This window comes from Streptomyces sp. NPDC055239 (genome assembly GCF_053606205.1).
The window spans coordinates 1-111,408 of sequence record NZ_JBSGRD010000018.1 but is presented as its reverse complement, the minus strand read 5'-3'; the positions used below and the strand labels follow the sequence as shown (position 1 = coordinate 111,408).

The window sequence follows — 111,408 nt, the reverse complement described above, 5'->3', positions numbered from 1 at the left end:
CCCGACGTCTGGCAGATGGTGGTCGGCCGTGGCAGCTCCATCGGAGACGCGCTCATGGCCGGCGGGGACTACATGATGTTCACCGGCTCCACCGCCAGCGGGCGCCAGATCGCGCGCGACGCGGGTGAGCGGCTGATCGGCGCGTCCCTGGAGCTCGGCGGCAAGAACGCCATGGTCGTCCTCGCCGACGCCGACATCGAGAAGGCCGCCACCGGTGCGGTCGCCGCCTGCTTCCCCTCGGCCGGCCAGCTGTGCGTGTCCATCGAACGGCTCTACGTCGCCGATGAGATCCACGACGCGTTCGTCACCGCGTTCGCCGACCGTGCCCGGGCCATGCGCCTGGGTGCGGCCTACGACTTCTCGATGGACATGGGCTCGCTGACCACCCCCTCGCAGCTCGAGACCGTCAGCTCGCACGTCGACGACGCGGTATCGAAGGGCGCGACCGTACTGGCCGGAGGCAAAGCCCGGCCCGACCTCGGGCCCCTGTTCTACGAGCCGACGATCCTGACCGATGTGACCCCTGAGATGACGCTGTTCGACCACGAGACGTTCGGCCCCGTGGTGTCGGTCTACCGCTGCCGGTCGGCCGACGAGGCGGTGGCGATGGCCAACGCCACGCCGTATGGCCTCAACGCAAGCGTCTGGGGTTGCAACGGCACCGAGGCCCGCAAGATCGCGGCACGGCTGCACGCCGGCACCGTCAACGTCAACGAGGCGTTCGCCGCCGCCTGGGGAAGCATCGACGCACCCATGGGCGGCATGGGCGACTCGGGCCTCGGCCGCCGTCACGGCGCCGACGGGCTGATCAAGTACACCGAAGCCCAGACGGTCGCCCACCAGCGCCTCCAGGGCTTCACCCCGCCCAGCAGAGTCGAGCACGAGCAGTGGGCGCGGATCCTGACCCGGGCGTTCAAGACGCTGCGCGCCCTGGGCGTCCGCTGACCGACCACTGGCTCCCGCTACGACGGCCCGCCTCCACGCCATCCCGGTCCGCACGAGGGAAGATCAGCCATGACCAAGCGCGTACTCAACGTCGTCACCAACGTCGGCCACTACGACGACCCGTCCCACACCACCGGCCTGTGGCTCTCCGAGCTCACGCACGCCTGGCACATCTTCGAGGAGCACGGCTACGAGCAGACGCTCGTCAGCCCGGCCGGCGGCCCTGTGCCGCTCGAACCGCGTGCACTGAAATTCCCGAACTACGACAAGACCGCCAAGGCATGGCACGCCGACCCCGGAAAGATGGCCATGCTCGAGAACACGGCGAGCCCGGACCAGATCGACCCGTCCGCGTACGATGCGATCTTCTTCACCGGCGGTCACGCGGTGATGTACGACTTCCCCGACAGCGAGGGCCTGCAGCGCATCACCCGCGAGATCTACGAGCACGGCGGCATCGTCTCCTCGGTCTGCCACGGCTACTGCGGCCTGCTCAACACCCGGCTCTCCGACAGCTCCTACCTCATCGCCGGCCGCAAGATGACGGGATTCGCCTGGACCGAGGAGGTCCTCGCCCGCGTCGACAAACTGGTCCCCTACAACGCCGAGGAGAAGGCCAAGCAGCGCGGCGCACTCTACGAGAAGGCGGCACTGCCGTTCGTCTCCTACGTAGTGACCGACGGCAACCTGGTCACCGGCCAGAACCCGGGCTCGGCCAAGGCCACAGCAAAGAAGGTCGTCGAGGCCATCGAGGGCAACGCGTCGAAGAAGCGAGGGTAAGTCGAGACCCAGCCCTCCGGTGACGGAAGGTTCCCGGACGGATGTTGCCGAAGGACGCGCTCCATATCGGCGACGACAGAACGGCCGGGCGGTCAACCACCCGTCCGCGACCGTCGGCCTCGCCGGACCGCCAGCGCTCCCCCGGCAGACCGGTACCGCCACCAACCTGCCGGGGGCCTGAGACGGCGCCCCTGCGAAGTCCTCCGACGCAACCACGGTCAGCAACGGATTACCTGACTCACGCACAGACTCAGCGCGGGCCCGGTCGGCCTGCGCCCAGCGCAACGAAGCGGACGAGGAAATGACGCGGTCGTGAGACAGGCCGTCGGTGGCCTCAACTTGAGACTGAGGAGGAGCTGCTGGTCAACGAGACACCCAATGCCGCGAGCTGGGAGACCCTACACGCACAGTTGCTCCACCGTCGGCCTGTGGCCTGGACCGGCTTACTCGGCCAGCAGGAAGCTCCATGCATGGGCTCGGAGCACGAGGCGCGGCCAGGCTCGGCGGCCGCGGCACCCTCGCCGGGACCGGCCTCGCGGACGGCCTGGCCCAACTTGAAGTCGCCACATGGATCGCTGATCACGCCTGGGTGGCCCGCGCCGCGGGCCACCCAGACCATCGAGCTCTAGTCGTCGAGAAACACCTCGAAGATCTTCCGGACAGCCTCCCGGGCGGTACCCTCGGCGGCTCCCCGCGCGATGGAGTTCTTCAGCCCCGCACCCTCACTGCGGGCAGTGCCGGGCGGCGGGGCCGCCGGAAGCTCGCCGACCGGCCTCTCAGCGCTCTGGCCGCCGTCGGGACTGACGGGAGACTGGGCAGAGGAACCGCCACCAAGAAGGAACTTGATCCTGTTGAGCAGGGACATGTGTCTTCCCTCGATACGAACAGAGGGGTGCCAGAAGGCGCGCTACTCGAAGCCCTCCCAACGGGCGCGCGTCACCCTTCCCGCACCCAGGGCACGGGAAGTGGATCTCAACTGAAGCAAACAGCAAGCTGATCGGGGCCAGGTCGTCGAAGACGACCTCCCGGACCAGGCAGCCATCGATCCGACCGTTCGCCGGTCACCAGTATGGTCAGCGCGGCGATGAGCCGGACGGAGAATACGCCCACGAGCCGCACCAACAGGGTCTGAACCCGGTGGTGTTCACGCTTCGAGGGTGAGTGCATGACCCCATCATGCCGCATCCTTGACACTCACCGGCCCCCGGCTGCGGACACATCGTGGATGGCACAGCGAAGGCATTCGGTTTGTGACGCCTGCGTGGAGAGGTGGTTCGCCGATTCGGGGTATACCCATACTGCCGCGGTGCACAGCGGCAGCTGGCCCCGCCGATCCCGTATCCCCGTGACGGCGGGGCCAGCCCCGTCTCACCCTTGTGCGTGGGGCTCCGGCCGCGACGCATCCCGGTACGTGTTCTTCAACGCCCGGCCCGCTGGGCACATCTCGGGTGGTTCCTCGCAGGCCGTGCACGACATCACGTGATCGAGGAACGTACGGTAGGCGCCCAGTGAATCGCCCTGTGGCGCTTGTTTATGGTCAGACATGCTGTATCCCCGGTCTATCCCGCAGCATCTGCCGCATGCTGACAAGTATTCAGTACACGCCAGCAGAAGACCGGCCAGAATCGTGCATCTGGCTTGAACACGCCCCTTCGGCTTCACCGTCTGCGGCTGACAATGATCCACTCCGTACGCCTGCGAAACGAACTGCGCGAAGGCACGCGCAATCACCATGCCGCGGGACAGGGATCCGTCGGCAACGTCCCTGGACCAAACGGCCCCGCAACTGCTCGGCAAGGCACCCCCGACCAGTACTGACAGCCCTCCCCGCGTGATGACTTCGACGTGCAGGCTCTGGCCAACCGCCTGGTGGCCGGCAACTCCTACGACGGCGCCCCCGCGAGGGCGGTCCCCACTTCGCCCATCTCCCAGGGCAGCTCGGCGACCAGCAGCCCGGTGACGCCTACGCCCGGGCCACCACGGCAGCCCGGTACGGCAACAAGCCCGCCGAGGTCCGCGCCCAGACCGGCATGTTCGACTGCCGTCTCATCCACCGCCGTCCGTCCAGTGTGATCAAGATCCGCGTGCGCTGTCTGGGCAAACGGGCCGCTTAGACAGACGACAGCACACCCCTGGCCATGGCTCCTGGCAACTGATGGTCGGCCCGGGGACGGCCGTCTCCGGCTTACGGAGCCTCCTCGTTCACTGCCGTGCACTCACCTTCACCGTGGCCCACACCCGCTTGCCCCAGGGCCGCAGACCCGGCCCCAGAAGGTCATAGCCCCACCCGTCGGCGAGCCCGTCGACCAGGAGCAGCCCGCGTCCGCCGAAGTCGTCCGGTCGCGGCGTGCGCATCTGCGGCAGCCGGCGGGGGGCGCGGTCGACCACCGCCACGTACACCGCCCCGTCGGCGCGGCGGTCGATGAGGATGCGGACCAGAGGGCCATACACGTGGCGCACGGCGTTGGCGACGAGTTCGGACAACAGCAGTACTGTCGTCTCCTCGTCGTCCTCCAAGTGCCAGGCGGCCAGCGCATCGCGCACCAGGCGCCGGGCCTCCTCCGCCGTCGCCGGTCCCCGAGAGCGGGTCAGGTTGTATCCGGGGTGTCCCATCCCGCAGGGCCACGCTGCGGTCGTACCGGTCATCCTCAGACCTCAAAGTTGGTTCCTGTCTCAATCAAGACGGTACCGAGGGCCTGACGTTCAGGTGCCCGCTTTGGCCCACACCCCCCTAAAGGGGCGGGCCGTTGGCGAGTCCGACCTCAACGAGCCCATCTGTTCGGCCCACAAGTTGGCCTGGGAGAGCACGCCGGGCGGGGACACCTCAGCGCGGACAGGACCGGGGCGGCACTGGTGTGAACACCAGTCGGGGCCTGCGGCAGGACCGTGAAGCCTGCACACCGCCCCGCCTTCACCAAGACCCAGGTCGAAGCCAGCTCACCAGCGTGCCCGTGCCGCTTCCGATCAACCTGGCCTTCGCCCTACTCTCAGATCAGGCGAATCGGGCCCCGGCCCGAGCCGCAGGCTCCCAGCCCCCGAGCCGTGACGCCCTGACGGACTGCTAAGGCTGGCTGGAGTCGCATCGCCGACAACGCGACTCCAGCCTCAGCCCTCCAGGCGCAACGGCCAGCGGAGCAATTCCCGCGGCCTCACACCGCCCGGAGGGCACCTTGCGCGAGGTCCGATCGAGGGGGAGCCTCGGTCCCTCGCGCCCCCGGCCGTCGCCGCACCCGCGCGGGGGCGGCCAGCCAATCTCAGGCTCCCACTAGATACACGGCCTGTCCGCAAGCCCGACATATTCCCCGGCGGAATCTCACGGGCACGGCAACAGGCAACCCGGCGTGAAGGAATGGCCGCAGGCGTCCGGGAGCCGGGCGAACAGAGGAGAGCTCGACGGCCGGCCGTGAGCCGGTGGATCGCCACGAGACCGGCCACCGTTCAGTGCGCGGCGCCCCCCGTCAGGAGCGACAGCCCGGGCTTCCGGGCCACGATCCGCAGGAACCTGGGCCCGCAGGCCCTCGCGAGCCAGCTGCTGGGCCGAAGGCGGGAAGCCAAGCAATGGCACTGGCAGTCGAGTTGCTGGCTCCACACGTGCGGGCGCCTCGCCGGCCGTTAACACACCTGACCAGCACCCTTGTTACCATCCGATCCTTCTGATTTGCTCCATAACCCCCACATGGGGTACATTAGTGCATACGTTCGATTCAGGGCGTTCTTCGTGCACCCTTGGCGCATGCCGACCGTTGTGCAACTCATGGCCTTGTCCAGCCCACTTCTGGCGCTGCAGACGGTGCTCGCCGCCGTTGCGCTGGCCCACCGCGCCCCGGAGGTGAGGGCGCGCCGAGCGGCTCGTGGCAATACTCCGCCGGAGCTGGTGGCCCCTCGCCGGTGTGCTGGATGAACACCGAGCCAGCTGACCGCTCCCCCACGCACCCACACAAAGGGCCCCGGAATGAGGTGGATTCCGGGGCCCTTCAACTGTGTTGCGGGAGAGGGTCAGTTCTCGTCGGCGGAGTCGTCCGTACGGCGACGGCGGGCTGCGAAGAGGGTACTGCCGCCGGCGGCGATGAGGAGGCCGGCGCCGCCGATCAGCCACGGGGCGGCGTCGGCGCCGGTGCGCGCGAGCGAGCCGGCGGGAGCGGGCGCCGCGGTGCTCGGCGCGGTCTCGTCGTCGGTGGTCGGGGTACCCGAGGCGGACGGGGCTGAGACGTCCTCGTCCTTGCCGGGCTTGCTCGGAGAGGGCTTGCCGGTCGGCTTGTGGCTCGGCGTGTCGGTGGGCCTGGCGGTCGGCTTGTGCGTGGGCGGCGCGGTCGTGGCGGTCTTGGAGTTGGTGACGGTCACGGTCACCGGGGCGCCGGGGCCCGCGCTGAACGTCTTGGACGGCTTGTAGAGGTCGTAGCCGGCAGGGGCCTTGATCTCCTTGACCCAGAACTGCGCCTTCCGGCTCGATACCGGCAGTTCGCCAGAGGCCGTGCCCTTCGAGCCGGTGGTCAGGGTGAACAGCGTCGAGGTGCCGGTGCCGATGTTCACGGTCGCGCCGGGCAGGAGTTTGCCGGTCTTGCGCTCCTTGGCCCGCAGGAGGACCTTGGCGGCCTTGAAGGGGTCGGTGATCGTGAGCCGGGTGGTCGCGCCCGGGGTGACGATGACGTCCTGGTCGGCGACGACCTGGTGGAGCGGGCTGCCGGAAGCTGTCTGCTTGAGCCGGTAGACGCCCGGCTTAAGGTCGGGGAAGGCCAGCTTGCCCTGTGCGTCGGTCTTGCCGCGTCCGGCTTCCGTGCCCGCGGAGTCAAGCAGCAGGAAGGCGGCGCCGGGAAGTACGTCTCCGGCCGTGTCCTTTGCGGTGATCTCGACGCTGCCCGCGTCCGGGGCCGGCGTCTCGGCGGGGGCGGCAGGGGCCGAGGGGGTCGGTTCGGAGGGCTGGGCGCTCGCGGTCGGCGCCCAGGTGAGGGCGCCGGTCACCACACCGGCGATGGCGATGGAACGGACGAGACGTGCGTGCACGAGGAAGAGGACTCCTTGATCAGTAAGGGAAAGGTCAGCGGGTGCGGGCACCGTTGCGTGTGCTCGGCGGGACGGCCGCACTGAGTGGGGGGCGCGTGGCTGTGCGGCCGGGCGCGGACGCGGTCCAGGCGCCGGGGAACCAGACGGCGGTGTACTGCTCGATGGCGTCGCGCAGCCCGGTGGTGACGGCTCCGTCCCAGGGGGGCCGTCCAGGGCGGTGGTATTTGTCGAAGGTGCCGTACTGCTTGGTGTTCGGCCGGGTGTTGGCCGCTTCGTCGCGGCGGTGGAAGGTGGCGTGGTCCAGGAAGCTGAGCGCCACCGCGTCGATCTCGCCGCGTTCCGGGTGGACGATCGCCGCGCGCAGACCGCCGTAGGTGTCCGCGTGGATGGTGCGGGTGAAGTCGATGCGCAGTCGCAGCGGTGCGCCGGGGACGGGGGCGGCGAAGTAGGTGTTGCCGACGACGGTGTGGTCGGGGAAGGGGAGGCACAGTTCGGCGAAGAACTCGGGGGCCTGCAGGGACAAGAAGGGGTCTCCGGTCGGGGTCGAGCCAGTGTTATCGGCGTGGGCCGTGCTGGGCCGGGCGGCTGGTGGTGCTCCAGCGGGGGACACTGCTCGTGCTCAGTGCGGGCGGGCGCCGTCGAGCCGCAGTGGCCCGTCGGACGTCCAGCGGAGTGGGCGCGGACCGCTCCGGCGGCTGGACGGGGATGAGTTGGGCCAGCCGCGCGAGCTGGGGGTTCAGTCCGGCCCGGTAACGGGCCACCGGCGTGGGGTCACCGAAGGCGGCGGCGGTGGCGGCGATCAGGTACTTGGGGGTGCGCGCGGTGAAAGTCGCTTCCGCGCGGGTGCCCCAGCCCTCGGGCCCGGCCCACAGCCGTACGGCTTCAGCCTCCCGATCGGTGCCCACCACATCGATCGAGGCTCCGGCCAGCCCGTCGGGGGCAACGACCTCGATGATGCCCCTGTTCAGCGGGCGGCGCTCCCATCCGGCATCGAGGAGCGGCTGCACCGCGGTGGCCCAGGAGGAGGTGTCCGCCAGGAAGCTGTCGGACTCCTCGCTCCATTCGCGGGCCAGGGCACTGGTCAGCCCGCGGGCGATCTCCGGGGGCATGTTCTGGTTGAACGCAGCGGTCCAGCGGGTGCGGGAGGTGGCGTCCTGCGCCGCGCTGATCCTGCAGATGTCGTAGTCGTCGCCTGCCCAGCCAATGCGGATCCGGTGGTCGGGCGAGGTGACGACACTCTGGAAGGGCCCGTCGTCGAGATGGTGGTGGGGCCAGTGGCGAACCGGCTCGAAGATCGGATCGCCACTCCAGCCGAGGCCGGCGAGATAGCGGGGGAAGACATAGACGTCGCCGTCGATGGTGGCGGGGCCGGGCTCGGGGTTCATCGGTCCGCCTGCGTGGTCACGGTGATCTCGTCGGCGGCAGTGTCGAGGCGTTCGGTGACCTCGGCGCTGGTGCGGCCGGTGACGATACAGAAGCCGGCCCGGGCTGTGTACAGGTCGCCGTCGGGCGGCAGCACGAGCCGGTCGCCGATCTCGCGGATCCACTGCACCTGCCGCAACCAGGGGGTGTGGGCGGCGAATGGCTGGTTGATGTGCCGGGCGGTGAGGGTGCCGGAGGCGTCCGGGTAGAGCATGCGGATGCCCGCGGCCCCGCTGCGGGTGGGCGTGAGGTCCGGTGTTCGGCCGCAGGCGAGGTCGGCGGCGGCCTTGGGCAGGTCGATGCCGGTGGAAAGGCGGACGAGGTGGCCGATCATGTCGCCGGCGAGGCGTGCGTTGACCTCGATCAGCCGGGGACGGCCGTCCACGAGGCGCAGCTCGACGTGCTGCACGCCGTCGGTGATCCCCAGCGCCTTGACCGCGGCGGCGGCGGCCGGGGCGACCTGGGCCAGAAGCGGGTCGGCAGCATCAACGGTGTGGCCGATCTGGTCGAAATACGGTGCGGGGCCCAGCTGCTTGCGGTTCACGGCGACCGCGGTGGTCACCCCGCGATGGGTGACGCACTCGATGGAGACTTCCGGCCCGTCGAGGTACTCCTCGACCAGGACACCGGTGTCCTCGCGGCTGCGGCTCGCACCGGCCGAGGCGAACGTGAAGGCAGCAGGCAGCTCTTCGGGACCATCGACGCGGATCACGCCGATGGCACCGGCGAACGCGGCAGGCTTGAGGACGGCCGGATAGCCGACCGTCGTCGCCGCCAGGCGAACCTCCGACAGAGTCCGCGCTGAAATCGAGGCGGCCGAGGGCACCCCATGGCGGGCAAACAGGGTGCGGGCGACGGCCTTGTTGCGGCAGGCCCGCATCACCTCGACGGAAGGCCAGGGCAGATCGAGGGCGCGAGCGAGGCGCGCGGTGGGGACGAGGAGGTACTCGTCCCAGGTGACGACGCCGTCGAGGTCATGGCGTTCGGCCAGGGCCCGGCCGCCGGCGAGCAGCGCCGCGGGGTCGGTCAGGTCGACGACGGCGTGGTCGACGATGAACGGCCGCTCCCACGAGGGCTCGGCGGCGGTGAGCAGGACGACGTCGTAGGCGGCGGCCACCTGCTCCAGGCAGTAGCCGCGAAGAGTCTCATCGCCGGCGGAAACAACGAGTGCGAGGGGACGAGCGGACAAGAAGGGGTCTCCGTATCGGTGGACGGCAAGACGAGAGACTGGGGCGTGTCATGCGGCGCGGCGGCGGCGCAGCTCGAAGACACCGGCCCAGTGAGGGTGGTCGTCGATCAGGCGGCGGGCGTAGAGGGCGGTGTAGTTGTTGTTCAACCCGGTTACGCCGTTGGAGAGTTGGCGGCGCAGGTCCACGAAGAGGTCCTTCAAGCTGACGCGGGTAGCGCCGGCGGCCAGGCGGCGGACGGCCAGGCGTTCCAGAGCGCGGTAGACGTGCGGGTTGTGCGCGTCGAAGGCGCGGAACTGCTCGGTGATGCTGCGGCCGGTCGCGCGGTGCGATCCAAGGACGGCAGTGGGCATGAGAGGTTCTCCAGGCTGGGGCGCGGCAGGGTCAGGTGCGCAGGGCGGGATCGGTGCGCAGGCGGGCGAAGGCGCAGAGCAGGCCGAGGGTCTGCAGGACGGCGCAGGCGGTGATGACGTGGCCCAGTGCGTCGGGTGGTGTGAGCGCGGTGAGGAAGCCCGCGAGGGGGAAGGGCAGTAGGAGGATGAGGATGGTCGCCGACAGAGTGCTGCCGAACTTCTCCGGCGGGATCAGGCGGGAGCGCACGGTGCGAAGCACCACGGCCAGGCCGCCGTCCGCGGCCATGAGGACGGCGACCAGGACCAGATAGGACAGATAGTCGGGGGCCTGGGCGGCGGCGAGGCAGGCGAGCGAGGCGAGGGCGGCGCAGGCGGCGCCGACCGGCCACAGGCCCAGGCGGTCGAGCGCGAACCGGCAGATGGTGACGGCCAGGAGGGTGGCCGCCGCGGCGGCGGACCAGACCAGGCCGACGGCGGTGGTGGACTGCCCAAAGTGCTGGACGACGATCACCGGGCCTGCCGCCTGAAGGAAGCCGGTGGCCAGGTTGGACAGGGTCAGCCCGGTCACGAGCCAGCCCAGCGCGGGAAGCGAGCGGATGATGCGCCACCCGGTGAGGAATCCGGCGCTGGAAGACCCCTTCGGCGCGCGGGCCGGGGCGACAGGCGAGGGCGGCGTATGCAGGGCGAGTAGCGCGGCGAGCAGCGAGAACCCGGTGATCACCGCGAGCATCGGCGGCGGCCCGGCCAGCAGGAGCACCCCGGCGAGGGCAGGACCGGCCAGGGTTGCGGTCTGGTCGATGCCGAGCAGGACGGCCTGGACGCGGTGGGCCCGCCGTCCCGCCCGGCGGCCGGCGGCGCCGCCCGCCGTCTCGGCCGCGATGTAACTGAACTCGGTCAGCACACCGGTCGCCGCCGCGAGCACCATCACGCTCACCGTCGCCACGGTGCCCGACGGATAGAGGTAGAACAGGACCGCGCCGACGGCCAGTGCCAGTGCGCGTCCCAGCGAGGCGAGGTGGAAGACCACGGCCGCCCCGCGCCGGTCGACGGCCGAGCCGGCCCAGCCGAAGGCCGCCAGCCGCGGGATCCACTCCAGGGCGAACGCCGCGCCCGTCAGCGCGGCGGAGCCGGTGGTGGCCAGGACCAGCAGCGGGATGCCGTAGGTGGACATGGCGAACGCGAGGGCGTCCGCCGTGCGCGGCAGATAGATGCTGCGCAGCAGGCCGCCGGTGTGGCGTGCGTGCCGGGGTGTAACCGCTGCGCTCACGCGACCGGCTCGGACGCCCGGGCGACCTGGGGGTTGCCGGCCAGCCACGTGATCAGCAGAGCGCGGGCGCGGGACAGGTCCGCCTCGGCTCCGGCTCTAGTCAAGCTCACGGCGGACGGCTGCGAGGAGCCATCGGCACACTCGGTCGTGAGCGAGGGCGCCAGGAGGTCGAGGACGTGGCGGATGCGACGGCTGAACTCGCAGACCGGTGCCGGGGAGGCGTGGCGTCGGGCCCAGCGCGCCGCCGCGTCGTACAGGTCGGCCAGCTCCGAGCCCGACTCGGTGAGTTCCAGACCGGCGCCGGGTGCGGTCCGCACGAGAGCGTGGGTGCGGGCCGTTTCGGTGGCGCGGCGCAGTTGGTGCGAGGAGAGGTCGGGAAGGGTGGCGGCCAGCCGTCGCGGCGGGATCGCCCCGTTGTCGTCGATCTCGGTGACCAAGCGGATCAAAGAGCGCGAGGCCAGCAGCTCGATGGCGTTGTCGACTTCGGCAGGGGTGAACAGGGTGGTCATCGGCGCGGACCTCCCGCCGGGGCGGCCGTCTTCGGGCGGGCGGTGCTGGCGTGGGAGAAGAGATCGCGGTGGTGCCACGCCGGGGAGGTCTCCCCCGTCCGGGCCTGCGCGAGCGCCGCAGGGGCCGGCCGGCTCTGGCTGCTGACCCACGGCCTCGGTGCGGGCTTCGCCGGCGCATGCCCCCAGACCGGGTGCTGGGCCGCCTGGCTGAGGGGCTGTCCGGCGGACCACGCGGACAGGGCGCCGAGAACGGGGCCCAGGCCGGCACCCGCCACGGACAGCCGGTAGGGCTGGCCGGTGCCTTCGGTGTCGACCAGGCCGTCGGCCACGAGCTGCCGCAGCGGCGGGTAGATGTTGCTCCAGTCGCTGCTGGGCATGATGATCCGGGCCAGGGCCCGCCCGCTGACCTCGCCGCGGGACTTGAGCACCCACAGGATCGCGGCGGCGTGCCGCCGGGTGAGCAGGGTGAGGCTGTCCTCGATCTGCTCGATCGCAGGCAACGGGCCCTCCGCCGCCTCCAGATGCTTCTCGGCCCAGGTGACGATCACCGGCAGGACCGGCAGCAGGGCGGTGCCACGCGCGGTGTGGCGGTAGGTGACGTGCCGTGCGGATTGTTCGGTGCGCTCGACCAGGCCCGCGTCGCACAGCGCCTTGAGCTTGGGGTGGAGCTGGCCGTTCTGTAGCCAGGACACCTTGTCCGCCAGCTCGCTGTACCGCACGGGCGGGCCGGAGAGGGCCAGCAGGATCCGCACGCTCCAGCGAGGGGTGATCATGGCGAGGGCCTCGGTGACCCGGGCGATGTCGCCGTCGGTGTCGGGAGGCAGAGCGGTGATGGCCAAGGGAGGAACTCCTGGGTGAGTAAGGGAAATCGCCTGCGGGTCAGCGGCGGTGCGCCGCGCTCTGGGCCGCACGGGGCGGAGCCGGAACGGGCGGCGAGACAGTCGGGGACGGTGCGAGGGCGGGGGCCGGTGCGAGGCTCTGTAGAACTGCGGTGACCGACTTGGCCTGGACGTCGCGGACGGCGACTGCTGCGGCGATCCGGCGGGCGCCGTCGAGAAGGTGGGAGACCTCGTGCCGGCCGATCTGCCGCTCGGGATGCAGGAGCCGGGCGAGGTGGTCGCGGTGGACGTCGATGCTGCGCTCGGCCAGGGCGAGGTCGTCGTGCATGGCGAGCAGGGCGGCGAGCATGCCGGGCGGCTGGTCCTGGGCGTGGGCTGCGAGGTCGTCGAGCGGCGCGCCGTAAAGGTCCTCGATCCGTCCGGCTATCTCGGTGGACGAGGGGTGGGGCAAGCGGGGGCTTTCAGCGTCGGCGGGCCCGGGCCGCCCCGGCACGCTGAGGTGCCGAGGCGGCGGACGGGGGCAGGGGTGCGGTGGCCCGGAGTTGTGCCGTGCGGACGGGCCGGGCCCGCTGGTCGGGCGGAGGCATGGTGCGCAGCAGTTCACCCAGCGCCGCGCGGTAGCCGTCGCGGGCATCGAGCGCCGCCTCCAGCCACTGCGCGTCGAAGCGCAGCGCATCCGCCGACAGCTCGCCCATGTCGCGGTCCGGATCCATGGCCGCGTGCACGCGGTCGCGGACGCGGGCGACCTGTTCCTCGGTCACCGCGAGGAAGGAGCGCAGTTCCAGGGCGCGGGCGAGGGCGGGCGAGGCATCGGGCCCGGCGACCGCCTGGTACAGCTCGGGGACCGGGCTCCCGAAGACCTTCTGCAGGTCACCGTCCATGGTGCTGGCCGCGTCCCGGCTCATCGGGCGGGCCTTCCCGCACGCCACACTGGCGGCGGCGCGGGGGCAGCCGCGGGCCGGTGGGGCGCGCTGGTCTGCACCGCAGGTCCGGTGCGGGGGCGCAGGCGCGCCAGGCGTTCGGCGGCGAGGCCCTTCTTGCCCGGAGCGTCCGGGTCCAGGAGCCAGCGCACGACCATGGCCCGGCCGTCGCGGGTGGTAACGGCGGCGTCCACGCGGTGGGCCAGGCCGATCGTCGGGTCGTCGACCTCGCTGGGCTGGGTTTCCAGCGCGGCGAGGAGGTCGTCCTCCGCATGGTCGAGTACAGACTGCGACTGGACGAGCAGGCCGTGCCACTTGACGACCTCGGTGGCGTCAGGATTCGCGGTCGGCGCGGCGGTGACCGCGGCCTTCAACTGGTCCATACCCAAGGCGAAGCGCGCTTCGATCCGCTCGGTGAGCACGCCCACGACATCCTCAGCGTCATCGGATATGCCGTCGGACAAAGGGGAAACTCCTGTTCTGAAAGGGGCCGATGCCTGGGAAAATGAGGGGCCATACCCGGCGGTCCAGGCTGCTGCTGAGTTCTTGTCAGTCCAGGCACATCCGGACGTCGCGGTAGACGTACGTGGCGGACACCCAGCCCTTGACGCCGGTCGACTTGTCCTTGATGTAGAGCCACTTGCCGCTCTTCTTGGACACGCTGAACTTGTGGCTCTTGTAGAGCACGCCGACCGCGGTGGACTTGGAGCTGGCCTTGGACCGGATGGTGACGGCCTTGGCATGCACTGCGTACGGCAGATACGGCGACTGGTCGTAGCAGTCACTCGTGGGGAGAGCGGAAGCGGCGGTCGGTGCCGCACTGGCGGTGGTGGTAGCCAGCACCGGTAGCGCAAGTGCGCCGAGTATCGCCGCGGATATGGCAATTCGGGTGGAGCGCATGCGGAAGAAACCTCCGTAAAGGCAGAGGGATTGCGTGGAAGGTGCCGCGGGAGTTATCCCGGCGGCTGTATAAGAGTCCGGAGAATCGCCGGTTTGGCTAACCGGCGATCGTCGGCTATGTTTCGCCGCCCGCCCCGGCATTGAGGCTCACCGCATACGGCAGGGCGGGCGCGGCGCAGGAGCCTTCGGCAGGGCCGCCGGGCGGCTGGCTGCGGCGGTCGGGCGGACCGGCGGGAGCGGGCCCGCCGTACCGGCGATCCGCTCATCACACCACCGGAGGGCTTCTTCGACGGTGGCGAAGCCTCCCTCGCGCAGCGTGTGGGTCCATCCCTCGGTGTCGACTTCCTCGACCACGACACGAAACGGCGAGGGAGCCGCATCATTCATGGCACGCAGGGCGACGACGGTGACCCAGTCGCTCGGGTCGTCACTGGTGTAGGAGTGCCCGTACGCGTAGTGGTCTCCGTCCCCCATGAGCCGTCGCTCCAGCGCCCGTGTGGCCTCATCGGCCGGCGGGGGGCCCAGGTCCGGGTTGAGGTCGATGGCCTCGGGTGGACAGCCGCGATGGATGAGCCAGGACTGCGCCATCGATGCCAGGGGCAGCGGGGCGTGTTCGAAGCGGAACGTCCCCTCTGCCGGGTCTCGTTGCAGGTGGAGAGCGACAATCTGCGGCTCGCCGGGAATGCCGTAGGTGGCCGAGCCGTCGTGCAGGACGTAGAAGCTGGTCCCTCCGGACGGGCTGTGGTGCTCGGCCAGCGGGAGGAGCATGTCCTGGTTGAGTTCGATCGCGTGCAGGAAGGCGTGCTCGGTCTGATAGTCCGCGGGATCGAAGCCGTCGAGGCGCAGGTCGAGTTCGGGTGTGGGCAATGGTCTCCTCGTGGGCGCCAGGGTTCAGCGGCGGGGGCGCGCTGGGGTAGTGGGCCAGCTGCCGGGCTTGGTCAGCGCCGGTGCCGCGGCCGGCGGGTGTCTGCGGCTGCTGGCCAGGGCGGTGCGGCCCGCGTCGGTCAGGGTGACCGGCTGCCCGGCCATCTCGGAGTGGCCGGTATCCCGGGAAACCAGGCCGGCGGCTTCGAGCCGCTGCAGGTGGGTGTAGGCAACCCGGGTGCCGGAGGCGGTGGGTACGGACATCCGGCCGGTGAGCAGGTGCGCGTGTACTTTGGCGCCGCCCACGAGGGACAGCAGTGCCGCCTGATCGGCGGCGGACAGCTGCTGGTGTCCCTCCGCGGCATGGGCCGTGGCCTCGATCGGCTTCAGTGCGGTAAGGACCTGCCGTGTGGCGGTGTCGCGTATCTCGGCGGCTTCTTCGAGTTGGTCCACGGTGCGGTCGATGCGCGCCAGCAGGGCGCTGTCGACGGGGAATTCGCCGCTGGTCAGGCGGTGGAGGAGGGTGCGGTGGAAGAGCACCCCGGTCTCGGCCTTGGCCAGGTCGCGGTGGCGGTCGACGAGATGGGCATGCGGTTCGTCGAGGATGCCGCGGTCGTGGTAGGTCCACAGGGTGTCGACGTCCTGGCCGGTGGCGACTTCGATGCGGTGGTCGAGCTGGGATACCGGGCGCCGGGCGGCTGCCGGCGCGGAGTCAGGGGGCATAGGCGGTGGGCTCCGTGTGGTCAGCGGGTGTTGTGGTGCGCGGGGTTGGGTGCGAGGCGGGGAAGGCCCGGCAGCGCGGAGGGCGGCGGGCCCGGCCTCGGCGCGGGGCCGCGGGTCAGCAGCTGCGGAGGGCGGGAGCGTGCCGCGTGGGTGCGCGCGCTCACCGGCCGGCGCACCATCCCCAGGCGGCGTCCGACCTCGTCGTAGACGTCGTTGTTGGCGCGAGGCCGGACGGCGACGACGTGGATCTCCCGCTGGTGCGTGGACTGCTCGGGTGCCCGGCGGACGCCGTAGACGACACGCCAGTCCTTCCGGGAGTCGACGAACAGCTTGCGGTAGCCCTCCAGGTCACCGGTGAGCCGGAGCCCGAACCGCTCGGCGTTCACGACTTCCTGCAGGTGGGCGAGGGTGAGGTCGCGGATGTCGCCGGGTGCCTGGAGAAGGTCAGTCAGCGCCCGGGGATCAAAGCTCAGGCCGAAGGCCGGCTGCTGCCCACCGTTCACGCCGTGGGCTCAGCTGGCTCGGCGGGCTCCGCCGTGTCGGTCGTCGCCTTCTCCGGGCGCGCGGAGGGCGGCGGGCCGGGAAGGATGCGGTGTGCGGGACGCTCCGGGGAGGTCATGCAGGCCGACAGCGGACCGCCGGGCGCACGGATTGACGCGACGGCGTGGGTGAGAAAGTCCCGGTGCCACACGAACAGCCCGGACAGCCCGGCTTCGGGGTCCTTGTGCTGCTGGTAGGCCAGCCACAGGGCGTGCAGCCAGGCCACGACGTCGTCGTGCTCCTGCCACTGCAGGCACCAGGGCGCCGCGGTGGTGACCTCCGACCCGTACACCGGGAGGAAGAAGTCATCGACCCAGTCCGACAGGGCGTCGAGTTCGTCCTCGCGTTCCTCCCCGTCCAGTTCCAGGATCGGGCGGGGCTCCGGCGGGGCTGTGGCAGGCGGCCCGCCGAGCCCCGGCATGCCGAACGCGGCGAACGGCGGCGGGCCGACGGTGTCCGGTGCAGAGGCCAGACGGTCGAGCTGCTGCTCCTGCTGAGCCTGCCGGTCCATCAGCCGCCGGACAGTGGCCTCCACCCCCTCCAGTTGCGGATCGGGAATACGTACCGGTTCCAACTCCCCGTCGTCAGAGGGTTTTATGGATTCGGGCATGGAAACGTTGGGCCTCCTGCGAGACGCGGAATGAGAGAAAGACAGAAGCGGCGGCGCGCGGAGCGGCCAGCGAGTGACAAGCCCGCTCGGATTGCCGAATAGGGCGCCGGTCGCCTTGCCGGGAGGGGCGCTCGCGGCTCAGACGGTGAGAATCACGTCGTCTTGCGTGAGGGTCTCGCGGATTGTCTCGGTGAGCCGGTCGGCCGCGATGGAGGCGTAGTGCTCGGTCTTTTCGACGCCGATGAAGTCGCGGCCTTCCAGCAGGGCGGCGACGCCCGTGGAGCCGGAGCCGGCGCAGAAGTCGAGCACCGTGCCGTTCTCGGGGCTGATCTTGACCAGCTCCCGCATGACGGACACGGGCTTTTGCGTGATGTGCTGGCGCTGGGCGCCCGAGGGCTGGGAGGCCGAGTACAGGCCGGGCAGATAGACCGGGTTCCGGGAGCCGTCGATGGCCCCCTTCGAGGCCCAGACGATGAATTCGCAGTTCTGGGTGAACCGCCCCTTTTGGGGCCTGGCCTGCGGCTTGTGCCAGGCCAGCACACCGCGCCACAGCCATCCGGCCGCCTGGATCGCGTCCGTCGTGGTCGGGAGCTGGCGCCAGTCGGTGAAAAGCAGCGCGGTACCGCCGGTCTTCGTCAGGCGGTGGGATTCGGTCATGATCTGCGTCAGCCAGAACCCGTACGACCGCTGGTCCATGTTCTCGCCGGTGAAGTCAGCGAGTTCGTTCTTGGAGTCGGCGGAGGTGTACTTCTGCTTCGCGGAGCGGGTGGTGCGCTCCTTCGCAGTCCTGCCGCCCGAGTTGTACGGCGGATCGGTGATGACGGAGTCGACGCAGCCGTCCGGAAGGCCGGCGAGAACACTGAGAGCGTCGCCCTGGTGCAGGGAAAAAGGCAAAAGGAACCCCAATTCGGGTGCGGAAGCGCGGAGGAACGAACCGCCTCGCACAGGAATCCCCGCGAGCCGAAAGTGGGCATAGAAATGCCCGGGCCGCAGACCGGGGAGGGCGAGGGGGAGTCCAAAAACTGTAGAGGCGAATGTGCCGACGGCCAAGAAGTGTCCGGCCGGGGTGCCGATTCCGAACCCTCACGCCGACTTTTTGGTCAACCGCCGATCCGCACCTACTGTTTTTGAACGCCCGGCGCACACCGCCGCTGGCTCCACCCCGCCACACCTCACGGAGGTACCCCCTTGCCTCGGCATACCTAGCGCACGGCCCGGCCACGCGAAGCGAGCGGCAACTCGCCCGCACCGGCCCGCCCTCAAATCGCCCACCCCGGCCGCCGCGCCCTTCCACCACGCCTGGCGCACGCGGCACGCCGGACACCGCATTCCGAAGGACACGTCCATGACGTCTCGATACCCGCCCCTGCCCGACATCGCTGACGTACGAGCGGTCCGCGCCGGTTGAAGGCGCTCGCCGCCGGTATCGGCGTCGTCGTCCTTTCTCCCCTGCTGCTCGCCGGTACGGCCATGATGATGGCCTCCTCCAGCGAAGCCTCCCAGTCCACCAGCGCGTTCAGCGGGCACCTGTGCGCCGTCGACACCGCCGACGTCGTCAAACAGGTGACGAAGATCCTCGATGGAGCGTCCGGCAAGGACGTGACGGTCGAGGGTCTCTCCCTGCCCGACGAGCAGGTCCCCAACGCCCAGACCATCGTCGCCACGGGCATCGGCCTGGACGTGCCCAAGCGCGGGCAGATCGTCGCCCTGGCCACCGCGATGCAGGAATCAACGCTGCGCAACCTGGGCTCAGGTGACCGCGATTCGCTGGGCCTGTTCCAGCAACGCCCGTCCCAGGGCTGGGGAAGCGCTCAGCAGATCCGCGACCCGGTCTACGCAAGCGAGAAGTTCTACAAGGCGCTGCTGAAGGTCAACGGCTGGCAGCAGATGACCGTCACCCAAGCCGCCCAGGCCGTGCAGGCATCGGGCCACCCCAACGCATACGCGAAGTGGGAGGGCCTGGCCACCGCACTGCAGAAGGCCATCGCCGCCACCTTCCCCAACGCCGACAAGGACAAGCCCTCCAAGGACGCGGACGAGGAGGCCGAGAGCGCCATGGCGGACTGTGCTCCGTCCAAGGACGGCTCCGGCTTCGGCCGCATCCCCGAGGGGAGCGTCCCCAAGGGATACAAGGTCCCCAAGGACGCCGGTCCCAAGGCCCGCAAGGCGCTGAACTGGGCGATGCGTCAGCTCGGTACCCAGTACCAGTGGGGCGGCAGCTGCGCCGACGCGCACGGGCCCGACCCGATGGGCCGCTGCGACTGCAGCTCCCTGATGCAGCAGGCATACGCCCACACCGGCGTCACCCTCACCCGCACCACCTACACCCAGGTCAGCGAGGGCAAGGCCGTCTCACGCAACAAGCTCCAGCCCGGCGACCTGATCTTCAGCCGCGGCACCGCGAGCCGCCCCGAACACGTCGGCATGTACATGGGCGAGGGACTGGTGATCGAGGCGCCGCGCACCTCCAAACCGGTCCGGATCACCCCGCTCAAGGACTGGACGGTCCTCGCCGCCCGCCGCGTCATCTGATCCCGGTCCGCCCGCAGGCTCGCGAGCCGCCGTCGCCAGGACCTCGCCGGCAAGCGCGCGTGGATGACCAAGGAGACCAACTCCCCACCCCTCTGCGTTGCTTCGCCCGACGAACCGCCCAGCGGGGCGGGGCGACGGCCCCCTCCCTCTCCCCCAACACCCCGGAGCATCCACATGCCAATCCACTCCCGCGTCCGACGTGCCCTCGCGGCCAGCTCGATCGGCCTCGCAGTTGCAGCCGGCGGCCTGGCGAGCGCCTCCACAGCTCAGGCGTACGACACCGGCCACACGACGATCTCGTGCAAGGCGGTCAAGGTCCGCAAGGCTCCTTCGAAGAAGTCCGCCGTCGTGGGCATCGCCTACCGGCACGACAAGGTCGCCTATAACCAGTTCGCGTACAAGCGCGCAGAGAAGACCTGGTACACCCGCGGCTCGGTGACCCGGAAGTCCGACGGCAAGAAGATCCGCGGATACATGATCTACGACTGCGCCAACCCGTACGAGTCGAACCCGGCGCCGAAGCCGCCGATTCCGAAGTAGCACGCCCCGGCCGCTCTCCCTGGCCCCGAGCCGAGATGGCGGCTTCGAAGTTGCGCCCCGGCCCGAGGCGTGGACTCTCCCCGCCTCTGCTCGGCGCAGGCCCGGGCGAGCAGCCGCCGCGGCCACTTCCGCGCCCCGAGCGCACCCCCCTCCGCTTCCCCCTTTTCCCGCCGGCCCTCGCCTGGCGCCCGCGCATGCAAGGAGCCCCGCCACCTCTATGTCCGTCCCTCTCGCAGACCGCCTCATCCAGCTCGCCTACGACCCAGGCATCTCCCCCAAGGGCGGTGGGCTGCCCGGCCTGAGCGTGCTGAGGAACGTCGTCAACTCGATCAACCTGTTCGGGATCGTCGCCGTCGTCGGTGCCCTCGCCGTCAGCCTCGTCGTCTGGGCCTGGGGTCACCACACCGGTGGCCATCAGGCCGAAGCCAACGGCAAGAAGGGCGCGACCGTCGCCGCCGGCGCCGCCCTCGGCCTCGGCGCCGCCAATGGCGCCGTCGCGTTCTTCTCGGCCCTCGGCTCGCAGGTCCACTGATGCCGAAACGATTCCCCTCCCTCTCGTTGTCCTCCTACGGCGCGGGCTGGCCGGCCAACCGACGCATCGCGCTCGTCGCCTGCGTCATAGCCGTCCTGCTGGCCACCGCCGCCGGTGTCGCCTGGCTATCCGGCGGCGGGGACAGCCACCAGGCCCCGCACACCTCCACGCCCGCTCCGGCTGACAGCCCGTCCTCCTCCGAGGCCGCCCCCAAGCCCGCAGCCGGATCCGGTTCGGTTCCCAGGCCCCCGCAGATCGCCGAGCCGGTCGCCTACGCCAAGGCCGCAGCCCAGATGCTGTGGTCCTACGACACCCGCGACACCAGCCGTGACCAGCAACTCGCGGGCATGCGCGCGTGGATGACCAAGGAGACCAAGTACGTCGACTGGGCATCGGTCTCCAGCCAGGTGCCCGACCCGCTGCTGTGGTCGCGCATGGCCGATCAGCACCAGCACGCCACCGCGTCCGTCACCGAGGGCCACTACCCCGGCGCGTTCAAGCAGGCCCTGGTCGAGGACCCTTCCGCGATCACCAAGGCATACATCTACGTCGTCACCGTCAACGGACGCCAGCAGATCGCCTGGAAGAAGGGCGGCGGCGGAGCCGAAGAGCGCGCCGTGACCCTGGCCGTGCAGTGCCGGCCCAGCCACGACTGCCGCCTGGCCGCCATCGCCCCCAGCGTCACGCAGTGACCCACGACCGAGACAAGAAAGGAGGGGTAACTCTCCGTGGGTTTCTGTGATTTCCCTCTGGCTGACAAGCTGTGCGCCGTCGGCGAGGCCGTCGACTTCGCGAGCGATCCCGGCAAGGCCATCGGCGACTGGATGGCCAAGAGCTCCGGTGAACTCGCCGCCGCCGCAGCCGACCTGGCCGCCAAGGCCGTCAACGCCACCACCAAGGTCGATCTGCGGGCCGGATGGTTCGTCGACAACTACGAGATGCTGCTGCCGATCGGCCTGATCATCCTGGTCGCCACGTTCTGCGCCCAGCTCGTCCGGGCCGCCGTTAAACGCGACGGACAGGCCCTGACCCAGGCAGTCACCGGCACCATGTCGGGCGTCCTGTTCGCCTTCTGCGCCATCTCCCTGACCACGGTCGCCATCGAAGTCGTCGACGCCCTCTCGGATGGGCTGTTCAAAGCCGCGAACCTGAACATCGAGACCGCGGTGCGCCGCATCGTCAAGGTCAACCAGATCCCCGGCCTCGCCGGACTGGGCTGGCTCGTCGCGGTCTTCGCCGGCCTCGGCGCCGCGCTAGGGGCCTTCCTCTACTGGTGCGTGATGATGGTCCGCAAGGTCGGCATCCTCGTCATGGTCACCCTGGCCATCTTCGCCGGAGCCGGCGGTGGCTGGGAGGTCGCACGCCGCTGGCGCAAGGGCTGGATCGAAGCCACCGCCACCCTGGTCGTCTCCAAGCTCCTGATGACCGTGATCTTCGTCCTGGGCATCGCCGCCATGGGCAAGACCGAGGCCAAGGACGGCATCGCCGCGCTGGCCGACGTCATGTCCGGCATCGTGATCATGGTTCTGGTGCTGCTCTGCCCCTACGCGGTGTTCAAGTTCGTGCACTGGGCGGCCGAGGGCACCGACGGCGAGTCCATCCACCGTGCCGGCGGTTCCGGAGCCCAGATGGCCAGGCAGCATGCCGAGAAAGCCACCCGCAAGGCCGCCTCGGCTGCGGCCACCGCCGCAACCGGTGGTGCCGCCGCCGGAGCAGGCGCCGCCCCGCAAGGCCCCGACGCCGGCGGCGGATTCCCCGGCGACGTCGCCGCCAACCCGACCGGCGGAGGCGAAGAAGACACGGAAAGCTCGCAGGCCGGCGGAACCGGTAGCCCGCCCAGCGGCGCTGCCGTCAAGTCCGGTCTGGAAAAGGCCGTCCAGCCCGCACCGACCAGCGTGTCCGACGACACCAGCGGCCAGGTGGGCGGCAGCCAGGGGCCGACCGGATCCGGCGCAAGCGCCGCCTCCGGCCAAGGCGGCGGATGGCAGACCGGCTCGCCGACCACGACCCCGCCGCCGCAGGGCGCACCTCCGTCCTCCGGCTCACAGAACGCCACGTCCGGCGGGTCGGCCTCACCGCCGCCGCCGACCGGCCTCTGATCCCCTGACCGACTCCCGGGGGCGGGGTGTACACGCTTCCTCCCGCCCCCGGGTTCCATCCGCGCCTCCAGGACCCGCCCCTTGACTGATCTCTCCGTCGCCCCGGTCACGGTGAAGTTCCCCCACCGGTCCCGCCGCGGCATCCTTCTCGGCCTCTCCCTGCCCCAACTCGTCCTCGTTTCCTGCACGCTGGCGCTGCTGCTGATGACGGTGGTCTCCACCGGCCTGCTGGGCGTCGTCGCGCTGGCGCCGCTGTGGGCCACGTCCGGTGCGCTCGTCGCGATCCGCCGGCACGGCCGCTCCCTGATCGACTGGGCGCCGATCGTCGCCCGCTATGCGCACCGCCGCCGGACCGGGCAGACCCTCTGGCTCGCCCGGCCCGTCACCCGGCCCCGCCAGGACGGCATCCTGCACCTGCCCGGCACCGCCGCCTCGCTGAAGGTCGTCACCCCCGGCGACTCCGCCAACGGCGCCGCTGCCGTGCACGATCCGCACCAGCAGACCCTGACCGCCATCGCCCGGGTCAGCAGCCGCGCCTTCGTCCTGCTCGATCCCGCCACGCAGAACCACCACGTCAGCAGCTGGGGACGGGCGCTGGCGGGCATCGCCCGCACCGGGCACATCGCCACCGTGCAGGTGCTGGAGCGCACCGTCCCCGACAGCGGTGACACCCTCACCCGCCACTGGGCCCAGCAGGGGCAGCCCCAGACTCCGGTCGCCGGACAGATCTATGCCGAGCTGGTCGCCTCGGCCGGGCCCGCCGCCGCCCCGCACGAGACTTACCTCGCCATCTCCCTCGACCTCAAAGCCGCCAAGCGCCTGATCAGCCAGGCCGGCGGAGGCTTGCCCGGGGCGTTCACGGTCATGGAGCAGACCACCGCGTCCATCGCCCAGTCCGCCCGTAACGCCGGACTGATGGTGACCGGGTGGCTGACCTCGCGGGAGATCGCCGCTGTCGTCCGCACCGCCTACGACCCCAAGGCGCTCGCTGCCCTGCAGCAGTGGTCCGAGACCGGTCGCGCCGAGGCCGATCCCGCAGCTGCCGGGCCCGTCGTCCAGGTGGAGGAGTACGACCGCCTGGCCACCGACTCCGCACGGCATGCCACCTACTGGGTGGAGAACTGGCCGCGCACCGAAATGGGCGCCGGGTTCCTGCATGGGCTCATGTTCACCGCCGGGGTGCGGCGCAGCCTCTCCCTCATCTACGCGCCGCAGGGGCTCGAGTCCGCGATGCGCGACGTCCAGCGCAAGAAGGCGGCGATCATCGCCGACGCCAACGAGCGGGCCCGCCGCGGACAGGTCGACAACGAAGAAGACTCCGTCGAGTACGCCGACGTCAAAACCCGCGAGCGCCAGCTGATTGCCGGGCACGCCGACGTGGCCCTGACCGGCCTGGTCACCGTCACCGCCGCGACCGACGCCCTGCTGGACGCCGCCTGCGCCCAGATCGAGACCCACGCCGTCAGCTCGGGCGTCGACCTGCGCAGGCTCAACTTCCAACAGTCCGACGCCTTCGCTCTCTCCGCGCTGCCCCTCGCCCGGACCGCCCTGTGAGCCGCTTGGCACCCGCAGCCGAACCGCATCTGAGCGACGAGATCCGCGCCCTGCTCGACGGCCTGCACACCCTGCAGCGCACGCACCAGGATCGGCTCGACGCGCAGCGGCCCACAGACGACGAGATGGACGCAGGACGCCTCGCCGAGTGGGAAGACGTCCTGCGCGACATCGCCGTCGAGGCCACCGACACCCTGAACACCACGATCACGCGCCTGGAACTCCTCGCCGCCCGGCCCGTGCGGCGGGCGTTCACCGTCGCCCTCACCGGGCCCGGCTACGACGAGGGCGCACGCGCATGGCTGTTCGTCGTCCACGCCACCGACCTCACCGACGCCCACCGCACCCTCCTGCAACTCCCCTCCTTCCGCTCATGGCTGGCCGAGAGCGCCACCAGCGATGGGATCCGCTCGCGCGTGGACCTCCTGGCCGGGGAGAGCCACCCGGGCACACGCGCCCCTGGCACGTACAGCGATCTGCGCGACGAACAGGCCCGCACCCTGGCCTTCGCCGAGCCCCCTCTCCCACCGGCACCTGCACCTACACCTGCGTCGGCACGCCCCGCGCGCTGACCGGCCACCCGCATGCCGCCTCACGAAAGCCCCCTCTTGCCCTCTCCCCCACGCGCTGACGAGGCGCACCCCTACCTGCGGGCCGCCTCCGCAGGACTGCGCCATCACACCCGCACTCTCGCGCCGGAGGGACCGGCAGCTCCGGCCGCCGCGAGCCGCGTCCACCTCGACCTCGTGCACGCGCACCTGACCGCACTGCACCGGCTGCTCGACCAGCTCGCCGAGACCACCCGGCCCCCGTATCCCGCCGCCGGCCGCCACCTGACAACGGCGCACGTCCGGCTGTTCCAGTCCGCCGCCGCCGTGCACGACGCCTTCCACCTCCTGCCCGCGGCGGACGAGACCCCCGCGGACTCCGTATGTCACCCGGAGCGGCTGCCCGAGGGGCCCCCTGTCCTGACCATCTGCCAGCGCCACCTCGCCGCCGGCCACGTCGTGCGCCGCAAGACCACCCCGAGCGACCTCAACACCCCGCTGCACGGCCACACCACGACCTGCAGCCGCTAGCCCGCCCCCATGTCGAAAGGCACCCAATTGCGCGCACTGAAGCGCTCCACCTCCACTGCCCTGGCCCTGGCCTGCGCCGTCGGCGCCGTCTCGCTCGCCGCCGCCAGCCCGGCCTCGGCCGCCAGTTATCGCTGCACCACCAGCAGCGCCTCTGTCGATGACCCCGCCTACAGCGGCCCGCTCAGCGACAACTACAACTTCACGGTGACCCAGTGCGCCAAGCGCGTCAGCGGCGTCATCTACACCTATGCGAAGGCGAGTTGGGATGGGCCGGTCTGGTTCGTCAATCAGAGCGATGTTCTGGACGGCGCGCGCTTCCATTTGCAGGTCAAGAAGTCGGTGCGCGGTCCGGACCCGGTGGTGAAGTACCAGAACTCCTATGGCATCGAGTACAAGCTGGAGCACGGAAACACCGCCGGCAACAGCTCGTTCACCACGCCCGTCCTCAAGTACAGCGCCAAGAGCGGGCGATACCTCGCGGACGGCAGCATCCAGCTCGACTGGAACAACGACGGCAAGAGCTACCGGACCGCCCTGTTCTCCGCGTCCCCCACGGTGTGAGCCGCCTCGTAATCATGCCCCGCTCCCGGAAGGCCGTCGCCTCATGAGCCACCGGCCCGCCCGGCGTGCCCGCCGCGCCAGCGCCAGTCCCCTGTTCACCCCGCACGGCACCGACCGCGCCTCCCGCAAGGCCGCCCGCCGCCAGCTCGCCGAGGCCACCGCCAAGGCCCGCGCGGACGCCCACGCCCATCAGGCCCAGGGCGCGCCCGCCGAGCTGGAGATGCCCGCCGCGCTCTACCCACCCAGCGGGCGTCCCGGGTTTGCCTCCGCGCGGAAGAACCGGCTGAAACTGCCCGCCCACCGCATGACCACCGCCGTCGCCGCCGGGGCATACCCCTTCCTGGCCGAAGGCGGACTCGGCGCCGAGGGCATCTACATCGGCCGCGACGTCCACGCCGAAGCGTCGTTCGTCTTCGATCCGTTCGCGCTGTACGGCAAGGTCGAGGGCTTCACCAACCCCAACTTGCTGCTCGCCGGGGTGATCGGCCAGGGCAAGAGCGCGCTGGCCAAGTCCTTCGCGCTGCGCTCGGTGGCCTTCGGCTACCGCGTTTACGTGCCCTGCGACCCCAAGGGCGAGTGGACACCGGTAGCCGAAGCCCTCGGCGGCCGTTCCGTCGCTCTGGGCCCCGGGCTGCCCGGACGGCTCAACCCCCTGGACGCCGCCCCGCGCCCGCAGAGCGTGGCGGAGGCTGACTGGGCCGGTGAGATCCGCAAGCGTCGCCTGCTGCTGCTCGGTTCGCTGGCCCGGACCGTGCTGGGCCGCAACTTGATGCCCACGGAGCACACCGCCCTGGACGTCGCCCTGGACTCTGTCGTCTCCCGCGCCGCCGCCACCGGTGCAACGCCGCTCCTGGGCGACATCGCCGCCACCCTCAACAACCCCGGCGCACTCGACGAAGCCGCGGCGATGTTGTCGGGCCAGCTCGGCGAGGCCGCCCGCGATCTGGCGCACGCGATGCGCCGCCTGGTCCACGGTGACCTGGCCGGCATGTTCGACGCCCCCTCCACCGTCGCCTTCGACCCCACCGCGCCGATGCTCACCATCGACCTGTCCCGGCTCGGCGGAGCCGGCGACGACACCGCCCTGGTCCTGGCGATGACCTGCGCGAGTGCCTGGATGGAGTCCGCCCTCTCCGACCCCTCCGGAGGCCGGCGCTGGATCGTGTATGACGAGGCATGGCGTCTGATGCGGCACGTCGGCCTGCTCCAGCGCATGCAGGCCCAGTGGAAGCTCTCCCGTGGCCTGGGCATCGCCAACCTCATGGTGATCCACCGGCTCAGCGATCTACTGACCGCGGGCGACGCCGGATCACAGGGCCGCGCCCTGGCCGAGGGGCTCCTCGCCGACTGCTCCACCCGCATCATCTACCGCCAGGAGACCGACCAGCTCCACGCTGCGGCCTCGCTGCTCGGTCTGACCTCGGTTGAAATGGACGCCATCGCGCACCTCAACCGCGGCCGGGGGCTGTGGAAGGTGGCCGGACGATCATTCATCGTCCAGCATCTGCTCCACCCTCACGAATTGGCCCTCTTCGACACGGACGCCCGAATGCATTGAAAAGCCCAGTGGGTTCCGCCCAACTGACGGCTTTTCGATCTCGGTGCAAGCAGGGAGGTGCAGCGGTGCGTCTACGTGGGGTCGCGGGTTTCCCGAATGGGATCCAATCCGTGGGTCTTGCAGGTGCGGGCAAGTCGCTCCCTGAGCTGCCTGCTCTCACCACGGAGTCGATGGCTCTCTGCGATCACCTCACGACCTGACCGCTGCTGTTCGCGGACGTCCTCGGTCGTGACGTTGGCCGGCCCGGGCGGGGTATGCGGTCCTGCATCGGTCGCCATATAGAGGCGTCTACCCGACATCACAGTTCCGACGCCGGTGTCCGACGCTCTGGCTAGTCTCGGCCGCTTCGGCATCTTGAGCGTTGTTGGGCAGCCCTCCCTCGGGATTGGCCTGATCGACGGTATCGCAGTGCGGCATCGATACCGATCCCGAAAAGGCCGCAGAGGCTGCCTCCGCGCCACACGCATTGGCCACAGGTTGCGAGCCACTCCGGCCGCCAGAGCGACTTCGTATTGATGCTGCCGACCGAAATGCACTGCCCGAGAGGGAACTTGAAACCTCGCACCCCCTATCGGGGCCCATCAGATTCGCCAGCCCACGACCCTACGGACAAACGCAGAGGGCCTCATGAATCCCGACATCCAGCGCGAATTGATTCCTCGCGATGACACCCTCCGCCTGATCGGCGCACTCAGCGACATGAAGGCCACCTTCATCGACGCCGCTGCACAGTGGCAGCTTCTGGACGACGCCGGTCACGTGCCTGCCTCGCCCGTGTACGCCGAACTGATCCGCCACGCCACAGACGCGCAGATCCTCGCCCACGGCGTCGGCCAGATGGCCGCCGAAGTCGCCAAGGCCGCATACAGCACGAATCGAGTCGGCAGCAGTGTCCTCGCCCATCTCGCGACGGCCGCCACGATGGCGAGCCACGCGGCACCGCACTTCGCCGATGCCGCGGAAGCCGCTCTGACCCTGCCCCGGTCTGCCGAACGGCAGTTCCTGGAGAACCGCATGGTCATCGACCACGCCTCGGCGCGCGCCTTCCTGCGGCGTACCTCGGAATCTCTCCGCGACGCGGCCAAGGAACTCGACGACCACCTCGGCTTCCAGCGCTTCGTCGCGAAGCTCACCCCTCAGGAAGCGCGGCCGGCGCCTCCGCCCTCAGGGCCCAGCGGGCGCCACCGCTAATCCGCCCTCAATCCCGAGCGGCAGCGGCTCAGCCCTCTGCCTGCTTCACCCACCCAGCCACTCGAACAGGAAGTCCACCATCGAATTCCATCCGACCATCCAGCTCTTCCCCTCACTCGACGAGGAAGATCTCAAAGCCCTCGCCGCCAACATCGAGGAACACGGGCTGCTCCACCCCGTCGTCCTGGATCGAGAGGGCAAGGTCATCGACGGACGCAGTCGGCTCCAGGCGTGCAAGATCGCGGGAATCGAAGCCTCCTTCACCACCTACGAAGGCGACGACCCCGACGGATACGTACTGTCCGTCAACGTCCACCGCCGCAATCTCACCAAGGGCCAGATAGCCATGATCACGGCGAAAGCCTGTTCACTGAGTGAACAGGCCGGGCGTTCACCCGGTGAACGCTCATCGCGTTCACTGAGTGAACGGCTGGGCATCTCCCTGGGAACGGTGGGAAAGGCAAACGTCGTGCTCCTGCACGCACCCGACCTCGTCGACCCGGTGATCAGTGGCGCCACCAGCCTCAACGAGGCATACACCGTTGCCCAGGAGAACAAGGCCAAGGCCAAGTCCGCCGAGGCCCAGCTCGCCCGCCTGCGCGAGGAGGACCCCGAGCTGGCCGACCGCGTCACCGAAGGCACCCTGACCCTGGCCGGAGCCTGGGCCGAGCGCACCGAACGTGTCGAGGAGGACAAGCGCCAACGGCGGGTCGCCACCCGGCTGCTGGACGAGATAGTCCCGCCGCTCGCCCAGGCCCGCGGCACCCGGACATTCAGCCGCTACGACCCCGCGTTCGCCAGCGGCACGCCCGTCACCCGCGAAGTCATCAAGCAGGCTATGACAGCGCTGGGTGAGATGGACCAGGTCTGGCAGGAGCGCAACCTGCCGTGACAGCCACCGATATCCGCCTCCAGCACATCGTCGAGCAGAGCGCCGTTGATTTGACCGACTCCGCCGGCCGCTTCCGCAAACGTCAGCTCACCGACGCGGTACGCGAGAAGCTCACCGGCGAAGACCTCGATCCGCACATCAAGGCAGCCGCTCTGGACAAGCTCGCCCAGAGCCTGGTCACCGGCTTCGGCGAGCACCGCAACCCCCGCCGCAGGCAAACCGGCAGCCTCTTCCACCCCCAGGACGTCATCAAGCTCGGCAACGGCATCTGGGTCTGGATGGACCGCGCCACCGACTCCGATCTCCTCGAATGGCGTCGGCTCTCCCGGCGCAACCGCGCACGCGTCGACGTGGCGGACAACGAAATCCAGGACTACACCGACGAGCGCCTGGACGCCTTCCGCCACCACACCGACGTCGTGTACCTCGGCAATCTGGAACGCGTCATCTTCGGCTGGACCGAAGGCGAGACCGGCGCCCCCGTCACGTGACATCCGCCATCGCCAACAGCTGTTCGCCTTCGCACCGCACCCGAAGCAATCCGTGGCCAGGCCATGGCGCACGCCGCTCGAACAGCACCATCACCTCAAGGAGTCCCCTGAACCGCCCCGCCCACCTCAGCGACGCCGACTGGGCCGAATACCAGCACTGCCAGGCCGAGCATGACAGCCTCGTGGCGCAGGTCGCCGACCGCGAAGCCCACATGGAGCACGACCTGATCGTCTCCTACGACGAGTACGAACTCGACTTCAGTCCGGTTCCGGAGCAGGAGGCCGACCCCGCTCGCCGGACCCCTCCGCCGCACCGCACGCCGGCCTCCCGCAGGAGGACCCGTGGCCGCTGACGGCACAAGCCCCCCAGAGGCCCGCCGCGCGGCCGTGCTCGCGCCGCTCCCCGACCACCGCAACGTGGACACCCACCAGTGGCAGGAGCTGTGGCGCCGCCACGCCCACCTCACCACACCGCTGCGCGAGCGCGGGCTCGTGTGCGACATCGAGTTCGGCCTCAGCACCTACATCGTGCGCGTGTCGCTCCCCGACGACAGTCACCTGATCATCAGCCCGCCGCAGGAGTCCACCGCCGACCGCCCTCCCGGAGAGCCGGAGGGCTGGATCGCGACCCGCGAACACCCCGACGACCAGAGCCTGTTCGAGATCGTCTACGACTCGGCTCCCTCCACCGACCCCGGCGCCCTCCGGCGGCCCGAAGCCCGCCACGGCGGCAGCACTCAACCTCTGATCGAGGCGATCGACCATCGCCTCGCCCAGCTCGGGCTGCTGCCACATCCCCTCTCGCCCGCCACCACCGCGCACTCGCACCCGGCTTCGCCAACGCCGCCAGCGGGCATGGCGCTTGACGGCTGTGATCTCGCAGAGGCCACCCCCGTGTACGTGTACGGCGATGCGATGCGCGCCCTGACCGACCGGCTCAACGGAGCCGAGTCCCACGCGGAGGCCGCTGGCCTGCTGCACCAGATCCTGGAGCCCGTCGACGGCCTGCTGGCGCAGCTCGGCGAGTTCTTCGAAGCGGCCGGGGAGAAGGCCAAGGAAGCCGAGGAGGACGACGGCTTCGACCTGTCCTACGACCTGGCCGAGGCCGCCGCCGAGGTCCGCAACCTCGGAGAGGTCCTGCACGTGGCCGAGGACCGGATGCGGGCCCTTTCCCCGCTCATGCCGACACCCCAGATCCCGTCCACTCCGGCCCCTGCGCCCTCCCTTCCGCCACGATCCCTCCCGGCGGCACCGCCGCGGCACACGCGCTGACGCCGGACCGCCACGATCCCTCCAGGAACACATGGCCTCACCCCGAACCGACCTGTCCGCCTTCGCTGCTGGCCTGGCCGCCCGTCTGCCCGGCGCGTGGACCAGCACCTACCAGCGCCACGCCGCGTACAGGGACCAGTTCCCCACCACCAACCAGGTCTGGGACACCGGCCAGGTAGGTCACATCGTCAGCCAGTACGTCCTGGCCCACGACGCCGTCCTCCACGGCCCCGAAGCCCAGCGTCTGTACGTCACCGACCGGCCCCTGTATCCCCACCAGTTCGTCGTCGCCCCGCTCCAACCCGACGGTGAAGGCATCAAGCCCCATCACCTCGACGCGGTCGAGGAACCACACGGCATCGCCGTCCCCAACAACCCCGCACGCGCCGCCGCCCACGTCACCCGCCGAGTACTGCCCCGCTACCAACAGGCCCTGCACGCGGTCCTCGACAGCGCGGCAGACCAGCCCCAGCCCCCGCACCGGCCCGCACCGCCGCAGGTGTCCCAGGTCCTCACCCTGACCCTGTACGAAGACGGCGCCCTCGGCGCGCCATACGAGAGCGTGCCGGTCGAGGCCCGCAGGACGCTGTACGCCCACGGCTTCCAGTACCACCCCCACCAGGCTGCGTTCCTCCTGCCCGCCGCCTACGGCGAGAGCGGACGCGCCCTGCGGGTACAGGCCGTGGCCCAGCAGCTCACCTCCCAGGGCATCGGCGTGAACCTCCGCCACTGCGCCCCTGCCCCCAGCCCCGGCCTCCCGCCGACGGCGCGGCAGACCTTCCGCGCACACCACCGCTGATCCAAGCCGTCCGCGCCTATCGGAGTTCCCCTGCTTTCCGACTTCGACGCCACGAGCCAGCTGCACCACCTGGCCGAGCGTATCCACCACGCGGCCGATGAAATGCCGCTCACCCACGCGACGCAGTTCCCCACGGACAACCTCGACGAACTGGACGACAGAGCCCACGAGATCGCCGGCCTGTTCATCCAGATCGCGACTGCCGCCGCGTCCGCAGACCGCGCGGCGGGCACCGGCCCCGGGCACAAGGGCGAATCCGCCCAGCGCAGGGCCACCGCGCTCGCGCACGTCCTTGGCCCGCTCGGATGGGCCCTGGCCGACCTCGGCGAGGCCATCGCCCACGCCGGAAGGCTGCACCAGGTGGCCCGCCTTCCCCGCTCTGCGGATCGCGCCACGACACAACCGTCCCTGCACTCGGCCCTGGACGGCCGACTCGACAGCGCCCGCCATCACCTCAACGAGGCAGGCCGTCAACTCCATGCCGACGCAGACCGGCTGACCGCACCACGCACCCCCGGAAGCGTCCAAGCCCCCTCTGCCCGACCCATCCCCCCACGACCCGCCGCTTCCACAACTTCCCCCCGCACACGCTGAACTGATCCCCTGCCTGAAGAGCTCTGGAGCCCCAATCCGTATCCCCCGCCACGCCCTGCCGCTGATCGGTTCCACCGTCGCCCTCACCCTGGCCCTGACCAGCTGCACCACCGGCAGCGACAACCCCGACAACGACAGCAAGAGGACGCCCGACGCCAGCGCCCCGGCGAAGCCGGCGCCTGCCCTCAGCGCCGCCCAGGCCCGCGACGTCATCACCCACTATTCGAAGATCAACAACAAGGCGAACGCCGACCGCAACCGGCGCCTGCTCGACACGGTCGAGGACGGGCCGCTGTACGCGATGTCCGTCTCGGACTACACCGAGACCGAGGGCCTGCCCAAGGCCGACCGCAAGCCGTACAAGCCGTGGTCCTACGACACCAAGAGCGCCCAGCTCTACATCCCGCGCTTCGCCCCCGGCCAGGACCGCTGGTTCGCCGCCGCACTCTCCGGCCAGAGGGGCAAGGCCCCCTCCCGTCTCGCGGTCTTCACTGAGCAGCCCACGGGCAAGCGGTGGGAGATGGTGTCCGTCGTCGACCTTGCAGGCAAGACTCTGCCCAAGGTCGCCCTCGACCGGGCCGGGTACGCCACCGCGGTAGCGGCCGACGGCAACCGGGATCTCGCGGCCGGCGTCGGCGCCCTGCGCAGCGCGGTCCTGGACAACTTCGCCACCGGTGGCACGAACACGGGCACGAAGGTCTTCGCGCCGACCAAGGCGAGGAAGCAGCAGATCAAGGTCCACGACGAGACGACCAAGAAGTACGGCGACAAGGGCACCACCGTCTTCGACGAGGCCACCAACCGCCACAAGGACGCCTACGCGCTCAAGACCAGCGACGGCGGTGCCCTGATGCTCTTCGCCCACACCCACACCCAGACCGACGCCGTTGCCCACTCCGGTCTGCAGATCAACCCGGGCAAGGATGACAACGCCTGGCTGCACGGCACCCCGCGCACCTTGATCCGGTACACGTTCGTGTGCAGCGACGCCGCCACCGTCCCCGCGACGGCCGACCCCTCCCGGCTCATCGGCTATACCTGCGCCCGCACCGACGCCTCCGGCCCGCCGGCCGCCGCCACCTGGTCGGACCGCGCGTAGCCGCCCCGCCCAACGCCAACACCATCCGCTTCACGCGCCGTTAGTCATCCCTCCCGCTCCCTGGAGTCTTCCGCTGTCCCCGCACACCACGCCCCTGATCACTGTCATCATCGCCAGCCGCCTGCGCGAGGACCGGCTCGGCTACCTCAGCGAGATGCACGCCAGCCTCACCCGGCAGACCGTGCCTTGGGAGGCTGTTATCGCGCTGGACGGGGTCTCGCCCGACCGGCTGCCCGCCACGCTCGCGCAGGACCCGCGCGTGCGCACCCTCGCCCTGCCCCGGGTCGGTGCCGCCTGCGCCCGGAACCTGGCCCTCGCGCAGGTGCGGACCCCGTACTGCAACTGGGCAGACGATGACGACGAGTTCACCGACGATGCCATGTCTGTGCGGCTGAACGCCCTGGAAGCCGCCGGGGTGGGCTGGTGTGCCGGATGGAGCGAGGACCTCTATCCCGACCGGTCCACCCGGCTCTGGCGGTGTCCCGCTCCGCCCGGCCGGCACGAGGCCGGTGACGTGTGGACGTACTGGAAGTCCCCGGCCGACACCATCCCGATCGGACCGACCACGATCCTCGCCCGCACCGACCTCGTCCGCGCCGCCCCGATGGGCGGTCTCGTCCAGGGCGAGGACTATTGCACGGCTGTTGGCATCTCGAGTCTGGCTCCCGGAATCCTGCTGCCCACCCCGGTGTACCGGTACAGGAAGCACCCGGGCCAGCTCACCGCCCAGCCGGGATACGACCAGCTTGAGGCAGCGGCCCGCGAGCACGCCTGGCAGTACGGCCGCAGCCTGCGCTCCGCCCTCCGCAGCCGGCAGCCGACGCCCGCACTCCGCACCCGACCGCCGGAGCCTGCCGCAGACCCGTCGGCTCGCGCGCACCACTGACCCTCCTCAGGACCACCGACATGACCAACCCGCCCCCCGCGGAAATCATCCTTTCGACCAGCCGCACCCACGGCCTCGTCGCCATCGCGTCCGGCGAGAACTTCCTCCAAGCCCGCGACGCCCTGCAGGAAGCCGGGTTCAACCGCCTGCCCGACGGCGCCTTCGCCGCCCCGCTAAGGGCGGCGCCAACCGCCCGCGAGACCGCCAGCGCCCTGGTGCACCGCGCCCACCAGCACGGCGCGACCATCACCACCAGCCCCCGCACCTACCTCGGCGACACCGGCCAGGCCATCGCCGCCCGATTGCCCGGCACCTGGAGCGCGAAGCTGGAGATCTACCCCCGCCAGCACTGGCAGGAGGACCTCACCGGCTCCCTGTGGGACAGCGGCGACCTCCTCCAGGCCATGCTCCATGACCGCGTCCCGTACGCGGTCATGCTCAACAACCACGCCGGCACCGAGCTGCTGCTGATCGAACACCCCGGGCACGCCAGCGGCTATCTCGTGGGCGCCTTCGCCACCCAGGAGTACGACGACAACTGGGACGAGCCGAACGCGCCGCGCAGCATCGCGCTGCCCGCCGCAGCAGACCTCGCCGCCCGCGCCGTCGCCCACACCTTCCTGCCCAACTACCGCCGGGCCCTGCACCACCGGCGCCTCGACACCGTCATGACCGCCCTGAACCGGATCCGCCCGGAGCACGAAACACTGCAGGCGATCAAGGAATCCGGCCGGTCCAGCGACGGGATGCCGCTCGCCCACTCGCGTCTGCGGCCGGAGACGGAGCGTGCGTTCGCCGACCACGCCTGGCTCTCCTTCCGCGACGTCCTCCAGCACGCGCCGCTCCTGCTCAGCCGGTGCCGGCCCACCGCAAGCCCCTGGCCGCAGGACGCTGCCGCACTCGCCCGACTGCGCGAGGCACTCGCCAACAGCCAAGACGCCTGGGCGGAGTTCAATGACCTGCGCGCGCAGCTGTACTCCATCCCCGCAACCCTGCCGGCCCAAGAGTGGAGCCAGGTCCGCAGCGAGCTCGGCGCCGCCGTCCTGCCGGCCATCGAGACCTGGCTCGCCGACGGCGAGACGTTCGAGCGCCAGGCCCGCGCCGCCACCCCCGGCGGACACGTGGCGCTGTCCGCGCCCAGTCCGCGACTGCTCACCGCCCGGCCCCGCCCGCCCCGGCCGGCGCACGTGCACCTGTGATGCCGTAGAGATAAGGATTCTTCTCTGTCTGACCAATTCCGCTTCGGCACCCACCCCGACCTCGGCTTCGTCGCCGCCGCCTCACCCGAGTTGCCCGCACATCTGGCCGAGTGGTTGCTGACCAGCGAGCAGTTCGAACCCGTCCCCGCCACGCCGGGGCTGTACCGGCTCCGCCAGCCCGAGCGCGACGGACAGCGTCGCGCCCGCCAGGCCGTATCGGACCTGCGCCGTCTGGGACACGCTGTGCACGCCGACTTCTCCGTCGACCCCGCCCTCGCGCCCAGCCCGCCGCGTCCGGCTCGACCGAACAGCCCTATGGAGCGCCGCAGCCGCCTCGCCCAGGCCGCCGGCCGCACCACGCAGTCCGGTACGCCGCCCACCACCTCACCGCCCTCCGCCCGGCCGCTCCCGCCGCCCCAGCCCACCTTCGCACCGACCGTCCACCTGACGGCCTCGGGCGGGCGGACCCGATGACACCCTCCGGAACCCCGGCATCCGATGGCCCTTTGCCGGTGACACCCGAACTTGCCAACAGTGCACGCGACTTCCGGCTGCGGATGGCGGTCATCGACCGCCAGACCGAGGTCGCGCTCGACCTATCGCGCGACCGCTACGGCCGCACCCTCCATCCCGACGCCGCTGCCGCCGCACGGACCCACCGCGATCAGGCGGCGGTGCAGGCATACACCACGCACCTGGCCCCGCACGCCGACGCCCTGCTCGGCGCCGCGCACCATGCGCTCGATGAGCTGCCGCCTGCACGGCATCTGGACGGGTGGCACAAGGTACTGGACGGCCTGGCCGCCTCCGCCGCCGAGATCCGCCGGGCCCTCGATCGGCCAGCCACGCCCGGCTCCCCCGCCGAGCGCGCGCAGCACGCGGCCCTGTGGCCGCACCTGGCTGCCTGGGCGGATCACGGCTTCATCGCCAGCAACCTCACCGACCAGCACGACGGCCAACGCCACAAGGCGCCGCTGTCGGAGGAGGAACAGCGGAGGTGGACCGAGAAGGCCCAGGCCGCGCAGCGGCGCGGCGAGCTGGAGCCGGCCGAGTCGTGGTACGCCGCCGACGGCCAGCCCATCACCCTCGCCCACCTGGTCGAAGACGACGACGCAACGCTGGTCGCCCTGCGCGGCGACCCGGACGCCCCGGGATGGCAGGTGATCGGACACTACGCCCACGAATACGAGGCCGGACAGGCCCTACCCGCCCCGGTCCCGCCCGGTGTACTGCGTGCCGATGCCTCCCGGTTCCACCGGCCCGAACTGGCCCCCGAGATCTCGCTGCAAGAACTCACCCAGGACGTTATCGAAGCTCAGCAAGCCGGTGACGCGTCCAACGCGCTCCTCAGTGCCACCCAACGCGGCTACGGCGCAGGCCCGATGGTCCGCCTCCAGGAACTCCTGGAAACCAGCGGCCAGTTCGCAAGCGCCCTGGAGACCGTGCAGGGCCGCCAGATCGCCGCCCGCCTCTCAGCGCTGGGCCGGCAGATCGACTTCCTCACCCGCGAAGTCGAAGCGGCGGCCGAGGACCTCGGCGCGACCGTCGCCGTCCTGCCCCCGCACCGCACCCCCGTCCTGCACATCCGCCCGCGCCCCGCCGTGGACACCACACCACCCACGCCACCACCCCGCGCCACCGCCCCCGCCCGGCGCCGCTAGGCCCCTTCCCCGAGAGAAAACACCCGTTGTCCCTGACCGCACCCCCGGCTCCGGCACCGCGCATCACTTATCGCGCGGTGCTGGGCAGCCCGTACGTCGCCCGCCTCCTCGGCGGCACCCTTACCGGCAGGCTCCCCGAGGCCATGGCGCCCGTCGCCATATTGCTCTGGGCCACCGCGAGCGGCTGCAGCATCGCCTTCGGCGGGCTGCTCAGCGCCCTGTACGGGTTGTCGGCCGCGCTGGCCCAGCCGGTCAAGGGCCGCCTCATGGACCGCCACGGCCAGAGCAAGGTGCACCTTCCGGCTGCCCTGATCAACTCGGCCCTCCTGGTGGTCTTGCCCCTGGCAGGCCCCTACGGCGGAGCGGGGCTTGCCACGGTCCTCGTCGTCGCCGGCGGTCTGACCACGCCTGCTCTGGAGGCCGGGCTGCGGGCGCTGTGGCCCAGCGTGCTGCCCGAGCCGAGGCTGCGGCACGCCGCGCTCGCCCTGGACACCGGCACACAGGGACTGCTGTACATCGTCGGCCCTCTGCTCGTGACCGCGCTCGCCTCCGCGTACACCCCCGCCGTCGCGCTCGCCGTCACCGCTGCCCTCGGCCTGGCCGGCACTGCCACGGTCGCCCTCGCGCCGCCATCGCGACGCTGGCGCGCCGAACAGCTTCAACGCCAGGACGCCGCCCAGACACAGCAGTTGGCGTCCCCCGCCGTGCTACTGCTGTTCGCCGCGCTCACCGGGATCGGGTTCGCGATCGGCGCCCTCAACGTGTGGTCGATCGCCATGGCCGAGCACCACCACCGGGACATGCTCGCGGGCATCATCCCCGCCGCGTTCTCCACCGGCAGCTTCCTGGGCGGCCTCGTCTACGGACGCCGCACCTGGCCGGGCACCACCACCCGGCAGCTGATCGTCGCCACAGGCGCCTTCCTCGCCGGGTGGCTGCCGCTCCTGGCCCTTCCGGGCCCGCATGCGGCCATCGCCGCCGTTGCTGTGCCCGGTGCGTTTCTGACCGTCGTGGTCGCCTGCGCCTACGTCACCACCGACGCCCTGACTCCCACAGACCGCACCAGCGAGGCGTACGCGTGGCTGATCCTGGCAATCGGCGCCGGACAGTCCGCCGGTACCGCCCTGGCCGGGCGCCTGGCCGAACAGCCCCTGGCCAGCGCGGCGCTGCCCGCCGCAGGCGCGGCCTTCGCTCTCACCGTCCTGCTCGCCGCGCGCCGACGTGTCGGCCCCACCGCACAGCGGCAGCGCGGCCGACACCGCCGCCCCCTCCGCACTCTGCACTCGACGCCCTGATCCGGGCGCAACCCCGTTGCTGCCCCACCCGTTTGAGGAGATCCGTTCATGGCCGTTGTCGGTACACCCGGCTACCAGGACGTGCGGAAAGGCGAGTCAGGCAGCTGCGGGGCGGTGAGGCCCGTCCTGGAACATGTCGGCAGTCATGGCCCATCGTTCGTGGTCCAGCCACGCACCGTTGATGTGCTGCAAGCTCCGGGCCCGCCCCGCCTTCGCCCAACACTCCACCACTTTCCCGCCACCACCGATAGGAGGTCCGTCTTGCCCGAAGTACCAGCAGAGCCGTTCATGCCGATCCGGCACTCCATCACCGGCGAGATCACCACCACCGGCTACAACGCCGCCGCCCGACGGATCCTGCTCCAGGACGGCTTCGAAGAGACGCCCGTCTGCACCTGCCGAGCGACGGAGCCCGGTACGGAGCAGACACACGGGCCTGCTCGGCAGCCAGCGCGGTGCTCGTCGCCGGCCACCCCCTGCCCCTGGACCGAGCCCTCGTCCGCCCGGTGAGCGCCGACGACAGGCCCCGGTTGGCCCGGTCGCCGATGTCAGCACAGTCCGTGATCCGCTCCGAGAGCGGCCAGCCTCACCAGCGCATCGCCAACCCCGCCCGCACCCGCACCTGTTGAAGGACCCTCGTTTTGACCACACCCGGACCGCCTACCAGTCCAACTCGCACCAAGGGCGGCGAACTACGGGCCAAGGTCGCCCGGCTGCTGGCCGACCGGCCGGCGGACACGCTCACCATCGGCGACATGGCCCGGCAGCTGGGCCACTCTCACGGCGCCGTCCGCAACGCAGCCCACACCCTGGTGCGACGCGGCGAGGCCGACCAAAGCGGAAGCGGGCAACCGGAGTTCCGCGCGAACGCGAAAACCGCCGCAGCCGCGCAGACCGCTGTGATCAGCCCACCAGGCACCCACGCCCCCCGCGCCCAGCCGACCACGGCCCGCACGACCATCACCGCTGCCACCGCGCCGAAGCAGACCGGGCCGATCCGCCGCGCGGGGGGCCAGCTCTACCACCCCCGAGAGCTGGCCGATCTGCCCGACGTCGAGGCGCTGAATCGCTTGCGCGACGCCGACGTGCCGGTGCTGCTCTACGGCCCTCCCGGCACCGGCAAGACGTCGCTGGTGGAGGCGGCGTTCCCGGACCTGCTCACCGTCGCCGGCGATGGCGACACCACGGTCGGCGACTTGATCGGCGAGTACACGCAGGCTGACAGCGGTGGTTACGTCTTCCAGTACGGTCCGCTGGTCACCGCGATGACCGAGGGCCGCGCCCTGCTCATCGACGATGCCACCCTGATCTCACCGAAGGTCCTGGCGGCGCTGTATCCCGCGATGGACGGGCGCCGGCAGATCCAGGTCAAGGCCCACAAGGGCGAGACCATCAAGGCCGAGCCGGGCTTCTACGTGGTGGCGGGCCACAATCCCGGCGTCCACGGGGCGGTGTTGACGGAGGCGCTGTCGTCCCGGTTCAGCGTGCAGATCCAGATCGGCACGGACTACGACCTCGCCCTGGCCTTGAGGATCGACGCCCGGGTGGTCCGGGTCGCCCGACACCTCGCCCACCAGGTCGAACTCGGCGAGCTCGGCTGGGCCCCACAACTGCGAGAGCTGCTCAGCTACCAGAAGACCGAGGCCGTCCTTGGCACCAAAGCCGCGCTCGCGAACCTCGTCGGCATCGCTCCTGCGGAGGATCGCGACATCGTCGCCGACGCCGTCACCAAGGCTGTCGGCGTAAAGAAGATCGCCCCCCTCACCCTCGGCAAACAGCTCCCCGCCTCGACCGCCCGGCAGCCCCCGAGCACCGGCTCCGCACACCGGAGCCGCCCGCGATGAGCGCCCATCACCACGTCCAGCCGCCCGCCCTCCAGGAGGACGCCGACCTCGCGCGCTGGGACGACGACGGCGCCCCGCCCGCGCAACCCCGCACCTCCCCGGCCGCGTGGCTACGCGTAGGAGCCGAACTCGGCGACCGGCTCGTCGCCCTCTCCGGCCGCCAAGACCTTCTCGTCACCTGCCGCCCCGGCACGCGCAGCGGCGCACCGGCCGCGTACTTCCCCACCCTGGGCGAGGTCGAGTTCGACGCCCGCCTGTTCGCCCCACTTCAGCCCCACGAGATCCATCCGCGGATCGTCGGTGACGAGGAGCGCTATCCCGCCGCCTGGGGCGTTTTCGTCCACGAGGCCGCCCACGCAGCCCACTCCGTCTGGACCCAGCCTGCCGGAGCCAACTCCCGCGTCGTCGAGGCCGCGCTCCTGCTGGAGGAGAGCCGTGTCGAAGGCGCCCACCTGACCACCCGGCCCACCGACCGCACGTACCTGCGCACCAGCGCCCGCACCCTGGTCATGCCCGACATCGCCCACCCCACCCTCCAGGGAATCGAGCACGCCGCCGGTGTGGCGGCCCTGATCCTCGGCCGCCGTGACGTCGGCATCCTGGACGCCGGCGAGACCCGGGCCGTCTCCGATCTGTGCGAAAAGGTGCTGGGCGCGCCCCTGTTGGCCACCCTCACCCGCATCTGGACCGCAGCCCACCAGTGCGCCGACCACGATGCCGCGACCATGCTCGCGCGCGGTCAAGAGTGGTGCGAAGCTCTGGACGCCGCGGCCCCCGCCCTGCCTGTGCCGGAGGGCCTCGCTGATCTGCTGTCCGGCGCCGTGGGGGTCGTCATGGACAGCACGGCCGCCACCGACGCCGCCGACCTCGCGGCACAAGCTGCAGCAGCCAACGCCATGGCCGCGAAGTCCACGGCGCAGACTCAGGACCGTGCCCAGCGGGCCGGCCAACGGCGCAAGGCCGCCGCCACCGCCAAGTCGGTCTTCAACACCCGTGGCACCACCGTCAACCCCGACGGCACACCGGCGCCCCAAAGCAACCCGGTCACCGGCAGCCGCAGGCCCACCGCCGCGGAGCAGAAGGCCACCGCCCGCCTGAGCCGCGCCCTACGGGCCGCCGCCTACCGCGAGCGGACCGAGGAGCGCACCACTAGCCCCACTCCGCCCGGCCGCCTCAACATGCGCGCGGCCCTCGCCCGCGACGCTCAGCGCGCTGCCGGGTCGGTCCCCACCGCGGAACCGTTCACCCACACCCGCCGCCGCAACTCCCCCACCCCACCGCTGCGCGTGGGGATCGCCGTCGACGTCTCCGGCTCCATGCGTGCCGCCTGCGCCCCCGTCGCGTCCGCCGCCTGGATCGTGGCCCGCGCAGCAGCCCTGACCGACCCCGACTCCCTCACCGCCACCATCGCCTACGACAGCCACCTGACCGCACTGACCCGACCCACCCACCGAGCACCCGAGCGCGTGACCACGTTCGCTGCCAACGGCGGCCACCACAACCTCGGCAACGCCATCGACGCACTCGACCATGGCCTCGAACTCAGCCGCCCCGGCGCCGGCCGCCTCCTCGTGATCGTCACCGACGCCCACTACGGCAACGACGAAACCGCTCTCGCCGTCACCCGCGTCAAGCAGCTCACGACCGCTGGCTGCGCCGTACTCCAGCTCACCCTCACCGCGCAGTCCCAGCACCTGCCGGGGACCACCTTGCTGCACCTGCCCCGGCCCTCCAGCGCTCCCGCCGCCATCGCCACGGCGGCCACAGACGCCATCCGCAGGACCCGCTGAGACGACGCAGAAGGCGGAAGCGTCCCCGAGAACACCGCCCAGCACCCCGGACCACCGCCGTCCGCCGCATGAATCGTGCATCTGCTGCACGACCCTCCGCAACGACGCAGGCCACCACTCCAACCGCCAACGAAAGGCACTCGGTTTGAAGCCCCAGACCAGCAGCCCGACCTCGAACGCAACGCCCATCAAACGGACCTCTCCAGGGGCCCCTACACAGTGGACCGTGGACCACAGCTGCTCCCACCAGGTGGTTCATGACCTGTCCAACCGTCCTGCCGACAAGCGGGCCGGATTCGCCCGCTGGCTCGCGGCCAAGGACTGCACCGACTGCTGGAAGGCGGCGCGCGATGCCGACACCGGCTCCAAGGAGGAGTGGCTTGCCGCGAAGCGCGCCGCCGAGCAGGAGGCGGCCGTCGCCTGGGCGAAGCAGTTCGACATGCCGCAACTGGAAGGCCCGGAGCGGGCCCTGGACTGGGGCGAGCGCTCCCGCCACCAGCTGATGACCGCCGCGCACACCGCGCTGATCGTGGAGGGCAGTTGGGACGAGGCCGACTGGGCGGAGCTGGAGGAAAAGGCCCGCTCCATCACCCGCACCGGCTGGTGGATCGACCAGCGCGACGCCGACGGCACCGACCTGGTCGAACTCCTCGACGCAGCAACCGAAACGGACCGCGGGACGGAGAACCCCTTCCGCTGAGCGCGAGGGAACATAGCCGGGAAACGCCGGTTAGCCTAACCGGCGTTCCTCCGGACTATTGATGCTCCCACCCCGCCAGCCATCGCGCGGAAGGAACACATGTCCCAGACCCCACCCACCTCGGCGTTCGCACCCACGCCCGACCCGCTCACCCCCGACCGGGACATCACCCACGCCCACTTCCAGGCCGGTGACACCGTCGTCGTCCTCAAGGGGGTGGCCGGCGGTGAACTGTGGGGCGATGCAATGCGTCTCGTGGCCCCGTCCTGGCACACCCCCACCGATGAGGATGGCTGGCGGCTGCGGGATGCCACCGGCGGCGCCCAGTCCTATGTCACCGCCCACCCCCGCTACCTCGTGCACCTCTCGCGCCGCTGCCCGGACTGCCTGATCTACCTGCGGGCCATGGAGGACACCCTCCTTGCGCGGTTCGCCGACCGCGACGAACTGATCGACTGCGGCTGGTACACCACCACCGCGCTGGGCCAACTCGTGCACATCGCCGACATCCGGAGCGGCCGATGACTCTCCCCACGCACCACACCGGCCGCACCGCCGCGCTGCACCGGGCCGGGGCCCGAGCCGCCGCGAACCCGGCCGATTCTTCCTGGCCACTGCGCCTGGCCGAAGACCTCCGCGACATGCGAGCCGACTGGAAGGACTCCTCCGAAGTCTGCGCGGATGCTGCCTGGGCGGCACGGTCGGCCGGCCACAGCGTCCTGGCCCTGCTCTCCCCGGAAGATGTCACCGCACCAGACCATGATCCGATCACCGCCCGCACCCTGGCGCATCTGTACCTGAGCGCCCTGCGGTTCGACTTCCGCTGCCCCACCCTCCAACGCCTCGTCGAACAGCTGACGAAGACCGCACGTCAGCCGTTGGACTGCTACACCCGCGCCCTGTACGCCTTCGCGCTGCTGGGCCAGTCCCGGCCCGAGGGGCTGACGGTCATGGACGAGGTCCTCGCGGAAGCAGAGGAGCACACCAAGACCCTGCACGTCCTGCTGCACGGGCTGTGGCTCGGCCAGGACCTGGACCGGGGCGCAGAGCGTCTCCTGGCCCTCAGCTCCCGACCGGCCCTGGACACCGGTGGCGACCCGATCGCCCTCTTCCGGGTGGCTGGTGCCCTGCGCCGGCTGGGCCGCTACGACGAAGGGCTGGACACCATCGACAGGGCCATCGAGTATCTCCCGCCGGGGGACACCTCGGTTCACGCCGACCTGGTCCGCGAACGCTCCCTGCTCTGCGCAACCCGCGACCTCCACCAGCTCTGGTCGCCTGACGACGCCTCGGGAAGCAGGCCCTCATGATCCCCCGCCTGAACGTGCGGGCCCACACGCCGCACGACCCGCTCGCCGAGGCACTGGGGCGGCCGGTCTCGGAAAACGAGGGCTTGACGGAGCACACGGTCGTCGCACACTGGCCCGGCCTGGATGACTACACCCTGGACGACGAGCAGAAGATCTGGACCTCGGTCCAGTGGGCCGAGCACCTCGAAGATCCCTACCTGGAGCACCCGTTCGCCGCCAGCCCGGACGACGACCGGCGGGCGATCCTCCACCTGGATGTCCGGCTGCACCCGGAGGACCGGCAGCTGACCGGGCCGGAGTGGGCCGAAGTCGCCCACCGGCTCGCGCGGGCCGCCGGGATCGAGGTTCCCGGCAAGGAGCACGGCTGCCGGTGGATCGCCGTCCAGGCCCAGCCCCGGCGCCTCGACCTGATCGCCAACCTGATCCACCTCGACGGCGCCTGGCACGCCCTGCCCGCCGACATCCTGCGGCGCCTGTCCGACGTAGCGCGCCGCATCGAGCAGGACCTCCGCCTGTTCCGCGTACTTGCTGGGCCCCCATTGCGGCCCGCCGTTCCTGCGGCGCCCACGGCCTCGGGCCAGCTCGCGAGTGTCCTCACGCAGCTGGCCGACGAGCAGGCCGGTCCGCTGGCCGCGGTCCGCGGGCTCGTCGAACACTCTGCGCACCGGCTCGCCCGCCAGTCCGGCGCCGCCGGCACCGACGCCGCTCACCGGCTGGAGCTGATCGCCCGGCGCCTCCACGCCATCCAACAAGACCTGGACAGCACCGCAGCCCACCTGAAGCAGCCCCGCATCGCCCCTGCACCACCCACCACGCGGCGCACCAACCCCCGATCACCGTAGGAGAAACGTCTCTCTTGCCCCTGTCCGACCGCTTCCTGGACATCCGCCGGGACCCGCACTCCGACGAAATCCTGGCCCGCAGCGGGGACTCCGAGGCTCACAGCGTTCTGCAGCGCGCGGGATTCATCGCCGTCGTCCGCGTCCACGAGACCTACCACCGCGCCCCCACCGGCCTCACCCAGGACGACGAGTCACATCTCGCGACCAACGCTGTCGCCCGCCTCCGGGTCGCCGGGTATCACGTCGACTGCGACGAGGACTTCGACACCGATGCCCGTCCGGTCAGTTACCTGCCGCTGGGCTCCTCCGTCGCCCACCTCGCCGAGCGGATCCGCGAGGCGACCACCACCGACGAGGCGGCCGACGCACTGATCGAGCTGACCGCCGCCCACGACGGCATCCTCGCCGCGCTGACCGAAGTCCTCACCGTCACCGCCGACTTCCACGACGGTCTCGACCAAGCGGCCGACCCGCACATCGCCCAGCGGCTGCGCTACCTCGCCGACGAGTATCTGCGCATCATCCGCACCGACCTCGCCGACACCCGCAACCAGCTCGCCGACCGGCACGCTGTGCACCCCGGCCGCAGCACGTGCAGCGCAGAGGTCCCCGCCGCCGAACGCGAGCGCTCCGCCGTGTGCGCTTGCCCGCCCCCGCCCCGCACGCTCCCGGCCCCGCCGCCTCCGGTGGCCGCCGGCCTGCGCCGCTGACCCCTCAACTCGCCCAAGGACACCATGCACGACCACGACACCCCCTCCGAGCGCCTCGCCTCGTATGCCGACGTCCTCGCCGGTGAACTCCCCGGCACCTGGACCAGCTCCCACCTCCCGGCAGATGCCAAGGACGACCTCGCCGAACTCACCGACCACATCTGGGACTTGGACCTGGTTGCCGCCGCGCTCGCCGAGCACCCGCTGCAGCAGGCCGCCGTCCTGAGCCGCCCCGACGGCGCGCAGCTCGTCGTCCTGGACCGGCATGACGAACGCGAGGGATTCCTCGTCGCCGCCGTCGCCCCGCGCGCCCTGCCCGATGAGGCGTATCGCGCCGTCGCCGAGCCCAACGGCATCGCCCTGGCGGACGACCCGTTCCTGGGCGCCGAGCAAGTCGCCGGTGACCTACTCGCCCGCTACGACAGCGCGCTCGCCCAGGTCCGGCACAACGCCCTGGACGGCCTCCAGCCCTCCCAGCCGGACCGGATCGTGCTGACCTGGCAGCACGACGGCAGCGTCGCCACCGCCCCCGTCGACGACCGCGCCGATTCAATCCTCATCGCCCACGGCTTCCTCCAGGACCCGCTGAGCGGCATCTACCGCCTGAGCGGCGACGACACCCAGGCACAGGCCCGCGCCCTGCGCGAGCTCGGCCCGCAGCTGGAAGCGATCGGCATCGGCACCGGCCTCCAGCACCCCGCAGGCCGGACCGCACCCACCTCCGCTCCGGCGTCCATGCCGCCGGTACCGGCTGGCAGCCATACCCCAGCCACCCGGTCTCGGTGAAGCGGTCGCTACCGCCCAGACCAGAGATCCTGACCGCCGTCGCGGCCCCAGTCCAGCGCTGCGGCCTCTCACCAGCGAGGCGCCGTCCGGGCCTGGATCGCCGCCGCGGCCTCCAAGGAGGCACCCAACCCTCGCTAGCCCCGCCGCCGTTGACCCCGGAGAGAAACACATGGCGAACCTGGCCGACGAGAACGGCACGGATGTCGAGATCTACGTCAAGGCCCTGACGACCACCCTCCACGCCGACACCCCCACCGGCGCCCCCGCCAAGCTGCACGACCTGCTGGAGCAGCTCGGCCTGGAATGCCACGAACTTCCCACGGGCGGGCCGCTGTACATCTGGCACACCGTGCCCGAACACCTCGGTGCCCAGGAGCAGAAGCGCTTGGCCACTCGCGCCTTCCCCGCTCTGCTGCTGGCCGGTTACGAGGTCAACTGCTCGCCCGAGGTCTTCGACGACGCCGCCTACCGGCAGGCCGTGCACGACATCCGCACCCCCGCGGCCCGCCCTGCCGCACCGCATGCGGCGCCGGCCAACTTCCCCTCCCGCCCCGCACCGGCCCGCCGCACCCCATAAGTCCCGTCCGGCTGGCCCCGGCACCCCGCCGGGGCCAGCCGCCCGATCCCCGGAGAAAGCCGTAGCAGCCCGCACACCCCCACCGATCAGCAACCGGCTCACGCCCCGGCTCGCGACCGCCTTGTTCCGCCGCTACCTGCGCGCCTGCACCCCGACCGGCCCCGACCGCACCTCTCCGCTGGCCGGCGCCCGCCCCGAGGCCGTCCGCACCGAGACCCAGCGCATCGGCCATCGCCACCACTACTGACCGCCCCGACCTGGAGGAGCATGACTCACCCCACTGCGTATCCGGTGCGGCTGGCCGATGAGATAGCCCGCCAGCTCGGCCAGCTCGCCGACCACCTCTCGCAGCTTCCCCCGCCCCAGGCCGCGCAGGTCATCGCCCGCGTAGTGGACCCGGACAGCGGAGTCCTCGGCGGCGTCACCCACCTCGTCGCCACCGGCAGCATGTTCGCCAAGGACCAGGCCGAGCGGGGCGCTCTGCCCGCGGAAGTGTGGCTTGCTCTGGGCCGCGCCTCGAACGAACTGCACGACATCACCCTCGACCTGGACGACCACCAAGACACCCTCAAGCGCGTCGGCACCCAGCCCGCCACCACCGCGGCGAGACCGACGGCTCCCGCACCGCTCGTCGTGAGGCGGCGCCGGTGAAGAACAAGCAGTGGCAGGGCTGGGGGGCCGGCGAGCAGGCCGAGCAGCACTACCTCGTCCAGCCTCGTGCCCTGGCCGGCGGCGGCGACGTCCGGCACGTCTCGGAATTCCTGCGCGCCTCGGGCTGGCGGGACAAATCCAAGACGGGCGGCCCTCTACTCATGGAGAGCCCGGACCGCACGGTCCGGGTCGCCTACGACCCCTTCGTCCTGCCCGGCGGATGGACCATCCACGGCCACGGTCCCGACGGCGAGTGGACGGCCCGCCTGGGCCGGCAGACGCCGGTGGAGATCGTCGCCGGTCTGACCGATGCCCTCCACCGTCCCCGCTCCGCCCACGCCCCCAACGTCTGGGCGCCCCTGCAGGAGCAGGACTGGCACACGCGCTTGGAGAACGGCGACTACACGGCGACCAGCCCCGACGGCACCACCTGGATGCAGTACCGCCGGGACGCCGACGGCTCGGCGATGTGGTGGACCGGAGCAAAGGACAAGCAGGGCAACGGCTGGACGGCCGACTTCACGCCGAACACGCCGATGCACCTGGTGCAAGCCTTCACCACCGAACTCGCCCACCCCGACCCTCTGATGCGCCCGCGCGGACGCGTCCCGCACAGCACGCAGATTCGCACCTGGTCGGTCTCGGTCAAGCCCTCCCAGCTCGGTGCGTGGCAGCAGGCCCGGATCGCCGCCGCCCGCGCCGCCACCTGGGCCCGCAACAGCGCCCGCAGCACCCGGCCGCGTACCACCGCCCGCCCCTACACCCCGGCCGGCAGCGCGCGCACCCGCCGCTGACCCCGTCACCCCGATCCAAGGAGCCCGATGCCCGCACTCACCCCGGACACCATCCACACCCTGACCGAAACACTGGCGGACCTCACCGACTACCTGCGCGAGAACCCCGACCCCGCGAAGGCCCTCGCCCTGGTCGAGCCTCTGCTGGACGAATACACGGGCCTGCCCGTCCAGCTCGCCGACACCCTGCGCGCCCTCGCCCGCGCCGTGCAGGAGCACCCCGACACACCCCGCGGTGCGGCCACCGACCTCCTGGTCGACGAACTGCGTACCGCCGCCGGGGGACAGGCCGACCAGCACACCCTGCACTACGTCCTGGACGACCTGCGCGACCTGTACGCCAGCGGCGTCCCGAGCGAGCCGGGGTGCTGCTGGTGCCGGTGAGCGACGGGCAGCTCGCCGCCTTCGCCGACCAGCACGCCTGGCAGATCCCGTTCGACACCAGCCCCCGCCACCTCGCCGGGCCTGGAGACGCCCGCCACGTCACCCACGGCCTGGCCGCCGCCGGCTGGAAGGCCGTCTCCGATCCGCTGAGTGCCGAGATCGTGCTGCGCAGCCCCGACCTTCGCCACCGGCTCCAGTTCGACCCGCAGTCCGCCACCTCCGCGTGGTGGCGGCTGCGGGCCGAGCCCACCAACCAGGATCCGGGATGGTACGCCGAGTTCGGCGAACGCGTGCCCGCCGAGACCTCACCGGCTTCACCGACGCCCTCATCGCCGCGCCGCCACAGGAACTGGACCCGTGGGAGCCGGTCACCTCGGCGGGCTGGCACCGCGCCCCCAACGGCACAGCGCGCTCGCCAGATTCCATGTGTCATATCGAACTGCGCCCGCTGAGCGAATTCCGCGACCAGCCGTCCTGGCACGTCGAGACCCGCGAACCCGGCCACGGAGAGTTCCCCGGCCCGCGCATCTGGCACGCCTACTTCGACGAGCACACCCCCACCCACCTGATCGCCTCGTTCCTCAACGCGCTGGCCGACCCCAGCCCGCTCCAGCGCGGCATGTACGACCGCACCGGCCATTACAACGCCGTGCAGGAGCCCAGCCCGCTGCGCCCCCAGCAGGTGGTCGACGCCCACACCGCGCGCCTCAAGGCGCTCTTGGCGCAGGCCCGCGCCTCCCGCGGCAGCAGACGAAACCCGCGGCGCCCCCGGCGAACGCCAGCACCGTGCCGTCCGCCGCCCGCCGCTGAACCGACAGGACCCCACCTCATCTCCACCGACCACCACGCGCACCGCGACTTCCTGCGCCACCTCGACCACTACGTGCGGGACAGCAAGACGATCCTCGACGCCTGGGACGCCTACTCCGAGGAGCACACCGACCTCGACGGCTGGCCTCACGACGACCACGCCTACGGCCTGCGCGCCAGCCAGCGCGACGCCGACACCGCCGAAGCCTTCGAGCCGCTCCGCCACGGCGCCCGCCACCGGCTGGCCACCGCCGAGACACAGCTGGCCCAGCTGCCGGACAACACGGTGCAAGGCCGCTGGGTCTACCAGTTGGGCGTCCTGCGCGACGCCCTGGACCGACTCGACGAACTGCACGAGCAGTGGCTGGAAACCCGAGACACCCTCCCCGACACCGCCAAGCCCGGCACCACCGACTTCGACGACGCCCTCGCCGAGCATCACGCCGAATCATGGAGCTACCTCGACGCCTGGGCCACCCACGGCACAACGCTCCGGGAAATCAACACCGCCGCCCGCAAAGCCCGTTCCCCGCTGGCCCCCGCACCGGCCCGCACACCCGCCCGGCGCACCGTGGCACGCAAGTGACCATGCCCCCGACTTTCGAGACCGTCGAGGTCGACTTCATCACCCCGCGCCACCTCGCCGGCGGCGGTAACCCCGCCTGGATCACCATCCCCCTCCACCGCGCCTGCGGCTGGAGCCACGGCAACGACCCCCTGATGCCCCGCGTGATCCTCTCCAGCCCCGGCCAGAAGGCGCTCCTGCGCCTGGAGCCCGACCCCGACGGACCGTGGTGGACCCTCCAGCACGCACCAGGGCCCGGCCGGCCCCCCTGGTCCGCGAGCTTCGGCGCCCGCACCCCGGTCGAACTCATCGCGGCTGTCACCGATGCCCTCACCGACCCAGCCCCGCCGGGGGACACGCCCTTCGATCCATATGAGCCGCTTCGGCAGAGCGGCTGGACGCCCGCCTCCACGGACAACGGCCTTGAGTCGCCCGGCGGCATCGCGTACGTCCAGCGGCCGGGCAACGCGGAAGAACCGGGAGCCTGGTTCGTCACCTCCACGCTCGGTCCGAACCGGCCGGTGTGGCAGGCCCGCTTCGGCACACACACGCCCTCGCACCTGATCACCGCGTTCACCACCGCCCTCGCCGATCCGGCCGCCGTGCCACGGGCCAACGGCCTGCGCAGCCTCCCGACCTACAACCCCAAGCTCATCACCGTTACGCGCCGCGAAGTGCCCACCGTGCAGGTCGCCTCCGCCCTGGAAGAGCGCGTCCGCTCCCTCACCGTCCGCGGTACCAGCCCGCCCGCAGTCCCAAACACCCTGCGCAGGCCGCCGTTCACCAACGGCCGCAGCCGCTGACCCCCTTTGTCCCCGCCCGGAAGTGCGTAGCCCTTTGCCACCCTCCTCCAACAGCTCCACCGACGGGTACGACCTCGTCCTGCGCCTCCTGTTCGGCGCGCTCGCGATCGTCGTCCCGCTGTCCCACCTCGCCTGGCTGTCCGGCAACATCACCGCCTACCTCACCGGCGCCGCCCGGGCGCCGTACCAGCCGACCAACGCCCTGCTCCACCCCCAGCAGGTCTGGCCCCACGCAAGCGAAACATCCCTGCTCATCGGTACCCGCATCGTTCCCGTTCTCCTGTTCCTGGCCCTCGGAGCTGCCGCGGGCGTCCTGTGGGCCCGGCACAAGAACCGCAGCGGCGGACGGAAGAAGAAGATCACCGACATGGCCAAGGCGCGGGATATCGAGCCGCTGATGGCCAAGGCGATCACCACCAAGGCCCGTTCCCTGCGCCCGAGCCTGAAGGACGCCAAGCGCATCGAGGCGAAGGACACCGGCATCCTGCTCGGCAACCTCCAAGGCAGCCGCCACGAGGTACGGATGGGCTTCGAGGACGTCGCCGTCGCGATCATGGCCCCCCGATCCGGCAAAACCACCTCACTGGCCATCCCCTCCATGCTCAGCGCGCCCGGACCGGTCCTGCTGACCTCGAACAAGGCCGCCGGCGACGCCTTCACCACCGCCTACGAGGCCCGCGCGCAGGCAGGAGCGGTGTGGACCATGGACCCGCAACAGATCGCCCACGCCACCCGCGAGATGTGGTGGAACCCCCTCGCCACCGCGAAAACCCTCGACGGGGCCGGCCGGTTGGCGGGCCACTTCCTGGCCGCGAGCGTCGACGCGAGCGCGCAGGGCGACTTCTGGTCCAAGGCCGGCAGCAACATCCTGTCCCAGCTCCTGCTGGCCGCCGCCCTCGACGAGCGGCCGATCACCGACATCATGGCCTGGCTCGCCTTCCCCGCCGACCGCACCCCGCTCGACATCCTCCGTGACCATGGATTCGCCGCCGTCGCCGCCCAGCTCAAGGGAACCGTCGAGGGGCCGCCGGAGACCAGGGACGGCATCTTCGAAACCGCCCGCCAGTACGCCGCCGCCCTGCTCAACTCCGAGATCGCGGCCTGGGTGACCCCCCAGAAGGACGTCCCCGAGTTCCGCCCCGCACAGTTCGTCACCTCCACCGACACGCTGTTCCTGCTGAGCAAGGACGGCGGCGGCGGAGCCTCCGCACTGATCGCGGCCTGCGCGGACTCGGTGATGCGCGCCGCGACCGCCCAGGCCGAACGCGCCGGCGGCAGGCTCGACCCGCCGATGCTGGCGATCCTCGACGAGGCCGCCAACGTCTGCAAAATCAGCGACCTGCCGGACCTGTACTCCCACCTCGGCAGCCGCGGCATCATCCCGATCACCATCCTCCAGTCCTACCGGCAGGGGCAGAAGGTCTGGGGCGACGCCGGCATGGACGCCATGTGGTCCGCCTCCACCGTCAAGGTCATCGGAGCCGGTATCGACGACCCGGACTTCGCCGACAAGCTGTCCCGCCTGATCGGCGACCATGATGTGGAGACCACCTCCACCTCGCACTCCGAGTCCGGCAAGTCGACCTCCGTCTCGATGCGGCAGGAGCGGATCCTGCCCGCCGACGCCATCCGCGCCCTGCCCAAGGGCACCGCACTCTGCTTCGCCACCGGCATGCGCGCCGCCATGCTCGACCTGCGCCCGTGGTACCTCGAACCCGGCGCCAAGGACCTGTCCACGGCATCCGCCCGCGCCTCGCAAGCGATCACCGCCCGCGCCGTGGCGAAGCACGCACCGAGCCAGTCCGACTTCGGGAAGGCCGTGTGAGCGAGGCCCGGCTGCACCTGGTGCCGGTCCGCTCCCGGGAGGCGAAGGACTTCGTGCGCACCTGGCACCGTCACCACCCGCCGCCCGCAGGACAGATCTTCGCCGTCGGAGCCGCCGACGAGACCGGCGTCTTGCACGCCGTGGCCATCGTCGGCCGGCCCGTCGCCCGTCACCTCGACGACGGCGCCACCCTCGAAGTCACCCGTACCGCCAGCGACGGCACCCGCAACGCCAACTCCCCGCTGTACGGCGCATCGTGGCGGGCGACGAAAGCCCTCGGATACCGGCGCTTGATCACCTTCACCCAGGAGGGCGAGAACGGCGCCTCCCTGCGCGGCGCGGGCTGGCGCCTGATCGCCAGCCGCCCGCCCCGGGCCGGATGGCACACCCCCTCCCGCCCCCGGGCCGGCCACGGCAACGACCACGTCGCCCGCTTCCTGTGGCAAGCCCCCTGACGCACCGGCCTGGAGACGACCTGCACACCTACGAGCCCACCGACCTCGACGACGCCGGCCTGTCCCTGGCCGCCGCCCGCACACCACTGAAGTCGCAACGGCCGCCCCCGCCGCTGCGAGCGCACCGGCCCCGGCCGCCCGGCGGCGAGCATGACGACACCTGCCTCCCTGTCACCCCATCTTCCTGGACCACACTCCTTGCCGATGATTCACGAAGTCCCCGACGACTGGCCCTCCGATGGCCGTTGCTGCCTCGAATGCGGCAACAGCGAGCCCGACGTCTACTTGCGGGCGATCACCCAACCCGGCACGAAACAGCAGGCGCTGGCCTGCACCCGACACCTCAACGACGTGTCCGCACTCCTCGAAGAGCGCGCCTCCCTGCCCACGCCACCCGAGGCATCACGGGCCTCTAGTCCTGGGCAGCAGGTCGCACGGGCGCCCGTGCGACCTCACCGGCGGTGACCTTGGACAGAATCCTGGCGTCCGGTGAGACGACCCTCTTCGACGTTCCGACACCCGTGGAACAGCTCCTTGCCCTCGCCGGTGCGTATTCCCGGCACAACGATGCGATTGACGTGGTCGTGAGCGCCAGAGCCACATCAGGCCCCGGGGATCACGCCGACTCTGCGGCCAGCCTGGCCACTGACACGCTCAACGTCCTCAAGGCCATCGTCGACCAGCGCCTCCACGCCAGCGAGGAGCTGGCACAGGCGCAGATCCGCCTGCGCCAACTGGCCTTCCTGAGCGGCGCATCCGCCGAGCACGGCCCGCCCATGGCACGAGAGCTGACAGCGCTGGCCACCGACACCGTGATGTACAGCGCCCACGTCGTCGCCCAGCAGATGCTGCGCCGCCACCCCGAAGCCCAGACGGCGCCCGATAGCCGCCTCACTGTCATCCAGCACGCGGCACTGGAGCAAATCGCCTGCGGCCACGTCGTGGCCAGCTCTTCGCTGGGCCGGGAGTACAACCGCTCCCGCGAACCCAAAGTGCTGATGAGCACCCTGCGCAGCCTGGAAGCCAAGCATCTGGCCGAACGCCTTCCCCACACCGCGCTTCCCGCCTATCACAGCGGGCCGCTCCAGGACCGCGTGTACCTCACCCCCGCCGGCATCACCGCGCTCGCCGCCGCACTCACCCAACCAGCGCGCCGGCCAGACACCAGCCCCAGCACTCGGCACGTCGCGCTGTCCCCCGCAGTCCCGGCTGCCGCCCGACGCCTCTGACCTGTTCTCCACCTTCGGGAGCCCTCTATCGCCACCGCCCCACCCGGCCTGCTTGAAGGAGTCGGCCAACTGCGGCAACTCGCCGCCGACTTCGAAGCACTGCAGGCACGCGTCCGGGACGCCGCCTACACCCCCGGCACCGACGCGCTGCACCGCATCAGTCCCCTCCTGCTGACGGCACAGGCCCTCACCACCACCGCCGTGCTGCGTCTGAAGGCCCTCGACAGCAGTCCCTACACCACCATCGCGGGCAGCCGGGCGAGCCTGGAGCTGATGGCCTCGGTCGTTTCCTCCTCCGCTCTCGCGGGCACCGACCTCGCCCACGTACTGCTGGCCAACCCCTACGAAGGCCAGCACTTCGCCGGCTATCCCGCCGACAGCGAGGCGATCCGCAGGGCCCGGCACGCCGAGGCCATCCCGCAGATGCGCGGCCACCTCGACGACGCCGCCCACCAACTCGACCTGTGCGCGACCGCCTGCCACTACCTCGCCGCCGGAATCAGCGAGGACTACGCCAACGCGCCCGCGCCCACCGCGTCGAGCGCGCAGAAGGCCACCGTGTCGACCGCTCCCGCCCACCGGCCCCAGGCCGAGACGGCACGCGGGGCGCGCCGGTGAGCCGCGCGTACGCGCCGACGGACCGGGTCATGGTCTCCCCGCGCTACATGGCCGGGGCCGGCGACCGGATCGCCGACGTCATCGGTCCCCTCATCCACCTTTTCGGATGGAAGCACGAGCACGACGCCGACAGCGGTCACATCAGCATCGGCAGCCCCGACGGCAGCATCTTCGTCGGCTTCACCCCACTGCACCCGCTCGGCCGCTGGTGCAGGGTCGCTCACCACGAGCCGTACTGGGAGGCGGTGTTCAGCCGACAGGCGCCCCTGGAAGCGGTGGCCGCGGTCACACAGGCCCTGTCCCAGCTGCTGGGCGATACCCGGCACGCCGAACGCATCCCCGTCACCGACCGGCCCTTGGACGAGCTTGCCGAACTCAACGACTGGTCCAGTGAGCACGGATCGTTCATCTCACCCGACCTGTACTGCCGCCTGCAGTACGCGCCCGACGCCGAGATCGCCTGGCAGGTCGCACACCTCTACTTCGACAACGCGCCGCTGGCCACTTTCACCCAGGAGACCCCCCAGCGCCTCGTCGGCAACTTCTTCGCCCACCTGGCTGCGCCGACGGCGGTCGAGCGCGTCTTCGCCGACGTCCCGCTGAGCACCCGCTACGAGCACAGCGGTCTCATCACTCCGGTCCGCGGGGCTGCGATCAACCCTCATGTCGACCATGCCCTCGCTCAGCTCACCCGCTCAAACCGGCGACGCTGAGCGCTCCTTACCTTCGGAGACTCCCCTGCCCGCACAGCCCCTCTCAATCGACTCGTTAGTGCCCCTTGCCCCTCTCGGCCGCGCTCCCCGCCGTTCACGCCGGTGGGCACGAGCCCACTGGCACCCCTCCTGACCCGCCAAAGACCTTGGACCACCGTGCCTCTTCTGGACATCCCCGATGTGTTCATCGGGTCCACGGACGACGGACACACCTTCGTCGTCCTCAACCGCCGCATCCGCGACGCCGACCGGCTGCTGACCGAGGCCGGGTTCCACCCCATGCAACACCTGGGCCGCAGGCTGTACCTGCTGCCACCGGGCACCGCGCAGGACGCACAGGAGCGCGCCGGCATCGCGATGTACGGACTGCTGGCCCACACCCACGACCTCATCGACCTTTCCTGGACGACCCGCGGAATCCCGACCAGCCCGCAGGCGGCCCAGACCTGCACTTCCAGTTCGGCGACGGCACCGTTGCCGTGACCGCGGCGACCGCCACCGCCCGGTCCGTACTGGAGCAGAACGGCTTCGTCCCCACGACAGACGGTTCGTCCTACCGCCCGCGCGACGGGCTGGACGAGCGCGGGCTGCTCGGGGTTGTCACGGCTGCCGAGGCGCACGGATACGCCCACGGTCTCAGCGTCCGCGTCCGCCTCGGCATCCCCACGCCGGCCGACATCCCCGGTGCTGCCCGCCCCTCCTCAGCTCCCGCCGCCACCCCGCAGAGCGCCGCCCCTTCGGCCCGCCGCCGCGCTCGCTGACCACTCCTGCAGACGTCACCACCAACCCCGATGGGAGACACCACGTCCTCCTACGCCCCGACCGTGCATGACCTCGCCCAAGCTCTCGCCGATCAGATCCGCCCCGGTGCCGCTCCCCGGGACGTGACCGTCAGCTTCGGCGCCCGCCGGCAAGCAGCGGCCCAGTACGACTACCGCTCGCGAGGTGGGCCCGTGACGGCCTACGCCCAGGCCCTGCACGCCGCTCTCTACGGCCTGCCCACCCACGACGAGCCGCTGCCCGCCGCCCTGGACGCGCTCTTGCAGGCCACCCACACCGCGACTGCCCCGGAGCAGCAGACCGCAGTCCTGCGGCAGGTCGCCGAGCAGCTGCGCAACGCCGCCGAGATCCTGCACCGCTACCAATACCGGGTCCAGTGGGACCGATTTCCCCAGGGTGTCGCCGAACAGCTCGCCAACGCCCACGAACAGGCCCAGCAGATCGCCCAGACCCTCGACCGCGTGGCTCCCGCCTTCAGCAACCGGCCCGGCCTGCGCGTCACTCACGGCCGGAGCGCCGCCGCACCCCCGGCCGCCCCGGCTTCATCCGCCGCACGCCACCGCTGACCTGCGGCGACAGCCCAACCGCCGAAAGGCCCCCTCCTGGCCACCGCCGACACCCTCCACAGCCTCCTTACCCACCCCCGTTGCGCGCTGGGCGTGTTCGTTACCGCCGGCCTGCACCCGTCCCACGTCGAGCGCCGTCATCTCGACCAGATCGCGCAGGCAGGCGCCTCCCTGTTCGAGGTGGGGCTCGCCCACCACACCGCTGGCCTCGACGGACCGGTCATCCAGGCCGCTTACCACCGCGCCTTGCGACGCGGGAACACCCTCGACCGCACCCTCCGCACGGTCGAGCACGCCGCCGGCCTGCGGCCGACCGTCGTCATGACCTACTGGGAACCCGTCAGCCAACATCCCGAACGCCTGGCCCGCCTGTTCGCCGACGCCGGTGCCGCCGGCGTGATGGTCGTCGATCTGCCCGAGCACCAGGCAGGCCGCTGGCAGGCCGCAGCGAAGGACGCAAACCTTCGCACCCCGCGCCTGGTCCCCCGCCACCGCGCGGACACCGACCTCGCCCATGTGACCGCCGGGGCGTCGGGATGGCTCTACGCGCCCGCGAGCACGGCGCCCACCGGCTACCGCGGCCCGCTCGACATCCCGGCGCTCGCCGACTTCACCGGGCGCCTGCGCGCCGCGAGCCCGCTGCCCGTGGTCTCGGGCGTGGGGATCTCCACCCCCGCCCTCGCAGCCCGCGTCGCACCGCTGGTGGACGCCGTCGTCATCGGCACCCCCCTCGTCCGCGCCCTGGCTACCGATCCCGCGCAAGCCCCCGCGCTGACTGCCGCGTTCGCCCATGCCCTGACACCGCACGCCACCCCGGAGACCCGTGTCTGACCGCTTCACGCCGGCCCAGATCCTCGACCGGATCACAGCTGACGCCCTCGCCCTGCACCGGGCTCTGCGCACCCCCGCTCCCGACCACGCAACCGCGCTGGCCGCGCGGATCACCGATGCTCAGGAACTCGCCGGCACCGCCCTGCGGCTGTTCGTCGACCTCGCCGCGCACACACCGCAGCCCTCGTCCGCGGATCTTCTCCTCCTCGAACGAGTCGCGCAGATCGCCAAGGCCGCCCAGGACGCGGGCGCCGAACTGACCGCGGCCCTCGCCCGCGCCGTGGAGAACCGGCGCCGCCAAGCCGATGCCGCGCCGGGACGGGCCGTCCTCATCGGCCCGTCACCCCAGCAGTTCATCGCGTCGGCCACCGACCTCCTCGACCACGTCCCCGCCCTCTATCGCGCCACACGCCGCGACCCGCTGGCCCCGCCCGGCCCGCTCACCCGCCCATCGCACTGAGGGCGCCCCCATTCCCCCACTCCCAGGACAGAACATTTCAGAGCAGCCTCAGTTCCGCGCCCTTTCCCTGGGTGCGGGAGTTCAATCCAGCACCCTCCTCGCCCTGTCGGCCGAGGGAATTCTCCCCAGGGTCGACTACGCGATTTTCGCCGACACAGGCTGGGAACCCGAAGCGGTTTACACCCACCTTGACCGCATAGATAAGGAGATAGCCGAGCCCGCCGGAATTCCGGTACTGCGAGTGTCGTCCGGGAACATCCGCAGTGACGCCCTGAACCCGGATCACCGGTTCGCATCCATGCCGCTTCACATCCTCAACCAGGATGGGCGACCTGGGATGACTCGAAGGCAGTGCACCGGCGAATACAAGGTGAAGCCGATAAAGCAGAAGGTGCGCGAACTGCTCGGATACCCCTACCCTTCACGTATCCCCAAGGGGGTATTTGTCGAGCAGTGGGTGGGAATCTCCACCGATGAATTCCACCGCGCCAAAGACGCCGACGTCAAGTACATGCGCAACAGGCATCCCCTCCTGGACCTCAACTGGAGCAGAGACGACTGTATCCGCTACCTGACGTCACTCGGGCTTGCCGATACACCCAAATCGAGTTGCTTGGGCTGCCCGTTCCACGGAAATGCGCAGTGGCGGCATATCAGGGATACCTCTCCGTCCGAGTGGGCGGACGTCGTCGCATTCGACGCGGCCATCCGGCAGGGCAATGCCCGCGCCAACGCGACGGGCAACCGACTGCTCGGCGAGGCATTCCTGCACCGCTCCCGCGTCCCCCTGAGCCAGGCCCCCATCGACCACGTCACCGCCGCCGAACGAGCCGCCCTGCGCATCGGCACGGACGAGGCCGACGCGCTGGAGAACGGCGTCGCAGACGGCTGCTCGCCCTGGGCGTGCCGCGGAGACACCGACGCGCTGACGCAGGACGACTTCGGGCTGGCCACGTGATACTCGACCTCTTCGCGGGGCCGGGCGGCTGGAGCAGAGCCCTGCACGTCCTCGGCGTACGCGACATCGGCCTGGAATGGGACAGGTGGGCGTGCAAAACCCGTGCCACGGCTGGCCAGTTGACCATCCGCACCGACGTGGCCATGTATCCGACCTGGCCCTTCATCGGCCGCACCCGCGGCGTGATCGCTTCGCCTCCGTGTCAGGCGTGGAGCAAGGCCGGCAAGCGCCTCGGCCTGCTCGACCAGCCGCTGGTGCACGCGGCGGTCGAGGACCTGGCCGCCGGCCGTGACACCCGCGAACGCCTCCTCGCCGCCTGCCGCGACGAGCGCTCCCTGCTCGCAGCCGAGCCCATGCGCTACCTCCACGCCCTGAACGCGGTCGGCGAGCCCGACTGGGTCGCCATGGAAGAAGTGCCGGACGTGCTGCCACTGTGGAAGCAGTACGCGGCCATCCTCCGGTCCTGGGGCTTCTCCGTCTGGTACGGCATCCTCAACGCCGCCGACTTCGGCGTCCCGCAGACGCGACGGCGGGCGATACTCCTCGCCTCCCGGGTCCGTACGGCGCAGCCCCCCACGCCGACGCACGCTCAAATCGCCGAGCCCGAATCGCTGTTCGGGCCGGGCCGCGCCCGCTGGGTCAGCATGGCCCAGGCCCTGGGATGGGGCGCGACCGACCGCCCCGTCCCCACCGTCTGCGCAGGCGGCGGACCGGGCGGCGGACCCGAACCCTTCCCCTCAGGCTCCCGCAAGACGCTGTCGGATGCCCGGGAGCGGGGCACCTGGATGCCCCGGGCGGACGGTGTAGTCCGCCACCGCGACGGCGCCGGGGCGCAACCCTGGTCCTGGTCCCTGCGCAGCAACAACCAGGCCAACGCCACCATCCGCCCGCTGTCGGAACCGGCAGGCACGCTCTTCTTCGGACACCGCGCGAACGAGTGCACCTGGGTCGCCGACCCGGCCTCGGCGCCCACGCCATCCACAGACTCACCGTCCGTGCCGGAGCCGATCCGGATCACCGCCCGCGAGGCGGGCATCCTGCAGACGTTCCCCGCCGACTATCCCTGGGCCGGCAACAAGGGCCAGGTCTTCGGCCAGATCGGCAACGCCGTGCCCCCACTGCTGGCCGGCCACCTCCTCGCCCCGCACCTCGGCGTCGCCCTCGACCCCGACGACTTCACCCTCGCCGCCTGATGCCCCTCGCCCCCGTACCCGACGAAGACGGCCTCGACGCGATTGCACCGCCGCAGCCGGTGTTCCACGTCGAGCAGGCCCTCCTCGGGGCCCTCCTCCTCGATCCGCACCGGCTCGGCGACGTGACCGGCATCGCTGCCAACTCGTTCTCCACCGCCGAGCACGCCGCCCTATACGCCGCGATCAGCACCCTGCCGCCGCCCGACCCCGCCGAGCACGCGAAGAACACCAACTGGCTCGACCAGGTGCTTGCCACGGGACGTGAGCAGGCGCGCGGACTGACCGCCACCTACCTGCACACCCTGATCCAAGTCTGCCCCTGGCCACAGCACGCACCGGCCTACGCGCGGATGGTTGAGGCCGAGCACGCCCGCCGCCGCTTGCTAAGGGCCGCCGAACATCTCGTCCAGACCGTCCACGACGACTCCCTCCCCCACCCCGTCCCGACGGTGCTCGCCGAGGCCGAAGCCCTCGGCGCCCTCGTGGACGACATCGCGAGCCGCTTCCCCCCACGTGCCGGAATGCTGCCCCGCACCGCGGCCCCACCACCGCCCGTCGCACCCGACCGCAGGGCCGCGGTCGAGGAGGAGCAGTGGCTGCTCGCGACCGCCACCGCCCACCCGGCCGACATCGACTCGCTTCGGTGGCTGCTCCCCGACGACCTGACCCTGCCGCTGCATGCCGGTCTGTGGCAGTGCCTGACCGCACTCGCCCGACGAGGCGAGCCCATCGACCCCGTCACCGTCCTGTGGGAGGCCCAACAGCGCGGCCTGCTGGACGAGGGAAGCGAACCCGGTGACGTGCTCTGCCTGCTGGCTGAACCGACCGGCTCCCTGGAGTACTGGGGCGAGCGCACCCTGCAGCGCTCCCTCCTGGCCACCGCCGATCAGGCTGGCCGGCGCATCGAGGCATACGCCGCCGACCCGGCCAACACCCCCTTCCAACTCGTCGTCGGCGCCCGCCGCTCCCTCGCCGACATCGCCGCCGTCCGCACCCGCTGGCAGCACGCCACCAAACCGGCCCCCACTCAACCTCAGCGCCCCGCACCCCCCGCCCGCGCCGGCCCGCCGACCACCACGGCCGCGCACACCTCCCGTGCCACGCGAGCAACCCGATAACAACCCGCGTACGCCGGTGGCCGGACCCGAAGGCCCGGCCACCGGCAGAAGAGACGACACCCTCACATGACTCCTGACATCGACGCCCACGTCCACCTCGACACCCACCCCACGCATCCCAGCGCCGTGCAGGCCGTCCTGACCGGCAGCCAGGCCCACGTCGCTCTCATGGCTCTGGAGGCTGCCAACTGGAGCATCGCCGCCACCAACGTCCTGATCCTGGCCCGAATCGATCATGAGGAGCCCCACTGGGCCGAGGACGCCGCCAAACACCTGCTCACCGAGGGCATCGCCGTCGAGATCACCCCTCGGCTCCGGGAGGCCATGGACGAGGAATGGACCTGGGCCAACTACCCGATGCCCTGGTGCACCCGCAGCGAGATCCGCGAGGTCTCCAACCAAGCGCAGAAGATCCACGACGACATCCGCCACGGCCAGCTCCTCATCCACGCCCACGCCCGCGACGGCCACACCACCGTCGCGGTCGGCACCTACCTCAACCCCGGCGGCAAGTCCGTCTACCTGCACGGCGAGGACCACCTGCGCCAGGTCGCCGACACCTTCGACTCACCCGCCCAAGCCCTGCTCGCCTTCGAAAAGGTCCACGCGGCCGAGATGCGCCCCGGCCCGGCGCCCCTGACCGACACCGAACACGCCGCCATCGAAGCCCGCTCCGTCTTCGACGTGACCGCGGCCAAGTCCGAACCCTCCCGCCCGGAGCCGGAGACCGTCCCGGTCTACCTGGCCGATGCCGGCGACCACGACGCCCTCCTGGACACCTTCCTCGACGCGCACGGCGAGTTCGAGAAGTGGCGCACCTGGTCCGACGAAACGACCCACGCCATCCACGAGTCCCAGACCCTGCGCATCGAGCGCATCCACGACACCCCCGCCCACGAGACCGCATGGACCGTGGCCGCCTACGAGACCCCCGCCTCCGACCGCATGTGGGTCCTCACCGCGACCGGCGCCACCCCCGCCCCGGTTCTGAAGGAGCTGCTGAACCACCTCGCCGACGGCGACGGCTGGGACACCACCATCGGCGCCCCCGTGAACGAGAAGATGGTCACCGCGGCCACACAGCCGCTCTCCGACGCCGGATGGAAGCACACCGTGGACGGCCGCTGGATCCGCTGGACCTCCCCCGCCGGGGACGCAGGCGTCCGCTTCGACGCCTTCACCGCCCAGCACCACCCGGGCCAGAACCTGGCCACCTGGACCATCTGGGCCGGCCCCGACCCGGACCGTCCCACCTGGACCCTCACCGCCTCCCCGCACACCCCGAGTTCGCTGCTGGCCGACCTCTCCGAGACCCTCGCCCACGACACGGGCCTGCGCCGCCCCCAGACCGCCGGCACCGGACACACGCCGAGCCTCCTCACCAGCCCGGCGGCCATCCCAACGGTCACGGCCAACGCGACTGCCAGCCGCTCACGCTGAACCTAGGCACTTAAGAGCGAGGGAACATAGCGCGGGATCGCCGGTTAGCCAAACCGGCGATCCCGCGCATCATTGATAGTCCACCGCCACGTCCCACCCGCACGTCGAAAGGCAACACCCCACGACCACAGAGCAGCCACGGCCAAAAGACGGCAGGCGTTCACACCGCCGCGTAGCTCGCCCGGAACAGATCCTGCGCCCGCGCCACGTCCCTCGGCCTGCGAAGCTGCACCTCCAGATCACCCGTCCCGTGGTGCCCGAGACCCGACACGTCCCGGGTGAAACCCGGTACCAGGTCGACGTTCCTCGGGTCGACCCTCAGGTAGACCAGCAGCTTGCTGCGCTGCGGCGGACACAGGCACGCGAAGTTCCGCAGCCGCCGATACGCCCGATACTGCTTGCGCTCCACACGGTTCACACCGTCCCCGAGCCCGAGCAGGGCCTCGTCAACCGCGCATGCCAACTCCGCCATCGCCGCGCCCTGGACATCAGCCGCCGCCCCGCCAGCCGCGTTACTGCGTGCCCGCCGTGCTACCTGTATGCCGCCGCTGACGGAAGCCACGGTCTCCAGGCCGAGCAGGTCGCTGCCGAAGAGCCGGTAGCGGACCAGGTCGATCGAGCGCCGGTGCTCGCGCACGGCGTGTACGTCGTAGCGGGTGAAGTCGCCGGCAATGCAGATCAGACGCGGGCCGCTCCACAGGACCTGGGACACGGCCGTCGCCCCCAGCCGGTCGCGGACCAAGTGCTCGAACTCACGGCGGTGGTCCATCAGCCACGAGAGGTAGAACAAACCCTGGTTGATGACGCCGGCATCCGTGCCGCGCTTGTACTCGACGATGACCGGCGACCCGTTCTCGTCCAACCCGAGCGAGTCGATCCGACCACCGTGTACCGGCCCGGTGCTGTACTCGCTCGCCAGGGACCGGACGCCCAGCAACGTCTCCATGTGTGCCTCGACAAGGCTCTGCACATCCGCCTCGACATCAGCGAGACGCGGCGTGACCTCGGTCACGCCGCTTTTTGTATTGAACAGCTTCAGGCCCGACACCTTCCCCTCCTCGGCTCAGAGATCGTCAACGCCGAGTGGGCTCAGGTTTGTTTCCGCGAACGGCTTTGGGGCCGTGAAGAAGGTGTACACATGGGCCGCTCTACCGTGCTCACTTGCCCTTCCCCAAGGGTGCCGCCACAGGACCCTCCGGGGCCTCGCCGGTATCCAGCACCAATCCAGCACGGGAAAAACAAAGGGCCCAACTCCGGGGACTCGGACCCTTCTTGAACTGCATGCTTGCCAGATCAGCGACGTGGTGCTATGTCACCCGCTACACGTTGAAGCGGAACTCCATCACCACGACCGAAACGGCCCCACCCCACGAGAAAGCGACTACGGTCCCGGCGCCACGCCCGAATCATCTGAGAGCTGGGCAACATAGCCCAGGAACGCCGGTTAGCCAAACCGGCCTTCCTGCGCACCATGGGTACCTCGACGTCGCTTCGAGCAGTCAACCTGCTTTCTCGTCGACAGAGAGCCCTCGCGTCCATACAGATCGCCCCGTTCGCCGCGTCAGAAACGCGTAACCACCCCAGGAGTCACCGCGTGAGCCCAATGATCACCGATGCGCATGCCGGGAATGCCGCATACAGCCCCATGCACATCCGTGCCACCTGGGGTGGCACCAGCAGCGTGGCAGATGCCTCCAAAGCCTTCGGGTTCTCCCGTGCGAAAGGCTACGACCTCGTCCGTCAGGGACAGTTCCCGTGCCGCGTGCTCCAGATCGGCCGTGGAACGCGCGTAGTTACTGCCTCCCTACTCCGCGTGCTCGAAAGCGGAGAGCCTGAGTACAACCGGGCCGACGCCTGACGCTCCCCCGCCCTCACTTGAAGAAGCCCCAGCCCGAGCACGGCGAACCTCCGTCCAGCGCTGACTGGCCACCATCAGCCGGCCCGGTGGATCCCCGGTTTCGTTAGACCCTGTTGCCCGATTCGGTGGTGTGTTCCGCTCAGCCAGCCGGACCGTCATTGTGGTGGTAGATGCGGGGAGGTCAGGAGGTCGAGGTGTCCATGTGAACGTGCCCCGTCCCCGCCGCGCCCGAGGCCACCGCGCGGGTGGCCCGCATGGCGTTCCGCAAGGGCTGCCTAGCTATGCGGCTTCGCGATGAAGTCGGCGTGCTCTTCGAGGACTAGCAGTTCGTCGAGGCATTCCCCAGCCGTGGTGGCCCCGGCCTGTCTCCCGGCATGCTGGCCTTGGTTTCGGTGCTGCAGTATGCCGAGAACCTGACCGGCTGGCTGGCTGGCTGGCTGGCTGGCTGCCGAGCAGGTCAAAGGCCGGATCGACTGGAAGTACGCCCTGTCGCTGGAGCTGGAAGACCCCGGCTTCGACTTCTCACCACTGAGACCGTCAGGCTCTACGACGGCAAGGCGACCCGGCTCGAAGACACGAGGCGGCTGCGGAAATGCTGGTCCTCACCATGCAGCCCGCAGGCAGCCGTCGGCACCGCAGCCCTCGCAGGCGCCGTAAACAGCTGGGGCAGTTGATTCTCTATAGCCATTTGCGCCTTTGGCCACAGCTGGTGGGTCAACAGCGGAGCGAGGACGATGCTGCAGGAGGCCCTTCATACAGGGCGAGGGTGAGTCCCATGAGCGATATCGGCGAGGACGAGTCGGGCCGCTGGTTGAGCGGCGAGCAGCAGACCACCAACTTGCGGACATACGTGGCTGCTGCCGCACGGCACAGCGGCGCCACGGTTACTGACCGACTGCATGTGCAGATGACTCGTGATATCGCGGCAGGGTTTGCCGCGCGGGGCACACGCGGCGGTACGACGAAGGCACAGGTGTGGGGGTGGATCACTCAGGACGGCCCCCCGGCCTACGGGCTTGAGGAGTTCGAGGCTCGGTGGGTGGTCTTCGAAAGCGAGGGCCTCATCCGCCCCTACCGGTCCAAGAAGCACCAACAGCGTCATTCCTTCCATCCTTTGGGCACGGTCTTCTTGATGGTCTGCGACCGGCTAGAGAGCCGGGGCGGGATCGATGAGCTGATCATTCTCCTGGATCGCACCCAGGCTCTGCTCGACGAGGAACACCCAGACCGGGACTCGGTCGCGCACAACATCATCTTCTGCCAGTGGGCATTCGCGACCTTTGCGGTACAGCTGGAGGCGCTGGTCCTCGACGGCAGCGTGAGGGAACTGATTGATGACCACCAGCAGTACAACCACCAGGACTTGGAGCGCAGAGTCCAGCGACTGAACCGGGAGGTAACACGGCTCTTCCCGAAAGACTTCGACCTGGGTCACAAAGCGGTGGCCATGCTGGAGTCGCAGCAGCGATACACGCACTGGGTCGAGCAGGCGCTGCTGCGTGTACTCGACCATGCTGGGCGATCACTGGACTTTGACGTCCTGTCCGCTGAGAGCTACCTGACGGCAGCGAAGAAGGCTCCGCTTGAACGGCTGGCTGAAGCCGCGGGCGTGCTGGTGGTCGATGCGCCACAAGTATGGCTGGACGCCGGTGCCGTGATCGATACGTTGGACGAGTTCGCACCGCGCCACCGGGTGCGCTACCGCCCGCCAATGCCCATGGGGACACCGGAGCGCGACCCTTTCGGTGCAGCGGCGGCTCGTACGCAACGCGAGCGCACGCGGCGTACGCGGGCGGCGGAGCGTCTACTTCTGGAGCGGGACAAGGCCGAGGTGACGGAGGAGCTGCGTCGCTCGCGTTGGCCGCGGGCCGCCCGCATGCTGGCAGACCTGATCATGCTGGATGCCGATCCCCACGCTCCGTTCCGGGTGCAGATCGGTGACCAGCTACTCATCGACCGCGAAGCGTGGGTGACGTATCTCCACCCGGTCACCGTGTATCGGACCGCCCCTCCTGCGGTGCTCGAAGCACAGGACCTCCCGGTGGGAGGGCACCGTGATGAAGAGTCCTGACGCCGCCCTGATCCTCGCTGCAGCGCGCGCCGGTGGCATCGTTGACCCCGCGGGGCTCCCGCCCCAACTGTTGGCCCTGGCCGACCGGACGGCCCGCAAAGCAGGGCGACGGCTGGTGGAGTGCGACGGCCCCTGGCCAACCCCAGTCCACGCTGCCGGGCGGCCGGGGGAGTTGGGCCGCGCCTTGGTTCTGGGCTGGGCAGATGCTCCCGTGCCCGAAGAGCTGGGTTTCCATCCGATCGCCCGGCTCACCGCCACCCAGACCATCACCTTCGCGCTATGTCTCGCACGGGCCTGGCCCGACCTGCACCTGCCCCCCTATCCGGGCGGCCCGTTCACCCGTGCCGAGATAGCTGATTCCGCCGGTGACATCGGCATGGACCGGAAGTGGGTCAAGGGCGCCCTCGACGGTGAACTGCGGTTCCTGCTGCTCATCGTGAGTGACGGGCCACGCCTGCGACTGGGCCCGGCAGTGGCCGCACTGCCCGCCACCTTCACCGAGACCATGCGCCGCTTCCACGACCAGCTGCCGGGCGTCGGATTCGGCGCGGAGATCCGGGAGGACGACGATGAATGAGATACCGCTCTCCGATCTCGACGAGGCACATGTGTGCTCCGCCATCGCGGCGGTAGAGACCGCGGACGGGCTGGTCCCCGGCGAGCCGTTTCCCGCCTTGCGGGCCGATGCGCTGCGGGCGGTTGTGGCCCGCAGGCTGGCCGGGCTCGGGCGCGTACTGCTGATCCGCCAGGCGTACGGCCGAACCGGATACACAAGCGGCTACGAAGACAGCGTGGCTGGCCGCTTGGCCGCGGAAGGGATCGGTGTCCTGCCGCCCGTCGACCGCGCGGTTCTGATCATGGTGCTGCTGCGCACCGTCGCGGCCCCCAGGGCAAGAGGCGAGCATCGCTCCGCCTCCTGGCTCGCCGACGGCCCCGGCACCAGCGCCGACGAGCTGTACACCAACCCGTACGTCAACTACGAGCAGCTGCGGCCGGCGATACGCCGCCTCAAAGCACACCGGCTGCTGCGAGAAGGCTTCCACCGCAGTCTGCTCCCGGGGCCGGCGCTGCTGCGGCTGACCGATAGACAGTCCGCTCGGCTGTGGGAGGACCTGGTCCTGGTCGCCGATCCCGACTCGATGTACTCGCGGGCAATCCGCCGACGCCGCCAGGAACAGACACCACCTGCCCAGGTCCGCCCCCGAGGGGAGATTGAGCCATGACACGCCCGTTCCCGTCGGCTACGGAACAACCCCCGGACGATGTTCCCGTCAGCCTGGGCATCATCGGCGACCGGCAACTGCTGTGCGTCCAGACCTTTGACATCGCCCGGCATACGTCTGCTGCGGTGGGGCTCATTCCCGGATGCTTCGCCGCCGTGTCCGGCAAGGGACCCGACGATTCGAACGAGTCGGGAAAGACGAGTTGGCTGGCAGCAGTCGCGCTGCTGTTGGGCGATCCGGAATGGCGGATGCACAGCAGCGGGCCAGCCGCCGTTGCCGACCTGCTCTTCGAACCGCGGACCGCAGGCATCGGAGCACAGGGGTACGCCCCTGCGACCACCGGCTACGTCGCTGGACTCTTCGCGGACCCGGACGATGTCCCGGCCACGGCCCACACCGTATGGGTGAAGCTCTCCGCCACACCTACCTATGTCGAGGTAAGGCACACCCCTGGGGTCCATCTCGCCACCGCCCAGGACGACATCGAACGCCATGACGAAGCCGTCGGGCTGTACCGGAGCCTCCCGTCCACGTCTGCGCTGGGCGCCACCCAGTACGCCACCGCTCTGTACGGACCTGTCCCTCGCTGCCTGGCCTTCTTGACCTCCCGGGGGAAGCGCCGTGGAGGGCCATCCCTCCTCAAGCTCGACACCGGCTTGTTCACCCCGGCCGGGATCGGCGCCGCTCTGATCGAACTCACCGGCCGTGGCACCCTCCTGGACACGGACGCGTCCCTGAGCCGCGATCTGAGCCAGGCGGAAGGCGACCTTGAGACCACACGCCACGATGACATCGAGAGCCACACTGACGAGGAGCGGGTCCTTCGCACCCTGAGTCAGCGAAACACTGCCCGTGAGGAGCTCACCCACGCGCAAGTGCTCTGGGCCCTGCACTACGCCCGCGGACTGCTCGATGCCCTGGAGCGCACCGATCACCTGCAATCCGAATCGAACGAGCATGCCGATGCCCTCGCAGATGCCAGGCGCGACCGGCAGGAAGCGATAGCAGCGGAACAAGCTGTGGAGGATCCCGCACAGCTTGTGCAACTGCTCCAAGAGGCTAGCGAGGCCAAGCAGGAAGCCGAGCGACAACTCGGCAAGGTGCGCGCTGATGCCGGTGCTGAACGCCACCGGCTCGGATCTTTGAGTCAGTTACTGCGGAAGGCACAGGAGACCGCAGCCGGGGTACGCGGCAACCTGGAAGACGCCCGTCGCGAGGCGCTTGCCGCCTGCCAGCAGGTCATCGCCGCAGAGGCCCGCCTCACCAACGCGGACCACATTCAACAGACAGCCCAGCACGACCTCGCAGACGCAGAAGAGGGCCGCTACGGCGCCGCCGGCAAGACCATCAACACCTTGCACGACGCTGGTCTCACAGCCGTCGGCCTGCTGGATGGCCTCGATCTGCCTGCCGAGACGCGCCACGACTGGGAGGCTCGGCTGACCCTGTACCGCGACGCCGTATGCATTGCCCGGACAGACATCCCCGCTGCCCGTACGGCCCTGGCCGGCCAACCCGGCGCGGTGCTCCTGGCCGTACCGGAGATGACAGGACCGGAACACGCGTCGGTCCGCAGGTTCCTGGACACTCTCGCCACGCGCCTGCACCTGGAGCACACGCCTGACATGGCCGTCGATGACGCCCTTGGCCTGTACGTACTGGGTGGGTTCACCGAGCCGATCACCGGCCGCATCGCTCTCCTCGCCCGCCTGCGGGCCGCCGTGGAGTTCGCTGAACAGGCCCTGTCCCTCGCTCGTCAGCAGCGCGACGAAGCAGTTGCTGCCCAGGAGCACAGTGAAGACCTCGTCCGGCGCCTCGAAGCCAGCATCCGTGCCGCCGAGCTGCGCTCGCGCCGACAGGAGATCGAACGCGAACTCGCGGTTCTGCAACAGCGCGTGGCGGAGTGCGAGCTCTCGCTGCGCGATGCGGACACCGCTTGGAGGGACGCCGGTATCGCGCAGGCCACCATCGAGTACCAGCGCGGCCAGGCCAAGAACGCGGTCGAGCAGGCCAAGGCTAGCGAAGAACGCGCGGCCAAAGAGCATGAAGACGTCCAGAAGCAGATCGATGAACTCGACATCAGCTACTGGCAAGAACACGGTCGCGACCGTGACACCGCGCTGCGGGCGCTCCACTGGACCACCGCATCACCCGATCACGGGCCAGAGGCCGAACGGCGAACCGAGAGCAGACTGCGCCAGCACGCCGGCCACCACCTTGAACGCGCGCTCGATGCTGTCGGTGTCGACACCGAAACCGGTGCAGGCGCCCCCACCGCCGAACTCGAAGACACCGTCCGGCTCCGTGACAATCCGGCCGACGACACCGGAAGCCGGCGCTTCGCCGACGCCACGGCTTTCGAGGCCCCTGCTCAGGCCCTGCAGGACTGGCTGGACCGCTTTGCCGACTCGGACGCGTCCGCGGCCGACCGGATCCGGCAGGAACGCGCCGACCGTGCCGACCGCATCGCCTTCGGCGAACAGACCACAGCGGCGCTCCGCGAGAGCCTGCGCACCATGCAGGGCGGCATTGCCCTGCGTCTCGACCAAGCCCTGCAGGACATCGAAGACGCGCTGGCTGAACTCAACAGGAAGGCTGGCCTGTACGGCGTCGAGCTACGCCGCACCCTCATCCCGCCGCCCAGCCTTCAGGACATGTGGCGCTGCGAGGTGACACCGTACTGGCGGCGGACCCCGAACGGCCATCTGCTGCCCTATGACAACATCACCAACTCGGCCCAAGAGAAGCTCTTCTCGATCCACCTGGTGCTGGCAGCGCTTCTCGCCTCACCGCACCCGCGCGGTCGACTGCTCATTCTGGACGAGCTTGGCGACTCCCTGGGCTCTCACCATCGCCAAGAGGTCCTCAGCGCGCTTGCACGCAGCGCGCACGAGCACGGCATCACCGTCCTGGGCACCTGCCAGGAATCCCTCTTCGACGACGCGGCCGAGCACTGCGGAGAGCTTCTGTACTTCTCCTATCCCAGCCACACTGACGCCCTCAACGCCCCCACCCGGATGTTCGGCTATGACCGCAACGGCGACCGCGTGGAACTGACCATGGAGATCTTGCTCGCCGGGCGGAGCTGGTGGTGACCATGCAGCCGCCCCGCCCGGAAGTCCGCTCTTCCAACACCCCACCCGGTCTGGTCTGCCGCGCCGTCGTCCCCACCCGTCGCCAAGACGATGGCACCCACCGCGCCATCACGGCTTCCACGACTGGCCTGCCACGCTATTCAGAGGTCGATCTTGAAGCCGGTGCACCGGTGATGGCACTGGACGCTTCAGTCCTTGACGTCCTGGTAAAAGGCGGAGACCGCCGCTTCGTCCTCGAAGGAACTCACCGCTCCTGGTCCGCGATACAGGGCCGGTACGGCGAGCGCGCGTGGCCCTTGGCCCTCGAACTGGCCCGTGCTGGGGCCATCGTCATACGCTGCCGGATCACGCGCGACATGGCCCTCGGCCGCCCCCTGCGCTGGTACCGCACCCAGGCCGCAGCACACGCAGCAGAAGGGGAGACCACCGCTAGGAGCGCGCGCCGAACCCGGTTGCGTGCTCAGTCTCAACACGCGCTGGAAGCCTTGGCGGCCCACGGAGGCCCCCCTGGACCAGCCGAATCTGATTCCGTTCGGGGGCTGACGGACCATGACTTCGAAAGCGTGCTCCTCGCCTTACGCCATGAACTGGACCGCCCCACCCCGGCTCCGAAGCGCACCCGCATCCTCATCGCAGTCGCCCAGGACCTCTGTGACGGCATCGTGCACCCCAATGCCCGCGCCTTCTCGCAAGTCCACACCGGCCACACCAAGACCTGGGACGACGCTCGTTCCGTTCTGGAGGCCAGTGGCGTCACCCGGGCAGTAGTCATCGCGCTGGGGCTGCGCCGCGACAGCCGCATCGGAGCCGGCGGGGCCATCACCTGTCGAGCAGCCCACGCTCTCCTCAGCCTCGACTTGCTGCGGGGCCCCGTCCTCTTCCGCGCCGAGCAGTCCGACCTGTCCTTCTCCCTCACCGGGGCCCGCCTGGTCATCGTCGAGAACCTGCAGGCCGCCGAGACCCTCTGCGACACCCTCGTCAGCAGCACAGCAACCAGGGACATTGGGATCGTCTACTGCGCCGGCATGCCCAGCACCGCGGTCATCGGACAGATCTCGACCCTCGCCGACCAAGCAACAAAGATCATCATCGCCCCCGACGCGGACCTCGGCGGCGTCCGGATCGCCACCGCCATCCACCAGAGCATCGCCTCCAGAGCCCAAGCTCGGAGCGTGCTGTGCGACGCAGCAGCCACCCACCATGTGCGGCAACGCCCGTGGGCCCCAGACAGCCCTGTCTGGGAAGGGCTCGCTGCCGCCCTGTCCGGGCCGGCGGCAGCGCTCGCTCAGGGCTGCCTCGATCGTGGCTACCCCGTCGAGCAAGAGGCTCCCATCGTCGAAAGCGTCCTGTGCCACCTCTGAAACCAGCCCGGAAGAGATACCTCATGCGCGACATCGACCACGACTACAGCGACCTCACCTTGACGATCACCCTCACTGGACGGGCGGCACACGATCTGCGCCGGCGCCGCGACATCACTGGGATGACCGGCGAAGCCGTTGCTGAAGAGGCAGTCTCCGACGGAGTGCGACACAGCACCTACAACGCCCTCTACCGCAACCGTGTCGAGCACATCACCACTCTTGATGGCTGGGCCAAGAAGCTGGCCGACATCGCTCTGGCGCTTGGGGCCATGCCCCGCATCGACGCGGCTGCCATCGTGGCCGGTGCCGAGGACCAATTCGGGGCCAACCTTCTCGATAACGTACACGCGGTCAACTTCCAACGCCTAAAGGACATGTGGTCCGGCGTCACCATCGGATGGGGCGAGCGGGAAAACGGTTCCATCGGCCCGCTTGAACCCGCCAAACTCCCCGTCGAGATCACCCCCGATCAGCACGACGCCCTGGAGCGGATCGGACACCCAGGCACCATCAGCCAAGGTGCGGCAAGGGCTCTCTCACTCGGGATCCCTCAACTCGACCCGACCCCAGGTAAGGTCTTCGATTCACGACGCCAGCGTCGCATGACCGCCGTTGTCACTCGGGGCGACATCGGCGTCTTCCACGCCCTCTGCGTAGAAACTGAGACCTGGGGCGAAGGCGAAACCGAACACGAAGCCTTCGCCACCCTCCACGAACGCACTACTGAACACGTCAACCGGCAACCTGAAGTGCTCGACCGGTGGCCCCTCATCGACCCATTCGAACTCAGCATCAAGGGCCGCCCCGTACGCCTGGCTGCAGTGCTAGACAAAACCGAGACTGGCCAATGGACCGGCAGAGAACCACTGACCCGGATCGCAACGGGGCCACACCCCACCCGTCACGCCGCAATCCAGGCGCTTCAACAGGAAGTCAAAGCCCACGCCGAACTTGAGGGACTCCCTGCCGAGATCAACATACTCCCGCTCGATATCGCTTGCCCCCAGGAATGGCTGGAGAAGCAAGAAGCGGAGCGCCTGAAGTCCCTGAGCCCCGAGATTCAGCAGGCTGCTTATCGCAGGTTCTACAGGGAATCGGAACAGTGACGTTGGAAGCGGTCTGCTGATGTCGCCTCGTCTGCATCCTTTCTCGGCAACACACCAGGGAAGAACATCCGCGCCAAGGGGCGGCACCGTATCAGCGGATCCTCGGTTACCGAAACCGGGGATGCCGCCGCATCCTCTGAACACGACGACGGCCTGCACAACCCCAACGGGATCGTTCAGGCCGCCGTCACGCAGGCCCCGGAATTAACCAACAACGTCCGGATACTCCGCGGGGGCTTCTGCTTGTCACGTGTGTCACGCATCTGTCACAGCCCCTATGAGCGGGGTCCTGACTTTAGCTGTTTGACCAGGTGGAAGACCTACCGGGCCGATTCACGGCTCCCCACTTCCTGGGCTACTTCAGTAGATCGCGCTATCCCGCCGCAGCGACCGGGAGCTCGCCGGTGCCAAACACTGAGCCTTTTCCATCCTCAGCTTGAGCAGGTCAGGTGAAGAGTGAGGACGGCTTGAACGACCCTGGTGATGCGTGTGGTCGAGCATCGGAGCCTGCACAGGAGGCGCCAGGTCTTGAGGCTGGCGATGGCCGGTTCGACCAGGGCTCGGATCTTGGCCTGTGACCGGTTCATGGCCTGCTGGCCGCCGGAGAGGCTCTCCCAGCGGTCTCGGCAGGGGACGCGGGCAGCCGGACCGGCGCCCTGGTAGCCCTTGTCTGCCCAGCAGTTGAGGTCCGCTGCGGTGAGTACGTCGAGAATGCCGTGCTCACGTGCGGCGCGGATGTCATGAACGGCCCCAGGCAAGGCGGGTGAGGCCCAGAGCAGGCGTCCGGCCGGGTCGGCGACGACTTGGACGTTCATACCGTGCTTCTTGTGTTTGCCCGAGTAGAAGGGCCGGTCGGCGGCAATGCGGTCGATGGTCAGGAGCGTGCCGTCGAGCAGGACGAATGCCTTCCTCTATGCGTCACGCACGGCTTGTTCGAGGGTGGGTGCCAGGGCGGCCAGTAGGTCGATGGCTTCGGTGATGTACCGGTACGCCGTGGCCGTGCCGATGCCGAACCCGGCGGCGAGCTGGGCATAGGGGTGCCCGTTACGCGGGTGAGCAAGGGTGAGCAGGGCTTGTCGGCCGGCGCTGAGCCGGCGCCATCGGCTCCCGATCGCACGGCGACGGTCGCGTATGCGGGAGGTGAGGTAGAAGGTACGAGGTGGACAGGTCAAGTCCAGACGGGTAGACAAGCACGCGAAGCCTCTGGTTGAAACGGGTGATCTTGGTCTTGAACCCCTCTACCAGGGGCTTCACTTATCTGCCACGTCAACTGCCGGACCAGCACGACAGGTTAGAAAGAGCTCACTGATCGGGCTTCCCCAGGTACGGCTGCAAGGCCCGCCTGGCCTCGGACGAGAGCCGGTCCGGGTCAATGGTGCCCACGGCGACGGCGAGCGCCTCCCCGCCCATCTGCGGGAAGGACGCCACCAGCAGTCGCTCTTCGTCGAAGAGCGGCTCGATCACCTGGAACACGGCTGCGGCACTGATCGAGATGTCGGGGCTCGCCAGCAAGAGCTCGACGAACCGGAAACACCGCTCCAGGACGTCGTCGTCCGCGCCGTCCGCCGTCATGGAACAGAGCCTCGGGATGAGGAACCCGTCGGTGAAGATCTCCTTGAGGAAGTCGTAGAGATCTAGGTCACCCGCAGCCTGCGCCTGTTCCTTGAGCTCCGGCACCATCTGACCGAGCAGGCTCGGAATGGCGTACCGAGAATTCACTTCCATTTCGCTTTTACTCCCTTTTCATTGATGAGATCGGGCAAGACGTCAGGGCCCGCCTCCCGATGGAAGCAGGCCCCGACGCAATCATCCGCTCCAGGTCGGCCGAACTGTCAGGCGACCTGAAGTGCAGGCGGATCCAGGAGGTGATGGACGCCCAGCGGGTCGACGCCGTCCTTCAGTGCCTCCTCGAGACTCGGGTGATCTTGGTCTTGAACCCGTCTCCCAGAGCTTCACTTATCTGTCACATCAACTGCCGGACCAGCACGGCAGGTTGAAAAGAGCTCACTGTCCCCATCACAGAGAGCACCGCAGTCACATGGGCATCCCAGCTCGTGTCCACTCCCAACACCACCTCCCCCGCAGTGCGACGACGGTTCTGCGGAGCAGTCGACGTATCGGACATGGCCGAACTGGAACCGGACATGCCCGGTCCGATAGTGCGTCGCGTTGCCGGCACCGGGCCGGGTCAGGCGGTCAGAATCGTGAGGGCGCCACAACCATCGGCAGGCCCCTATCGGGGCACACCCCGCCGGCCCGGCACCGACAACGCACCCTCCCCGACCAACGGCCGACAATGTGACACCGGGACACTTTGGTCAGCAACACCGTGGGCCAGACCCGGGCCTGGGACGGCACCTGCCCATCCTCCCGCCCGCCACCGCACCCCCACCCAGAAATACTGAGCATGCTCAGTCCCAACTCGTGGGACATCCCGTATCTGACTCCAACCGATCACGATGCGGCGCAAAGACGGACAACTCGGTTCAGGTTGCTTCACAACCGGCCTCCTGTTCGTCTGCAGCCACAACGCCGGACGCTCGCAGATGGCCGCCGCGCTCCTGGCTCACCGCGCCGGAGACCGGGTCACGGTGTCCTCCGCAGGTACGACCCCGTCCGGTGAGGTGGAGCGGGGCGTCGCCCGGGCCCTGGTCGAAGCGGGCGTCGACCTCGCCGACGCCCACCCAGAGCCGCTGACCGACGAGGTCGTCCAGGCCGCCGACATCGTCATCACGATGGGCTGCGGCGACGCCTGCCCGATCTTCCCCGGCAAGAAGTACGTCGACTGGGCAATGGAAGACCCGGCTGACCAGGGCGTCGAAGTCATCCGTCCCATCCGCGACGAGTGCAAGACCCGCGTCGAAGCCCTCATCGCCGAGATCGACGCCCAGCAGAAGGCGTGAGCACGATGACTGAGGGGGACGTCATACGCGAGGTCATCGTCATCGGCTCCGGCCCCGCCGGATACACCGCCGCCCTCTACACCGCCCGCGCCAACCTGAAGCCCCTGCTCTTCGGCAGCTCAATCTTCGTGGGCGGCTCACTGACCACGACCCCCTAGGTCGAGCACTTCCCCGGCTCCCCCGAGGGCGTCGACGGCCCGGTCCTCATGGAGAACATGCGGGCCCAGGCCAAGCGCTTCGGCGCCGAGATGGTCGACGACGACGTCGAAGTGGCCCGGCAGCCAGCGAGGGCACGGGCCCATGTCTGTGTCCGGCAGACGTGCCGTTCAGTGGCCCTGTAGTGCAATATCGTCTGCCCGGCAGCGACGCTATCCCAGCGCCCACCGCGGGAATGAGCCCCTGAACGCCGCGAGCAGTGAGGAGTCATCGTGACCGAATACGGGCCTGACGCGGACGGTGGGCCGACCACTCGTAGTCCCGAGAGCGGGGGTGGCCGGAGGGCAATGACGTTGGCGGAGGCGCTGGCGGCGGCGGAGACCGCTGCGCCCGTGGAGTCACTCGACGTGGTCGCGCGCATGCTCAAGGAGCGTCTCGGGGCCGCGTCGGTGTCGTTTCTCATCACCGATTTCACCGGCGGCTCGGTCGTACGGCTGGGGGTGGCGGGCAGCGTTGAGACTGGTGAGCCCGCCCGCCGCATCAGGCTGCGGGGCTCCCTGTACGACGACGTGATCCGCACCCAGCGGCCGTATGCGGAGGCCAAAGCCGGGGGCGCGCTGGTACGGGTCGTCGCCCCGGTGACCAACCGCGGGGACGCCATCGGGCTCCTCGAACTGTTCCTGCCCTCGGCGCCGGACGCGGAGGTGATGCGGGAGATCGGTGAGACCGCGCACGCGCTGGCGTACATCGTCATTGCGAACCGGTCCTACACCGACGTATACCAGTGGGGACGGCGCACCACCCCACTGAGCCTGGCCGCGGAGATCCATCACCAGCTGCTCCCCGCGTCGCTGGCGTGCGAGGCGGCGCAATTCTCGGTTGCCGGCGCGCTGGAGCCCGCCGACCACGTCGGAGGTGACACCTTCGACTATGTCGTCGACCGGGACACCATGCAGCTTTCCGTCACCGACGCCATGGGGCACGACGTCGGCGCCGCGCTGCTGGCCACCCTCCTGGTCGGCGCCCTGCGCCGGGCGCGGCGGGCCGGTGCCGGCCTCGCCGAACAGGCCCGCCAGGCTGACCAGGCCGTGCGCGAGCACGGCGGCCAGAGCTATGTCACCGGTCAGCTGCTGCGTATCAGCCTGGTCGACGGCAGGAGCGAGTTCATCAACGCAGGGCACCCCTGGCCGCTGCGCATGCGGGACGGGCAGGTGCAGGAGATCACTCCGGAGGTCGACATGCCGTTCGGCTTCCAGATCCCCCACACCTACCGGGTCCAGACACTGGACCTACGCCCTGGTGACAGGCTGGTGATGCTCACCGACGGCATGCTGGAGCGCAACGCCGACAGCCTCGATCTGTCGGACCTGATCGTGCGCACCCGCGCATTGCATCCCCGCGAGGCCGCCCGCACGCTGATCGCGGCAATCGTCGACGTCAACGACGGCCACCTGCAGGACGACGCGACCGTCATGTGCCTGGACTGGCACGGCATCGGCCACTCCCGGCGGGACGCCGACACCGGCGCCGACATCGCCGACGCCTCTGCCCCGTCGCGAACGGAAAGGTCCACTCCTGGGCGGTGACTTGACGAGTGCTTCGATACTCCGCCAGGCGGTGTCGTCAAGAGTCACGCCCACATCAGGAGTGCTGCGAGGGTGACAGCTGCCAGGAGCGGTTGAAGATCCGTTCCATGCGGCCAACGCACCCGCCGACACCGATTACGCCTAGGGCCTGTCTCCTCGATCAGCGTCATACGGCCGCACCGGCTTGAGTTGCCGCTGGCTGCGTTCCGGGTTACTTTCGATACGCAACCGTAGCGTAGCGAAAGTGGGAGTCGGAGTGGCAAGCGCACCGAATAGCCCGCGGGCCCACGGCACGGACGGACCGTCCGCGATGGGGCGGCCACGTGACACCAGTCGCGGGCTGGCCATCCTGGAGGCGACGCTGTCGCTGCTCACCGAGGTGGGTTACGAGCAGCTGTCCATGGAGGCGGTCGCAGCACGCTCCGGGTCGGCCAAGACCACGATCTACCGCCGCTACCGCGACAAGGCCGCGCTCGTCGCCGCCGCCGTCGAGCACCGCGCGCAGGCCACGCCGCCCGAGCTTGCCGCAGACGATCTCCGGGAGAACCTGCTCGGCCTCGTCTCCTGGTTGGCCCGGCAGATCGCCGAGCAGGAGATCGGCCTGCTCGGGGCCCTGTTCGCCGGGATGCGGAGCGATGCGCGGCTTGCGGAGGAGATGCGACGCATCCTGCGCCGCGACGAGGCCGCGATGACCGACGAGCCGCTGCAAAGGGCGATCCGGCACGGAGAACAGCTGGCCCCCAGGGCCGCCGAGCTCTTCGCTGAGATCGCTCCGGCCGTGATCGTGCACCGCATCGTGATCGCGGGCGAGCCGTGCGACGAACCGTTCGTCGCCCACCTCGTCGATGACGTCCTCCTGCCGCTCCTGCGCACCCACTGACCCCCCGCCCGCCGCACGCGTCGAACGCGCGCTGCGGGAACGAAAGGAACCCCGCATGATCGTCATCACCGGTGCGACCGGCGCGCTCAACGGCGCCACCGTCGAACACCTCCTCAAGCGCCTGCCCGCCGAGCAGATCGGCGTCAGCGTCCGCGACACCGCCAAGGCGCAGCACTTCGCCGACCGCGGAGTACGCGTGCGCCAGGGCTCCTACCAGGACCCGGCCGCGCTGCGGCACTCCTTCGAGGGCGCCGAGCAGGTCCTACTCGTCTCCTCCAACGACCCGCACGCCGACGCCGTCGCCCTGCACCGCGTCGGCATCGACGCCGCCGTAGCCGCAGGAGCCCACCGCATCCTCTACACCAGTCACCAGGGGGCCGGAGCGGACAGTCCCTTCCACCCGGCCCGCGACCACGCCGCCACCGAGCAGCTCCTCGCCGATTCGGGCGTCGCCTGGACCGCGCTGCGCAACGGTTTCTACGCCCACAGCCTGGGCTGGCTGCTGGGCCCCTGGCAGCAGAGCGGCACCATCACCGCCCCGGCCGACGGCCCCGTCTCCTGGACCGACCGCGCCGACGCCGCCGAGGCCGCAGCGGTCATCCTGGCCGGGGACCGGGCGTACGACGGCGCGGTCACCCTCACCGCCCGCCAGGCCGTGACGTTCGACGACGTCGCCTCCCTGGCCTCGAAGATCACCGGTCGCGAGGTCGAGCGCGTCACGCCGCCCGATGAGGAGTGGATCGCGGCCAAGGTCGCCGCCGGCACCCCGGAGGCAATGGCGCGGATGTCACTCACCACCTTCAAGGCCGCCCGTGAAGGCCGCTTCGCCGGAGTCGACCCGCTGCTCGCCGAACTCCTCGGCCGCGAACCCCGGACCGTCACCGACCAGCTCGCAGCGGACATCGACAATGCCTGAACGAAGGAGCTGACGGCGTGCTCAGCAGGGGGGGGATCTCACCGATGACGAATGGGCAGTGCTGAAGCCGCTGCTCCCGACGAGCAACGGCCGCTGCGGCCGGTGGAGGGATCACCGGCAGGTGATCAACGGGATCATCCACCGGCTGGGCACCGGCTGCCAATGGCGTCAGCTGCCCGCCCGCTACGGCCCGTGGCAGACCATCCACAAGCGCCACATGCTGTGGTCCGCCGACGGCACCTGGGAACGACTGCTCCAGCACGCCCAGGCCGTCGCCGACGCCGGAGGCGGCATCGACTGGAACATCAACATCGACTCCACCTCCATCCGCGCCCACCAGCACGCTGCCGGAGCCCCGACCAAGCCGCCGGCACGAACCTCAAAAAGGGGCACGCACAGACCGACGTACTGCACGAAGCACTCGGGCGTTCGCGCGGCGGGTTCACTACCAAGATCCACCTGAGTGCAGACGGCAAGTGCCGGCCGCTCTCACTGCTCATCACGCCCGGACAGCGGGCGGACTGCACCCAATTCGAGGCCGTCATGGACAAGATCCGTGTTCCCCGCCTCGACCCGGGCCGGCCCCGGAGACTGCCGGACAGTGTCAGCGCCGACAGGGCCTACAGCAACAGCCTGATCCGCACCTATCTCCGACGCCGCGGCATCCGGCACACCATCCCGGAGAAGTCCGATACCAAGTCCGCCCGATTACGGCGGGGTTCGCGCGGCGGTCGACCACCCGGCTTCGATCCAATCCGGTACAAGGCCCGGAACACCGTCGAGCGAGCGATCAACAAGATCAAACAGTTCAGAGGTGTTGCCACTCGCTACGACAAGCGCGGATACATCTACCTCGGCACGGTCACCGCCGCCGCCCTCCTCATCTGGCTACGCTCATGATCGAGGAGACAGGCCCTAACTGAGCGTTTGGTGTTGTTTCATAGCGATACAGTGCGGTTTAGTGGCCTAGCCGCATTGGGGCAGGTGGGGGCAGTGAGCGAGCAGGCAGTAGTTGCGGCGACAGAGGACTGTTTCGTCCCGGCAGCTCCTGTCTCCTCCCAACTCGGCCCGGCCCGCGCCCCTTTACCCGCTGGCCAGACCGCTCGCCGCGCGGTACATCCAAAACATGACCCCGCACACCGGGTATCCCAGCGACCTGTCCGATGAGCGCTGGGAGCTGATCGAACCCGTACTCGCCGCCTGGCGGGCCCGGCGCCGCCGCGACGCCCTGGACATCGGCCGACCACCCGAACACGACCTGCGGCAGATCATGAACGCCATCCTGTACGTGGACCGCACCGGGATCCCCTGGCGCTACCTGCCGCACGATTTCGCCCCCTGGGCCACGACGTACGGCTACTTCGCCAAGTGGCAACAGGACGGCGTGTTCGAGGAGCTCACCGGCCTGCTGCGTCGCCTAGTCCGGGAGGCCGAGGGCCGCGGGCCCGAGCCGTCCGCCTGCGTGCTGGACTCCCAGACCATCAAGACCTCCGCCAACGTGCACCGAGCCGACCAGGGCACCGACGCCGGGAAACGGATCATCGGCCGCAAGCGTCACCTCGGCTGCGACACCCTCGGCCTGCTGCTGACCGTGCTGGTCACCGCCGCCAGCGTGTCCGACACCGCGGCCGGCGTGACCCTGCTGTCCCGCATCGCCGCCGCCCACCCGCGGGTGACCAAGGCCTGGGTGGACGCCGGCTACCGCACCACCGCCATCGACCACGGCGCCCGCCTCGGTATCGACGTCCACCCCGTCCAACGCCCGCCGGGCGCGCGCGGGTTCACCATCATTCCGCGCCGCTGGACCATCGAACGCAGCATCGGCTGGCTCATGCACCACCGCAGACTCACCCGCGACTACGAGAGGCACCCGAGCCGCTCCGAAGCCATGATCCACCTCGCGATGATCGACCTCATGGCCCGCCGCCTCACCGACGAAACCACCCCCAACTGGCGCGGCACCTGAACCCGGTACCAAACACACCTCACAGGGCGAAACACTCACTAAGCCGGGAAGCCGCGCGTCTCCGCCTTCTCATTCAGCCTGTGGTCGCCGGGTTCACTGATCCGGTGGTGCGGCGGTGTTCGGCGTTGATGCGCTGGGCTTCTTCGAGTTGGTCTTCGAGGATGACGATGCGGCAGGCGGCCTCGATGGGGGTGCCCTGGTCGACGAGTTCCCGGGCGCGGGCGGCGATGCGCAACTGGTAGCGGGAGTAGCGGCGGTGTCCGCCCTCCGAGCGCAGCGGAGTGATCAGGCGGGCCTCGCCGATGGCGCGCAGAAAGCCCTGGGTGGTGCCGAGCATCTCGGCGGCCCGGCCCATCGTGTAGGCGGGGTAATCGTCGTCGTCGAGACGGCCGAACGAGTCGCCTGCTGTCATCTGCACCTCTCTGTAAAACGCGTGGAGGGGCCCGGGTGCTGTGTGGCACCCGGGCCCCGAAGGAACTGCTACACCATCTGCCGGCCCTGATACTGCACCGGCCTTCTGTTTCCGCCGACCCGACCTGAAAGTCGCCGGGATTGCGGGGATCGCGGTTGCTTGACCGGAGACCACCTCACTATCGATGTCCTGCGGTACCCGGGCTCAAGATTTCCGCCCGGGCGATCCTGATGGCGCCTGGTCCCTCCGTTCTTCCCTCTTGGATCACTTGCTCACTTACGGGAACTGCGTACTGCTGGTCCTGCGAACTGCTTTGCCGTGCTGGTGACCTGAGTTAGCGCCACGCTTCGACAGCCAGCCCCGTCGCCTCTCCTGCATCCGCTCTGGCTTAGAACCCCACTACCGAACCTCCCGGTGCGCGCGCCCGCAGCCGACGCCTTCACCAAGGTGCTGCTCACTTGACTTCACTGCTGGATACCGCGAACTGCACTTGCTCACCCTGCGGTACTGCTCACGCGGCGGCCCCTGATCACTGCGGGCCACCCGGTCCGGCCGTCAGTCCCGTCGCCGTCCTGCAACAACCCTGGCTTCGGAACTCCACCACCGCACCGCCTTGCGCACTGCACCTACGTGTACTTCTGCCCGGCAGTTCGTCTCTGCCGGGCCTTGCTCGATCTCGGCTACGAGAGAAACCATAACCACACCGCCACCCAATGTCTACTCTGACCAACAGAGATTTTCGCGTGTTCGACAGTGAGGCATTCAACCTCGAACGACAGCGGTCGGACGGGTACAAGTCCGTGTCCGACGCATCCCGAAGCGGCACACACCGACGTCGCCGTCTTCCTGACGTGTCGAGGGATGTCCGGGCCAGACGGAGGGCACGCTCTACGGACCCGGCGCACTATGAGGGCTCCTCATAGGCGTCCTTGTCGGGCAGTACCGCCCCCGCGACGGGCGAGGATGACCAACCCACCGGTGACTCGATGGCTGCTCCGGTAGTCAGCTCCAGCCGCCCCTGGCCGCCGCCGCAGGCACAGGCGCAGGCCGAGCCGGTCAGTAAGCAGCCAGGGAAATAGCGGTGTAGTGCGCCGCGAAAGCTGCCACGGTCAGCGCGTGGAAGACCTCGTGGAAGCCGAACCAGCGGGGTGAGGGGTCGGGCCGCTGGAGGGCGTAGACCACCGCGCCCGCGCTGTAGAGGAGACCGCCGGCCACGATCAGGACGAGTACGGCCACTCCGCCGGTGTGCAGGAAGTCGGGCAGGTAGCGCACCGGTGCCCATCCGAGGATCAGGTAGCACGGGGTGTACAGCCAGCGCGGGGCTGCGACCCACAGGACCCGGAAGGCGATGCCGGCCAATGCGCCCGCCCATACGATCCACAGCAGCACGGGCCGCTGGTCCGGCGGGAGAAGGAGCACGGCCAGGGGGGTGCAGGTGCCGGCGATGATCAGGAAGATGTTGGCATGGTCGAGGCGCCGCAGAAGAGCCTCGCCTAGGGGGCCCCAGGTGCCGCGGTGATAGATGGCGCTCGTTGCGAACAGCAGCAAGGCGGTGACCGAGTACACGGTGCAGGCCAGGACCGCCTGTGGGGTGCGGGCCAGGCAGGTGAGTACGACGCCTGCGATCAGCGCGGCGGGGACCATTCCGGCGTGGAGCCAGCCACGCAGCTTCGGCTTGATTGGTTCGGCCAGGTCGGCCGCCCGCTCCACCAGAGCAGCAACCGGGTGAGCCTCATCGCCCGAATCGTCACCTTGTGATGTGCAAGGCAGTCCGTCGTCACGGCGTTCTCGACGTGCTGAGGCGAGGTGACCGCACTCGACTTCAGCGGCGTCGCGGGACACAGCTTCCCGCCCTCCCCCGGACTCCTGGGCGTCAGTGGCAACCATGCGGTCATGCTAAGAGATCTCACCCGGACAGGATCATGGGAGGCCGGTCCCCAGCCTCTGACGCACGTCGCCGGTCAGGGGCTGCTCCGCCACCGTGTGAACCACATCCCCGCTGACACTGCGGCCAATTGGGCCTTCCGAAGCCGAGTAGATCGGCCGGTCATGGGAACGATCAGGGCTTCCGAACGGGTTCTCGGCCCGTCTACGCGCAAGGATCGCCGATGCTTCCTGAGGTCCGCCTCCACCTATCCGCCCCCCTCGCACTCCAGCTGGAACACCAGCTGGGCCTGGCTTCGCGTCTCGAAGCCAGCCATCTTGATGTGGAGGGCGTCGCCAGCGTCGCAGTCGTCGCAGCAGCCCACTCCGATGGCTACGCGGCCACCGGTCATCTCCTCGGGCTGCTGGCCGCGCTGCCTTCCCCCACGAAGGAAGGAGAGCCCTTCTGGTCGGACCTGTGGAGGTCTTCGGGCACCGCATACCTGCTACCCGTCAACATCAAGGCGCTGGTGCTGCGTTCCCTGGCGGGGGAAGGAACCGCCCTGGCCCGACAGATCCTCTCGGCCGTCGACGAGATGACCCCTCCCCAGCGCGTCGCGGCCGGCGAGGTGATCGGTCAGGCCCTCGCCGAGTCCGACCATCTTCCCGACCTCAAGACACAGGTCATCGGAGAACTGTGGCTCAGAGATCTCGAACTCACCGCCTGGCGCGTCCTGCATGCGGACCGCAGGTCAGACGATTTTGCTGGACGGAAAGCCTTCCTCGACGCCTGGACCAGCGTCTGATCGTCTGTTCCCTCCACGCTGTACGACAGCCGCACAGGGCGTGGGGCGCCCGCGACCGGGACGACGTGCGGCAGCCCCGGCCTCGTATCCCGGCATATCGGTCTCGGTGTCCCTGCCGCTTCCGAGCAGCGTCCTGAGGCCGCCGACAAGCTGCGCGCCGGCAACCGGACCGTGGCCTCCCGCCCGGCCGATCGGCAAAATCGTACGTCGCCGACCAAGGCCGTCCCCCAGGCCCGCCTCAACGGATCAGGGCCGCGCAGCCATTGCTGCGCGGCCCTGATCCTGCTTACCAGGAGTCCTGTCGACGCCCGGCGTGGCAACGGGTCCCATGGTCCGGCTGAAAAGACGGCCCGCACGGGGCTACGGCAGTCACCGGACGTGGCGGGCACGAGCCCTCGGGCCCCTCGGGTAAGGCCGAGAGGTCAGGCCGGGTTGATGTTCTCGGCCTGCGGGCCCTTCTGGCCCTGGGTGACGTCGAACGTCACGGCCTGGCCCTCCTGGAGCTCACGAAAGCCGGAGGAGTTGATCGCGGAGTAGTGCGCGAAGACATCCGGGCCACCACCGTCCTGAGCGATGAAGCCGAAACCCTTCTCCGCGTTGAACCACTTCACAGTCCCCGTAGCCATAGTCATGCCTTCCAGTCGATGAATGCCTTCCACTCCATGTGGAAGGCAGAGGTGATCGCCCTGGTTCCTGCGGCACAACACAGCAAAATGCCCACGCCAAAGAGCGTGGGCAAAGGGGAATTCCGAACCACGACAGCTGACGCAGACGCTACACGCCCGCACTCCACGTCACCATAGAAATGATCACTCCGCACACCGGGATCGTGCCTGCCGGCGCCGGCGGATGCTCACCTCAGGCCGCAGCCGGTGTGCCGGCGTTGATGCGCTGGGCTTCTTCGAGTTGGTCTTCGAGGATGACGATGCGGCAGGCGGCCTCGATGGGGGTGCCCTGGTCGACGAGTTCCCTGGCGCGGGCGGCGATGCGCAGTTGGTAGCGGGAGTAGCGCCGGTGTCCGCCCTCGGAGCGCAGCGGGGTGATCAGGCGGGCTTCGCCGATGGCGCGCAGGAAGCCCTGGGTGGTGCCGAGCATCTCGGCGGCCCGGCCCATGGTGTAGGCGGGGTAATCGTCGTCATCGAGACGGCCGAACGAAGCGTCTGCTGTCATTGCACCTCTCTATGGAACGCGTGGAGGGGCCCGGGTGCTGTGTGGCACCCGGGCCCCGAAGGAACTGCTACACCATCTGCCGACCCTATTACCGCGTCGGCCTTCTGTTTCCGCTGACCCGACCGAGATGAAGTCGGGACTGCTGGGATCGCGGTTGCTTGACCGGAGACCACCTCACTACCGATGTCCTGCGGTACCCGGGCTCAAGACGTCCGCCCGGGCGATCCTGATGGCGCTCGGCTCCTCCGTTCTTTCCCTCTTGACCAACTACTTGCCGACCTGCTGGTGACCTGAGTAAGCGTCACTCTCCGGCAGCCGGCCCCGTCGCCACTCCTGCATCCGCTCTGGCTTAGAACCCCACTACCGAACCTCCCGGTGCGCGCGCCCGCAGCCGACGCCTTCACCAAGGTGCTGCTCATTTGACTTCACTGCTGGATACCGCGAACTGCACTTGCTCACCCTGCGGTACTGCTCACGCGGCGGCCCCTGATCACTGCGGGCCACCCGGTCCGGTCGTCAGCCCCGTCGCCGTCCTGCAACAACCCTGGCTTCGGAACTCCACCACCGCACCGTCCTGCGTACTCCACTTACGGGTACTGCTGCCCGGCAGTTCATCTCTGCCAGGCTCTGCTCGATCTCGGCTACGAGAGAAACCATAGCCACACCAACACCCAATGTCTACTCCAGCGGGCATAGATTTCTGTGCGCTCGAATAAGAGGTAACCCACCCTGACTGGTCCATGGATGGTCGACGCAGCGCCGGCGCTCAGGTCCGGTCCGCGAGTGGCCCACGGGCCGCGCAGCCGTCCAGCTTCCTGTGAGGCCGGGACGGTGCCGCAATGCGCAGACTGGAGCTCTGGCAGCTGCCTCAGTACCTCGACGAGGTTCTGCTTCACCGGGCCCGCGGTGACTCTCGAGCCCTCGCCCGCCTGCCTGTTCCCACCCGACCGGTAGCGTCTCCGCGGGTTCGGCCCCACTCGAGCAGGCCGTGGGCCAGCACCGTGACGCGGGCCTGGCACGGGCGCACGGCAGCGTGCCGCCAGCCGCCATGCGTCGGTTGTGGCCGCCTTTTCTCCGGCAAGCACTGTGGCTCGGCGTGCTTGCGGGTGGAGGGGCAGGGCACAGGGATCGGATCGGCAGAGGCCGGGCACGGACGATCAGAGACCGGGGTGACCCTGATGAACATGATGGCCGTCAATGCCACAACCGACCGTTCTGCGACGGCGGTTGCCGACGCACGCGATACGACGCGGGTCTTCCTCGAATGCCTGCGCCAGCCGACTCTGGCCCCTGACGCGGCGGACACCGTGGTCTTGGTCGTGTCTGAACTAGTCACCAACGCCCTGCGTCACGGCGGAGGGCGCTGCACGTGGGACCTGGCAGCGCACCCTGACACCATCGAGGTGGCCGTCCACGACCCCAGTCGGCATGCGCCGCGCATGCGCGCCCCTGACCTGAACGGCGACACCGGGGGCTTCGGCTGGCCCATGGTCAACCGCCTCGCCCGCTCCACCGCGATTACCCGCCTGGCCTCCGGCGGCAAGACTGTGAGCGCCCGTCTTCCCCGGTAGCTCCCCAGCACCGCCGCTCAAGCAGCCGGTCGGCCGACACATACAATCTTGCGCATGTCGAAGCCTGACGAGTTGCTCGTTGACGTCGCAGCCCTGGTGGAATCCGGGCAGAGTAACCAGATGTCCCTGACGGTGGTCACCGGTGGTGCTGTCATCACCGGCCGTCTTGCTCCCGAAGCAGTGTGGAGGCAGAGAGTGTCGGAGGTGCTGACGGATTCGGAGCGCTTGGCAGAGTTCTCCACCGTCTTCAATGTCCCCGCGAAGAACGACGGGCCGCCTACGTATCTGCACTTCCATGTCGCCCGGATCCTGCAGGGCACCGTGGGGATCCCCGAGACGGGCGGGATGTACCGCGTGGCGATCGAAGACATCAGCACCTGGACCGTGGGCGACTTCAGCTACTCCGACCACTGAGCAGCCACTCAGCAAGAACCCGCCGCATGCAGTGTGGGCCCGACCGGCTCGCGCCGGTCGGGCCCACACTGCCGTCCAGGTACAGGCTCGTACCTGTTTCCTCCGTCAGACGGAAACGGGGGTGCCGAGCATCGCGGAAGCCTGCTGGACCGAGCTGAGGATGCGTACAGGTGCGGCCGTGGGGAGGGTGCGACAGGTGAAGCCGAGCTGAGCCATGGCCCGAAGGACTTCGGCGGCGCTGAAGTCACGCCGGTCCTGGCGTGTGATGACCTGGCCGACTTGCTTGACGGGGTAGTGGCGGCGACCGATGATCACCGATTCGCCGCTGCCTCGTTCAGGCTTGATGCCCTTCATCGATTCCAGCACGCCGCTCTTGGTGAGGTCGAAGGGGAAGCGGGCGATGACACAACGCATGTGGCCTCACAGAGAGAAGGAGCGAACGGTCCGACCTGGATGAGGCGGCTCAGTGCGAGAGGGCAAGAACGCGCAGGGCGCCCTCTTGCCCGTCGACCACCGGCAGGGCCCCGACCCGGCGGGAGCGCATCGCGTGCTCGGCGTCGGAGGCAGCGATCACGGGTGAGATGGGCGTCCCGTGATCGCCGATGATGTCCCGGAGACGGACGCGGTCCGTGTAGGCGGAGCCGTCGCGGACGGCGGTGAGTTCGCTCCGGGTGACCAGGCCGGTGCGCTGGCCGTCCTGGTCGCAGACGACCAGCCGGCCCGTGCGGGCGGCAGTCATGACGGAGAGCGCCACCTCGACACTCATGTCGTCACAGACCTGCGGTCCAGCCGCGTCCCTGGCCTCAACCACCGCGTCGTGCACGGGGTTGGCACTCGCCGGGCGGGGCTGCATCTGAACCAGCGTCAAAAGGTGCCTCCTGCAGAGATGGGTCAGCTTCCTGATCACGAAAGTTCTAGGCCGCCACATCGATGACGGGCCGGCGTACGGGTGCGCGCCGGGCTGCCGAAGCAGGGCGGCGTCGGCCTCGGGACGAGGAGGCGCTGCGCTTGGGGCGTTCGGCCACCGGTGCGGTGATGACGACCGGGATTCCCGACGGGGTCTGGGCGCCGGTGATCCGGTTCAAAGCCTCCTCGCCCGAGCGGACTTGCGTGGTCTGCGGCCGGATTCCGGCATCCGTCATCAGGCGGACCATGCCGCGGCGCTGGTTCGGTGTGACGAGGGTGACGACACTGCCGGACTCGCCGGCGCGGGCCGTACGGCCACCGCGGTGGAGGTAGTCCTTGTGGTCGGTGGGCGGGTCGACGTTCACAACCAGGTCGAGATCGTCGACGTGGATGCCGCGCGCCGCGACGTTGGTCGCCACCAGCACGCTGACGTGCCCCGTCTTGAACTGCGCCAGCGTGCGGGTGCGCTGGGGCTGCGACTTGCCGCCGTGCAGCGCGGCGGCCCGTACTCCGCTGTTGAGCAGGTCCTGGGTCAGCCGGTCGACGGCGTGCTTGGTGTCCAGGAACATGATCACGCGGCCGTCGCGGGCGGCGATCTCGGTCGTGGCTGCGTGCTTGTCGGCGCCATGGACGTGCAGGACGTGGTGCTCCATCGTCGTGACCGCACCGGCCGACGGGTCAACCGAATGCACCACGGGGTCGGTCAGGTAGCGGCGCACCAGCAGGTCGACGTTGCGGTCCAAGGTGGCGGAGAACAGCATCCGCTGCCCCTCCGGACGCACCTGGTCAAGGAGCGCGGTGACCTGCGGCATGAAGCCCATGTCGGCCATCTGGTCGGCCTCGTCCAGCACCGTGATCCCCACTTGGTTCAGCCAGCAGTCGCCACGGTCAATGAGGTCCTTGAGCCGGCCCGGGGTCGCGACGACGACCTCTGCTCCTCCTCGCAGCGCGCCGGCCTGCTTGCCGATCGACATCCCACCCACCACCGTGGCCATCCGCAGCTTGACGGAGCGGGCATACGGGGTGAGCGCGTCGGTCACCTGCTGCGCCAGCTCACGCGTCGGTACGAGGATCAGCCCCAGCGGCTGGCGGGGCTCAGCACGCCGTCCAGCGGTACGGGCGAGCAGGGCGAGGCCGAAGGCAAGGGTCTTGCCGGAACCAGTGCGCCCGCGCCCCAAGACGTCACGGCCCGCCAGAGAGTTCGGCAGCGTCGCGCCCTGGATCGGGAACGGTGCGCTCACGCCCTGCCTACCGAGTTCAGCCAGCAGCTGCTCGGGCATGTCCAGATCGGCGAAGCCCTCAACAGCGGGCAGCGCGGGGGTGATTGTCCTGGGGAGCGCGAACTCACCCTGCACTGCGGCGGGCCGACGGCCGTAACCGCCGGAACGGGCCGGGCTGCCGGAACGGCGCGGTGCATGTGAGCCGAAGCGGCTGCACACCCTTCCCGGCATCGGCAGTGCCGTTACGGGTGCGGTCAGAACGGTCGCTCGTGCGTGTGCGGTTCATGCGGAACCTTCCTCGATGTGGCACATATCAAGGAATTCCCGCAGCAATGAGCGGCGTGGAGAATTACAAGTATGGACCGATGACAAAAGAAAGCACATCTGGCCGGCGGAAACCCGCGTGGGCGCATGTGCTGAAACGGTGACAAGGTGAAAACGCAAAATCCGGGCGCCGACTCCGGCGTTGCTCTTCAGGATGCGCCTGCACCGCTGAAGGAGAACCCGCGTGTGGCGAGACCCCGGGGATTCCCCCGCGCAGCCCCTCCGGCAAAACCTCTACAGGAAATGCGTGTAGCTGGGGCCCGCACCCCCGAGGGATGCGGGCCCCAGCTACACAGTCCGCGTCAGCGTCAGGCCGGAACGATGTTCTCGGCCGTCGGGCCCTTCTGGCCCTGCGCGATGTCGAAGGTAACCTTCTGACCTTCGAGCAGCTCACGGAAGCCCTGGGCGGCGATGTTCGAGTAGTGGGCGAACACGTCAGCGCCGCCACCGTCCTGCTCGATGAAGCCGAAGCCTTTTTCCGAGTTGAACCACTTCACGGTACCAGCAGCCATGTCATATCTCCTTTGGGGCAGTACATCGGAATCCACACTGTGCGGACGCCGTGTTGCCGCGATGATTACCCCGCCCGGAAAATGACCGGAAATACAAAAGTGCTCCCACCCGACAGAATCCGAGTGGGGGCACTTGAAGCTTTGGGAACCACAACTGCAACTAAGATCGACAGTAGCATGCCGGAACGGCCTGCGCGCGTTGCCTGATTCCACTCCACTCACCGCGGCATAAACTCTCACCGCGTGTTCCATCAAACCCTGCTCTCTCGGGCACAGATATTGATTCACCCGGAGTGCAATGTTTCAGGAAAAGTCACCAACGGCAGCGTTCCGATGCGGCCCTCGCACCCCTGCAGGGCATGCCACGTGCGCTCAGCGCCCATCGCCGAGGGACGGCGATCTGACGTCGTCAAGGGTGCTGTCGAGTGCTGCGGCCTCGCCTCAGGCAGGGTGCGGGGCCAGTACTCGAACAGGAGCCGGAGCAGGGCGCCTTCGGGGCCGTCGGTGATGCCGTGGGCGATGCAGGCGCGCAGGCGGTCACGGGCGTCCAGGGCTGCACTGTTCGGCGGCCTGTTCCCTGCCATGGCTGAAGCGCTCCCTGGCCTGCTGGTATGTCTGGTGGGCCAGGGTGTCGAGATCCCCGGAGTGCAGGACAGCGACCGGAATGAGGCCGGTTCCTCGGCGATGCCCTGCAGGCGCAGGCCCTGCATCTCGCGGGTCGCCCCTGAACGAGAGCGGTGGCTCGCGGCCCAGGAAGAGTGCTGGCGGCTGGCCGCCGCACTGGCGACCCACCCGTAGTTGCCCGCGACCCACAACCCATTCAGTGCCCGTAGGGCTGTCTTCGCCGCCGCACGTGCAGCTCAGGCCGTGGACTCTGCCAACGCGACGTATCAGCCCTAAAAGAGTTCGCCTTGTCCAGGCTTCTCGGCGTAGGGGAACACCCGGGTTTTCTTGGTGACACGACGTGGCTCTGTGGCGACGACCTTGCGGTCCCGCATCTTCTCGATGAGCGAGATGACCTGCGCGGGGCGGTAGACCGTCTCGAGCAGCGTGTACTGCTGAAGGTCTTCGACCAGCTGCCCACCGGGACTGCCGGCGATGACCTCCAAGAGCATGCGGCACAGTGGATCCGTGTTGGGCTCAAACTCCAGCTCCAGGGCCTGTTGTTGCACGTCCCTGGGATCCCGGTACTGGACGCCGTATGCGGGGTCGACACTCCACATGGCGTCCTTCATCTTCTCGACGCCCAGCGCGTGACGGGTTCCGTAGAGGAGGTAGAGCGGGTGCCCGCCTTCATCCACCATCTCGAAGTACAGGGTGTGGGGGAATCCGGCGCGTTTGATCGACTCGCGGTAGCGATCACGCAGATATGCGAACTTGCGTACCGCGGGTTGCGTGAACACGCCATGCCAGTCGGTGCCGCCGAACGCGGCATCGCCTGCGGCCCGGTGGCCGTCGTTGCTCTCAGCGAAACGGGTGAGGAAGTTCGGGACGAAGGTCAGCATCACCTCGGTCCGCTGGAACTGGGCCAGCTGCTGCAGCAGGGAGAAGGGAATGTCCGGGCCGCCGTAGCTGTCCAGCAACACGAAGAGCGGCTTACCCAGGTGCCCGCCTGATCGAAGTCTGTCGAGGAGTGTGGGGTGGCAGGTTCCGGTGTGGAGCTCAGTCTGCATGCGGGCGCTGATCTCATCTGGGGTGTGCTCGCGCGCGAGCACCAGCTGACGCTGCAGTTTCTCCACCCGGCGGGCGTCCTCTTCAACGAGGACCATTCGGGCCCTCTTGGGGCGTTGTTGCAGGGCCTCCGCGAAGACCCGGTGGGCGACGACGGGCGACCCCGGTTCGCCACCTACATAGACGCCGGGGCCGGCAAAGCCCTCCGCGTAGGTGACGCTGTCGTGGTGGGTCAGCAGAATGCGCGCCCATGGCTGCAGGTACTTCTCCAGCAGGTCATGCTTAGCTGCCGTATGCGGGTCTCGTGGCCAGACGACAGCTCTCGGTACAGCCATGTTCCCTCCCCCTTGCGGAAACCGCTCCCCGAGGCTGAGGATCACACAGCGTTTTCAACCAGCGCCAGACCCCGTATGGCCATTGGTTGGGTCCTTTCGCTCACGCAAGCGAGGACTGAAGCCCGACAGGCATCTCCGACCAGGTTTCCCCGGCAAGCTCTCGCCCGCCGGCCTTCGGCGTACGGCCGCCCCACTGCTTGAAGAAGAACGGCACCTCTGCGTCGCAGCAGATGTCGCGGATCTCCGTAACCCATTCCTCTTTCAGCGGCCGATGGTTCGGGCCGGATTCCCCGCCGGCAATCACCCAGCCGATCCCCTGCAGGTCGAGGTCAGAGAGCGGTCCCAGGAGCGGCTCGCAGGAGAGGAACCGTACGGCGGCGGGGACTTGACGGAGATCGTCGATGCGGTCGAGCTGATCCTCCGATTCGACGGATACACCCATCCAGAGATTGGGCGGCCACTCGAGACGCTCAGCAAGGCGACGCAGGCGCCTGGCGCGCTTCGTGAGCAGTTGGTACGTGTGCTGCGGTGTCTCCGCGATGACCTGAAATACCTGTTCCACAAAGGCCACAGGAACCTTGGCGTGGAAGAGGTCGCTCATCGAGTTCACGAAGACCATGCGGGGCGCCTTCCAGCGGAAGGGAACCTCAAGGGCGCTTGGATGCAGCGTGAGACCAAAGCCAGGGCCGGAGGTCCGCGGGTCGCCGTCGTTCTGATACTTGGCCGTCCCCATCGCCTTGAGGCGCCTGGCGAGGACTAAGGCGTAGCAGTTGTCGCACCCTGGCGTGACTCGATCGCAGCCGGTCGTGGGGTTCCAGGTAGCCTCGGTCCACTCGATCGCGCTTCGATCGCTCATCGCTGCCTCTCCTGCCGTGAGCCTCGAAGCACCTTGCGTACCAGGACGCTTCCGGTGCGCTGCCTAACGAGCGGCGCACCGAACTGGCACGCGATCCGCCCATCATCCACTTCGAACACACGTTCCGAGAAGAGGGTGCACTTCATATTCACGAGTAGGGCCAGAAATTGCCCTGCAGTCGGAGGAAGCGCAGGCGCAGCCACGAGGTGGGGCCGGTCTCGCCCGCGAGGCCATCGGTGAGGCACTGCCACAACCGATGGCTCCCGGCGGTTGCGGCGCGGTCGCGCTGCGTCCCGTCACGGCCAGACCTGGGGCGTGGCGCCAGAGCGTCGCTAGCTCGGTGGGGCCCCGGCGCCGCCGCCTGTCTGGCCTTCACGTTCGCCTCGCCAAGTCGCCTCGATCTCCCGTCGAGTGGCACGTACCTCAATGGGCGTCATGTTGTCGGGACGTCGCTGCATGTCGATGGTGGTGACCTCCGCGACGAATTCGACATGGTTCATCAAGGTGGTGGAGAGCTGGGCGCGGCACACCCTGGCTTCCTGCACGTAGTACTGCGCGAGCTGATACTCCTCATCACGTTCATCGGGCGACATGCCTTCTGCGTGCGCCCGAGTCACCGCCCGCTCCACGGCCTCGGTGGCAGCATCGAAGGCGTCCAGAACCCAACGTGAGTGGCGGGTGCGTGCTGCCAGGTCGAGCGGCCCCGGCGGCGGATCATCCAGGTAGGTATGGATGCTGCTTACGGCTGCGGGGATGTAGAGGCCGTCGGTGAGGGCCTCGTACAGGGCGGTGCGTGCCTCCTCCCGGAGCCGTTCGGCCGTCTCCTGGAAGCGCTGCGGGTCCGGATCCGTGGCTTTCAACGTCCGACGCAGGAGATCGTCCCAAGCTGCGATCGTTCTTCGCACCAACACGACGCGGGCGACTTGTCTTCGCGCCAGGTCCGACCGTTGAGCAGCCGCGTCCCTGGCCTGGGCGCTCGCTTGCTCCGCCTACGCCTCTCGGTGGCCGCGCTTTTGTAGGTGCAAGGGCCCCCAGTAGGCCGCAGCCCCTGTGACGAGGGCCCCTCCGAGCGCCCCCATGAGCCCATAAATCGCCTCTGACACGTCGCCTCCGTGCGGTCAGTCCACTCGGCTTTCATCCGATATCCACAAGCACACACGTTCCCGAGCCCCTCGCTTTACCGTGCTGCTCTCGTAAATCACAAGGGGGGCGTCATGCACAGAGTGGACCTTGCACGCGAGGCCGACGTGGCGCTGTGGTCGCTGCCGGATGACGAGCACGAGGAAATGCTGGCACTCATCGACGAGGTGGCCGATGCGCGCGAATACGACACCGGACCGATGGCAGCAGCCGACGCGGTGCTCCGTGGGCGGTGCTGGTTCGTTTACCTGGCGATCGGCGGTGCTCGACGTCGGCCAAATTGGCTGACCTAACACCTTCCTCCACATTGTCGAGATCGGATCGCGAAGGCGCTGCGCCGCAATGATGCCGTCTCTCTCAACAGCCTCCTCGCCTGACCCCGTTGCTCGCTGGGCGTGTTCGTTCCCGCCGCACTGCACCCGCCGCACGCCGAACACCGTCATCTCGACCAGGTCGCACGGGCAGGCGCCTGCCAGTTCGCTGACCATCGGCATGCGAGAGCGGGGCAGCATAGGGCGGGATCACCGGTTAGCCAAACCCGCGATCCCGCGCATCAGTGCGCGATCGACACACTTCCGAGCCGACCGCCGAGGCGGGAGGTCTCCCTACCGAACGCGACGCCGACACCAGCGGCCTCTTCCTCCTCCCCGCCTCCCCCTGCCCGCGGATGCCTCCTCGCCCACGAGCGTGGCCGATGCACACCCGCACCGGGCCCGTGATCAGCCAGTTTCAGTCAAGGCCGCATGCGCGGCGGCGAGGATCTCCTCGGAGAGCGGGGAACCCTTGGTGGCCCGGGACAGGACCAGCGCACCGAACAGGGTGCACAGGCGGACGATGCCGTCCTGGTCGTCACCGGCCAGGAAATCGGCGAAGTCGACCACCCCCTCGGCGTAGACGTGGCGGGCCTCTCGCGCCCCGCCCTCGCGCGCGATGTCGGTGGCGAGCGCGGCGACCGGGCAGCCGTCCGCCGGGTCGTCGCGGTGCTCGACGGAGAGGTAGGTGTCGATCAGCGCCTGCTGGGCGGCGGCGCGCTGCCCGTCATGTCGCTCGAGCCCGGCACTGTGGCGTTGAGCGAGTTCGGCGAAGGCGTGGGCGGTGGCCTCGTCGACGAGCGCCTCTTTGGAGGTGAACTGCTTGTAGAAGGCGCCGTGGGTCAGACCGGCCGCCTTCATCAGGTCGGCGACGCTGACCTGCGTGCCCTGCTCCCGGAACAGCCGGGAGGCGGTGTCCACCACCCGCCTGCGGTTTTCCTCCGCCTGTGCCTGCGATACGCGGCCCATGACCACCTCTCATTTGGATGTCGACTGGCATCTATCGTAGACCCGTGTTTAGATTGGGTGCATAATCTAATTACCGCGGGTGGCCGTCGGCGCCCGCCACGACCAGGAGCGAACATGGAACTGAAGAACGCGGTCGCAGTCGTCACCGGCGCCAATCGGGGCCTCGGGCGGCACCTGGCCTCCCAGCTCGCCGAGCGCGGCGCGAAGGTCTACGCGGCGGCCCGCCGCCCCGAGACGGTTGACGTGCCGGGCGTCATCCCGCTGCGACTGGACGTCACGGACGAGGCGTCGATACGAGAGGCCGCGCGCGTGGCGGCCGACGCGACGCTGCTGATCAACAACGCGGGCATCTCCACCGGCGCGACGCTGATGGGAGGCGACGTGGATGAGGTGCGCCGGGAGATGGAGACCAACTTCTTGGGCCCACTCGCCACGACACGCGCGTTCGCCCCGGTGATCGAGGGCAACGGCGGCGGCGCCGTGCTCAACGTCCTGTCGGCCCTGTCCTGGTTCCACCCGGCAGGACTCGGCTCCTACGCCGCGTCCAAGGCCGCCGCCTGGGCGCTGAGCGACGCGACCCGTGAGGAGCTGGCACCGCGCGGGATCACCGTCTCGGCGCTGCACGTCGGCTACATGGACACCGACATGGCCGTCGGCGTGCCCGCCGATCAGAAGGTCGCCGCCGCCGACGTCGCGGCCCGGGCCCTCGACGGCATCGAGACCGGCCTGCCCGAGATCCTCGCCGACGAGACCAGCCGGTACGTCAAGCAGAGCCTGTCCGCGGCACCCCAGCCGACCGCGGGCTGACGCTCACCCCTCCACCCCGGCGCGACCACCCTCACACCCCTCAGGCAAGGACATCTCATGCGCTACACGGCCTTCGGCCACCGGACCGGACTGCGCGTCTCCGAGTACGCGCTCGGCACCGCGAATTTCGGCACCGGCTGGGGCTCGGGCGCCGAGCCCGACGAGGCCCGGCGGATCTTCGACCGGTTCGCCGAGGCCGGCGGCACCTTTGTCGACAGCGCGGACGGCTACCAGTTCGGCGAGTCGGAGGAACTGACCGGAAAGCTGATCTCCGCCGACCGCGACCACTTCGTCCTGGCCACGAAGTTCGCCCTCGGCACCGCCCCGCAGCCGGACATCTCCAAGACCGGCAACAGCCGCAAGAACATGGTCGCCTCGGTCGAGGCCAGCCTGAAGCGCCTGGGGACCGACTACATCGACCTGTTGTGGGTGCACTTCCCCGACGAGCTCACTCCGATCGAGGAACTCCTGCGCGGGCTCGACGACCTGGTGAGCACGGGCAAGATCCACCACGCCGCGCTGTCCAACTTCCCCGCCTGGCGCGTCTCGCGCGCGGTAACCCTCGCGGACCTGAAGAACTGGGCCCCGATCGTGGGCATCCAGCACGAGTACAGCCTCGTCGAGCGCACCGCCGACCGTGAGCTGCTGCCGATGGCCGAGAGCCTCGGGCTCGGCGCCGCCCTGTGGTCCCCGCTCGGCGGCGGACTGCTCACCGGCAAGTACCGCCGCTCCGTCGAGGGACGCCTGAGCGACCTGGGCATGGTCATCCACACCGAGAGCACCGGCCAGAAGACCGCCGTCGTCGACACCGTCCTGGCGATCGCCGAGGAGACCGGCGTGACGCCCGCCCAGGTGGCGGTGACGTGGGTGCGCGAGCGTGCCGCCCGATCCGTGGCCACACTCGTCCCGATCATCGGCCCGCGCAATCTCTCCCAGCTCGACAGCTACCTCGGCGCCCTCGACGTCCAGCTGACCGATGAGCAGTACACCCGCCTGGCCGAGGTCAGCGCGGTGCCGCTCGGCGTGCCCCACGAGGGGATCTCCGCTTCCCTGGACCGCCTCCAGGGGGGCGCCGCCGACCGCGTCACCGCCCCGGTCGTGCCGGTGGCCTGACGGGTGAACACGGCTGAGGACGAGGTGCGCCCGCGCCGCAGCCAGTAGGGCAACACAAACTGTCTCGTACTGGGAGAAGCCCGGGCGAGCGGAGACCTCGACCTTTCACGGACGGGACACGGAACGGAGACGACGATGAAGGCTTTCATGGTCGAGAAGTACGGCGACCAGGCCGGGATGCGCGCCGCCGAAGCACCCGCCCCCCAGGTAGGTGCCGACGACATCCTTGTCAAGATCCACGCGGCGGGCGTCAACCCGCTGGACCTCAGGATCCGCAACGGAGACTTCAAGGCGTTCATGCCCTACCGTCTCCCGCTCATTCTGGGCAACGACCTGGCGGGAACGGTCGTCCGGGTCGGCCCGTCCGTCACCCGCTTCGCGGTGGGCGACGAGGTGTACGCCCGGCCCGACAAGGACCGTATCGGTACCTTCGCCGAACTCATCGCCGTCCACCAGGACGACCTGGCGCCCAAACCGGCCACCCTCACCATGGCCGAGGCCGCTTCCCTCCCCGTGGTCGCCCTCACCGCATGGCAGGCACTGGTCGAGCGGGCCCGCGTGCGGCCGGGCCAGAAGGCCCTCGTTCACGCGGGCGCCGGCGGCCTCGGCTCCATCGCCGTCCAGCTGGCCAAGGCGCTGGGCGCGCACGTGGCCACCACCGTGAGCACCGCCAAGGTCGACCTGGCCAAGGACCTCGGCGCCGACGAAGTCATCGACTACCGCACCCAGGACTTCGAAGAGGTCCTCGACGGCTACGACATCGTCCTCGACAGCCTCGGCGGCGAGAACCTCGCCAAGTCCCTGCGCATCCTCAAGCCCGGCGGCACGGCCATCTCCGTCGCGGGTCCGCCCGACCCGGCCTTCGCCCGCGAACTCGGCGCCAACCCGGTCCTCCGCCTGGCCATGACCGCGCTCAGCTTCAAGACCCGTCGCCAGGCCAAGCGCCTCGGAGTGACGTACTCCTTCCTGTTCATGAAGGCCAGCGGCGACCAATTGCGCGACCTCACCCCCCTCATCGACACCGGGAAGATCTGCCCCGTCGTCGACCGCGTCTTCCCGTTCGAAGAGACCCTCCAGGCCATGGAGTACGTCGAGAAGAGCCGCGCGAAGGCCGGCAAAGTCGTCGTCGCGATGACGTAAGGGCGAAAACGAGTCCCAGGCGCCGGTCACCTACGACAGCGACAAGACCTCGCACACCCCACTCCCCCGCCACACCACCTCAGGACCCGGCCATGAGCACACCGTCCAGTTCACCCGCCCCGATGTCGTACAAGAACACGCCGAACCGCTCCGTGTCCGTGCGTGGCGTGACCTTCGCCTATCGGCGGCTCGGTCCGGACGACGGCGTACCCCTGATCCTCCTCAACCACCTGTCCGCGGTGCTGGACAACTGGGATCCCCGCTTCGTCGACGGACTCGCCGCCCGGCGGCCGGTGATCACCTTCGACAACCGCGGCGTCGGCGCGTCCGGCGGCTCAACGCCCGACACCATCGAGGCGATGGCCCGCGACACCGTGCTGTTCATCCGGGCCCTCGGGTACGACCGGGTCGACCTGCTCGGTCTGTCGATGGGCGGCTTCATCGCCCAGGTCATCGCGGCAGAGGAACTCGATCTCGTACGCAAGCTCATCCTCGCGGGCACGGGACCCGCCGGAGGCCCCGGCATCGACAAGGTCACAAGCCTCACCATCAAGGACACCATCAAGGCCGTCCTGACCCGCAAGGACCCGAAGCAGTACCTCTTCTTCACCGACACCGCGGGTGGCCGCCGGGCGGCCCACGCCTTCCTGGACCGGCTGAAGGAGCGCACGGACGACCGCGACAAAGCCATTTCACTCTCGTCGTTCCGCGCCCAACTGAAGGCCATCCACCACTGGGGACTCCAGGCACCAGCCGACCTGTCGCGCATCCACCAACCGGTCCTGGTGGCCAACGGTGAGAGCGACCGGATGATCCCGAGCGTCAACACAGTCGACCTGGCAGCCCGGCTGCCCCAGGGCGAACTCGAACCCCTCTACCCCGACGCCGGACACGGCGGGATCTTCCAGCACCACGACAGATTCGTCCCGCGGGCGCTCGAATTCCTGGAACCGTAGCTGGCCGCCGGACAGGTCCATGGCCCCTGCCCCGCACTCAGCGAGACCGGCACCAGGAAATCCGTCCTCGCACATCGCCACCATGCACAGCGACCTCGGCCGGCTGTCCATGCGCTGCTTCGCCCACACCCTCGGCCCGGACAGCAGCAAACTCATTCGTGGGGATGACGGACGTCTCCGGGGTAGCTCCCTGAACCGGTGGGCCGACGGTCGGCATGGTGATCACCGAGGCGTTCCACCAGCATGTGCTGAAGGTTTCGGCATCGCCCCGGACAGCGGCCGTCGAGGCGGACGGCGAGATCTGTGACGGCGACTGGGTAGCTGAACTCACCGACGACGCCCTGGACGGCTGGCCCAAGGGCATGCGGCTGATCGTCAGGAGGGAACGACCGCACTCCGCGGCCCAGTAGCGGCTCACGGATGCGGACGGCATACGGCTGACCTGTTTCGCCATCAACATCTCAGGCCGGCCGATCGCCGCGCTCGGGCTACGTCACCATCCGCGGGCCCGGCCCGAGGATCGCATCCGGGCTGCCCGGGCCACCGGCCTGGACCAGGCAGCCCATACCGGATCTGGCTGGAGATCGTGCAGTTCGCTCTCGACCTGCCGGCCTGAATGCCGATGCTTGCCCTGACCGGCCAGGCTCTGGGAGCCCCGCCGACGGAGGCTCCGCTCGTTCACCACGGCTGGACAGCTCGTCACCACCGGCCGTCGGTGAATCCTCCGCCCGGCACTGGCCCTGAACCGGTCGCGTCACCACAGCCCTCGACCGGCTCACCCACCTGCCCGCCCCGGGCTGACCAGCCAATTCCCCGCCGCCTGGACAACACCTCACCACCCGGACCAGTGGAACCCGGCGCCGCCCCGAGGCGACAATCGGATCTTCGGCATGCGCACCCTCGACCCACGGCACGAAAACGGTCCACCGACTCCGTCGGCGGACCGTCATGGAACGTCGAGGCCGATGCACTGCTCGACGGGTTGAGTAGGTGTTTCTTCCCGGCCTCCTTCCGTGGGCAGCCACCGCCAGCCATGGGGGGAAAGAGGCTGACAACGCCGACCACCGCGGAGTCCGCGCCCCCGCCGAGCACACTTTTGCCGCGATGAAGAACTCAAGGTTTTCCGCGACTGCCGACAACGGGGCGACGGTCTCCATCACGCCGTCCGGGCCGTCACCGCATGTACAACCTTGCCCTGGCAACGTGATCAGGGCCACCAGAGATACGGCCCTGCCTCGCCTGAACGCAGCCTTCTGCGACGGGTTTTGGGCGGATGGGTCGGCGACAGCCTGGTGCCCCGGCCGAGACCGTGCCACTCGACTTCGATCAGTGCCGGCCCCTGGCGAAGCCAGGCTCGCCCCAGGCGACATGCCAATCACCCTAAAGCAGACATATGTAACTAATCTTATAAAGTTCGGCTTCGGTGCATGTCATCTCAGGGAGCCCGTTCATGAGGCATCAAGGCAACCGCTCATCCCGGCCGCCCCGGTGGGGCTATATGTCCAGGGTCGGGTTCATCGCCCTGGCACTCGTGCTGGGGAGCTCGTCCGCTGCGGTGGGTGCCGCCGCGGAGATCCCCGCCCCCTCCGCCGCGAGCTCCGTCGTCACAGTGAAGACCGGCGGCGATCGCGACGGTGACGCCACTGTGGCACCGCTCGCGGGCGTGCGGCTGGCCCTTTACGCCAGCGAGAGCGCCGCCACGCCCGTTAGCGGCGGGTGGGGGCGCTGCACCTCCGATGCCGACGGGGACTGCAGCTTCACGGTGCCGGACACCGCGAGCGGCGGAGCCAACACGGGACAGCGGTTCTGGGTGCGGCAGGTCGACGGGGGTGTGCCGTCCGGGTGGTTCATGAACCCGAGCCTGCGCACCGGCTCGGGCAGTGGCTCGGGGTCGGTGGAATCGAGGTACCAGTTCCAAACGCCTGCGCTGGCGGGTGGTCAGACGTACTCCTCGTCCAGCGACTTCATGAAGAGCACGGCCTGGTCGTCGAGCCCGTACGTCGCTTCCGGCGGCGTCTGGCAGCAGTCGCGTACGAATCCGGAACTGCCACAGTCCTGCGGTCTGGACGTGGCCGTGGTGCTGGACCTGTCGGCGTCGGTCGGCAGCGCACTGCCCCAGCTCAAGCAGGCGACCGACCAGCTGACGGACACGCTGACCGGCACACCCTCACGACTCGCCCTCTTCTCCTTCGACCGCAACTCACCGAGCACCGGCACCACCAACCACCCGAGCCCGATGCCGGTGTCCACAAAGGCGGGCGCGAACGCCTTCAAGGACCTGTACGCGAACTGGACGCTCGGCTCGGGCACCAACTGGGACCAGGGACTGAACGCGGTCGCCCAGGCGGACCCGGTCTACGACATGGTCGTCGTGCTCACCGACGGCAACCCCACCCGCTGGAGCAAGCCCGCCACCGGTGACGGCTCCAACACCCACTTCGCCGACGTCGAGGGCGGCGTCTTCGCCGCCAACGCGGTCAAGGCGAAGGGCTCGCGCGTCGTCGCGGTCGGGGTCGGCAAGGGCGTCGAGGGAGTCTCCGGGCTGAACCTGAAAGCGATCTCGGGCGAGACGGCGTTCGACGAGGCCAACCCGAACCCGGCGACCGCCGACTACTACCAGACCACCGACTTCTCCGCGGCCGGACAGGCCCTGCGGAACATGGCGCTCACCCGCTGCGAGGGCACCTTGTCCGTCATCAAGCAGATCGTGCCCGCGACCACGGCGGGCGAGGACGTGACGGGAGCCGAACCAGCCGGCAAGGGCTGGCAGTTCGACGCGTCCACCACCGAGGTCGGGGTCGGCGGGCTGCCGGACACCCAGACCACCACGGACGACAACACCGGCGGCGTCGTGTTCAAGCCGACGTTCCCGGCCACTGTCCCCGACGCGGACGTCACGGTCGCCGAGTCCCAAAAGCCGAACCATTCCCTGGTCACACAGGCCGGGAAGAACGCGGTGTGCACCAATCTCGACGACGGCTCGGCGGTGAAAGTCACCAACACCGGGACAAGCAAGGCTCCCGGCTTCACCGTGGACGTCCCGCGCCTGTCGGCCATCAGCTGCGTCATCTACAACCGGCCCGCGCAGAGCGCGGACCTGACCGTCCACAAGAAGTGGACGGTGGACGGCACGACCTACGATCACGCCGACCGCCCCGACGGCCTCGACGCAAACCTGACGCTCACCGGCCCCGCCGGTGCGGCTGCCTCCGACCAGGACTGGGGCGCCACGCGGGAGGGCTACACCGTCGGCGACACGGCGACGATCGCCGAAACCCCGACGCTGCCCGCCTCCTGCGAGCTCGACGACAGCCGTCTGGTCTCCGCCAACGGCGCCACGGTCGACGAATCCCTGCCCTACGACGCCGAACTCAGCGCGGAACACAACACGTTCACCGTGGAGAACCAGATCACCTGCAACGCCCGCCTGACCCTGGTGAAGGACGTGGTGAACAAACACCAGGGCACCGCCTCCTCCTCCGACTGGACCCTCGCCGCAAACGGCCCGGACGACCTGTCCGGCGTCACGGGCACCTCTGAGGTGACAGACGTGGACATCGAAGCGGGCACGTACACGCTGTCCGAGTCGAAGGGACCAGAAGGCTACGACGCCGGCGCATGGACATGCCGGGCATCCAGTGGCGCCCTGCCGGCAAGCGACGGGAAGGTGACTGTTCCGGCCGGAGCAGCGGTGACCTGCACCGTCACGAACACCGACCGCCCCAGCACAACCCCCACCCCGACACCCACGCCCACGCCCACGCCCAGCGAGCCGGTTCCCAGTGAGCCCGCACCGACCAAGCCGACGTCACCGCCGGACCCCAACGAACTGGCCGAGACCGGAAGCACCACCGGACTGTGGCTGGGCCTTGCCGCAGCCCTGCTGGTGGCCACGGGAACCCTGTTCACCACCTGGCGGCTGCGCAGACGGTGACGGCAGAGGCATCCCTGGCGCGCTGCCCCGGTTGTGTTTAGACGTTGTCCTATGTGGTGAGGCGGAGTAGTACCTCAGCATGGGCCAGGCAGGCGACGTGGAGTTGGATTGTTCCGGATGGTTTGTGGGAGATCGTGAAGCCGCTGCTCCCGCCGTCGAGAGCGCGCCCGCAAGGTGGAGGGACGCCGGATACGCCTGATGAGACGTTGTTCGCCGCGATCATCTATGTGCTGGTCAGCGGATATGCCTGGCGGCAGCTGCCGCCCTGCTCTGGGATCTCGAAGTCGGCTGCCCATCGGCGGTTCCTGATCTAGTCCAGAGCCGGTTTCTGGGGCCGGCCGCACGAAGCCGTGCTCCAGCCCTGTCGGACGCGAGAGGACTGTCCCTGGTCGTCGGGATCTCCGCGGCGAACGTCCACGACAGCGAAGGACTGAAGCCGATGGTGGCGGGACTCCAAACGCAACACGATCCCCACCGAGGCCGCTACTCCAAGCCCCATAGCCTCCACGCAGATAAGGTCTACGACGTCCCCTACCTGCGGCGATGACTCTACAGACTCAGCCCCCGCTACGAACGCCAACCCCCCAACTACCTGGCCTTCCTCGGCCTGGCAGCCGCCCTGTGCTGCGGCAAGCGACGACTCCGCCTCACCACAGAGGACAACCTCCAAGCCCGACAAGTCGATTGCCCCGCGCTATCTGATCCAGAACGACCACCCCACGCTCCGTCAGAAGCAGCGTCGAACGAGCGTGACCGACAGCGACATCCGCGCATCGTCGCAGACCAGTCGAGGCCGCATCGCCGGGATCAACAAACGCGCGGGCCGCAACCGTGAATCGTATTTTCGAGCAGGACACCCCAACGTCTACTCATCCGCGCCACCCCCGCATTGGCGCTCCCGGAACGACTCGCCGCACACGGGTGGGACCACATCAGAATCCTGCAACTCGTCGACGTCTACTGGCGGGGCGGTGGGATCCCAAAGACGAGCGGGATGTACCGCTGTGCACTTGAACCTCTCGTCACGTGGTGAGGGTCCGACCGGCACCTGCCGGTCGGACCCTCCCTGTTGCTTTGGTGGCGGCTCCCCCTGCCCGCTGGTCAGACGGCGGCAGTGGTACCGAGCATCGCGGAAGCCTGTTGGAGCGGGCTGAGGACGCGCTTGGGCGCGGCGGTGCGGGGAGCGCCGGGGCAGGTGAAGCCGAGTCTGCCCATGGCCCGGAGGATTTCTCCGGCGCTGAAATCGCGACGGTCCTGGCGTGTGATGACCTGTCCGACCTGCTTGACGGGGTAGGTGCGGCGGCCGATGATCACGGACTCGCCGATGACCGGTTCGGGCTTGATGCCCTTCATGGACTCCAGGACGCCGCTCTTGGTGAGGTCGAACGGGAAGCGGGCGATGACACAGCGCATGATGCCTCACGGAGAGAAGACGGGGATGGCTCTGCGTTGGTGAGGCGGTTCAGCGGGCAAGGGCGAGGACGCCCAGAGCGCTGCCCTGCTCGTCGACGACCGGCAGCGCACCGAGCCGGTGGCCGTGCATTGCGTCCTGGGCTTCGGCGACTGTGGTCACGGGTGAGGTGAACGGGCCGCGGTTGTCGAGCATGTCGCGCAACTGGACCCGGTCGGTGTATGCGGAGTCGTCACGGAGGGCGATCAGCTGGGCCTGGGTGACAAGGCCGGTGCACAGGCCGTCGTTGTCGCAGACGAGCAGGTGCTCGGTATGAGCGCTGGCCATGACGGAGAGAGCCACTTCGATGGTCATGTCGTCGCAGACCTGCGGTCCGCCCGTATCCATGGTGTCCGCCACCGTCCTGAGCACGGGAGTGGCACTCGCCGGGCGGGGTTGCATCTGAACCAGCGTCAAAATGTGTCTCCTGCAGAGATGGGACAGTTTCCTGATCAAGGGTTCTAGGCCGCCGCGTCGAGGGATGACTGCCGCACCATGGCGCGCCGGGCAGCCGAGGCGGGGCTGCGTCGACCGCGGGAAGCCGAGCTGCGCTTGGGCCGCTCGGCCACCGGCGCGGTGATCGTCACGGGCATGCCGGAGGGAGCCTGTGCGCCGGTGATGCGGCTCAACTCCTCGTCTCCGGAGCGCACCTGGGCGGTCTGCGGGGTGATGCCCGCGGCGGCCATCAGGCGGGTCATGTCGCGGCGCTGGTTGGGTGTGACCAGGGTGACGACGCTGCCGGACTCTCCCGCGCGTGCCGTACGGCCGCCGCGGTGGAGGTAGTCCTTGTGGTCCGTGGGCGGGTCGACGTTCACGACCAGGTCGAGGTTGTCGACGTGGATCCCGCGTGCGGCCACGTTGGTCGCCACGAGCACCTTCACATGGCCGGTCTTGAAGTGGGACAGGGTCCGGGTGCGCTGCGGCTGGGACTTCCCGCCGTGCAGGGCCGCGGCGCGGACGCCGCTGCTCAGGAGGTGCTCGGTGAGCCGGTCGACGGCGTGCTTGGTGTCCAGGAACATGATCACCCGGCCGTCGCGGGCCGCGATCTCGGTCGTCGTGCGGTGCTTGTCCGCGCCGTGCACGTGCAGCACGTGGTGCTCCATCGTGGTGACCGCGCCCGCCGACGGGTCGACGGAGTGGACCACCGGGTCGGAGAGGTAGCGGCGCACCAGCAGGTCGACGTTGCGGTCGAGCGTGGCCGAGAACAGCATCCGCTGGCCCTCGGGGCGCACCTGGTCGAGCAGCGCGGTGACCTGGGGCATGAAGCCCATGTCGGCCATCTGGTCGGCCTCGTCCAGGACGGTGATGCCGACCTGGTTCAGCTTGCAGTCGCCGCGGTCGATGAGGTCCTTGAGCCGGCCGGGCGTCGCGACGACGACCTCGGCTCCACCGCGCAGGGCACTGACCTGCCGGCCGATCGACATGCCGCCGACGACGGTGGCCAGGCGCAGCTTCACCGAGCGGGCGTAGGGCGTCAGTGCGTCGGTCACCTGCTGCGCCAGCTCACGCGTCGGCACAAGGATCAGAGCCAGCGGCTGGCCGGGTTCGGCGCGCTGTCCGGCGGTGCGGGCCAGCAGAGCCAGGCCGAAAGCGAGGGTCTTGCCCGAGCCGGTACGGCCACGGCCGAGTACGTCGCGGCCCGCGAGGGTGTTGGGCAGCGTCGCCCCCTGGATCGGGAACGGAACGCGCATGCCGTGCGCAGTGAGCGAGGCCAGCAGCCGCTCGGGCATGTCGAGATCGGCGAACGCCTCGACAGCGGGCAGCGCGGGAGTGATCGTCTTCGGCAGGGCGAACTCGCCCTGGGCTACTGCGTGCCGGCGACCGTGGCCTCCCGGGCGGCTCGGGCCTCCGGAACGGCGCGGGGCGGGGGCGCCGAAGCGGCTGCCCCGGTGCGAACCGGCGTCGGAGCCAGAAGCAGGCGCGCCAATACGGCTGCGTGCGCGGGAAGAACGGTCGTTCGTACGTGAGGGGTTCATTCAGAACCTTCCTTGACACGGCACGCATCAAGGAATTCTCGCAGCACGAAAAACAGCGCAGGGAATCACAAGAACGGGCCGAACGAAATGCGAAAGCAGATCCAGCCTGCAATGGATGCGGTGCATGCAAGTGCAGGCGATGAAATGTGACGTCATACGGACGTGAAATACCGGACATCTACGGGTGCAGCTTCAAAGAGGCCAGCATCCCCGGAGGGACCTGCGGGCGCCAGTGTCCCACGAGGTAAGCCCCGGGGAATGTCCGTAGCTGGGGCCCGCACCCCGAGGGATGCGGGCCCCAGCTACAAAGTGCGCGTCAGCGTCAGGCGGGAACGATGTTCTCGGCCGTCGGGCCCTTCTGGCCCTGGGCGATGTCGAAGTTCACCTTCTGGCCTTCCTCGAGCTCACGGAAGCCCTGGGCGGCGATGTTCGAGAAGTGGGCGAACACGTCAGCGCCGCCACCGTCCTGCTCGATGAAGCCGAAGCCCTTGGCCGCGTTGAACCACTTCACAGTGCCAGACGCCATGTCATATCTCCTTGTGGGGCAGTACGCCGGGACCCGCAATCTACGGATACCGGGTCGCCGAGATGATGCCCCACCCGGAAAACTACCGGAAATACAAAACACTTCCTGCGGCTAAAAACAGCGACAAAAGCGTTGAAGTTTTTGGGAACCACTACTGCAACTAAGACCGACAGTAGCATGCGGTAGCGGCCCGCGTACGGTCGATAATTCCACTCCCTTCATCGCGGCAAACACACTGCCAGCGCGGCGCATTGAACTCTCATCCCGCGGTCACAGATATTGGGCCACCCAGAATGCAACGTAGCGTGTGACGCGGCCGCTATCGCCGACCATGGCCTTCACGATCAGTACGGCCACAGGGGATCGCGGCGTTGTTCATCTGCCCCGTGCGCATCGGCGCCATGCAGGCATGGGCGATGACCGGCCACCGGCGCACGGCGTGACCACTCAGGCGGGCCCGGTCCTACGCCTCCGGTCTCAGCCGTATTAGCCCGCTGCCGTCGGGTTCGCTGATCCAGCAGCTCGGCGGTATTCGGCGTTGATGCACTGAGCCTCTTCGAGCTGGTCTTCGAGGATGACGATGCGGCAGGCGGCCTCGATGGGGGTGCCCTGGTCGACGAGTTCCCTGGCGCGGGCGGCGATGCGCAGTTGGTAGCGGGAGTAGCGCCGGTGTCCGCCCTCGGAGCGCAGCGGGGTGATCAGGCGGGCTTCGCCGATGGCGCGCAGGAAGCCCTGGGTGGTGCCGAGCATCTCGGCGGCCCGGCCCATGGTGTAGGCGGGGTAATCGTCGTCATCGAGACGGCCGAACGAAGCGTCTGCTGTCATTGCACCTCTCTATGGAACGCGTGGAGGGGCCCGGGTGCTGTGTGGCACCCGGGCCCCGAAGGAACTGCTACACCATCTGCCGACCCTATTACCGCGTCGGCCTTCTGTTTCCGCTGACCCGACCGAGATGCTGTCGGGACTGCTGGGATCGCGGTTGCTTGACCGGAGACCACCTCACTATCGATGTCCTGCGGTACCCGGGCTCAAGACGTCCGCCCGGGCGATCCTGATGGCGCTCGGCTCCTCCGTTCTTTCCCTCTTGATCAACCACTTCTCGAACAGAAACTGCGCACTGCTAGTACTACTGGTGATGCGAACTGCTGGTGACCTGAGTAAGCGTCACTCTCCGGCAGCCAGCCCCGTCGCCACTCCCGCATCCGCTCTGGCTTAGAACCCCACTGCCGAACCTCCCGGTGCGCGCGCCCGCAGTCGACGCCTTCACCGAGGTGCTGCTCACTTTCACTGCTGGGTACCGCGAACTGCACTTACCGAACTGCGGTCCTGCTCACGGCGGCCCCTGATCACGGCGGGCCACCCGGTCCGGTCGCCAGCCCCGTCACCGTCCTGCACAACCCTGGCTTCGGTACTCCACCACCGGACCGTCCTGCATTTACTGCTGCCCGGCAGTTCGTTTCTGCCAGGCCTTGCTGTCTCTCTGGGCTACGAGAGAAACCATAGCCACACCACCACCCAATGTCTACTCCAGCCACCATAGATTTCCGCGTGTTCGACAGTGAGGTAATCGACCTCGAACAGCGATGGGAGGCGGGCGCGAGGTCGTCATAGCTGGATTAGGGGCCGCAGACCCGGGCAAGCGCACCGGACAGGCACGACCCGGCAATGACGATCCAGAGACGAAGGTGACCCTCATGGGCACGATGAGCATCGACGTCGCAGGCATCCGCTCCGCAACATCCATCGCCGGCGCACGCGGCAGCGCCCGGGAATTCCTCGACAGGCTCCAACGACCGGCGGTCGTGGCCGATGCTGCCGACACAGTGATCCTGGCGGTCTCAGAACTCGTCACCAACGCCCTGCGCCATGGCGGCGGCACCTGCACCCTGGAGCTGACCGCACACCCAGAGAGCATCGAGGTGGCCGTGCACGACCGCAGCCCGCAAGTGCCGCGCATGCGAACCCCGGACCTGAACGACGGCACCGGAGGATTCGGCTGGTCCATGGTCAACCGCCTCGCCCGCGCCACCGCAGTGACCCCGCGACCGCCCGGCGGCAAGACCGTGAGCGCCCTCTTCGCCCGGTAGTGCCAGACCACCGACGCCGACCAGTGTGCTGGGCAGCCTCCCCAAGAGGCCCTAACAGAAGCTGTGATCGTGTGGCTGTCGGCTTAGTCGATCGTTGTTGTCGTGGGTAGGAGGGATTCGCGGCCGTGGATCGTCTCGGACGAACTGTGGTCGCTCATCGTGCCGTTGCTGCCCCAGCCGGGTCCGAAGCTGGTGGAGGACAGACCGCGGGTCCAGGACCGGCAGGCTTTGTGCGGGATCTTGTTCGTGCTGCATACCGGCATTCAGCGGGAGCACCTGCCCCAGGAGCTGGGCTTCGGCTCGGGGATGACATGCAGGCGGCGCCTTGCCGCGTGGAACGAGGTCGGCGTGTGGGACGAACTGCACCTG

Annotated in this window: 121 protein-coding genes and 6 pseudogenes (1 of these 127 only partly in view); 86 read left to right on the top strand and 41 right to left on the bottom strand. The window is 69.4% G+C overall.

The genetic code is table 11. From position 1 onward, the window contains the following. Both ACWFRJ_RS39860 and ACWFRJ_RS39855 read left to right on the top strand, forming a co-directional pair. Window positions 1–945 carry the 3' portion of a succinic semialdehyde dehydrogenase gene (locus ACWFRJ_RS39860; RefSeq protein WP_453542924.1) on the top strand. 642 nt of this gene lie to the left of the window's left edge, so only the last 945 of its 1,587 coding nucleotides appear in the window; the start codon falls outside the window, past its left edge; its stop codon occupies window positions 943–945. A 69-nt stretch (window positions 946–1,014) separates the two neighbouring features. Beyond that, window positions 1,015–1,725 carry a type 1 glutamine amidotransferase domain-containing protein gene (locus tag ACWFRJ_RS39855; protein ID WP_453542921.1) on the top strand — a complete coding sequence of 237 codons (711 nt, stop codon included), beginning with the start codon at window positions 1,015–1,017 and terminating at the stop codon, window positions 1,723–1,725. 625 nt (window positions 1,726–2,350) lie between these two features. Here ACWFRJ_RS39855 and ACWFRJ_RS39850 read toward each other — a convergent pair. From ACWFRJ_RS39850 to ACWFRJ_RS39755, 20 genes are all read right to left on the bottom strand, one after another. Further along, complete coding sequence (locus tag ACWFRJ_RS39850) at window positions 2,351–2,590, bottom strand: hypothetical protein (RefSeq protein ID WP_453542918.1); 240 nt, start codon at window positions 2,588–2,590, stop codon at window positions 2,351–2,353. Window positions 2,591–3,608: 1,018 nt separating this feature from the next. After that, a complete protein-coding gene (locus ACWFRJ_RS39845; protein WP_453542915.1) occupies window positions 3,609–3,779 on the bottom strand; it encodes a hypothetical protein in 171 nt (56 codons plus the stop codon). Between the two features lie 148 nt (window positions 3,780–3,927). After that, window positions 3,928–4,371, bottom strand: coding sequence for an ATP-binding protein (locus tag ACWFRJ_RS39840; protein WP_453542912.1), 444 nt, complete (start codon window positions 4,369–4,371; stop codon window positions 3,928–3,930). 1,350 nt (window positions 4,372–5,721) lie between these two features. Beyond that, window positions 5,722–6,726 carry a SpaA isopeptide-forming pilin-related protein gene (locus ACWFRJ_RS39835; protein ID WP_453542909.1) on the bottom strand — a complete coding sequence of 335 codons (1,005 nt, stop codon included), beginning with the start codon at window positions 6,724–6,726 and terminating at the stop codon, window positions 5,722–5,724. A gap of 34 nt (window positions 6,727–6,760) precedes the next feature. Next, window positions 6,761–7,249 carry a hypothetical protein gene (locus ACWFRJ_RS39830; RefSeq protein ID WP_453542906.1) on the bottom strand — a complete coding sequence of 163 codons (489 nt, stop codon included), beginning with the start codon at window positions 7,247–7,249 and terminating at the stop codon, window positions 6,761–6,763. A 31-nt stretch (window positions 7,250–7,280) separates the two neighbouring features. After that, on the bottom strand, window positions 7,281–8,111 hold the full coding sequence (locus tag ACWFRJ_RS39825; RefSeq protein WP_453542903.1) for a DUF317 domain-containing protein: 831 nt from the start codon (window positions 8,109–8,111) through the stop codon (window positions 7,281–7,283). Then, window positions 8,108–9,337, bottom strand: a complete 1,230-nt coding sequence (locus ACWFRJ_RS39820; protein ID WP_453542900.1) for an ATP-grasp domain-containing protein — start codon at window positions 9,335–9,337, stop codon at window positions 8,108–8,110. The genes ACWFRJ_RS39825 and ACWFRJ_RS39820 overlap by 4 nt, the downstream gene beginning before the upstream one ends. Window positions 9,338–9,385: 48 nt before the next feature. Beyond that, window positions 9,386–9,688, bottom strand: coding sequence for a hypothetical protein (locus ACWFRJ_RS39815; protein WP_453542897.1), 303 nt, complete (start codon window positions 9,686–9,688; stop codon window positions 9,386–9,388). Window positions 9,689–9,719: 31 nt separating this feature from the next. Further along, window positions 9,720–10,955, bottom strand: a complete 1,236-nt coding sequence (locus tag ACWFRJ_RS39810; RefSeq protein ID WP_453542894.1) for an MFS transporter — start codon at window positions 10,953–10,955, stop codon at window positions 9,720–9,722. After that, window positions 10,952–11,464, bottom strand: a complete 513-nt coding sequence (locus ACWFRJ_RS39805; protein WP_453542891.1) for a regulator — start codon at window positions 11,462–11,464, stop codon at window positions 10,952–10,954. The genes ACWFRJ_RS39810 and ACWFRJ_RS39805 overlap by 4 nt, the downstream gene beginning before the upstream one ends. After that, window positions 11,461–12,303, bottom strand: a complete 843-nt coding sequence (locus ACWFRJ_RS39800) for a winged helix-turn-helix transcriptional regulator (RefSeq protein ID WP_453542888.1) — start codon at window positions 12,301–12,303, stop codon at window positions 11,461–11,463. The genes ACWFRJ_RS39805 and ACWFRJ_RS39800 overlap by 4 nt, the downstream gene beginning before the upstream one ends. Window positions 12,304–12,343: 40 nt before the next feature. Next, window positions 12,344–12,754 carry a hypothetical protein gene (locus ACWFRJ_RS39795; RefSeq protein ID WP_453542886.1) on the bottom strand — a complete coding sequence of 137 codons (411 nt, stop codon included), beginning with the start codon at window positions 12,752–12,754 and terminating at the stop codon, window positions 12,344–12,346. A gap of 10 nt (window positions 12,755–12,764) precedes the next feature. Beyond that, the gene (locus tag ACWFRJ_RS39790; RefSeq protein WP_453542883.1) at window positions 12,765–13,208 is read right to left on the bottom strand and encodes a hypothetical protein; all 444 of its coding nucleotides are present in this window, start codon (window positions 13,206–13,208) and stop codon (window positions 12,765–12,767) included. After that, complete coding sequence (locus ACWFRJ_RS39785; RefSeq protein ID WP_453542880.1) at window positions 13,205–13,687, bottom strand: hypothetical protein; 483 nt, start codon at window positions 13,685–13,687, stop codon at window positions 13,205–13,207. Before ACWFRJ_RS39785 ends, ACWFRJ_RS39790 begins: the two co-directional genes overlap by 4 nt. A gap of 85 nt (window positions 13,688–13,772) precedes the next feature. Continuing rightward, window positions 13,773–14,123 (bottom strand): SH3 domain-containing protein, encoded by a 351-nt coding sequence (locus ACWFRJ_RS39780; RefSeq protein ID WP_453542877.1) that lies wholly within the window; start codon window positions 14,121–14,123, stop codon window positions 13,773–13,775. A 147-nt stretch (window positions 14,124–14,270) separates the two neighbouring features. Next, complete coding sequence (locus tag ACWFRJ_RS39775) at window positions 14,271–14,990, bottom strand: hypothetical protein (RefSeq protein WP_453542874.1); 720 nt, start codon at window positions 14,988–14,990, stop codon at window positions 14,271–14,273. Between the two features lie 24 nt (window positions 14,991–15,014). After that, a complete protein-coding gene (locus ACWFRJ_RS39770; RefSeq protein ID WP_453542871.1) occupies window positions 15,015–15,710 on the bottom strand; it encodes a hypothetical protein in 696 nt (231 codons plus the stop codon). Window positions 15,711–15,730: 20 nt separating this feature from the next. Continuing rightward, window positions 15,731–16,213 carry a hypothetical protein gene (locus tag ACWFRJ_RS39765; protein WP_453542868.1) on the bottom strand — a complete coding sequence of 161 codons (483 nt, stop codon included), beginning with the start codon at window positions 16,211–16,213 and terminating at the stop codon, window positions 15,731–15,733. Next, window positions 16,210–16,761, bottom strand: a complete 552-nt coding sequence (locus ACWFRJ_RS39760; RefSeq protein ID WP_453543139.1) for a DUF4913 domain-containing protein — start codon at window positions 16,759–16,761, stop codon at window positions 16,210–16,212. The genes ACWFRJ_RS39765 and ACWFRJ_RS39760 overlap by 4 nt, the downstream gene beginning before the upstream one ends. A 237-nt stretch (window positions 16,762–16,998) precedes the next feature. Next, window positions 16,999–17,754: a DNA-methyltransferase gene (locus ACWFRJ_RS39755; protein WP_453542865.1), complete on the bottom strand. Its 756-nt coding sequence runs from the start codon at window positions 17,752–17,754 to the stop codon at window positions 16,999–17,001. Between the two features lie 510 nt (window positions 17,755–18,264). Here ACWFRJ_RS39755 and ACWFRJ_RS39750 point away from each other — a divergent pair. From ACWFRJ_RS39750 to ACWFRJ_RS39700, 11 genes are all read left to right on the top strand, one after another. Continuing rightward, complete coding sequence (locus ACWFRJ_RS39750) at window positions 18,265–19,392, top strand: C40 family peptidase (RefSeq protein ID WP_453542862.1); 1,128 nt, start codon at window positions 18,265–18,267, stop codon at window positions 19,390–19,392. Between the two features lie 174 nt (window positions 19,393–19,566). Then, window positions 19,567–19,932, top strand: coding sequence for a hypothetical protein (locus tag ACWFRJ_RS39745; RefSeq protein ID WP_453542859.1), 366 nt, complete (start codon window positions 19,567–19,569; stop codon window positions 19,930–19,932). 217 nt (window positions 19,933–20,149) lie between these two features. After that, the gene (locus ACWFRJ_RS39740) at window positions 20,150–20,464 is read left to right on the top strand and encodes a DUF6112 family protein (protein ID WP_383276794.1); all 315 of its coding nucleotides are present in this window, start codon (window positions 20,150–20,152) and stop codon (window positions 20,462–20,464) included. Next, a complete protein-coding gene (locus ACWFRJ_RS39735) occupies window positions 20,464–21,156 on the top strand; it encodes a hypothetical protein (RefSeq protein ID WP_453542856.1) in 693 nt (230 codons plus the stop codon). Before ACWFRJ_RS39740 ends, ACWFRJ_RS39735 begins: the two co-directional genes overlap by 1 nt. 36 nt (window positions 21,157–21,192) lie before the next feature. Beyond that, window positions 21,193–22,563 carry an SCO6881 family protein gene (locus ACWFRJ_RS39730; protein WP_453542853.1) on the top strand — a complete coding sequence of 457 codons (1,371 nt, stop codon included), beginning with the start codon at window positions 21,193–21,195 and terminating at the stop codon, window positions 22,561–22,563. Between the two features lie 81 nt (window positions 22,564–22,644). Then, the gene (locus tag ACWFRJ_RS39725; protein ID WP_453542851.1) at window positions 22,645–24,117 is read left to right on the top strand and encodes an SCO6880 family protein; all 1,473 of its coding nucleotides are present in this window, start codon (window positions 22,645–22,647) and stop codon (window positions 24,115–24,117) included. Beyond that, the gene (locus tag ACWFRJ_RS39720) at window positions 24,114–24,689 is read left to right on the top strand and encodes a hypothetical protein (protein WP_453542849.1); all 576 of its coding nucleotides are present in this window, start codon (window positions 24,114–24,116) and stop codon (window positions 24,687–24,689) included. The genes ACWFRJ_RS39725 and ACWFRJ_RS39720 overlap by 4 nt, the downstream gene beginning before the upstream one ends. 36 nt (window positions 24,690–24,725) lie before the next feature. Beyond that, a complete protein-coding gene (locus ACWFRJ_RS39715) occupies window positions 24,726–25,196 on the top strand; it encodes a DUF6238 family protein (RefSeq protein ID WP_453542846.1) in 471 nt (156 codons plus the stop codon). A 9-nt stretch (window positions 25,197–25,205) separates the two neighbouring features. Next, a complete protein-coding gene (locus tag ACWFRJ_RS39710; RefSeq protein WP_453542843.1) occupies window positions 25,206–25,757 on the top strand; it encodes a hypothetical protein in 552 nt (183 codons plus the stop codon). 43 nt (window positions 25,758–25,800) lie between these two features. After that, on the top strand, window positions 25,801–27,315 hold the full coding sequence (locus ACWFRJ_RS39705) for a VirB4 family type IV secretion system protein (protein WP_453542840.1): 1,515 nt from the start codon (window positions 25,801–25,803) through the stop codon (window positions 27,313–27,315). A 627-nt stretch (window positions 27,316–27,942) separates the two neighbouring features. After that, window positions 27,943–28,506, top strand: coding sequence for a hypothetical protein (locus tag ACWFRJ_RS39700; RefSeq protein WP_453542837.1), 564 nt, complete (start codon window positions 27,943–27,945; stop codon window positions 28,504–28,506). A 112-nt stretch (window positions 28,507–28,618) separates the two neighbouring features. On the opposite strand, the gene ACWFRJ_RS39695 is transcribed toward ACWFRJ_RS39700, so the two are convergent. After that, entirely contained in the window at window positions 28,619–28,822 is a 204-nt protein-coding gene (locus ACWFRJ_RS39695) for a hypothetical protein (RefSeq protein ID WP_453542834.1), read from the bottom strand. Window positions 28,823–28,957: 135 nt separating this feature from the next. Between ACWFRJ_RS39695 and ACWFRJ_RS39690 the strand changes: the two genes are divergently transcribed. The 44 genes from ACWFRJ_RS39690 to ACWFRJ_RS39475 all read left to right on the top strand — a co-directional run bounded on the left by ACWFRJ_RS39690 (window position 28,958) and on the right by ACWFRJ_RS39475 (window position 63,446). After that, complete coding sequence (locus tag ACWFRJ_RS39690) at window positions 28,958–29,398, top strand: hypothetical protein (RefSeq protein WP_453542831.1); 441 nt, start codon at window positions 28,958–28,960, stop codon at window positions 29,396–29,398. Then, window positions 29,395–29,889, top strand: a complete 495-nt coding sequence (locus tag ACWFRJ_RS39685) for a hypothetical protein (protein ID WP_453542829.1) — start codon at window positions 29,395–29,397, stop codon at window positions 29,887–29,889. The genes ACWFRJ_RS39690 and ACWFRJ_RS39685 overlap by 4 nt, the downstream gene beginning before the upstream one ends. Beyond that, a complete protein-coding gene (locus ACWFRJ_RS39680) occupies window positions 29,886–30,242 on the top strand; it encodes a hypothetical protein (protein WP_453542826.1) in 357 nt (118 codons plus the stop codon). The genes ACWFRJ_RS39685 and ACWFRJ_RS39680 overlap by 4 nt, the downstream gene beginning before the upstream one ends. Then, window positions 30,232–31,161: a hypothetical protein gene (locus tag ACWFRJ_RS39675; RefSeq protein ID WP_453542823.1), complete on the top strand. Its 930-nt coding sequence runs from the start codon at window positions 30,232–30,234 to the stop codon at window positions 31,159–31,161. The genes ACWFRJ_RS39680 and ACWFRJ_RS39675 overlap by 11 nt, the downstream gene beginning before the upstream one ends. A 31-nt stretch (window positions 31,162–31,192) precedes the next feature. Continuing rightward, window positions 31,193–31,960 (top strand): hypothetical protein, encoded by a 768-nt coding sequence (locus ACWFRJ_RS39670; RefSeq protein ID WP_453542820.1) that lies wholly within the window; start codon window positions 31,193–31,195, stop codon window positions 31,958–31,960. 102 nt (window positions 31,961–32,062) lie between these two features. Further along, window positions 32,063–32,554 (top strand): hypothetical protein, encoded by a 492-nt coding sequence (locus ACWFRJ_RS39665; protein WP_453542817.1) that lies wholly within the window; start codon window positions 32,063–32,065, stop codon window positions 32,552–32,554. Between the two features lie 301 nt (window positions 32,555–32,855). Further along, window positions 32,856–33,653, top strand: coding sequence for a hypothetical protein (locus ACWFRJ_RS39660; RefSeq protein ID WP_453542814.1), 798 nt, complete (start codon window positions 32,856–32,858; stop codon window positions 33,651–33,653). A 94-nt stretch (window positions 33,654–33,747) separates the two neighbouring features. After that, the gene (locus ACWFRJ_RS39655; protein WP_453543137.1) at window positions 33,748–34,539 is read left to right on the top strand and encodes a glycosyltransferase family 2 protein; all 792 of its coding nucleotides are present in this window, start codon (window positions 33,748–33,750) and stop codon (window positions 34,537–34,539) included. A gap of 20 nt (window positions 34,540–34,559) precedes the next feature. After that, window positions 34,560–35,738 carry a hypothetical protein gene (locus ACWFRJ_RS39650; RefSeq protein ID WP_453542811.1) on the top strand — a complete coding sequence of 393 codons (1,179 nt, stop codon included), beginning with the start codon at window positions 34,560–34,562 and terminating at the stop codon, window positions 35,736–35,738. Between the two features lie 90 nt (window positions 35,739–35,828). Beyond that, window positions 35,829–36,212 (top strand): hypothetical protein, encoded by a 384-nt coding sequence (locus tag ACWFRJ_RS39645; RefSeq protein WP_453542808.1) that lies wholly within the window; start codon window positions 35,829–35,831, stop codon window positions 36,210–36,212. Next, window positions 36,209–37,399 carry a hypothetical protein gene (locus ACWFRJ_RS39640; protein WP_453542805.1) on the top strand — a complete coding sequence of 397 codons (1,191 nt, stop codon included), beginning with the start codon at window positions 36,209–36,211 and terminating at the stop codon, window positions 37,397–37,399. The genes ACWFRJ_RS39645 and ACWFRJ_RS39640 overlap by 4 nt, the downstream gene beginning before the upstream one ends. A gap of 26 nt (window positions 37,400–37,425) precedes the next feature. Next, a complete protein-coding gene (locus ACWFRJ_RS39635) occupies window positions 37,426–38,694 on the top strand; it encodes an MFS transporter (protein ID WP_453542802.1) in 1,269 nt (422 codons plus the stop codon). A 288-nt stretch (window positions 38,695–38,982) separates the two neighbouring features. Next, window positions 38,983–39,204 carry a hypothetical protein gene (locus ACWFRJ_RS39630; RefSeq protein ID WP_453543134.1) on the top strand — a complete coding sequence of 74 codons (222 nt, stop codon included), beginning with the start codon at window positions 38,983–38,985 and terminating at the stop codon, window positions 39,202–39,204. Between the two features lie 131 nt (window positions 39,205–39,335). Beyond that, entirely contained in the window at window positions 39,336–40,538 is a 1,203-nt protein-coding gene (locus tag ACWFRJ_RS39625) for an AAA family ATPase (RefSeq protein ID WP_453542800.1), read from the top strand. Further along, window positions 40,535–42,328, top strand: coding sequence for a hypothetical protein (locus tag ACWFRJ_RS39620; protein ID WP_453542797.1), 1,794 nt, complete (start codon window positions 40,535–40,537; stop codon window positions 42,326–42,328). The genes ACWFRJ_RS39625 and ACWFRJ_RS39620 overlap by 4 nt, the downstream gene beginning before the upstream one ends. Before the next feature lie 226 nt (window positions 42,329–42,554). After that, window positions 42,555–43,028, top strand: coding sequence for a hypothetical protein (locus ACWFRJ_RS39615; protein WP_453542794.1), 474 nt, complete (start codon window positions 42,555–42,557; stop codon window positions 43,026–43,028). A 99-nt stretch (window positions 43,029–43,127) separates the two neighbouring features. After that, window positions 43,128–43,553, top strand: coding sequence for a hypothetical protein (locus tag ACWFRJ_RS39610; RefSeq protein WP_453542791.1), 426 nt, complete (start codon window positions 43,128–43,130; stop codon window positions 43,551–43,553). Next, entirely contained in the window at window positions 43,550–44,338 is a 789-nt protein-coding gene (locus ACWFRJ_RS39605; protein ID WP_453542788.1) for a hypothetical protein, read from the top strand. The genes ACWFRJ_RS39610 and ACWFRJ_RS39605 overlap by 4 nt, the downstream gene beginning before the upstream one ends. Further along, a complete protein-coding gene (locus tag ACWFRJ_RS39600; RefSeq protein ID WP_453542785.1) occupies window positions 44,335–45,180 on the top strand; it encodes a relaxase/mobilization nuclease in 846 nt (281 codons plus the stop codon). The genes ACWFRJ_RS39605 and ACWFRJ_RS39600 overlap by 4 nt, the downstream gene beginning before the upstream one ends. 14 nt (window positions 45,181–45,194) lie before the next feature. Continuing rightward, window positions 45,195–45,890: a hypothetical protein gene (locus ACWFRJ_RS39595; protein ID WP_453542782.1), complete on the top strand. Its 696-nt coding sequence runs from the start codon at window positions 45,195–45,197 to the stop codon at window positions 45,888–45,890. A 24-nt stretch (window positions 45,891–45,914) separates the two neighbouring features. Then, window positions 45,915–46,676: a hypothetical protein gene (locus ACWFRJ_RS39590; protein ID WP_453542779.1), complete on the top strand. Its 762-nt coding sequence runs from the start codon at window positions 45,915–45,917 to the stop codon at window positions 46,674–46,676. A 169-nt stretch (window positions 46,677–46,845) separates the two neighbouring features. Continuing rightward, window positions 46,846–47,253, top strand: a complete 408-nt coding sequence (locus ACWFRJ_RS39585; RefSeq protein WP_453542777.1) for a hypothetical protein — start codon at window positions 46,846–46,848, stop codon at window positions 47,251–47,253. A 121-nt stretch (window positions 47,254–47,374) separates the two neighbouring features. Continuing rightward, window positions 47,375–47,500: a hypothetical protein gene (locus ACWFRJ_RS39580; protein ID WP_453542774.1), complete on the top strand. Its 126-nt coding sequence runs from the start codon at window positions 47,375–47,377 to the stop codon at window positions 47,498–47,500. 20 nt (window positions 47,501–47,520) lie between these two features. Further along, complete coding sequence (locus ACWFRJ_RS39575) at window positions 47,521–47,904, top strand: hypothetical protein (protein ID WP_453542771.1); 384 nt, start codon at window positions 47,521–47,523, stop codon at window positions 47,902–47,904. Next, complete coding sequence (locus ACWFRJ_RS39570; RefSeq protein WP_453542768.1) at window positions 47,901–48,698, top strand: DUF317 domain-containing protein; 798 nt, start codon at window positions 47,901–47,903, stop codon at window positions 48,696–48,698. The genes ACWFRJ_RS39575 and ACWFRJ_RS39570 overlap by 4 nt, the downstream gene beginning before the upstream one ends. Window positions 48,699–48,725: 27 nt before the next feature. Beyond that, window positions 48,726–49,082: a hypothetical protein gene (locus ACWFRJ_RS39565; protein ID WP_453542765.1), complete on the top strand. Its 357-nt coding sequence runs from the start codon at window positions 48,726–48,728 to the stop codon at window positions 49,080–49,082. Continuing rightward, the gene (locus ACWFRJ_RS39560; RefSeq protein WP_453542762.1) at window positions 49,079–49,534 is read left to right on the top strand and encodes a DUF317 domain-containing protein; all 456 of its coding nucleotides are present in this window, start codon (window positions 49,079–49,081) and stop codon (window positions 49,532–49,534) included. Before ACWFRJ_RS39565 ends, ACWFRJ_RS39560 begins: the two co-directional genes overlap by 4 nt. After that, window positions 49,507–50,478 (top strand): DUF317 domain-containing protein, encoded by a 972-nt coding sequence (locus ACWFRJ_RS39555; RefSeq protein WP_453542759.1) that lies wholly within the window; start codon window positions 49,507–49,509, stop codon window positions 50,476–50,478. The genes ACWFRJ_RS39560 and ACWFRJ_RS39555 overlap by 28 nt, the downstream gene beginning before the upstream one ends. A gap of 2 nt (window positions 50,479–50,480) precedes the next feature. After that, on the top strand, window positions 50,481–51,260 hold the full coding sequence (locus ACWFRJ_RS39550; RefSeq protein ID WP_453542757.1) for a DUF317 domain-containing protein: 780 nt from the start codon (window positions 50,481–50,483) through the stop codon (window positions 51,258–51,260). A gap of 34 nt (window positions 51,261–51,294) precedes the next feature. Then, entirely contained in the window at window positions 51,295–53,085 is a 1,791-nt protein-coding gene (locus ACWFRJ_RS39545) for a type IV secretory system conjugative DNA transfer family protein (RefSeq protein ID WP_453542754.1), read from the top strand. Next, window positions 53,082–53,540, top strand: a complete 459-nt coding sequence (locus ACWFRJ_RS39540) for an XF1762 family protein (RefSeq protein ID WP_453542751.1) — start codon at window positions 53,082–53,084, stop codon at window positions 53,538–53,540. The genes ACWFRJ_RS39545 and ACWFRJ_RS39540 overlap by 4 nt, the downstream gene beginning before the upstream one ends. 204 nt (window positions 53,541–53,744) lie before the next feature. Further along, complete coding sequence (locus ACWFRJ_RS39535; RefSeq protein WP_453542748.1) at window positions 53,745–54,005, top strand: hypothetical protein; 261 nt, start codon at window positions 53,745–53,747, stop codon at window positions 54,003–54,005. Continuing rightward, window positions 54,002–54,769 (top strand): hypothetical protein, encoded by a 768-nt coding sequence (locus ACWFRJ_RS39530; RefSeq protein ID WP_453542746.1) that lies wholly within the window; start codon window positions 54,002–54,004, stop codon window positions 54,767–54,769. Before ACWFRJ_RS39535 ends, ACWFRJ_RS39530 begins: the two co-directional genes overlap by 4 nt. A gap of 201 nt (window positions 54,770–54,970) precedes the next feature. Beyond that, entirely contained in the window at window positions 54,971–55,387 is a 417-nt protein-coding gene (locus tag ACWFRJ_RS39525; RefSeq protein ID WP_453542743.1) for a hypothetical protein, read from the top strand. Next, complete coding sequence (locus ACWFRJ_RS39520; protein WP_453542740.1) at window positions 55,384–56,100, top strand: DUF317 domain-containing protein; 717 nt, start codon at window positions 55,384–55,386, stop codon at window positions 56,098–56,100. Before ACWFRJ_RS39525 ends, ACWFRJ_RS39520 begins: the two co-directional genes overlap by 4 nt. A 156-nt stretch (window positions 56,101–56,256) precedes the next feature. Continuing rightward, complete coding sequence (locus ACWFRJ_RS39515) at window positions 56,257–56,583, top strand: hypothetical protein (RefSeq protein ID WP_453542737.1); 327 nt, start codon at window positions 56,257–56,259, stop codon at window positions 56,581–56,583. Beyond that, window positions 56,580–56,861 carry a hypothetical protein gene (locus tag ACWFRJ_RS39510; RefSeq protein ID WP_453542734.1) on the top strand — a complete coding sequence of 94 codons (282 nt, stop codon included), beginning with the start codon at window positions 56,580–56,582 and terminating at the stop codon, window positions 56,859–56,861. The genes ACWFRJ_RS39515 and ACWFRJ_RS39510 overlap by 4 nt, the downstream gene beginning before the upstream one ends. A gap of 30 nt (window positions 56,862–56,891) precedes the next feature. Then, window positions 56,892–57,446, top strand: a complete 555-nt coding sequence (locus tag ACWFRJ_RS39505) for a hypothetical protein (RefSeq protein WP_453542731.1) — start codon at window positions 56,892–56,894, stop codon at window positions 57,444–57,446. 36 nt (window positions 57,447–57,482) lie between these two features. After that, window positions 57,483–58,277: a tryptophan synthase subunit alpha gene (locus ACWFRJ_RS39500; protein WP_453543131.1), complete on the top strand. Its 795-nt coding sequence runs from the start codon at window positions 57,483–57,485 to the stop codon at window positions 58,275–58,277. Further along, entirely contained in the window at window positions 58,270–58,737 is a 468-nt protein-coding gene (locus tag ACWFRJ_RS39495; protein WP_453542728.1) for a hypothetical protein, read from the top strand. The genes ACWFRJ_RS39500 and ACWFRJ_RS39495 overlap by 8 nt, the downstream gene beginning before the upstream one ends. Before the next feature lie 67 nt (window positions 58,738–58,804). Beyond that, on the top strand, window positions 58,805–59,695 hold the full coding sequence (locus ACWFRJ_RS39490) for a hypothetical protein (RefSeq protein WP_453543128.1): 891 nt from the start codon (window positions 58,805–58,807) through the stop codon (window positions 59,693–59,695). After that, complete coding sequence (locus tag ACWFRJ_RS39485; RefSeq protein ID WP_453542726.1) at window positions 59,692–60,888, top strand: DNA cytosine methyltransferase; 1,197 nt, start codon at window positions 59,692–59,694, stop codon at window positions 60,886–60,888. Before ACWFRJ_RS39490 ends, ACWFRJ_RS39485 begins: the two co-directional genes overlap by 4 nt. Beyond that, the gene (locus tag ACWFRJ_RS39480; RefSeq protein WP_453542723.1) at window positions 60,888–62,006 is read left to right on the top strand and encodes a DnaB-like helicase N-terminal domain-containing protein; all 1,119 of its coding nucleotides are present in this window, start codon (window positions 60,888–60,890) and stop codon (window positions 62,004–62,006) included. Before ACWFRJ_RS39485 ends, ACWFRJ_RS39480 begins: the two co-directional genes overlap by 1 nt. Before the next feature lie 66 nt (window positions 62,007–62,072). Beyond that, window positions 62,073–63,446, top strand: a complete 1,374-nt coding sequence (locus ACWFRJ_RS39475; protein ID WP_453542720.1) for a DUF317 domain-containing protein — start codon at window positions 62,073–62,075, stop codon at window positions 63,444–63,446. Between the two features lie 160 nt (window positions 63,447–63,606). Here ACWFRJ_RS39475 and ACWFRJ_RS39470 read toward each other — a convergent pair whose 3' ends face one another. Beyond that, window positions 63,607–64,494, bottom strand: coding sequence for a DUF5655 domain-containing protein (locus ACWFRJ_RS39470; RefSeq protein ID WP_453542716.1), 888 nt, complete (start codon window positions 64,492–64,494; stop codon window positions 63,607–63,609). A gap of 555 nt (window positions 64,495–65,049) precedes the next feature. On the opposite strand from ACWFRJ_RS39470, the gene ACWFRJ_RS39465 reads away from it, so the two are divergent. The 7 genes from ACWFRJ_RS39465 (at window position 65,050) to ACWFRJ_RS39435 (ending at window position 74,163) form a co-directional block, all read left to right on the top strand. Further along, entirely contained in the window at window positions 65,050–65,304 is a 255-nt protein-coding gene (locus ACWFRJ_RS39465; RefSeq protein ID WP_453543126.1) for a hypothetical protein, read from the top strand. Window positions 65,305–66,079: 775 nt separating this feature from the next. Continuing rightward, window positions 66,080–67,375: a hypothetical protein gene (locus ACWFRJ_RS39460; protein WP_453542713.1), complete on the top strand. Its 1,296-nt coding sequence runs from the start codon at window positions 66,080–66,082 to the stop codon at window positions 67,373–67,375. Next, the gene (locus ACWFRJ_RS39455; RefSeq protein WP_453542710.1) at window positions 67,362–67,952 is read left to right on the top strand and encodes a hypothetical protein; all 591 of its coding nucleotides are present in this window, start codon (window positions 67,362–67,364) and stop codon (window positions 67,950–67,952) included. The genes ACWFRJ_RS39460 and ACWFRJ_RS39455 overlap by 14 nt, the downstream gene beginning before the upstream one ends. Beyond that, the gene (locus ACWFRJ_RS39450) at window positions 67,945–68,598 is read left to right on the top strand and encodes a hypothetical protein (RefSeq protein WP_453542707.1); all 654 of its coding nucleotides are present in this window, start codon (window positions 67,945–67,947) and stop codon (window positions 68,596–68,598) included. Before ACWFRJ_RS39455 ends, ACWFRJ_RS39450 begins: the two co-directional genes overlap by 8 nt. Beyond that, a complete protein-coding gene (locus ACWFRJ_RS39445) occupies window positions 68,595–71,693 on the top strand; it encodes a hypothetical protein (RefSeq protein ID WP_453542704.1) in 3,099 nt (1,032 codons plus the stop codon). Before ACWFRJ_RS39450 ends, ACWFRJ_RS39445 begins: the two co-directional genes overlap by 4 nt. A 563-nt stretch (window positions 71,694–72,256) precedes the next feature. Next, window positions 72,257–73,054 carry a DUF2399 domain-containing protein gene (locus tag ACWFRJ_RS39440; RefSeq protein ID WP_453542701.1) on the top strand — a complete coding sequence of 266 codons (798 nt, stop codon included), beginning with the start codon at window positions 72,257–72,259 and terminating at the stop codon, window positions 73,052–73,054. A gap of 23 nt (window positions 73,055–73,077) precedes the next feature. Further along, window positions 73,078–74,163, top strand: coding sequence for a hypothetical protein (locus ACWFRJ_RS39435; protein ID WP_453542698.1), 1,086 nt, complete (start codon window positions 73,078–73,080; stop codon window positions 74,161–74,163). Between the two features lie 431 nt (window positions 74,164–74,594). Here the strand turns inward: ACWFRJ_RS39435 and ACWFRJ_RS39430 are convergent. After that, window positions 74,595–75,357, bottom strand: a pseudogene (locus ACWFRJ_RS39430) (transposase family protein). A gap of 108 nt (window positions 75,358–75,465) precedes the next feature. Then, window positions 75,466–75,888, bottom strand: a complete 423-nt coding sequence (locus tag ACWFRJ_RS39425; protein WP_453542695.1) for a hypothetical protein — start codon at window positions 75,886–75,888, stop codon at window positions 75,466–75,468. An 821-nt stretch (window positions 75,889–76,709) separates the two neighbouring features. On the opposite strand from ACWFRJ_RS39425, the gene ACWFRJ_RS39420 reads away from it, so the two are divergent. The 7 genes and pseudogenes from ACWFRJ_RS39420 to ACWFRJ_RS39390 all read left to right on the top strand — a co-directional run bounded on the left by ACWFRJ_RS39420 (window position 76,710) and on the right by ACWFRJ_RS39390 (window position 82,570). Further along, window positions 76,710–77,066, top strand: coding sequence for an arsenate-mycothiol transferase ArsC (locus tag ACWFRJ_RS39420; RefSeq protein ID WP_453542693.1), 357 nt, complete (start codon window positions 76,710–76,712; stop codon window positions 77,064–77,066). A 5-nt stretch (window positions 77,067–77,071) separates the two neighbouring features. After that, window positions 77,072–77,332: pseudogene (locus ACWFRJ_RS39415) on the top strand (NAD(P)/FAD-dependent oxidoreductase); the annotation flags it as partial. 237 nt (window positions 77,333–77,569) lie between these two features. Continuing rightward, on the top strand, window positions 77,570–78,808 hold the full coding sequence (locus ACWFRJ_RS39410; protein ID WP_453542690.1) for a PP2C family protein-serine/threonine phosphatase: 1,239 nt from the start codon (window positions 77,570–77,572) through the stop codon (window positions 78,806–78,808). A 310-nt stretch (window positions 78,809–79,118) separates the two neighbouring features. Then, window positions 79,119–79,688: a TetR/AcrR family transcriptional regulator gene (locus ACWFRJ_RS39405; RefSeq protein WP_453542687.1), complete on the top strand. Its 570-nt coding sequence runs from the start codon at window positions 79,119–79,121 to the stop codon at window positions 79,686–79,688. Between the two features lie 55 nt (window positions 79,689–79,743). After that, the gene (locus tag ACWFRJ_RS39400) at window positions 79,744–80,604 is read left to right on the top strand and encodes an SDR family oxidoreductase (protein WP_453542684.1); all 861 of its coding nucleotides are present in this window, start codon (window positions 79,744–79,746) and stop codon (window positions 80,602–80,604) included. 58 nt (window positions 80,605–80,662) lie between these two features. Beyond that, a protein-coding gene (locus ACWFRJ_RS39395; protein ID WP_453542681.1) for an IS5 family transposase occupies window positions 80,663–81,504 on the top strand; the annotation gives its coding sequence in 2 pieces (ribosomal slippage) (window positions 80,663–80,969 and window positions 80,969–81,504; 843 coding nt in all). 226 nt (window positions 81,505–81,730) lie between these two features. Then, complete coding sequence (locus ACWFRJ_RS39390) at window positions 81,731–82,570, top strand: IS5 family transposase (RefSeq protein WP_453542678.1); 840 nt, start codon at window positions 81,731–81,733, stop codon at window positions 82,568–82,570. Between the two features lie 73 nt (window positions 82,571–82,643). Here ACWFRJ_RS39390 and ACWFRJ_RS39385 read toward each other — a convergent pair whose 3' ends face one another. Continuing rightward, window positions 82,644–82,982 carry a helix-turn-helix domain-containing protein gene (locus ACWFRJ_RS39385; protein WP_453542675.1) on the bottom strand — a complete coding sequence of 113 codons (339 nt, stop codon included), beginning with the start codon at window positions 82,980–82,982 and terminating at the stop codon, window positions 82,644–82,646. A gap of 1,056 nt (window positions 82,983–84,038) precedes the next feature. Next, entirely contained in the window at window positions 84,039–84,869 is an 831-nt protein-coding gene (gene trhA, locus ACWFRJ_RS39380; protein WP_453542672.1) for a PAQR family membrane homeostasis protein TrhA, read from the bottom strand. A gap of 221 nt (window positions 84,870–85,090) precedes the next feature. Here trhA and ACWFRJ_RS39375 point away from each other — a divergent pair, with 221 nt between their 5' ends. Beyond that, window positions 85,091–85,651, top strand: a complete 561-nt coding sequence (locus tag ACWFRJ_RS39375; protein WP_453542669.1) for a hypothetical protein — start codon at window positions 85,091–85,093, stop codon at window positions 85,649–85,651. A 422-nt stretch (window positions 85,652–86,073) separates the two neighbouring features. Here the strand turns inward: ACWFRJ_RS39375 and ACWFRJ_RS39370 are convergent, their stop codons facing one another. Together ACWFRJ_RS39370 and ACWFRJ_RS39365 are read right to left on the bottom strand one after the other, a co-directional pair. Beyond that, on the bottom strand, window positions 86,074–86,277 hold the full coding sequence (locus ACWFRJ_RS39370; protein WP_019072426.1) for a cold-shock protein: 204 nt from the start codon (window positions 86,275–86,277) through the stop codon (window positions 86,074–86,076). Window positions 86,278–86,509: 232 nt separating this feature from the next. Beyond that, complete coding sequence (locus ACWFRJ_RS39365) at window positions 86,510–86,821, bottom strand: MerR family transcriptional regulator (protein ID WP_453542666.1); 312 nt, start codon at window positions 86,819–86,821, stop codon at window positions 86,510–86,512. A 1,178-nt stretch (window positions 86,822–87,999) separates the two neighbouring features. Here ACWFRJ_RS39365 and ACWFRJ_RS39360 point away from each other — a divergent pair. Further along, the gene (locus ACWFRJ_RS39360; protein ID WP_453542663.1) at window positions 88,000–88,392 is read left to right on the top strand and encodes an ATP-binding protein; all 393 of its coding nucleotides are present in this window, start codon (window positions 88,000–88,002) and stop codon (window positions 88,390–88,392) included. Window positions 88,393–88,446: 54 nt separating this feature from the next. Next, window positions 88,447–88,806: a hypothetical protein gene (locus tag ACWFRJ_RS39355; protein ID WP_409061205.1), complete on the top strand. Its 360-nt coding sequence runs from the start codon at window positions 88,447–88,449 to the stop codon at window positions 88,804–88,806. Between the two features lie 105 nt (window positions 88,807–88,911). Here ACWFRJ_RS39355 and ACWFRJ_RS39350 read toward each other — a convergent pair whose 3' ends face one another. The 4 genes and pseudogenes from ACWFRJ_RS39350 to ACWFRJ_RS39335 all read right to left on the bottom strand — a co-directional run bounded on the left by ACWFRJ_RS39350 (window position 88,912) and on the right by ACWFRJ_RS39335 (window position 91,768). Then, window positions 88,912–89,220, bottom strand: a complete 309-nt coding sequence (locus ACWFRJ_RS39350; RefSeq protein ID WP_409061204.1) for an SCO5918 family protein — start codon at window positions 89,218–89,220, stop codon at window positions 88,912–88,914. Between the two features lie 49 nt (window positions 89,221–89,269). Beyond that, entirely contained in the window at window positions 89,270–89,674 is a 405-nt protein-coding gene (locus ACWFRJ_RS39345; protein WP_453542659.1) for a CBS domain-containing protein, read from the bottom strand. A gap of 46 nt (window positions 89,675–89,720) precedes the next feature. Then, a pseudogene (locus ACWFRJ_RS39340) lies at window positions 89,721–91,218 on the bottom strand (DEAD/DEAH box helicase). A 346-nt stretch (window positions 91,219–91,564) separates the two neighbouring features. Next, on the bottom strand, window positions 91,565–91,768 hold the full coding sequence (locus tag ACWFRJ_RS39335; RefSeq protein WP_228917866.1) for a cold-shock protein: 204 nt from the start codon (window positions 91,766–91,768) through the stop codon (window positions 91,565–91,567). 582 nt (window positions 91,769–92,350) lie between these two features. On the opposite strand from ACWFRJ_RS39335, the gene ACWFRJ_RS39330 reads away from it, so the two are divergent. Continuing rightward, window positions 92,351–92,566, top strand: a complete 216-nt coding sequence (locus ACWFRJ_RS39330) for a hypothetical protein (protein ID WP_453542655.1) — start codon at window positions 92,351–92,353, stop codon at window positions 92,564–92,566. 98 nt (window positions 92,567–92,664) lie between these two features. On the opposite strand, the gene ACWFRJ_RS39325 is transcribed toward ACWFRJ_RS39330, so the two are convergent. The 3 genes from ACWFRJ_RS39325 to ACWFRJ_RS39315 all read right to left on the bottom strand — a co-directional run bounded on the left by ACWFRJ_RS39325 (window position 92,665) and on the right by ACWFRJ_RS39315 (window position 95,535). Next, window positions 92,665–93,774 (bottom strand): three-Cys-motif partner protein TcmP, encoded by a 1,110-nt coding sequence (locus ACWFRJ_RS39325; protein WP_453542652.1) that lies wholly within the window; start codon window positions 93,772–93,774, stop codon window positions 92,665–92,667. 100 nt (window positions 93,775–93,874) lie between these two features. After that, window positions 93,875–94,630 (bottom strand): DUF5131 family protein, encoded by a 756-nt coding sequence (locus tag ACWFRJ_RS39320; protein WP_453542650.1) that lies wholly within the window; start codon window positions 94,628–94,630, stop codon window positions 93,875–93,877. A 332-nt stretch (window positions 94,631–94,962) separates the two neighbouring features. Next, window positions 94,963–95,535, bottom strand: coding sequence for a hypothetical protein (locus ACWFRJ_RS39315; protein WP_453542647.1), 573 nt, complete (start codon window positions 95,533–95,535; stop codon window positions 94,963–94,965). A 309-nt stretch (window positions 95,536–95,844) separates the two neighbouring features. Here ACWFRJ_RS39315 and ACWFRJ_RS39310 point away from each other — a divergent pair, with 309 nt between their 5' ends. Then, window positions 95,845–96,063: a hypothetical protein gene (locus ACWFRJ_RS39310; RefSeq protein WP_453542644.1), complete on the top strand. Its 219-nt coding sequence runs from the start codon at window positions 95,845–95,847 to the stop codon at window positions 96,061–96,063. Between the two features lie 426 nt (window positions 96,064–96,489). Here the strand turns inward: ACWFRJ_RS39310 and ACWFRJ_RS39305 are convergent, their stop codons facing one another. Then, window positions 96,490–97,050, bottom strand: coding sequence for a TetR/AcrR family transcriptional regulator (locus ACWFRJ_RS39305; RefSeq protein ID WP_453542641.1), 561 nt, complete (start codon window positions 97,048–97,050; stop codon window positions 96,490–96,492). Between the two features lie 114 nt (window positions 97,051–97,164). Between ACWFRJ_RS39305 and ACWFRJ_RS39300 the strand changes: the two genes are divergently transcribed. From ACWFRJ_RS39300 to ACWFRJ_RS39265, 8 genes and pseudogenes are all read left to right on the top strand, one after another. Then, entirely contained in the window at window positions 97,165–97,857 is a 693-nt protein-coding gene (locus ACWFRJ_RS39300; protein WP_453542638.1) for an SDR family oxidoreductase, read from the top strand. A 57-nt stretch (window positions 97,858–97,914) separates the two neighbouring features. After that, a complete protein-coding gene (locus tag ACWFRJ_RS39295) occupies window positions 97,915–98,970 on the top strand; it encodes an aldo/keto reductase (protein WP_453542635.1) in 1,056 nt (351 codons plus the stop codon). A 135-nt stretch (window positions 98,971–99,105) separates the two neighbouring features. After that, a complete protein-coding gene (locus ACWFRJ_RS39290; protein ID WP_453542632.1) occupies window positions 99,106–100,110 on the top strand; it encodes an NADP-dependent oxidoreductase in 1,005 nt (334 codons plus the stop codon). A gap of 92 nt (window positions 100,111–100,202) precedes the next feature. Then, window positions 100,203–101,066, top strand: coding sequence for an alpha/beta fold hydrolase (locus tag ACWFRJ_RS39285; RefSeq protein WP_453542629.1), 864 nt, complete (start codon window positions 100,203–100,205; stop codon window positions 101,064–101,066). 209 nt (window positions 101,067–101,275) lie between these two features. Then, window positions 101,276–101,810: pseudogene (locus ACWFRJ_RS39280) on the top strand (transposase); the annotation flags it as partial. 294 nt (window positions 101,811–102,104) lie between these two features. After that, window positions 102,105–102,273, top strand: a pseudogene (locus tag ACWFRJ_RS39275) (IS5/IS1182 family transposase); the annotation flags it as partial. A 291-nt stretch (window positions 102,274–102,564) separates the two neighbouring features. Beyond that, window positions 102,565–105,000, top strand: coding sequence for a hypothetical protein (locus ACWFRJ_RS39270; protein ID WP_453542626.1), 2,436 nt, complete (start codon window positions 102,565–102,567; stop codon window positions 104,998–105,000). A 56-nt stretch (window positions 105,001–105,056) separates the two neighbouring features. After that, a pseudogene (locus tag ACWFRJ_RS39265) lies at window positions 105,057–105,655 on the top strand (transposase); the annotation flags it as partial. Between the two features lie 446 nt (window positions 105,656–106,101). Here ACWFRJ_RS39265 and ACWFRJ_RS39260 read toward each other — a convergent pair. The 5 genes from ACWFRJ_RS39260 to ACWFRJ_RS39240 form a co-directional block, all read right to left on the bottom strand. Further along, complete coding sequence (locus ACWFRJ_RS39260) at window positions 106,102–106,413, bottom strand: SCO5918 family protein (protein ID WP_453542623.1); 312 nt, start codon at window positions 106,411–106,413, stop codon at window positions 106,102–106,104. Window positions 106,414–106,462: 49 nt separating this feature from the next. Continuing rightward, the gene (locus ACWFRJ_RS39255; RefSeq protein WP_453542620.1) at window positions 106,463–106,867 is read right to left on the bottom strand and encodes a CBS domain-containing protein; all 405 of its coding nucleotides are present in this window, start codon (window positions 106,865–106,867) and stop codon (window positions 106,463–106,465) included. A gap of 44 nt (window positions 106,868–106,911) precedes the next feature. Beyond that, window positions 106,912–108,426 carry a DEAD/DEAH box helicase gene (locus ACWFRJ_RS39250; RefSeq protein WP_453542617.1) on the bottom strand — a complete coding sequence of 505 codons (1,515 nt, stop codon included), beginning with the start codon at window positions 108,424–108,426 and terminating at the stop codon, window positions 106,912–106,914. 322 nt (window positions 108,427–108,748) lie between these two features. Next, window positions 108,749–108,952, bottom strand: a complete 204-nt coding sequence (locus tag ACWFRJ_RS39245) for a cold-shock protein (protein ID WP_409061201.1) — start codon at window positions 108,950–108,952, stop codon at window positions 108,749–108,751. A gap of 486 nt (window positions 108,953–109,438) precedes the next feature. Further along, on the bottom strand, window positions 109,439–109,777 hold the full coding sequence (locus tag ACWFRJ_RS39240) for a MerR family transcriptional regulator (protein WP_453542613.1): 339 nt from the start codon (window positions 109,775–109,777) through the stop codon (window positions 109,439–109,441). Between the two features lie 869 nt (window positions 109,778–110,646). On the opposite strand from ACWFRJ_RS39240, the gene ACWFRJ_RS39235 reads away from it, so the two are divergent. Together ACWFRJ_RS39235 and ACWFRJ_RS39230 are read left to right on the top strand one after the other, a co-directional pair. Then, window positions 110,647–111,039 (top strand): ATP-binding protein, encoded by a 393-nt coding sequence (locus ACWFRJ_RS39235; RefSeq protein WP_453542610.1) that lies wholly within the window; start codon window positions 110,647–110,649, stop codon window positions 111,037–111,039. A 102-nt stretch (window positions 111,040–111,141) separates the two neighbouring features. Then, window positions 111,142–111,408 (top strand): transposase (locus ACWFRJ_RS39230; RefSeq protein ID WP_453542607.1); only part of this gene is annotated, 267 nt, incomplete at its 3' end.

What these genes read in the sequence shown, in the direction of transcription:
- ACWFRJ_RS39855 (WP_453542921.1), top strand. Translation starts at nt 1,015, where the DNA reads ATGACCAAGCGCGTACTCAACGTCGTCACCAACGTCGGCCACTACGAC.
- ACWFRJ_RS39850 (WP_453542918.1), bottom strand. Translation starts at nt 2,590, where the DNA reads ATGTCCCTGCTCAACAGGATCAAGTTCCTTCTTGGTGGCGGTTCCTCT.
- ACWFRJ_RS39840 (WP_453542912.1), bottom strand. Translation starts at nt 4,371, where the DNA reads ATGACCGGTACGACCGCAGCGTGGCCCTGCGGGATGGGACACCCCGGA.
- ACWFRJ_RS39825 (WP_453542903.1), bottom strand. Translation starts at nt 8,111, where the DNA reads ATGAACCCCGAGCCCGGCCCCGCCACCATCGACGGCGACGTCTATGTC.
- ACWFRJ_RS39815 (WP_453542897.1), bottom strand. Translation starts at nt 9,688, where the DNA reads ATGCCCACTGCCGTCCTTGGATCGCACCGCGCGACCGGCCGCAGCATC.
- ACWFRJ_RS39805 (WP_453542891.1), bottom strand. Translation starts at nt 11,464, where the DNA reads ATGACCACCCTGTTCACCCCTGCCGAAGTCGACAACGCCATCGAGCTG.
- ACWFRJ_RS39790 (WP_453542883.1), bottom strand. Translation starts at nt 13,208, where the DNA reads ATGAGCCGGGACGCGGCCAGCACCATGGACGGTGACCTGCAGAAGGTC.
- ACWFRJ_RS39780 (WP_453542877.1), bottom strand. Translation starts at nt 14,123, where the DNA reads ATGCGCTCCACCCGAATTGCCATATCCGCGGCGATACTCGGCGCACTT.
- ACWFRJ_RS39770 (WP_453542871.1), bottom strand. Translation starts at nt 15,710, where the DNA reads ATGCCCCCTGACTCCGCGCCGGCAGCCGCCCGGCGCCCGGTATCCCAG.
- ACWFRJ_RS39760 (WP_453543139.1), bottom strand. Translation starts at nt 16,761, where the DNA reads ATGGACCGGCAGGCTCAGCAGGAGCAGCAGCTCGACCGTCTGGCCTCT.
- ACWFRJ_RS39745 (WP_453542859.1), top strand. Translation starts at nt 19,567, where the DNA reads ATGCCAATCCACTCCCGCGTCCGACGTGCCCTCGCGGCCAGCTCGATC.
- ACWFRJ_RS39740 (WP_383276794.1), top strand. Translation starts at nt 20,150, where the DNA reads ATGTCCGTCCCTCTCGCAGACCGCCTCATCCAGCTCGCCTACGACCCA.
- ACWFRJ_RS39735 (WP_453542856.1), top strand. Translation starts at nt 20,464, where the DNA reads ATGCCGAAACGATTCCCCTCCCTCTCGTTGTCCTCCTACGGCGCGGGC.
- ACWFRJ_RS39710 (WP_453542843.1), top strand. Translation starts at nt 25,206, where the DNA reads ATGTCGAAAGGCACCCAATTGCGCGCACTGAAGCGCTCCACCTCCACT.
- ACWFRJ_RS39705 (WP_453542840.1), top strand. Translation starts at nt 25,801, where the DNA reads ATGAGCCACCGGCCCGCCCGGCGTGCCCGCCGCGCCAGCGCCAGTCCC.
- ACWFRJ_RS39700 (WP_453542837.1), top strand. Translation starts at nt 27,943, where the DNA reads ATGAATCCCGACATCCAGCGCGAATTGATTCCTCGCGATGACACCCTC.
- ACWFRJ_RS39670 (WP_453542820.1), top strand. Translation starts at nt 31,193, where the DNA reads ATGGCCTCACCCCGAACCGACCTGTCCGCCTTCGCTGCTGGCCTGGCC.
- ACWFRJ_RS39665 (WP_453542817.1), top strand. Translation starts at nt 32,063, where the DNA reads ATGCCGCTCACCCACGCGACGCAGTTCCCCACGGACAACCTCGACGAA.
- ACWFRJ_RS39660 (WP_453542814.1), top strand. Translation starts at nt 32,856, where the DNA reads ATGTCCGTCTCGGACTACACCGAGACCGAGGGCCTGCCCAAGGCCGAC.
- ACWFRJ_RS39650 (WP_453542811.1), top strand. Translation starts at nt 34,560, where the DNA reads ATGACCAACCCGCCCCCCGCGGAAATCATCCTTTCGACCAGCCGCACC.
- ACWFRJ_RS39640 (WP_453542805.1), top strand. Translation starts at nt 36,209, where the DNA reads ATGACACCCTCCGGAACCCCGGCATCCGATGGCCCTTTGCCGGTGACA.
- ACWFRJ_RS39630 (WP_453543134.1), top strand. Translation starts at nt 38,983, where the DNA reads ATGCCGATCCGGCACTCCATCACCGGCGAGATCACCACCACCGGCTAC.
- ACWFRJ_RS39620 (WP_453542797.1), top strand. Translation starts at nt 40,535, where the DNA reads ATGAGCGCCCATCACCACGTCCAGCCGCCCGCCCTCCAGGAGGACGCC.
- ACWFRJ_RS39610 (WP_453542791.1), top strand. Translation starts at nt 43,128, where the DNA reads ATGTCCCAGACCCCACCCACCTCGGCGTTCGCACCCACGCCCGACCCG.
- ACWFRJ_RS39605 (WP_453542788.1), top strand. Translation starts at nt 43,550, where the DNA reads ATGACTCTCCCCACGCACCACACCGGCCGCACCGCCGCGCTGCACCGG.
- ACWFRJ_RS39600 (WP_453542785.1), top strand. Translation starts at nt 44,335, where the DNA reads ATGATCCCCCGCCTGAACGTGCGGGCCCACACGCCGCACGACCCGCTC.
- ACWFRJ_RS39590 (WP_453542779.1), top strand. Translation starts at nt 45,915, where the DNA reads ATGCACGACCACGACACCCCCTCCGAGCGCCTCGCCTCGTATGCCGAC.
- ACWFRJ_RS39585 (WP_453542777.1), top strand. Translation starts at nt 46,846, where the DNA reads ATGGCGAACCTGGCCGACGAGAACGGCACGGATGTCGAGATCTACGTC.
- ACWFRJ_RS39575 (WP_453542771.1), top strand. Translation starts at nt 47,521, where the DNA reads ATGACTCACCCCACTGCGTATCCGGTGCGGCTGGCCGATGAGATAGCC.
- ACWFRJ_RS39565 (WP_453542765.1), top strand. Translation starts at nt 48,726, where the DNA reads ATGCCCGCACTCACCCCGGACACCATCCACACCCTGACCGAAACACTG.
- ACWFRJ_RS39555 (WP_453542759.1), top strand. Translation starts at nt 49,507, where the DNA reads ATGTGTCATATCGAACTGCGCCCGCTGAGCGAATTCCGCGACCAGCCG.
- ACWFRJ_RS39550 (WP_453542757.1), top strand. Translation starts at nt 50,481, where the DNA reads ATGCCCCCGACTTTCGAGACCGTCGAGGTCGACTTCATCACCCCGCGC.
- ACWFRJ_RS39535 (WP_453542748.1), top strand. Translation starts at nt 53,745, where the DNA reads ATGATTCACGAAGTCCCCGACGACTGGCCCTCCGATGGCCGTTGCTGC.
- ACWFRJ_RS39505 (WP_453542731.1), top strand. Translation starts at nt 56,892, where the DNA reads ATGGGAGACACCACGTCCTCCTACGCCCCGACCGTGCATGACCTCGCC.
- ACWFRJ_RS39480 (WP_453542723.1), top strand. Translation starts at nt 60,888, where the DNA reads ATGCCCCTCGCCCCCGTACCCGACGAAGACGGCCTCGACGCGATTGCA.
- ACWFRJ_RS39475 (WP_453542720.1), top strand. Translation starts at nt 62,073, where the DNA reads ATGACTCCTGACATCGACGCCCACGTCCACCTCGACACCCACCCCACG.
- ACWFRJ_RS39465 (WP_453543126.1), top strand. Translation starts at nt 65,050, where the DNA reads ATGATCACCGATGCGCATGCCGGGAATGCCGCATACAGCCCCATGCAC.
- ACWFRJ_RS39460 (WP_453542713.1), top strand. Translation starts at nt 66,080, where the DNA reads ATGAGCGATATCGGCGAGGACGAGTCGGGCCGCTGGTTGAGCGGCGAG.
- ACWFRJ_RS39455 (WP_453542710.1), top strand. Translation starts at nt 67,362, where the DNA reads ATGAAGAGTCCTGACGCCGCCCTGATCCTCGCTGCAGCGCGCGCCGGT.
- ACWFRJ_RS39450 (WP_453542707.1), top strand. Translation starts at nt 67,945, where the DNA reads ATGAATGAGATACCGCTCTCCGATCTCGACGAGGCACATGTGTGCTCC.
- ACWFRJ_RS39445 (WP_453542704.1), top strand. Translation starts at nt 68,595, where the DNA reads ATGACACGCCCGTTCCCGTCGGCTACGGAACAACCCCCGGACGATGTT.
- ACWFRJ_RS39435 (WP_453542698.1), top strand. Translation starts at nt 73,078, where the DNA reads ATGCGCGACATCGACCACGACTACAGCGACCTCACCTTGACGATCACC.
- ACWFRJ_RS39425 (WP_453542695.1), bottom strand. Translation starts at nt 75,888, where the DNA reads ATGGAAGTGAATTCTCGGTACGCCATTCCGAGCCTGCTCGGTCAGATG.
- ACWFRJ_RS39420 (WP_453542693.1), top strand. Translation starts at nt 76,710, where the DNA reads ATGGCCGCCGCGCTCCTGGCTCACCGCGCCGGAGACCGGGTCACGGTG.
- ACWFRJ_RS39410 (WP_453542690.1), top strand. Translation starts at nt 77,570, where the DNA reads ATGACGTTGGCGGAGGCGCTGGCGGCGGCGGAGACCGCTGCGCCCGTG.
- ACWFRJ_RS39405 (WP_453542687.1), top strand. Translation starts at nt 79,119, where the DNA reads ATGGGGCGGCCACGTGACACCAGTCGCGGGCTGGCCATCCTGGAGGCG.
- ACWFRJ_RS39400 (WP_453542684.1), top strand. Translation starts at nt 79,744, where the DNA reads ATGATCGTCATCACCGGTGCGACCGGCGCGCTCAACGGCGCCACCGTC.
- ACWFRJ_RS39390 (WP_453542678.1), top strand. Translation starts at nt 81,731, where the DNA reads ATGACCCCGCACACCGGGTATCCCAGCGACCTGTCCGATGAGCGCTGG.
- ACWFRJ_RS39385 (WP_453542675.1), bottom strand. Translation starts at nt 82,982, where the DNA reads ATGACAGCAGGCGACTCGTTCGGCCGTCTCGACGACGACGATTACCCC.
- trhA (WP_453542672.1), bottom strand. Translation starts at nt 84,869, where the DNA reads ATGGTTGCCACTGACGCCCAGGAGTCCGGGGGAGGGCGGGAAGCTGTG.
- ACWFRJ_RS39375 (WP_453542669.1), top strand. Translation starts at nt 85,091, where the DNA reads ATGCTTCCTGAGGTCCGCCTCCACCTATCCGCCCCCCTCGCACTCCAG.
- ACWFRJ_RS39370 (WP_019072426.1), bottom strand. Translation starts at nt 86,277, where the DNA reads ATGGCTACGGGGACTGTGAAGTGGTTCAACGCGGAGAAGGGTTTCGGC.
- ACWFRJ_RS39365 (WP_453542666.1), bottom strand. Translation starts at nt 86,821, where the DNA reads ATGACAGCAGACGCTTCGTTCGGCCGTCTCGATGACGACGATTACCCC.
- ACWFRJ_RS39360 (WP_453542663.1), top strand. Translation starts at nt 88,000, where the DNA reads ATGAACATGATGGCCGTCAATGCCACAACCGACCGTTCTGCGACGGCG.
- ACWFRJ_RS39355 (WP_409061205.1), top strand. Translation starts at nt 88,447, where the DNA reads ATGTCGAAGCCTGACGAGTTGCTCGTTGACGTCGCAGCCCTGGTGGAA.
- ACWFRJ_RS39350 (WP_409061204.1), bottom strand. Translation starts at nt 89,220, where the DNA reads ATGCGTTGTGTCATCGCCCGCTTCCCCTTCGACCTCACCAAGAGCGGC.
- ACWFRJ_RS39335 (WP_228917866.1), bottom strand. Translation starts at nt 91,768, where the DNA reads ATGGCTGCTGGTACCGTGAAGTGGTTCAACTCGGAAAAAGGCTTCGGC.
- ACWFRJ_RS39330 (WP_453542655.1), top strand. Translation starts at nt 92,351, where the DNA reads ATGGCTGAAGCGCTCCCTGGCCTGCTGGTATGTCTGGTGGGCCAGGGT.
- ACWFRJ_RS39325 (WP_453542652.1), bottom strand. Translation starts at nt 93,774, where the DNA reads ATGGCTGTACCGAGAGCTGTCGTCTGGCCACGAGACCCGCATACGGCA.
- ACWFRJ_RS39320 (WP_453542650.1), bottom strand. Translation starts at nt 94,630, where the DNA reads ATGAGCGATCGAAGCGCGATCGAGTGGACCGAGGCTACCTGGAACCCC.
- ACWFRJ_RS39310 (WP_453542644.1), top strand. Translation starts at nt 95,845, where the DNA reads ATGCACAGAGTGGACCTTGCACGCGAGGCCGACGTGGCGCTGTGGTCG.
- ACWFRJ_RS39305 (WP_453542641.1), bottom strand. Translation starts at nt 97,050, where the DNA reads ATGGGCCGCGTATCGCAGGCACAGGCGGAGGAAAACCGCAGGCGGGTG.
- ACWFRJ_RS39300 (WP_453542638.1), top strand. Translation starts at nt 97,165, where the DNA reads ATGGAACTGAAGAACGCGGTCGCAGTCGTCACCGGCGCCAATCGGGGC.
- ACWFRJ_RS39295 (WP_453542635.1), top strand. Translation starts at nt 97,915, where the DNA reads ATGCGCTACACGGCCTTCGGCCACCGGACCGGACTGCGCGTCTCCGAG.
- ACWFRJ_RS39290 (WP_453542632.1), top strand. Translation starts at nt 99,106, where the DNA reads ATGAAGGCTTTCATGGTCGAGAAGTACGGCGACCAGGCCGGGATGCGC.
- ACWFRJ_RS39285 (WP_453542629.1), top strand. Translation starts at nt 100,203, where the DNA reads ATGAGCACACCGTCCAGTTCACCCGCCCCGATGTCGTACAAGAACACG.
- ACWFRJ_RS39270 (WP_453542626.1), top strand. Translation starts at nt 102,565, where the DNA reads ATGTCCAGGGTCGGGTTCATCGCCCTGGCACTCGTGCTGGGGAGCTCG.
- ACWFRJ_RS39260 (WP_453542623.1), bottom strand. Translation starts at nt 106,413, where the DNA reads ATGCGCTGTGTCATCGCCCGCTTCCCGTTCGACCTCACCAAGAGCGGC.
- ACWFRJ_RS39250 (WP_453542617.1), bottom strand. Translation starts at nt 108,426, where the DNA reads ATGAACCCCTCACGTACGAACGACCGTTCTTCCCGCGCACGCAGCCGT.
- ACWFRJ_RS39245 (WP_409061201.1), bottom strand. Translation starts at nt 108,952, where the DNA reads ATGGCGTCTGGCACTGTGAAGTGGTTCAACGCGGCCAAGGGCTTCGGC.
- ACWFRJ_RS39240 (WP_453542613.1), bottom strand. Translation starts at nt 109,777, where the DNA reads ATGACAGCAGACGCTTCGTTCGGCCGTCTCGATGACGACGATTACCCC.
- ACWFRJ_RS39235 (WP_453542610.1), top strand. Translation starts at nt 110,647, where the DNA reads ATGGGCACGATGAGCATCGACGTCGCAGGCATCCGCTCCGCAACATCC.